This is a genomic window from Delftia sp. DLF01 (genome assembly GCF_014852125.1).
In the GTDB taxonomy this organism is placed as follows: domain Bacteria; phylum Pseudomonadota; class Gammaproteobacteria; order Burkholderiales; family Burkholderiaceae_C; genus Comamonas; species Comamonas acidovorans.
Window position 1 is genome coordinate 1 of record NZ_JACVAZ010000001.1, and the last position, 115343, is coordinate 115343.

General features: G+C 64.9%; 101 protein-coding genes and 5 tRNA genes (1 of these 106 running past the window's edge). 62 read left to right on the forward strand and 44 right to left on the reverse strand.

The window, feature by feature from the left end:
* The 13 genes from IB269_RS00005 to pdxA form a co-directional block, all read left to right on the forward strand.
* Positions 1–665 (forward strand): carboxypeptidase-like regulatory domain-containing protein (locus tag IB269_RS00005; protein ID WP_192366127.1); only part of this gene is annotated, 665 nt, incomplete at its 5' end.
* Between the two features lie 130 nt (positions 666–795).
* On the forward strand, positions 796–5229 hold the full coding sequence (locus IB269_RS00010) for an Ig-like domain-containing protein (RefSeq protein ID WP_225613923.1): 4434 nt from the start codon (positions 796–798) through the stop codon (positions 5227–5229).
* Positions 5230–5338: 109 nt separating this feature from the next.
* Complete coding sequence (locus tag IB269_RS00015) at positions 5339–9361, forward strand: RHS repeat protein (RefSeq protein WP_192366129.1); 4023 nt, start codon at positions 5339–5341, stop codon at positions 9359–9361.
* Positions 9362–9380: 19 nt separating this feature from the next.
* Positions 9381–9785, forward strand: coding sequence for a sel1 repeat family protein (locus IB269_RS00020; protein WP_192366131.1), 405 nt, complete (start codon positions 9381–9383; stop codon positions 9783–9785).
* Positions 9786–10005: 220 nt separating this feature from the next.
* On the forward strand, positions 10006–10632 hold the full coding sequence (locus IB269_RS28970) for an RHS repeat-associated core domain-containing protein (RefSeq protein ID WP_225613924.1): 627 nt from the start codon (positions 10006–10008) through the stop codon (positions 10630–10632).
* A gap of 9 nt (positions 10633–10641) precedes the next feature.
* Entirely contained in the window at positions 10642–10950 is a 309-nt protein-coding gene (locus tag IB269_RS00030) for a hypothetical protein (protein ID WP_192366133.1), read from the forward strand.
* Between the two features lie 88 nt (positions 10951–11038).
* Positions 11039–11137: a hypothetical protein gene (locus IB269_RS29285; RefSeq protein ID WP_192366892.1), complete on the forward strand. Its 99-nt coding sequence runs from the start codon at positions 11039–11041 to the stop codon at positions 11135–11137.
* A 21-nt stretch (positions 11138–11158) separates the two neighbouring features.
* The gene (locus tag IB269_RS00040) at positions 11159–11491 is read left to right on the forward strand and encodes an RHS repeat domain-containing protein (protein ID WP_192366134.1); all 333 of its coding nucleotides are present in this window, start codon (positions 11159–11161) and stop codon (positions 11489–11491) included.
* Positions 11492–11635: 144 nt separating this feature from the next.
* Positions 11636–12127, forward strand: a complete 492-nt coding sequence (locus IB269_RS00045) for a tetratricopeptide repeat protein (protein WP_192366135.1) — start codon at positions 11636–11638, stop codon at positions 12125–12127.
* A 133-nt stretch (positions 12128–12260) separates the two neighbouring features.
* Positions 12261–12569 (forward strand): RHS repeat-associated core domain-containing protein, encoded by a 309-nt coding sequence (locus tag IB269_RS29290; protein ID WP_192366136.1) that lies wholly within the window; start codon positions 12261–12263, stop codon positions 12567–12569.
* Between the two features lie 1008 nt (positions 12570–13577).
* The gene (locus IB269_RS00055) at positions 13578–14903 is read left to right on the forward strand and encodes an MFS transporter (protein WP_034396936.1); all 1326 of its coding nucleotides are present in this window, start codon (positions 13578–13580) and stop codon (positions 14901–14903) included.
* A 73-nt stretch (positions 14904–14976) separates the two neighbouring features.
* Positions 14977–15738 (forward strand): Nif3-like dinuclear metal center hexameric protein, encoded by a 762-nt coding sequence (locus IB269_RS00060; protein ID WP_192366141.1) that lies wholly within the window; start codon positions 14977–14979, stop codon positions 15736–15738.
* A 101-nt stretch (positions 15739–15839) separates the two neighbouring features.
* Positions 15840–16901: a 4-hydroxythreonine-4-phosphate dehydrogenase PdxA gene (gene pdxA, locus IB269_RS00065; protein ID WP_192366144.1), complete on the forward strand. Its 1062-nt coding sequence runs from the start codon at positions 15840–15842 to the stop codon at positions 16899–16901.
* 92 nt (positions 16902–16993) lie between these two features.
* Here pdxA and mscL read toward each other — a convergent pair whose 3' ends face one another.
* Entirely contained in the window at positions 16994–17422 is a 429-nt protein-coding gene (gene mscL, locus IB269_RS00070) for a large conductance mechanosensitive channel protein MscL (RefSeq protein WP_012207302.1), read from the reverse strand.
* 149 nt (positions 17423–17571) lie between these two features.
* Here mscL and petA point away from each other — a divergent pair, with 149 nt between their 5' ends.
* From petA to IB269_RS00100, 6 genes are all read left to right on the forward strand, one after another.
* Positions 17572–18168, forward strand: a complete 597-nt coding sequence (gene petA, locus IB269_RS00075) for a ubiquinol-cytochrome c reductase iron-sulfur subunit (protein ID WP_012207301.1) — start codon at positions 17572–17574, stop codon at positions 18166–18168.
* 14 nt (positions 18169–18182) lie between these two features.
* Positions 18183–19598 (forward strand): cytochrome b, encoded by a 1416-nt coding sequence (locus tag IB269_RS00080; protein WP_013800811.1) that lies wholly within the window; start codon positions 18183–18185, stop codon positions 19596–19598.
* Positions 19599–19615: 17 nt separating this feature from the next.
* Positions 19616–20371 (forward strand): cytochrome c1, encoded by a 756-nt coding sequence (locus IB269_RS00085; RefSeq protein WP_012207299.1) that lies wholly within the window; start codon positions 19616–19618, stop codon positions 20369–20371.
* A 103-nt stretch (positions 20372–20474) separates the two neighbouring features.
* A complete protein-coding gene (locus tag IB269_RS00090) occupies positions 20475–21086 on the forward strand; it encodes a glutathione S-transferase N-terminal domain-containing protein (protein ID WP_012207298.1) in 612 nt (203 codons plus the stop codon).
* A gap of 101 nt (positions 21087–21187) precedes the next feature.
* Complete coding sequence (locus IB269_RS00095) at positions 21188–21718, forward strand: ClpXP protease specificity-enhancing factor (protein ID WP_065345739.1); 531 nt, start codon at positions 21188–21190, stop codon at positions 21716–21718.
* 98 nt (positions 21719–21816) lie between these two features.
* Positions 21817–21892: transfer RNA gene (locus IB269_RS00100), tRNA-Thr, on the forward strand.
* A 69-nt stretch (positions 21893–21961) separates the two neighbouring features.
* Here IB269_RS00100 and IB269_RS00105 read toward each other — a convergent pair.
* The gene (locus tag IB269_RS00105) at positions 21962–22267 is read right to left on the reverse strand and encodes a hypothetical protein (RefSeq protein WP_034396930.1); all 306 of its coding nucleotides are present in this window, start codon (positions 22265–22267) and stop codon (positions 21962–21964) included.
* A 311-nt stretch (positions 22268–22578) separates the two neighbouring features.
* Between IB269_RS00105 and secA the strand changes: the two genes are divergently transcribed.
* From secA to IB269_RS00125, 4 genes are all read left to right on the forward strand, one after another.
* The gene (gene secA, locus IB269_RS00110; protein ID WP_192366146.1) at positions 22579–25326 is read left to right on the forward strand and encodes a preprotein translocase subunit SecA; all 2748 of its coding nucleotides are present in this window, start codon (positions 22579–22581) and stop codon (positions 25324–25326) included.
* Between the two features lie 149 nt (positions 25327–25475).
* On the forward strand, positions 25476–26708 hold the full coding sequence (gene argJ / locus IB269_RS00115) for a bifunctional glutamate N-acetyltransferase/amino-acid acetyltransferase ArgJ (protein ID WP_180318877.1): 1233 nt from the start codon (positions 25476–25478) through the stop codon (positions 26706–26708).
* Between the two features lie 165 nt (positions 26709–26873).
* A complete protein-coding gene (locus IB269_RS00120) occupies positions 26874–27830 on the forward strand; it encodes an ATP-binding protein (protein WP_192366147.1) in 957 nt (318 codons plus the stop codon).
* Between the two features lie 50 nt (positions 27831–27880).
* Positions 27881–28399, forward strand: coding sequence for a (deoxy)nucleoside triphosphate pyrophosphohydrolase (locus tag IB269_RS00125; RefSeq protein ID WP_192366148.1), 519 nt, complete (start codon positions 27881–27883; stop codon positions 28397–28399).
* A 10-nt stretch (positions 28400–28409) separates the two neighbouring features.
* On the opposite strand, the gene IB269_RS00130 is transcribed toward IB269_RS00125, so the two are convergent.
* The 8 genes from IB269_RS00130 to IB269_RS00165 all read right to left on the reverse strand — a co-directional run bounded on the left by IB269_RS00130 (position 28410) and on the right by IB269_RS00165 (position 35223).
* Positions 28410–28646, reverse strand: coding sequence for a DNA gyrase inhibitor YacG (locus IB269_RS00130; RefSeq protein WP_123691054.1), 237 nt, complete (start codon positions 28644–28646; stop codon positions 28410–28412).
* Positions 28647–28663: 17 nt separating this feature from the next.
* Entirely contained in the window at positions 28664–29419 is a 756-nt protein-coding gene (zapD, locus tag IB269_RS00135) for a cell division protein ZapD (protein ID WP_012207290.1), read from the reverse strand.
* A gap of 89 nt (positions 29420–29508) precedes the next feature.
* Positions 29509–30153 (reverse strand): dephospho-CoA kinase, encoded by a 645-nt coding sequence (gene coaE, locus IB269_RS00140; RefSeq protein WP_192366149.1) that lies wholly within the window; start codon positions 30151–30153, stop codon positions 29509–29511.
* A 14-nt stretch (positions 30154–30167) separates the two neighbouring features.
* The gene (locus IB269_RS00145) at positions 30168–31055 is read right to left on the reverse strand and encodes a prepilin peptidase (RefSeq protein WP_192366150.1); all 888 of its coding nucleotides are present in this window, start codon (positions 31053–31055) and stop codon (positions 30168–30170) included.
* A complete protein-coding gene (locus IB269_RS00150; RefSeq protein ID WP_192366151.1) occupies positions 31055–32272 on the reverse strand; it encodes a type II secretion system F family protein in 1218 nt (405 codons plus the stop codon). The genes IB269_RS00145 and IB269_RS00150 overlap by 1 nt, the downstream gene beginning before the upstream one ends.
* Before the next feature lie 38 nt (positions 32273–32310).
* Positions 32311–34053: a type IV-A pilus assembly ATPase PilB gene (pilB, locus tag IB269_RS00155; RefSeq protein ID WP_065345745.1), complete on the reverse strand. Its 1743-nt coding sequence runs from the start codon at positions 34051–34053 to the stop codon at positions 32311–32313.
* A 130-nt stretch (positions 34054–34183) separates the two neighbouring features.
* Positions 34184–34260 (reverse strand) — tRNA-Pro (locus IB269_RS00160).
* Positions 34261–34293: 33 nt separating this feature from the next.
* The gene (locus IB269_RS00165; RefSeq protein WP_065345746.1) at positions 34294–35223 is read right to left on the reverse strand and encodes a polyprenyl synthetase family protein; all 930 of its coding nucleotides are present in this window, start codon (positions 35221–35223) and stop codon (positions 34294–34296) included.
* 230 nt (positions 35224–35453) lie between these two features.
* On the opposite strand from IB269_RS00165, the gene rplU reads away from it, so the two are divergent.
* The 4 genes from rplU to proB all read left to right on the forward strand — a co-directional run bounded on the left by rplU (position 35454) and on the right by proB (position 38535).
* Positions 35454–35765: a 50S ribosomal protein L21 gene (gene rplU, locus IB269_RS00170; RefSeq protein WP_012207284.1), complete on the forward strand. Its 312-nt coding sequence runs from the start codon at positions 35454–35456 to the stop codon at positions 35763–35765.
* 15 nt (positions 35766–35780) lie between these two features.
* A complete protein-coding gene (rpmA, locus tag IB269_RS00175) occupies positions 35781–36038 on the forward strand; it encodes a 50S ribosomal protein L27 (RefSeq protein WP_012207283.1) in 258 nt (85 codons plus the stop codon).
* 149 nt (positions 36039–36187) lie between these two features.
* Complete coding sequence (cgtA, locus tag IB269_RS00180; protein ID WP_012207282.1) at positions 36188–37303, forward strand: Obg family GTPase CgtA; 1116 nt, start codon at positions 36188–36190, stop codon at positions 37301–37303.
* A gap of 83 nt (positions 37304–37386) precedes the next feature.
* Positions 37387–38535, forward strand: coding sequence for a glutamate 5-kinase (gene proB / locus IB269_RS00185; RefSeq protein ID WP_012207281.1), 1149 nt, complete (start codon positions 37387–37389; stop codon positions 38533–38535).
* Positions 38536–38601: 66 nt separating this feature from the next.
* Here proB and IB269_RS00190 read toward each other — a convergent pair whose 3' ends face one another.
* Positions 38602–39291, reverse strand: coding sequence for an RNA pyrophosphohydrolase (locus tag IB269_RS00190; protein WP_013800822.1), 690 nt, complete (start codon positions 39289–39291; stop codon positions 38602–38604).
* Between the two features lie 93 nt (positions 39292–39384).
* On the opposite strand from IB269_RS00190, the gene IB269_RS00195 reads away from it, so the two are divergent.
* Entirely contained in the window at positions 39385–41130 is a 1746-nt protein-coding gene (locus IB269_RS00195) for a proline--tRNA ligase (protein ID WP_034396911.1), read from the forward strand.
* On the forward strand, positions 41127–41780 hold the full coding sequence (locus IB269_RS00200) for a lytic transglycosylase domain-containing protein (protein WP_034396910.1): 654 nt from the start codon (positions 41127–41129) through the stop codon (positions 41778–41780). Before IB269_RS00195 ends, IB269_RS00200 begins: the two co-directional genes overlap by 4 nt.
* Positions 41781–41826: 46 nt before the next feature.
* Here IB269_RS00200 and IB269_RS00205 read toward each other — a convergent pair whose 3' ends face one another.
* The 5 genes from IB269_RS00205 to hemA form a co-directional block, all read right to left on the reverse strand.
* A complete protein-coding gene (locus IB269_RS00205; RefSeq protein ID WP_034396907.1) occupies positions 41827–43200 on the reverse strand; it encodes a hemolysin family protein in 1374 nt (457 codons plus the stop codon).
* Between the two features lie 187 nt (positions 43201–43387).
* The gene (grxD, locus tag IB269_RS00210) at positions 43388–43711 is read right to left on the reverse strand and encodes a Grx4 family monothiol glutaredoxin (RefSeq protein WP_012207276.1); all 324 of its coding nucleotides are present in this window, start codon (positions 43709–43711) and stop codon (positions 43388–43390) included.
* Positions 43712–43827: 116 nt separating this feature from the next.
* A complete protein-coding gene (gene prmC / locus IB269_RS00215; protein ID WP_192366152.1) occupies positions 43828–44697 on the reverse strand; it encodes a peptide chain release factor N(5)-glutamine methyltransferase in 870 nt (289 codons plus the stop codon).
* Positions 44698–44707: 10 nt separating this feature from the next.
* A complete protein-coding gene (prfA, locus tag IB269_RS00220) occupies positions 44708–45790 on the reverse strand; it encodes a peptide chain release factor 1 (RefSeq protein ID WP_063328226.1) in 1083 nt (360 codons plus the stop codon).
* A gap of 173 nt (positions 45791–45963) precedes the next feature.
* Positions 45964–47289, reverse strand: a complete 1326-nt coding sequence (hemA, locus tag IB269_RS00225) for a glutamyl-tRNA reductase (RefSeq protein WP_012207273.1) — start codon at positions 47287–47289, stop codon at positions 45964–45966.
* Between the two features lie 72 nt (positions 47290–47361).
* On the opposite strand from hemA, the gene IB269_RS00230 reads away from it, so the two are divergent.
* Entirely contained in the window at positions 47362–47637 is a 276-nt protein-coding gene (locus IB269_RS00230) for a hypothetical protein (RefSeq protein WP_013800828.1), read from the forward strand.
* A gap of 436 nt (positions 47638–48073) precedes the next feature.
* The gene (locus IB269_RS29235; protein WP_318652134.1) at positions 48074–50551 is read left to right on the forward strand and encodes a hypothetical protein; all 2478 of its coding nucleotides are present in this window, start codon (positions 48074–48076) and stop codon (positions 50549–50551) included.
* A 69-nt stretch (positions 50552–50620) separates the two neighbouring features.
* On the opposite strand, the gene IB269_RS00240 is transcribed toward IB269_RS29235, so the two are convergent.
* The gene (locus IB269_RS00240) at positions 50621–51547 is read right to left on the reverse strand and encodes a LysR substrate-binding domain-containing protein (RefSeq protein WP_192366155.1); all 927 of its coding nucleotides are present in this window, start codon (positions 51545–51547) and stop codon (positions 50621–50623) included.
* Positions 51548–51695: 148 nt separating this feature from the next.
* Between IB269_RS00240 and IB269_RS00245 the strand changes: the two genes are divergently transcribed.
* Positions 51696–52688, forward strand: a complete 993-nt coding sequence (locus IB269_RS00245) for a tripartite tricarboxylate transporter substrate binding protein BugE (RefSeq protein WP_012207270.1) — start codon at positions 51696–51698, stop codon at positions 52686–52688.
* Entirely contained in the window at positions 52688–53593 is a 906-nt protein-coding gene (locus tag IB269_RS00250) for an N-formylglutamate amidohydrolase (protein WP_192366157.1), read from the forward strand. The genes IB269_RS00245 and IB269_RS00250 overlap by 1 nt, the downstream gene beginning before the upstream one ends.
* On the opposite strand, the gene IB269_RS00255 is transcribed toward IB269_RS00250, so the two are convergent.
* From IB269_RS00255 to ugpB, 6 genes are all read right to left on the reverse strand, one after another.
* On the reverse strand, positions 53590–56016 hold the full coding sequence (locus IB269_RS00255) for a DUF3772 domain-containing protein (RefSeq protein WP_192366893.1): 2427 nt from the start codon (positions 56014–56016) through the stop codon (positions 53590–53592). The two genes, IB269_RS00250 and IB269_RS00255, sit on opposite strands and share 4 nt — an antisense overlap.
* A 153-nt stretch (positions 56017–56169) precedes the next feature.
* Positions 56170–56934, reverse strand: a complete 765-nt coding sequence (gene ugpQ, locus IB269_RS00260; protein ID WP_012207267.1) for a glycerophosphodiester phosphodiesterase — start codon at positions 56932–56934, stop codon at positions 56170–56172.
* Positions 56935–57024: 90 nt separating this feature from the next.
* Positions 57025–58035 carry a sn-glycerol-3-phosphate ABC transporter ATP-binding protein UgpC gene (gene ugpC / locus IB269_RS00265; protein ID WP_034396898.1) on the reverse strand — a complete coding sequence of 337 codons (1011 nt, stop codon included), beginning with the start codon at positions 58033–58035 and terminating at the stop codon, positions 57025–57027.
* Positions 58036–58124: 89 nt separating this feature from the next.
* Positions 58125–58973, reverse strand: a complete 849-nt coding sequence (gene ugpE, locus IB269_RS00270) for a sn-glycerol-3-phosphate ABC transporter permease UgpE (protein WP_012207265.1) — start codon at positions 58971–58973, stop codon at positions 58125–58127.
* A gap of 2 nt (positions 58974–58975) precedes the next feature.
* A complete protein-coding gene (gene ugpA, locus IB269_RS00275) occupies positions 58976–59857 on the reverse strand; it encodes a sn-glycerol-3-phosphate ABC transporter permease UgpA (protein WP_012207264.1) in 882 nt (293 codons plus the stop codon).
* Between the two features lie 123 nt (positions 59858–59980).
* The gene (gene ugpB, locus IB269_RS00280) at positions 59981–61285 is read right to left on the reverse strand and encodes a sn-glycerol-3-phosphate ABC transporter substrate-binding protein UgpB (protein WP_097201471.1); all 1305 of its coding nucleotides are present in this window, start codon (positions 61283–61285) and stop codon (positions 59981–59983) included.
* A 420-nt stretch (positions 61286–61705) separates the two neighbouring features.
* Here ugpB and IB269_RS00285 point away from each other — a divergent pair, with 420 nt between their 5' ends.
* From IB269_RS00285 to IB269_RS00390, 22 genes are all read left to right on the forward strand, one after another.
* Positions 61706–65620 (forward strand): DUF3683 domain-containing protein, encoded by a 3915-nt coding sequence (locus IB269_RS00285; RefSeq protein ID WP_123690480.1) that lies wholly within the window; start codon positions 61706–61708, stop codon positions 65618–65620.
* Positions 65620–66075, forward strand: a complete 456-nt coding sequence (locus tag IB269_RS00290) for an HIT family protein (RefSeq protein WP_192366159.1) — start codon at positions 65620–65622, stop codon at positions 66073–66075. The genes IB269_RS00285 and IB269_RS00290 overlap by 1 nt, the downstream gene beginning before the upstream one ends.
* A 10-nt stretch (positions 66076–66085) precedes the next feature.
* Positions 66086–66508 carry a gamma-butyrobetaine hydroxylase-like domain-containing protein gene (locus IB269_RS00295; protein WP_013800837.1) on the forward strand — a complete coding sequence of 141 codons (423 nt, stop codon included), beginning with the start codon at positions 66086–66088 and terminating at the stop codon, positions 66506–66508.
* A 227-nt stretch (positions 66509–66735) separates the two neighbouring features.
* Positions 66736–67467 (forward strand): bifunctional demethylmenaquinone methyltransferase/2-methoxy-6-polyprenyl-1,4-benzoquinol methylase UbiE, encoded by a 732-nt coding sequence (ubiE, locus tag IB269_RS00300; protein WP_013800838.1) that lies wholly within the window; start codon positions 66736–66738, stop codon positions 67465–67467.
* Between the two features lie 53 nt (positions 67468–67520).
* Complete coding sequence (locus IB269_RS00305) at positions 67521–68537, forward strand: Tim44 domain-containing protein (RefSeq protein ID WP_012207258.1); 1017 nt, start codon at positions 67521–67523, stop codon at positions 68535–68537.
* A gap of 122 nt (positions 68538–68659) precedes the next feature.
* A complete protein-coding gene (locus tag IB269_RS00310) occupies positions 68660–69298 on the forward strand; it encodes an SCP2 domain-containing protein (protein WP_065345757.1) in 639 nt (212 codons plus the stop codon).
* On the forward strand, positions 69295–70860 hold the full coding sequence (gene ubiB, locus IB269_RS00315) for a ubiquinone biosynthesis regulatory protein kinase UbiB (RefSeq protein WP_013800840.1): 1566 nt from the start codon (positions 69295–69297) through the stop codon (positions 70858–70860). The genes IB269_RS00310 and ubiB overlap by 4 nt, the downstream gene beginning before the upstream one ends.
* A gap of 58 nt (positions 70861–70918) precedes the next feature.
* Complete coding sequence (locus tag IB269_RS00320) at positions 70919–72367, forward strand: sodium:solute symporter family protein (protein WP_192366161.1); 1449 nt, start codon at positions 70919–70921, stop codon at positions 72365–72367.
* 177 nt (positions 72368–72544) lie between these two features.
* Complete coding sequence (locus IB269_RS00325; RefSeq protein ID WP_225613925.1) at positions 72545–75229, forward strand: DUF11 domain-containing protein; 2685 nt, start codon at positions 72545–72547, stop codon at positions 75227–75229.
* Between the two features lie 219 nt (positions 75230–75448).
* A complete protein-coding gene (locus IB269_RS00330) occupies positions 75449–75766 on the forward strand; it encodes an FmdB family zinc ribbon protein (protein ID WP_012207253.1) in 318 nt (105 codons plus the stop codon).
* Positions 75767–75784: 18 nt separating this feature from the next.
* Positions 75785–76408, forward strand: a complete 624-nt coding sequence (locus tag IB269_RS00335; RefSeq protein ID WP_012207252.1) for a DUF502 domain-containing protein — start codon at positions 75785–75787, stop codon at positions 76406–76408.
* Between the two features lie 41 nt (positions 76409–76449).
* Complete coding sequence (gene aspS, locus IB269_RS00340) at positions 76450–78252, forward strand: aspartate--tRNA ligase (protein WP_013800843.1); 1803 nt, start codon at positions 76450–76452, stop codon at positions 78250–78252.
* A gap of 78 nt (positions 78253–78330) precedes the next feature.
* Positions 78331–79164 (forward strand): CsgG/HfaB family protein, encoded by an 834-nt coding sequence (locus tag IB269_RS00345; protein ID WP_192366163.1) that lies wholly within the window; start codon positions 78331–78333, stop codon positions 79162–79164.
* A gap of 8 nt (positions 79165–79172) precedes the next feature.
* Positions 79173–79649 carry a dihydroneopterin triphosphate diphosphatase gene (gene nudB / locus IB269_RS00350; protein ID WP_141835246.1) on the forward strand — a complete coding sequence of 159 codons (477 nt, stop codon included), beginning with the start codon at positions 79173–79175 and terminating at the stop codon, positions 79647–79649.
* 27 nt (positions 79650–79676) lie between these two features.
* Positions 79677–80450: an endonuclease/exonuclease/phosphatase family protein gene (locus tag IB269_RS00355; RefSeq protein WP_012207248.1), complete on the forward strand. Its 774-nt coding sequence runs from the start codon at positions 79677–79679 to the stop codon at positions 80448–80450.
* 129 nt (positions 80451–80579) lie between these two features.
* Positions 80580–81302 carry a GTP cyclohydrolase I gene (folE, locus tag IB269_RS00360; RefSeq protein WP_013800846.1) on the forward strand — a complete coding sequence of 241 codons (723 nt, stop codon included), beginning with the start codon at positions 80580–80582 and terminating at the stop codon, positions 81300–81302.
* 111 nt (positions 81303–81413) lie between these two features.
* Complete coding sequence (locus IB269_RS00365; protein WP_013800847.1) at positions 81414–82295, forward strand: EamA family transporter; 882 nt, start codon at positions 81414–81416, stop codon at positions 82293–82295.
* Positions 82296–82309: 14 nt separating this feature from the next.
* Positions 82310–83173, forward strand: coding sequence for a DUF429 domain-containing protein (locus IB269_RS00370; protein ID WP_192366894.1), 864 nt, complete (start codon positions 82310–82312; stop codon positions 83171–83173).
* A 45-nt stretch (positions 83174–83218) separates the two neighbouring features.
* Entirely contained in the window at positions 83219–83863 is a 645-nt protein-coding gene (locus IB269_RS00375) for a LysE family translocator (protein WP_192366165.1), read from the forward strand.
* 107 nt (positions 83864–83970) lie between these two features.
* Positions 83971–84813, forward strand: a complete 843-nt coding sequence (locus IB269_RS00380) for an alpha/beta hydrolase (protein WP_192366895.1) — start codon at positions 83971–83973, stop codon at positions 84811–84813.
* A 58-nt stretch (positions 84814–84871) separates the two neighbouring features.
* On the forward strand, positions 84872–85897 hold the full coding sequence (locus tag IB269_RS00385) for an AraC family transcriptional regulator (protein ID WP_192366167.1): 1026 nt from the start codon (positions 84872–84874) through the stop codon (positions 85895–85897).
* 142 nt (positions 85898–86039) lie between these two features.
* A complete protein-coding gene (locus tag IB269_RS00390) occupies positions 86040–87053 on the forward strand; it encodes a Bug family tripartite tricarboxylate transporter substrate binding protein (protein WP_013800852.1) in 1014 nt (337 codons plus the stop codon).
* Here the strand turns inward: IB269_RS00390 and IB269_RS00395 are convergent.
* The 6 genes from IB269_RS00395 to IB269_RS00420 form a co-directional block, all read right to left on the reverse strand.
* Positions 87040–88521 carry an amidase gene (locus IB269_RS00395; RefSeq protein WP_192366169.1) on the reverse strand — a complete coding sequence of 494 codons (1482 nt, stop codon included), beginning with the start codon at positions 88519–88521 and terminating at the stop codon, positions 87040–87042. The genes IB269_RS00390 and IB269_RS00395 overlap by 14 nt on opposite strands.
* Positions 88522–88621: 100 nt before the next feature.
* Positions 88622–90115 (reverse strand): ABC transporter substrate-binding protein, encoded by a 1494-nt coding sequence (locus IB269_RS00400; protein ID WP_013800854.1) that lies wholly within the window; start codon positions 90113–90115, stop codon positions 88622–88624.
* Positions 90116–90244: 129 nt separating this feature from the next.
* Positions 90245–91102: an ATP-binding cassette domain-containing protein gene (locus IB269_RS00405; protein ID WP_192366171.1), complete on the reverse strand. Its 858-nt coding sequence runs from the start codon at positions 91100–91102 to the stop codon at positions 90245–90247.
* Complete coding sequence (locus tag IB269_RS00410; RefSeq protein WP_063328213.1) at positions 91099–92151, reverse strand: ABC transporter ATP-binding protein; 1053 nt, start codon at positions 92149–92151, stop codon at positions 91099–91101. Before IB269_RS00410 ends, IB269_RS00405 begins: the two co-directional genes overlap by 4 nt.
* Positions 92152–92166: 15 nt before the next feature.
* Positions 92167–93090, reverse strand: coding sequence for an ABC transporter permease (locus tag IB269_RS00415; RefSeq protein ID WP_099752817.1), 924 nt, complete (start codon positions 93088–93090; stop codon positions 92167–92169).
* A complete protein-coding gene (locus IB269_RS00420) occupies positions 93087–94049 on the reverse strand; it encodes an ABC transporter permease (protein WP_099752818.1) in 963 nt (320 codons plus the stop codon). Before IB269_RS00420 ends, IB269_RS00415 begins: the two co-directional genes overlap by 4 nt.
* Positions 94050–94357: 308 nt before the next feature.
* Here IB269_RS00420 and IB269_RS00425 point away from each other — a divergent pair, with 308 nt between their 5' ends.
* A complete protein-coding gene (locus tag IB269_RS00425) occupies positions 94358–94621 on the forward strand; it encodes a YfhL family 4Fe-4S dicluster ferredoxin (RefSeq protein ID WP_192366173.1) in 264 nt (87 codons plus the stop codon).
* A 4-nt stretch (positions 94622–94625) separates the two neighbouring features.
* Here IB269_RS00425 and pth read toward each other — a convergent pair whose 3' ends face one another.
* The 7 genes from pth to IB269_RS00460 all read right to left on the reverse strand — a co-directional run bounded on the left by pth (position 94626) and on the right by IB269_RS00460 (position 100555).
* Positions 94626–95249, reverse strand: a complete 624-nt coding sequence (pth, locus tag IB269_RS00430) for an aminoacyl-tRNA hydrolase (RefSeq protein ID WP_192366175.1) — start codon at positions 95247–95249, stop codon at positions 94626–94628.
* 126 nt (positions 95250–95375) lie between these two features.
* Positions 95376–96005, reverse strand: a complete 630-nt coding sequence (locus IB269_RS00435) for a 50S ribosomal protein L25/general stress protein Ctc (protein WP_013800859.1) — start codon at positions 96003–96005, stop codon at positions 95376–95378.
* A 173-nt stretch (positions 96006–96178) separates the two neighbouring features.
* Positions 96179–97138 carry a ribose-phosphate pyrophosphokinase gene (locus tag IB269_RS00440; RefSeq protein ID WP_012207231.1) on the reverse strand — a complete coding sequence of 320 codons (960 nt, stop codon included), beginning with the start codon at positions 97136–97138 and terminating at the stop codon, positions 96179–96181.
* A 44-nt stretch (positions 97139–97182) separates the two neighbouring features.
* A tRNA-Gln gene (locus IB269_RS00445) sits at positions 97183–97259 on the reverse strand.
* 29 nt (positions 97260–97288) lie between these two features.
* Positions 97289–98152: a 4-(cytidine 5'-diphospho)-2-C-methyl-D-erythritol kinase gene (ispE, locus tag IB269_RS00450; RefSeq protein WP_096913894.1), complete on the reverse strand. Its 864-nt coding sequence runs from the start codon at positions 98150–98152 to the stop codon at positions 97289–97291.
* Between the two features lie 70 nt (positions 98153–98222).
* Positions 98223–98771, reverse strand: a complete 549-nt coding sequence (locus IB269_RS00455; protein ID WP_225613927.1) for an outer membrane lipoprotein LolB — start codon at positions 98769–98771, stop codon at positions 98223–98225.
* Complete coding sequence (locus IB269_RS00460; RefSeq protein WP_174549346.1) at positions 98768–100555, reverse strand: tetratricopeptide repeat protein; 1788 nt, start codon at positions 100553–100555, stop codon at positions 98768–98770. Before IB269_RS00460 ends, IB269_RS00455 begins: the two co-directional genes overlap by 4 nt.
* Positions 100556–100616: 61 nt before the next feature.
* On the opposite strand from IB269_RS00460, the gene mutM reads away from it, so the two are divergent.
* From mutM to mutY, 3 genes are all read left to right on the forward strand, one after another.
* Positions 100617–101447, forward strand: a complete 831-nt coding sequence (gene mutM, locus IB269_RS00465) for a bifunctional DNA-formamidopyrimidine glycosylase/DNA-(apurinic or apyrimidinic site) lyase (RefSeq protein WP_012207227.1) — start codon at positions 100617–100619, stop codon at positions 101445–101447.
* Positions 101448–101783: 336 nt separating this feature from the next.
* Complete coding sequence (locus tag IB269_RS00470; protein ID WP_192366177.1) at positions 101784–103781, forward strand: dynamin family protein; 1998 nt, start codon at positions 101784–101786, stop codon at positions 103779–103781.
* 4 nt (positions 103782–103785) lie between these two features.
* The gene (gene mutY, locus IB269_RS00475) at positions 103786–104856 is read left to right on the forward strand and encodes an A/G-specific adenine glycosylase (protein ID WP_192366178.1); all 1071 of its coding nucleotides are present in this window, start codon (positions 103786–103788) and stop codon (positions 104854–104856) included.
* 21 nt (positions 104857–104877) lie between these two features.
* Here the strand turns inward: mutY and IB269_RS00480 are convergent, their stop codons facing one another.
* From IB269_RS00480 to IB269_RS00510, 7 genes are all read right to left on the reverse strand, one after another.
* Positions 104878–105123: a hypothetical protein gene (locus IB269_RS00480; protein WP_192366179.1), complete on the reverse strand. Its 246-nt coding sequence runs from the start codon at positions 105121–105123 to the stop codon at positions 104878–104880.
* Positions 105120–106553 carry a cell envelope integrity protein CreD gene (gene creD / locus IB269_RS00485; RefSeq protein WP_192366180.1) on the reverse strand — a complete coding sequence of 478 codons (1434 nt, stop codon included), beginning with the start codon at positions 106551–106553 and terminating at the stop codon, positions 105120–105122. The genes IB269_RS00480 and creD overlap by 4 nt, the downstream gene beginning before the upstream one ends.
* A gap of 108 nt (positions 106554–106661) precedes the next feature.
* Complete coding sequence (gene creC / locus IB269_RS00490) at positions 106662–108122, reverse strand: two-component system sensor histidine kinase CreC (RefSeq protein ID WP_192366181.1); 1461 nt, start codon at positions 108120–108122, stop codon at positions 106662–106664.
* Between the two features lie 16 nt (positions 108123–108138).
* Complete coding sequence (creB, locus tag IB269_RS00495; RefSeq protein WP_192366182.1) at positions 108139–108858, reverse strand: two-component system response regulator CreB; 720 nt, start codon at positions 108856–108858, stop codon at positions 108139–108141.
* 29 nt (positions 108859–108887) lie between these two features.
* The gene (gene rapZ, locus IB269_RS00500) at positions 108888–109790 is read right to left on the reverse strand and encodes an RNase adapter RapZ (protein WP_012207220.1); all 903 of its coding nucleotides are present in this window, start codon (positions 109788–109790) and stop codon (positions 108888–108890) included.
* A 4-nt stretch (positions 109791–109794) separates the two neighbouring features.
* On the reverse strand, positions 109795–111570 hold the full coding sequence (recN, locus tag IB269_RS00505) for a DNA repair protein RecN (protein ID WP_192366183.1): 1776 nt from the start codon (positions 111568–111570) through the stop codon (positions 109795–109797).
* Between the two features lie 2 nt (positions 111571–111572).
* Positions 111573–112469 (reverse strand): NAD kinase, encoded by an 897-nt coding sequence (locus tag IB269_RS00510; RefSeq protein WP_012207218.1) that lies wholly within the window; start codon positions 112467–112469, stop codon positions 111573–111575.
* A 30-nt stretch (positions 112470–112499) separates the two neighbouring features.
* On the opposite strand from IB269_RS00510, the gene hrcA reads away from it, so the two are divergent.
* The 3 genes from hrcA to IB269_RS00525 all read left to right on the forward strand — a co-directional run bounded on the left by hrcA (position 112500) and on the right by IB269_RS00525 (position 113904).
* Complete coding sequence (gene hrcA, locus IB269_RS00515; protein WP_034396851.1) at positions 112500–113504, forward strand: heat-inducible transcriptional repressor HrcA; 1005 nt, start codon at positions 112500–112502, stop codon at positions 113502–113504.
* Between the two features lie 67 nt (positions 113505–113571).
* Positions 113572–113650: transfer RNA gene (locus IB269_RS00520), tRNA-Ile, on the forward strand.
* Positions 113651–113827: 177 nt separating this feature from the next.
* Positions 113828–113904 (forward strand) — tRNA-Arg (locus IB269_RS00525).
* An 80-nt stretch (positions 113905–113984) separates the two neighbouring features.
* Here the strand turns inward: IB269_RS00525 and IB269_RS00530 are convergent.
* Positions 113985–115343 carry the 3' portion of a CHASE2 domain-containing protein gene (locus tag IB269_RS00530; protein WP_099732920.1) on the reverse strand. 1011 nt of this gene lie beyond the right edge of the window, so 1359 of the gene's 2370 nt are visible here — the last part of the coding sequence; its start codon lies off the right edge, out of view; it ends in the stop codon at positions 113985–113987.

Genomic DNA, 115343 nt, shown 5'->3' on the forward strand with positions numbered 1-115343 from the left:
GATTGGCCGAAGGCCAGTCGGAGGTGCAGACCGTGGTGGCTGCAAACCAGGCGCTGAAGCTCACGCGGTATGGCGGCGACAAGCTGATCGTGGGCAAGGGGCTGTACAGCTACAGCAGCGAGTTGTATGTGGAGCGCCTGATCAATGGCGTGGTCAGCAACGGGGCCGATGCGGTGACGGTGAATCTGCGTTGCGTGGCAGCGCAGATATGCGAGACGCCTGCGACGGTGACGATTCCTGCGGGGCAAAGCTATGCGTACATCAGCGTGAGCGGCTTGGATGCTGGCTCAACCCAGATCGAAGCTTCTGCTGCAGGCATGGATCCCGTCTATCTCAACGCGGAAACCGTGGCGCCGACGCTGCGCCTTCAGTCCGCTCCTGCCTCTTTGGCAGAGGGGCAGAGGGCGGCCTATATCTCTGTCTCTGCTGAAGTCCCCGGGGCCTACTGGTCAACGAACCAATACCCGTTAGCCCCCCTGACCATCACCTTCACCAGCTCCGTCCCCTCCGTAGGCACGATCACCGACAGCGTCACCTGGAATGCCAACTCGGGCAACTCGGGCTACGCCACCTTCACTGCGGTCGCCCCCGGAACCACCCAGATCACGGCCAGCTCCCCCGGCTTCACGCCGGCGACCAGCGGCCCGATCACGGTGAACCCATAAGAAAGAGATGAGCATGCAACGCTCCCCATTTTTCCAGTGCGCACGCTTTACGCTTTCCGTGGTCGCATGGCACAAACCGCTGTCAGCGCTTCGGCGTCGTTCCGTTGCGGCCCTGGCCATCGCATTGGGCATGAGCACGGCCATTGCCGCCGACACGGCGCAACTGACCATTGCTGATGGCGTGATCGTCAAATTCGGCCAGGGCGCCGGCATCAGCGTGCGCAGCGGCCTGCAAACGGGATCTTCCGTGGTGCTGACCAGCAGCCACGATGACTCGCAGCTGGGTCCGGTGCAGGCGCAGGGGCCACAGTCCCGGGCGCCGCAGGCCGGCGATTGGCTGGGTGTGCTGGTGGCGCCTGAAGCCGCTCCCGCCAGCCTGAAGCTGGACGGCCTGGCCGTTCGCTATGCCGGAGGCACGGACGGCTTGCCCGGCCACATGGCAGGTGGGGCCGCTCTGGTACTGGCGGGTGCAGGCTACGGCTTCGAACGGCTGCAGTTCACGGACAACGCCGTGGGAATCCGGGTGGTCGGCAGCGGCAGTCCCCGCATCATGCGTTCGCGCATTGCTGGCAACGGCGTGGGCCTGCTGGCAGAGCAGGGCGCCACGCCGGCCATCGGTGAATCCGATATCTCGGGAAACAGCCAGTTCGGCATACGCAACACCAGCCCGGCCAGCACCGTCCAGGCCCAGGGCAACTGGTGGGGCCATGCCAGCGGCCCGCGCGATGCGGTGGCCAACCCTGCAGGCCAGGGCAATGCCGTCAGCACGGGAGTGGACTATGGCGCCTACCTGACGGCCGAGCCCGTACTGGCCTGCACCATCGTTCCCACGCAAGGCTATGCCACGCGCGTGCGTGCCGTGGAGCTGCGCCTTGACTGCCCGCAGGCCTCGCAATTCCGTCTGCAGGAAAGCGATCAGTTCGAAAGTGCTGCATGGCAGAGCATGACGGGCCACCCCATGCTGGCAAGCTACACGCTGTCCCTGGGGGCGGGGGACAAGATGATCCATGTGCAGTTCCGCACGGCACAGGGTGGCATCAACCAGTTCTCGCTGCCACAACCCATTGCATACGCACCTGAAGGTCCTCTGGTGCAGTTCGCCCAGCCGGCCGCTGGGGCCGTGCTGGAGCAGGACACGACCATCGCCATCAACGTGACCGATCCTGAAGGCGTGCAGCAGGTGGAAATCCTAGTGGATGGCCAGCGCCTGGCCCTGCTGACCGAAGCACCTTTCCAGACCACCTGGGCGCTGGCTGCCGTGCGCAACGGCAACTACACCCTGCAGGCCAGGGCCACCAATGGCATAGGCCTGAGCAACACGGTAACGCGCCCCGTGCAGGTGCAGAAAAAGGGTGGTCAAGGTCCGGTCATCACCGCCACTTTGGCAGGCACGGCGCTTGTGCCCGATGCGACCATTTCCGCCGCAGGCGAATTGGCCGTGTCCGCACAAAGCCCCATCGGCATTGCCAACGTCAAGGCCACCATCAACGGCCTGCAGATCTTCGAGCGCAGCGGCGACGCCAGCAGTTCCTTCAGCCACAGCCAGTTCATCGACTTTGCGCAACTGCCCAACGGCACGCACAGGTTCGGCATCACGGCCACCGACGTGGACGGGGTCGCAGCGGTACTGGACATCCCGTTCACGCTCAGCCTCAGCGCGCCGCCGGCTCCCGTCATCGCGCAGCCCGTCAACAACGCACAGGTGTCCACGCCGCAACTGGCCGTCTCCGGCACGGCCATGGCGGGCTCGCAGGTGCAGCTGTATCTGGGCGGTCAGGCCGTGGGCAGCCCGATGGCCGTGCCAGCCAATGGCAGCTTCTCCGGCAGCCTGACCCTGCCATCCGAAGGCGCGCACCGCATCGAGGCGACGGCCAGCAATGCGCGTGGCACCAGCCCCAGGAGCACGGCGGTTGCCGTGACTTATGCCATCGCGGCTCCGACGGTGAACTTCACCATGCCCGGCCAGGATGCCACCGTGGTCGGCAGCACGGCCGTAGGTGTCGCCGCCTCGGCACCGGACGGCATTGCCAAGGTCGATTTCTTCGCCAACGGCAGCCTGATCGGCTCGGCCACGCAGGCTCCGTACAGCATGCAGTGGGATACGTCGGGCGTGGCCAACGGTGCCTTCACGCTCAGGGCCGTGGCCACCAGCAAGGCAGGCAAGACCGGTGAAGCCACGCGCTCCGTCATCGTGAACAACAAGCCGCCCGAGCCCGAGCAGCCCAAGACACCCTACACGGGCACGGTCAGCTCCGTCAGCCCGGCGGTCTCGTACGGCGCGCAGCGCGTCGTCATAGCCGGTGCCGCCGTGTCACGCGCCAGCGGACAGCCCATGCCCAATGCAGCATTGCGCATGGTGCTGGACATCTCGGGCTTCAAGCGGCGCATAGGCATCGCCACCGACGACAGCGGCCAGTACCGCTACGAATTCGTGCCCACGGCCAATGACAACGGCACCTACATCGTCTCCGTCATCCATCCGGAAGAGACCACCACCACCGAGCAGGGGCGCTTCACCATCAACCGGCTGAGCTTCGACCTGGCCAGCTACCAGCTCACCGCGCCGCGCGGCTTTGCTGCCAGCATCACGGTCAACGCGCGTGCCAGCGCCGGCACAGGCGCCACCGGCGTGCGCTGGGCCGTGGTTCCGGCACAGCAGCCCAGCGGCAGCCTGCCGCCGGGCATCAGCGTGGAGCCGGGTGCGCCGGTCAACGTGGCCGCAGGCGCCTCGGTGCCCATGGTCATCCGCTTCACGGGCAGTGCATCGGCCGGGGAGACGGGCACCGTCGTGCTCACGGCCTACGCCAGCGAGACAGGGGATACGCCCCGGGGAAGCTTCACCATCCACTACCGGCTGGTGCAGGCCCTGCCCGAGCTGTTTGCCAACCCCACCTACATAGAAACCGGGGTACAGCAGGAAAAAACCGTCACGGAAGGCATCACCATCGGCAACCGTGGCCTGGTGGCGGCCCAGGACGTGAAGGTCCAGCTGGTGGACAAGGATGGCCGGGCCGCGCCTTCCTGGATCTTCCTGTCCAGCGCCAGCCACATCGGTGCCGTGGACGTGGGCGCCCAGGTGCCCATCCAGGTTACGGCAAGCCCCGGCAAGGACGTGGCCGACGGCATCTACAACTACCGACTGCAGATCACGGCCAGCAACCAGGGCACGGGCACCATTCCCGTCTCGGTGGCAGTCACGCAAAGCGGGCAGGGCGGGCTGAGCTTCCATGCCACCGACCTGTTCACGGAAACGCTGGACGCGGGCGGCAAGCCCATACCGGGCGTGGCCAACGTGCGCATCCGCCTGCAAAACGATGCCGTGCTCACCTATATGCGTACCCTCACCACGGACGCGCAGGGCAAGGCCGTGCTCACCGACCTGCCGCCCGGCACCTACACCTACCGCGCCAGCGGCCCGCGCCATGCCGACAGGTCGGGCCGCATCTTCGTGCGCCCGGGTGTCACCACCTCGGAGCGCGTGCACCTGCAGTACCAGACCATCAGCATCGACTTCAGCGTGACGGAAACCACCATCAAGGACGAGTACCAGATCACCCTGGAAGCCACCTTCCAGACCCAGGTGCCGGCACCCGTGGTGCTGCTGGAGCCCCTGTCCATCAACCTGCCCGAGCTGCAGGTGGGCGAGGAATTCACGGGCGAGCTGACGCTGACCAACTACGGCCTGATCCAGGCCGACAAGGTTGTCTTCACACCGCCGCAGTCCGACGAGTACTACCGCTACGAATTCCTGGCGGACATCCCCAAGACCCTGGCCGCCAAGCAGCGCGTGGTCATTCCCTACCGCATCACGGCCGTCAAGCTGCACCCGCGCAGCATGGGCTTCAGGCAGGCGCGCTCGGCGGAGATGGGGGCCGTGCAGAGCATCGTGGTGAATGCGCGCAATGCGGGCAGCTGCGCTGCCTATGCCATGTGGGCCATGGTGGAGTTGGCGTGGATCTGTGCGAATGGAGAAGAGGAATCGCGCTCGCTCTCTGCCACGTTCAATCGGCTTGTTGGAGGCGCGTGCGGGAACACCGGCATCGGAGGGATTGGCGGTACTGGAGGCCATGGCGTGGGTGGTGGCATTGGTGGCTGGGGCAGTGGCGGTACTGGTGGTGGCGGAACACCCATCGGCTTGACGCAGGGCTGCACGCCCTGGTGCCTTGGGGGTGGCTGCAGCTCTGAAGGCGGTGGCCCTGGAGGAGGGCGCGGCGGCAGTGGAGGCAGTTCAGGGGCTGGCGGCGGCCAAGGCGGTGGGATGGGCAACGGTCCCTTGTTGGGTGGCTATGGCGGCGGGTTTGGCGGTGGCTCCAAAGGTGGTGGAAACGGGTCGGGTGGAGCTGGAGGGGCTGGGGCAGGAGGGGATGGGGCAGGAGGGGATGGGGCAGGAGGGGATGGGGCAGGAGGGGATGGGGCAGGAGGGGATGGAGCAGGAGGGGATGGGGCAGGAGGGGACGGGGCAGGAGGAAACGGTTCTGACAGTGGGGGAGCAGGCGGTGACAGCCCTAGTGCGCCGGGGGACGGTGGAAAAAGGCCAGATGGCCCTCCCTCATGTAGGCGTTGACGTGGGTGGGCCTGCCAGCCGGCAGGCCGGTCCAGGGGCGCAGCGATCACAACGCTGTGCAGAGGTTTGGAGAGGGGCCCACCAGCGGCCCACAGGGAAGCGTAAACAAATGACCCAGGCACTGAAACATCTGATTGAAACAGCCCAATATCCAGACAAGTGCGCCGCAGCACGGCGGGCCTTGTCCTGGACTTCCAGGCACATCCTTGCCTGGGCGTTTGCCCTGCTGAGCCTGGCAGTTCTGCAGGCACAGGCAAGCGAGTATCCGTACATCAAGTGGCCCAACGGAGAATACCGGGAGGTCAACACCGATCTGCAGGTCAAGGTACTGGGCGGAAGCATCGACATCGCCCGCACCTGGACGCTCGGACGCTGGTGGCTCAACCCCGCATGGGCGCCGCTGGACTTCGAGTTGGATCCCCTGGGCAGGGAGGCCAAGACCATCCAGCGCGCCGGCACGCTGTATGAAAGAAGCGGCCAGTCTGGCCTGTTCATCGCCAAGGACCGAGTGAATGCGCCCACCTTCATCCGGCAGGTCAGCCGCAATGGTCAGGATGGCTGGCAGTGGTATGACCGCCGCGGCAACACCATCGACTATGACGCGCAGGGGCGTATTCAGGGTTATGCGGACTTCAACGGCATCCAGGTCCGGTTCAGCTACGACAGTACGTCCAGCATCCGCATTCTTGACCACCATGGGCAGGTCGCTTTCAAGCTCACCTTGGCCGATGGCCTTGTCACCAGCATCGAAGACCGTGCAGGCAGTACTGTCCGATATACCTGGGCTGGATCGGGCAGCGCCAAGCGCCTGACCGAAGTCCTTGATGCGAGGGGCAACCGCTGGACATACACCTATGACGGCAACGGCCAACTCACCAGCCGCACGGACCCGCTGGGGGGCAAGGTCATGGCCCAGTACAGTGCCAGTGCGCCAGCACCCGCTGCCCAGTTCACGCTGGGCAACCTGGGCATCACCCTGGATCCCACGGGAACCAGTGGCACCACGCAGAAACTGCAGACCAACTGGGGAGGCGGGCGTGTCGGCAGCTTCAGTGACCGCCAGGGCACCACAACGGGCTCGGTGCAATACCTCAGGGAATCGCGCAAATTCATCGCCACGCTGACCGATCCTCGTGGCAATCGCTTGGTGGTCCACTATGACAAGGACGGCCTGGAGTCGGGTCGCAGCCTCAATGACAAAACCATTCGGCAAAGAAGCTGGGATGGCAATTACACGGACAGGCTGGTGGACGAGCGCGGCAACACCCGCACCACCTATTGGGACTACAACCGGCGTCCGTTGAGGATTCGCCACTCTGATGGCAGCGAGGAAAGCTACACCTACGATCCCGTGCATGGCGAAACCACCAGCCATACCAATGAACTGGGTACCGTCACCGCCTGGCGGCATGACAGCAAGGGGCGTGCGTTACAGCGCATCGAAGCCCAGGGCACTGCGCTGGAGCGCATCACGGCATGGGAGTACGACGAGCAGGGGGAAATCGTCCGGCAGACCCTGGGCACAGGCGCCCAGGCCAGCGTCACCACCTATACCTACGACGGCAACGGCAACCGCAAAACGGCCACGGACGCGGAAGGCGGCGTTTGGAGCTACACGCACACCGTCACCGGGCAGATTGCAAGTGTCACCAACCCGTTGGGCCACACCACACGCCATGAATACGACAGCCATGGCAATCGCATCAAGACCGTCTATCCCTCGGGCCTGACATCATCGGCACGCTTCGATGCGTTAGGCAACGAAACCCAGAGCATGGATGGCGAGGGCCATGCCACCGTCGCTACCTATGACAGCCAAAGCCGCCTGGTCACCGCCACCAACGCCTTGGGCCACGCCTACCGCTATGAATACAACACCTATGGCGACATCGTTTCGCAGAACACGCCTACCGGTAATCGTCACGAACTGGGCTATGACAGCCTGGGCCGCGTCGCCAGCTACAAGAACCCTGCAGGCGACAGCTCCCAGTACGAATACGGCGCACTGGGCACTCCGCAGGCCAACCTGCTGCAAGCCATCAACTACCCAGGCGGCCTTGCCGAGCTGGGCCAGTATGACCAGCGGGGGCGTCGCACCTCCATCATCCGCAAGGCACGCAACGGCGAAAGCCTGACCCTGCACTACAGCCTTGACAGTGCAGGACAGACAGCCGCCATCACCAGCCCGGGCGGCAAGACAACCATCTATGAGCACGACGCACTGGGCCGCGTCGCTAAGTCCATCGACGCGAACGGCCAGGCCACCCAGATGGCCTACAACCTGCTGCATCAGATCACCCGCGTCACCGATGCCAACGGCAACGTGCATACCCGGCAATACGACCGGTTGGGCCGCCTGACCGAGGAAATGCGCCCGGAAGGTGGCAAAACCACCTATGCATACGATGCCGCGGGCTTTCTGATCAAAAAAACCAACGCGGCAGGAGATGTCAGCAACTACACCTACAACAGCGATGGCCTGCTGACCCTGCTCACCCGCACCAGCCCGCAGGCCGGGCAACCTGGCTTGAGCAGCAGCATCACCTACCGTTATGACAAGGCCGGCCGCCTTGCCGGCTACGAACAAAAGGATGGCATTGGCAAGCTCATCAGCCAGGCCGACTACAGCCGTGACGCCCTGGGCCGCATCAGTCAGGAGCAACTGATCTACGGTGACGGCGCCAACCGCGTCACCGCCACCCTGGCCCAGGGCTGGGATGCCGATGGCCGCAAAACCAGCCAGGGCTACCCCGACAGCAGCGCCGCTGCCTTCAGCTACGACAAGGGCCACCTGAAGGAGGCCACCCAGCCCGGCAGCACCGACAAGATCGCATGGACCGACTACCAGTGGATGCTGCCCACCAAGGTCCAGTACCCAGGCGCCAGCAGAAGCATCGCCTACGACGGCTTCTACAGAATCCAGGGCATCCAGGTCCAGGGAGCCTCTAACGCCAACCTCCTGACGCTGGGCTATCAATACGACGTCGAGAGCAGCATTACCCGCAAGACGCTGCAACTGGGCAGCGATATCAACGGCAGCGTTGACTACGCGTATGACGCACTGGATCGCCTGACACAGGCGCGCCCCAGCACCAGCCTGGCTGGCCTGGGCCTGCCCCAGGAGCAATACGGCTACGACGCCGTTCACAACCGCATCAGCAGCCTGCACCAGCCCGGTGAATGGCAATACGCCAGCGGCAACCGCTTGACTCAGCGAGGCCTGGGTACTGACCTCGTGCACTATGACTACACCGCCACAGGTCACATTCAGAGCGCCACGCGCAATGGCAGCGTCACCACCCACCTCTATGACGCCACAGAGCGCAGGGTCGCCGTGGAACAGGATGGGCAACTCATCGCGCGCTACCAGTACGACCCGTTTGGTCGGCGCATCAGCAAGACGTTGGGGGCGGGGCAGACCACGTGGTTTATCTACAGCGAGGAAGGACTGCTCGCAGAGTTAGATGCTGTGGGTAATACGATTAAAACCTATGGCTGGCAGCCTGATGCTGAGTGGGGTACTGAGCCGCTATGGCAAGCCGATCACGCCAGCGGCCAGAACTCCAGCAGCAGGACCTATCACTACCTGCACAACGACCACCTGAGCCTGCCTCAGGCAGCCAGCGATGCAACGGGCAGTTCATCCTGGCAGGCGTTGAGCGAGAGCTTTGGACACACGTTTGAGCTCAGCGGAAAACGCACGCGGATGAATCTGCGGTTTGCAGGGCAATATTTTGATGAAGAGACGGGAACGAATTATAACTATCAACGTGACTATAGTCCTGGATTGGGGCGGTATTTGCAGAATGATCCGATTGGGTTGGATGGTGGGGTAAATATATTTGTATATGTTGAGGCTAATCCTCTTAAATATTTTGATTTTAATGGTCTTGGAAAGGGGGAAAGAGGATATGGTAGAGGGCCAAATTCTACAGATAATCCTGGAAAGCATTGGAAAGACGATCCAAAGAAACCTGGGTGGGGTTGGCAGAAAGATCCTCAATCAGGAAAGCCTACATATAAAAAAAGGCCTCCATGGTTGCCGCCTATTAAAGGATTGGGGCCGTTGTTTTGTCCTCTTTGTGAGTATATGCCGCCGCCAGAGCCTCCGGTAGGTCCGGAGTTGTGTTGATATTCTATTGGGTATGTTTATGAATAGAGATAAACAAAAGAAGGCTATGAGAAAAAGATATTTGGCCAGAATTAATTTAGAGGCTGCATGTAATGCTCAAGATTCTGGGTGTCTAGACCATGCAATTGAATTGTACGCTTTGGCCGCAAAATTCGGATCTGTAGAGGCTATGGTTAATTTGGGCAATTTGTATAGTGATTCGCGTGGAAAAAAAAGAAATTTACTCGCAAAAAAATTATATAAAGATGCTTATAAAAAAGGCTGTGCTTACGGCGCAACAGCTCTTGGGTGTCAATATAGAATTGAGGGTGATTTGAATGCCGCTAGAATATGGTTTAAGCGCGCTTTGAAATATGGGGATTTGTGGGCTGGTGATTATCTGGTTGAAATATCTCCTCCCATTTCATCGAATTCATTTAAATGAATTTTGATTAATTGTTATTTGAAAATAATCTATAGGAACGGATGAGCTGCTCTGTTCTCGAAAAAATAGTGCAATAGAATTCATTGCGTGTATAAGATGGCCCGATTTTCTGACGCCTTAGCATGCCTCAGAGGGCAGCGATGCAACGATAGTTCCATTTTTGCAGGCCTTGAGCGAGAGCTTTGGGCACACGCTTTAGGGCAGCGGCAACCGCACGCGGATGAACCTGCGGTTTGCGGGGCAGTATTTTGATGAAGAGACAGGGACGCATTACAACCAGCAGCGGGACTATGCTCCAGGCTTGGGGCGCTACATTCAGCGTGATCCGATCGGGTTGAGCGGTGGGATCAATGTGTATGGATATGGCTATGGCAATCCGTCGGCCTATGCTGATCCGGATGGACTTGTTCCTCTTGCTCTGACGCCTTGTGTTACCAGTCCACAAGGAGCCATGGCATGCGCAGCCCTAATAGGAGCGACTGCAACTGCTGTTGCCAATGCCTGCTCGAATGCTGTAAGTACGATAAATGATTGGATGTTTTCGGATGGAGGGGGCGATGAAGGAAATAGATTTCCCGACCGTGATCTTCCAAGAGATCCGAAACACGGAACACCAATGCCTGATCCGGAGGCTGAGGGTAATCCACATACTCAACTTGGACAAAAAGATGGTCGTCGTGGCAGGTACGACCAAGCTCGTGAATTTGATAGCAATGGGAAACCGGTTAGAGACATAGATTTTACCGATCATGGGCGCGGTCATCCGAATCCGCATCAGCATGAATATGAACAGAATCCCAAGGGTGGAACCCTAAGTCGTGGCAAAAATCATAAACCAGTTTACTGAAGGATTTTTATGGAAAGTACGCTAAATGATTTCCCTATCACTGGAGAAGCATGTTGCAAAGTTATCTCTAAAGGATCTCATCCTTCTGAAATTTGGACTCTTAAAGACATTGAAACTATGTCAAATAGTGATGCTGGAAAACTGGCCTTTCTATGGCAAGAAACAAGAGGGAAGTCAATGGAGATTAGTACAAAGGAATTGTGCGATGCCTTGATTTTTGCATCACAAATTATTTGTTTGGATATAACTTCAACTGAAAATTCTTCTAAGCAATTATTTATAGAGGATGGTGAGTTAATAGAGCGGGATAATATTTGATGCAATAGATGCTAAGGATCATATAGAGATTTAATGGTGGGCCGACCATGCCAGCAGCCAGAACTCCAGCAGCAGGACCTACCACTACCTGCACAACGACCACCTGAGCACGCCCCAGGTCGCCAGCGATGCGACAGGGTGCTCAACGTGGCAGGCCATGAGCGAGAGCTTTGGGCACACGCTTTAGCGCAGCGGCAACCGCACGCGGATGAATCTGCGGTTTGCTGGACAGTATTTTGATGAAGAGGTGTGGACGCATTACAACTACTGCCGTGACTATCAGCCAAAGTTGGGGAGGTATATAGAAAGTGATCCATTTGGATTGAGTGGTGGCTTGAATTTGTTCGTATATGCGGAGCAAAGTCCGCTAGATGTTTATGACAATAATGGATTGGCTCCTAAATATGTAAAGCCTGATAATCCAAACAAGAGAAAACCGCCTGATCATAGAATTCCAAGTGGGGAAGAGAGCGTAATGTTGGACATGAAAATGCAGAAGAGCATTCTAGACAATCAAAAAAACAGCGAGGCTCTGGTGTGAAGGGGTCGCGCGGAGCGAGAGGCGTCGGAGGGTTACTTATTTGGGATATTGTTAATGACATATGTAATGAAAATCCAAGTGTTGGTGGTTGTGGTGTTATACAGCCGCCGCCTCCCATAGATCCTTGTTAAGTAGGGATTAAATTTGAAAGAAAAATCTTTTGACGAAGTGAATTCCATGCTTCTGAATGGGGAGGAGCGCGAGGTAAGGGGAATTTTGGTTGACCCTGATACTGGAAGAATCAAACGGGAGTATGCCTGGGATAGGAATCATGCTTGGTATTGTGTTGGTGATGCAGATTTTAAAATGGGAAAATACAAAGATGCTATAAAATCTTTTAGAAAAGCATATGGTTATGATTCGGACGATGTTCAATGCTTGCTGGCAATTGGAAACTGCTTTGATGCAATGAAAGAGCCAAAGAAGGCTGAAAATATTTTAAAAAAAGCTCTTGATATTGGTTTGAAGGGAAAAGTCAGGTCCGCCGTTATTTTTAATTTGGGAAATGCGTTGTTTGATCAAGAGAGGTTTGATGAGGCTATTGCTTATTATTTGGATGTAAAAAATAGGCGCGACGAAATTGGAAAAAAAGCTCGTAAAAATATCAAACTTATTCTTGATGACAAGAATGATTGAGTATTTCATACATAGATAAAAAATCTACCATCAAAACTAGGCTGCATCGCGCAGGATGGCCATAATGCAAGATAGTTAGATAATAATTTAGGCTACGCCGCAGGTGTCCAGCGCCGCAACAGGTCGTTCATCCATGCAGGCATTGAGCGAGAGCTTTGGGCACACGCTGGAGCGCAGCGGCAACCGTACGCGGATGAACCTGCGGTTCGCGGGGCAGTATTTTGATGAGGAGGCCGGGACTCATTACAACCAGCAGCGGTACTATGTCTCAAATGTTGGTAATTTCATTTATCAACTAGAAAATAAAAGAGGAAGATTGGATTGTGTGATCTGGACTGTTGTGACTACGTGGTCTATATCATGTGCATTGACAAGCGCTTTGATTTCTGAGGGAGTGGTTGCTCAAAAGGGTATTCGTACGGTTACACATTGGGGCCAATAGTCCTTATCGAGGAACTTCTTGGGGAACTGGATCAGGGTAGGTGGACCTGGACTTGGCTATCCTATGATCAGTGCTGTCACATCGCAAGTATCTGCAGCTTCTTTAAGTTGGCCTGCTGGTTGGGTGTTTGTAAAAGGATTGATAGGGCAGAGAATTCTCCGGTAAAATGAAAAAGAGATTGTTGGAATATGGATTATTTAATATGCGTGGTGATTTTTTTCTGGGGTCGCAATTGATTTGCTATCTTGTTTTTTGAATATAAGGAGGGTGATGTATGGTCGCGGCGCCTCCGGTTTGATAGGTGTTTCTCTGATATTATGTTACTTTTTACCACTTATTTACATTAAAAATCCTATAGTCACGAAATATTATTTTGTGGATTTTTTGATTCTATTTTTCGTACATATATTTCTTGTTATTATTATTCCAAGGGTTTACAAAGGCTACAAGGTTCGTTAGATTGATTGTGAATGCTGTAACATCGAATAATTCCAGTGAATAAAAGAGATTTGTGGATCAGGATCCTGTCTGGGGCCTTTTCTGACCGATCCACGCGTCATCTTCCTCTGCGCCTCAAAGTGCATTGATATGGTTTTTGACGATATGGACGTCGGCTTGTTTCTGGAGGGGGATTGCATGTGCTCCCCATGCAGGACTTTGGCGGGGATGGCGTGGTGAGTTCTGGCGTCGGTTTTGGGGGTAGTCTTTGCGTTGCCAGACAGTGGCCAGCGCCTTTAAGTGCTGTGTCGCCGCGTGACGATGACATGCTGCGCGCCCGCTTTGCCCGTCCCCAAAGCCGCGCTCCCCACACAGCTACAGTACAAACCCTAGAATCCCCCGACGACTGCGCCACGCCGCGTTCGCTGTTGCGCCGGCCCACAAGCCGGCCCCAAGAGAGAGCCAAGTCCTCCGATCCCGAAGTCTTGCAGAACGATCTGCCGCTGCACGCTCATCCGTTGCCGTGGCATCCACCGCGCCGTCCTGCTGTTCGATCCCTGGAAAAAAACCATGACTACGCTTGACCAAGCGCAGCCGGGCATGGCCCCCGCTGTTGCGACCGCACGTCCTCTCAACCGACAGGACTACAAGACCCTGGGCCTGTCGGCCCTGGGCGGCACCCTGGAGTTCTACGACTTCGTCGTTTTCGTTTTCTTCGCCAACGTCATCGGCAAGCTGTTCTTCCCGGCCGAGATGCCGGACTGGCTGCGCCAGTTGCAGACGCTGGGCATTTTTGCGGCGGGCTACCTGGCCCGGCCCATCGGCGGCATTCTGATTGCACACTTTGGCGACATCCTGGGCCGCAAGAAGATGTTCACGCTGTCCATCTTCCTGATGGCCGTGCCCACGCTGGTGATCGGCCTGCTGCCCACCTATGCCTCCATCGGCATTGCCGCGCCGATTTTGCTGCTGGCCATGCGCGTGCTGCAGGGCGCGGCCATTGGTGGCGAGATGCCGGGCGCCTGGGTCTTCGTGGCCGAGCATGCGCCGGCGCGTCACTATGGCTTTGCCATCGGCTCGCTGACTTCGGGCATCACGGGCGGCATTTTCCTGGGCTCCATCATCGGTGTCTGGCTCAACAGCACCTACAGCGCCGAGGAGATCCACGACTGGGCCTGGCGCATGCCCTTCATCCTGGGCGGCGTGTTCGGCCTGGTGTCGGTCTACCTGCGCAAGTTCCTGCACGAGACACCCATCTTCCAGGAGCTGATGGCACGCAAGCAGGCCGACCGCGAACTGCCGCTCAAGACCATCGTGCGCGACCACCGCCAGGCCTGCGTGCTGGTGGCGCTGATGACCTGGGTGCTGTCCACGGCCATCGTGGTGGTGGTGCTGTTCACGCCGGCCTATCTGCAGAAGGTCTTCCACATCGACGCGGCCCTGGCCATGAAGGCCAACGCCGTGGCCACGGTGACGCTGACGCTGGGCTGCGTGTTCTGGGGCTGGCTGTCCGACAAGATGGGCACGCGTGTGGCCATGGTCACGGGCTGGCTGGGCATGACGGTGACGGCCTATGCGTTCTATCTGAACCTGCCGGGCACGGCGTCCTCGCTGGTGTGGAGCTACGCGCTGGTGGGCTTTTTCGTGGGCAGCATTGCGCTGCTGCCGGTGGTGGGCGTGCGCGCCTTCCCGGCCGAGGTGCGTTTCACGGGCCTGTCCTTTGCCTACAACATGGCCTATGCGGTGTTCGGCGGCATGACGCCCATGCTGGTGTCCGTGTGGCAGCAGGTGGATGTGATGGCGCCGGCCCACTATGTGGCGGCCATGGGCATCCTGGGCGCGGCCATCGGCTTCTGGCCCCTGGCCTGCCATGGTTGGCAACCCAGGCGCGGCTGAGCTGGGCAGGGAATGAAGGGCAGCATGGCTGCCCTTTTTCTTGGGCGCCGCATGGATCGCTGACAATCCTTTCATGAGTACCACGCGACAAGAACTCCTGGCCCACTTCGACGGTTTGCTGCAGCCGGAGCGCTTCAAGGACTACGGTCCCAACGGCCTGCAGGTGGAGGGGCGCGGCGAGATCCGCCGCATCGTCAGCGGGGTGACGGCCAGCCGCGCGCTGATCGAGGCGGCCATCGAGGCGCAGGCCGATGCCATCTTCGTGCACCACGGCCTGTTCTGGCGCGGCATGGATGGCCGCATCACGGGCTGGCTCAAGGAGCGCATCCGCCTGCTGCTGGCCCACGACATCAACCTCTTTGCCTACCATCTGCCGCTGGATGCCCATCCGCAATGGGGCAACAACGCGCAGCTGGGTGTGCAGCTGGGGCTTGAGGGCCAGGCAACGTTTGGCGAGCAGAACCTGGGCTGGATGGCCGCGGCGGAGTTTGCCGACGCGGCGGCGCTGGGCAGGCATGTGGAGAAGGCGCTGGGGCGCACGCCTGTCTGCGTGGGGGGAGAGCGCTTGCCACCCATTCGCCCCATTCGCCGCATTGCCTGGTGCACGGGCGGCGCGCAAGGTTTCTTCGAGGCTGCGATTGCCGCTGGGGCCGATGCCTTCATCACGGGCGAGATTTCCGAGCCGCAGGCGCATCTGGCGCGCGAGACGGGCGTGGCCTTCCTGGCTGCCGGCCACCATGCGACCGAGCGCTACGGCGCGCCGGCCCTGGCGGGGCAGGTGGCATTGGAGCTGGGGCTGGAGCACCGTTTCATCGAGATCGACAATCCGGCCTGATGCTGGCCTGTTAGTGGCCCACTATTGGCCCGCCCAGGGGGCGAGGCCTTTTGCTGCAAGCGCGGCGCGAATGACCGGCTTGCCTGATCCGGATACTGAAAATGCCTGATTCCACACAGTCCACGACCTTGATGGCCATCACCCAGGGCGACTCTGCCGGGGTGGGGCCCGAGACCATCGCCAAGGCGTTCATGGGCGCGCCCGAGCAGATGCGCGGCTGCTTCGTCGTCGGCGAGTTGCAGACGCTGCGCCGGGCAGCCGCCGTGGCGGCGCGTGCGCGCGATGGCGACAACGCCATTCCCATGCCCGTGGCTGTCATCGAGTCGGCTGAGCAACTAAAGCAGGTGCCGCCGAACTGCATTCCCTTGCTGGAGCTGCCCGGGCTGCCCGGTCCTGCGCCCTGGGGCCAGGTGAGTGCCAGCGCTGGTGACGCGGCTGCGCGCTGCGTGGTCTGGGCCGCGCGGGCTGCCTTGCGAGGCGAAATCGCGGCTCTTGTAACGGCGCCCCTGCACAAGGAGGCGCTGCATGCTGCGGGCGTGGACTTTCCTGGTCATACCGAGCTGCTGCAGTTCGAGGCTGCGCAGCATGCGGGTGTGGGCCTTGACCGCATGCCGGTGCGCATGATGCTGGCCAACGATGAGTTGCGGACGGTGCTGGTCAGCATCCATACCTCGCTGCGCAAGGCGATCGATGCGGTAACGAAGGACAACCTGCTGCAGACCTTGCGCATCACGCATGAGGCCCTGTCGCGCAGCCTGGGCCGCCCGCCGCGGATCGGTGTGGCAGGGCTGAACCCGCATGCGGGCGAGGGCGGCCTGTTCGGCAGCGAGGAGGTCGAGATCATCGCCCCGGCCATCGGCCAGGCGCGTGCCGAGGGCCTGGACGCCCATGGACCTTTTGCGCCCGATACGGTGTTCATGCGCGCCCGCAATGCGCCCGGCCACCCCGGCGAGTTCGACGTGGTGCTGGCCATGTACCACGACCAGGGACTGATTCCCGTGAAGTACCTGGGCGTGGAAAAGGGCGTGAATGTCACATTGGGGCTGCCGCTGGTGCGCACCAGCCCGGACCACGGCACGGCTTTCGATATTGCAGGGCAGGGTCTTGCAGAGGCGAGCAGTCTGATTGAGTCCGTGCGAATGGCGCGCAAATTGGCTGCTTGAATGGCTAGCCCAAGCGCCGGGAATCTGCAGTAATGGAAAACGCCCGTGGCAACCATGCCACGGGCGTTTTGATTTGCGTCAAAACACGGATTTCAGCGCTTGAGGCTGTCGCGAATCTCGCGCAGCAGCACGATGTCTTCAGGTGTGACGGGGGCCGGCGCGGGGGCGGCCGGGGCCTCGCGGCGCAGGCGGTTGATCTGCTTGACCATCATGAAAATGATGAAGGCCAGGATGATGAAATTCACCGCCACCGTGATGAAGTTCCCATAGGCAAATACGGGGACGCCGGCCTTCTTGAGGGCATCGAGCGTCATCGCTGTTCCGGGGGGCACGCTGCCCAGCACGACGAACAGATTGGAGAAGTCCAGCTTGCCGAAAACCAGGCCAACGACCGGCATGATCAGGTCGTTTACCACGGAATCGACGATTTTGCCAAACGCTCCGCCGATGATGACGCCCACGGCGAGATCTACCACGTTTCCCTTAACTGCGAACTCACGAAATTCCTGCATCATGCCCATGGCTGGCTCCATCTGGAAAGAGTTTGAGATAGCGCAGTATTGCGCGGCTTTGGAGCCTGTCAATGTCGGAGTCGGTATGGAATAACCATACTCGCCCCGCTACAATTTATTGTTGACCCCAACTCAAGCGACGTAGTTCGAGGAACCCCATGAGTGACACTCCAATCGACTCCAGCAAGCGGACGTGGATCATCACGTCGGCGTGTGCTGGCGCGGTGGGCGGCGTGGCGACAGCCGTCCCGTTCGTGAGCACCTTCCAGCCATCCGAGAAGGCCAAGGCCGCCGGGGCTGCAGTGGAGGTCGATATCTCCGCACTCAAGGACGGCGAGAAGCTCACGGTCGAGTGGCGCGGCAAGCCAGTCTGGATCATCAAGCGCACGCCGGAACAGATCAAGGAACTGCCCGAGCTGGACAGCCAGCTGGCCGATCCCCAGTCCAAGCGCCACCCTGAAGAGTTCACGCCGCCCTACGCGATGAATGAAGCCCGATCGATCAAGCCCGAAGTGCTGGTCGTCGTCGGCATCTGCACGCACCTGGGTTGCTCGCCTTCCGACAAGTTCCAGCCCGGCGCGCAGCCTTCGCTGCCCAATGACTGGAAGGGCGGCTTCCTGTGCCCCTGCCATGGCTCGACCTTTGACATGGCTGGCCGTGTCTTCAAGAACAAGCCGGCCCCCGACAACCTGCAGGTGCCACCGCACATGTACCTGTCGGAGACCAAGCTCCTCATCGGTGAAGACAAGGCTTGAGGGAGACAAGAACAATGGCCCACGAATTCAAGGACATCGATCCGAACGCGCCTGCGGGCGCCAAGCTCACGAACTGGTTCGAGAACCGTTTTCCAACGGCTTTCGACGCCTACCGTGTGCACATGTCGGAGTACTACGCTCCGAAGAACTTCAACTTCTGGTACATCTTCGGCTCGCTGGCGCTGCTGGTGCTGGTGATCCAGATCGTCACCGGCATCTTCCTGGTGATGCACTACAAGCCGGACGCCGAGAAGGCGTTCGCCTCGGTCGAGTACATCATGCGCGATGTGCCCTGGGGCTGGCTGATCCGCTACATGCACTCCACGGGCGCGTCGGCCTTCTTCGTCGTCGTCTATCTGCACATGTTCCGCGGCCTTCTGTACGGTTCGTACCGCAAGCCGCGCGAACTGGTCTGGATCTTCGGCTGCGCCATCTTCCTGGTGCTGATGGCCGAGGCCTTCATGGGCTACCTGCTGCCCTGGGGCCAGATGTCGTATTGGGGCGCCCAGGTGATCGTGAACCTGTTCTCGGCGATCCCCTTCATCGGCCCTGACCTGGCGCTGCTGATCCGTGGTGACTACGTGGTGGGCGATGCCACGCTCAACCGCTTCTTCAGCTTCCACGTGATCGCCGTGCCCCTGGTGCTGCTGGGCCTGGTCGTGGCCCACTTGCTGGCGCTGCACGATGTGGGCTCCAACAATCCGGACGGCATCGAGATCAAGGGCCCCAACGCGCCCAAGGACGCCAAGGGCCATCCGCTGGACGGCATCCCCTTCCATCCCTACTACACGGTGCACGACATCTTCGGCGTGACGGTGTTCCTGTTCCTGTTCTCGGCCGTGGTGTTCTTCGCGCCCGAGTTCGGCGGCTACTTCCTGGAGTACAACAACTTCATTCCGGCCGATCCGCTGAAGACGCCTTCGCACATTGCGCCGGTCTGGTACTTCACGCCGTTCTACTCGATGCTGCGTGCCATCACCAGCGAGATGATGTATGTGCTGATCGCCTGCGTGTTGCTGGGTGCGGGCTTTGGCGTGCTCAAGTCGCGCCTGCCGGCCGCCGTCAAGGGCGTGGTCGCCATCGTGGCCCTGGGCGTCATCGCCATGATGTTGTCCATCGACGCCAAGTTCTGGGGCGTGCTGGTGATGGGTGGCGCCGTGATCATCCTGTTTGCGCTGCCCTGGCTCGATTGCAGCCCGGTCAAGTCCATCCGCTACCGTCCGAGCTGGCACAAGTACCTCTACGGCATCTTCGTGATCAACTTCGTGATCCTGGCCTATCTCGGTGTGCAGCCGCCTTCGCCCATCGGCGAGCGCGTGTCCCAGGTCGGAACGCTGTTCTACTTCGGCTTCTTCCTGCTGATGCCCTGGTGGAGCCGCCTGGGCAAGACCAAACCCGTTCCCGATCGTGTGACGTTCAAGCCGCACTGAAGCTGGAGAGAACAACAATGAAGAAACTGATTCTCACGTTGATCGCGGCCCTGGGCATCATGACCGGTGCACAGGCTTCCGAAGGCGGCATCGCCTGGGACAAGGCCCCGGGCAAGACCAATGACACAGCATCGCTGCAAAACGGCGCCAAGCTGTTCGTCAACTACTGCCTGAGCTGCCACTCGGCCGCATTCATGCGCTTCAACCGGCTGCAGGACATCGGGCTGACCGAGCAGGAAATCAAGGACAACCTGCTGTTCACCACCGACAAGGTGGGCGAGACCATGAAGGCGGCCATCAACCCGAAGGAAGCCAAGGAGTGGTTCGGTGCCAATCCGCCGGATCTGACGGTGATCGCGCGCTCGCGCGCAGGCCACAACGGCACGGGCGCCGACTATCTCTACACCTTCCTGCGCACCTTCTACCGCGATGACACCAAGGCCACGGGCTGGAACAACCTGGCCTTCCCCAGCGTGGGCATGCCCCATGCACTGTGGCAACTGCAGGGCGAGCGCCGTGCCATCTTCGAAGAAGCCGAAGAGCACGGCGTGAAGACCCAGGTTTTCAAGGGGTGGGAGCAGGTCTCTCCCGGCTCCATGAGCCCAGTGCAGTACGATCAGGCAGTTGGCGATCTGGTGAACTACCTGCAATGGATGGGTGAGCCGGCACAGAACAGCCGCATCCGCATTGGCGTGGGCGTGCTGCTTTTCCTGGCGGTCTTCATCTTCATTGCATGGCGCCTCAACGCCGCGTTCTGGAAAGACGTCAAATAAAACCGTGACTGCAGAAGGTCGTGCAAGCGATTGCGCGGCTGAACTGTGTGCAGAGTGGGCGCCGCGAGCGACCCACTCTTTTTGATTTTTAGGAGCCTCCACCATGATGGTGCTTTATTCGGGAACGACCTGCCCCTTTTCACACCGTTGCCGTTTCGTCCTGTTCGAAAAAGGCATGGACTTCGAGATCCGCGATGTGGACCTGTTCAGCAAGCCTGAAGACATCAGCGTGATGAACCCGTACGGCCAGGTGCCCATCCTGGTCGAGCGCGACCTGATCCTGTACGAATCGAACATCATCAACGAGTACATCGACGAGCGCTTCCCGCATCCCCAGCTGATGCCCGGCGACCCGGTGGACCGCGCCCGCGTGCGCCTGTTCCTGCTGAACTTCGAGAAGGAACTGTTCGTGCACGTGAGCACGCTCGAGGAGCGCAACGTCAAGGGCAACGAAAAGGCCATCGAAAAGGCGCGCGCCCATATCCGCGACCGCCTGACGCAACTGGCTCCCGTGTTCCTCAAGAACAAGTACATGCTGGGCGAGAACTTCTCCATGCTGGACGTGGCCATTGCCCCGCTGCTGTGGCGCCTGGACTACTACGGCATCGAGGTGTCCAAGAACGCCGCCCCGCTGCTCAAGTACGCCGAGCGCATCTTCTCGCGCCCTGCCTACATCGAAGCGCTGACGCCTTCCGAGAAGGTGATGCGCAAATAATTCGCATCGGTTGACGACTGATTGCGCGGGCAGGGAAGGCGGTCAACCGGTCGCCATCCTGCCCGTTTTCGTATTACGACCACTCTTTTCCTGGGATCGTCATGACTGCCCCCGAAGCAACTTCCACCCGCCCCTACCTGATCCGGGCCCTGTACGAGTGGTGCACCGACAACGGCTTCACACCCCACATCGCAGTGCGCGTGGACCGCAACGTGCAGGTGCCGCGCGAGTTCGTGCGCGACGGCGAGATCGTGCTCAACGTCAGCTACGACGCCACCAGCGGCCTGCAGATGGGCAATGACTTCATCAGCTTCACGGCCCGCTTTGGCGGCAAGCCACGCGAAATCATGGTGCCTGTCGAGCAGGTGATGGCCATCTACGCACGGGAGACCGGCCAAGGCATGGCTTTCCCGGCACCGGAGTCGGATGCCGACGCCGACAACGAAGTTTCGGTCGAGCAGGAATCCGATGAGCCTGTGTCGCAGGACGCAGCTGCTGAAGTGCCGGCCGAGCCAGCTGCCGACGAACGCGTGGTGCAGCTGGTGAGTATCCAGAACGAGGGTGATGATGAAGAGCCCCCGCGCACGCCGCCGCCCTCGGGCACGCGGCCCTCGCTGAAGCTGGTGAAGTAGGTTTTTCGTACCCTGGGCCTGCGATCACGCGCGCAAGCGTGTTCGCAGGCGCCGGGAACGGCTGAAGCGGTCTTTTTCTGCGCTAGAATTCGTGCTTCGCCGGTTTAGCTCAGTTGGTAGAGCACCCGCCTTGTAAGCGGTAGGTCGTCAGTTCGAATCCGACAACCGGCACCAAAAGGTCTCCTTCGGAGGCCTTTTTTCATTGCTTTCTTCATTTTTGGCCGCGTTTGTTTCAGCGGCCGATCAGGCCTGCACTTTGAGCCGGATCTCGGTCACATCCCATCCCTTGGTGCGCAGGTGGGCGGCCATGGCGGGCAGCAACTGGCGGATCTTGGCGGCGGCCGCATTGTTTCGCACCAGCAGGCACCAGGTGCTGCCCTCGATGGGGCCTGCCTGCAGGCTGGCGCGCAGCAGCGGCGGCACCAGGGGCAGGATGGCCGTCAGGCGATTGCTGGAGTCCCGGGTGAGTTGTGCGAGCCGCGCCAGCGTGGGCGAGTTCTCGACGGCGTGCAGGGCGGTGACGGCGTGGTGGCGGCGTGTGAAGGTCATGGGCTTGAAGGGCTGGACTGGCAGCGTTGGCATGCGCCGGCCCGGAGGGTCGTTATAGCAGCATCTGCGGGGTGGCGCGGGTCCGGGGATTCGGGTTCGGGGTTGTGCGGCTGCATGCGTCGGCCTGCCTGAGAGAGGGTTGGACAGAGGCAGTTAGAATCAATTGTTCGGTTCTCGCTTCGGCCCGGTCGCATGTGTTCTTCAGAAGAGCACTTGCAGGCAGGTGGAGCGGCCCCATCTGAAATCCAACAATCTAGGGATTCCAGGCACACCGCAGTCCGCTTCAGCGGGCGGCGGTGTGTCTTTTTCGCATGGCCACCAACTTCCTCACCAAACTATTCGGCAGCCGAAACGATCGGCTTCTCAAGCAATACCGCAAGACGGTTGTTCGCATCAATGCGATGGAGCCCGACTACGAGAAGCTCAGCGACGAGGCTCTGCGTGCAAAGACGCAGGAGTTCAAGGAACGTGTGGCCAAGGGCGAGTCGCTGGACGACCTGCTGCCCGAAGCCTTCGCCGTGGTGCGCGAGGGCTCCAAGCGCGTCATGAAGATGCGCCACTTCGACGTTCAGCTGCTGGGCGGCATGGCGCTGCACTACGGCAAGATCGCCGAAATGCGCACCGGCGAAGGCAAGACGCTGACCGCCACGCTGCCGGTCTACCTGAACGCACTGTCGGGCAATGGCGTGCACGTGGTGACCGTGAACGACTATCTGGCCAATCGCGATGCGACCTGGATGGCCAAGCTGTACAACTTCCTCGGACTGTCGGTGGGCATCAACCTGCCCAACATGCCGCGCGAGGAAAAGCAGGCCGCCTACAACAGCGACATCACCTACGGCACGAACAACGAATACGGCTTCGACTACCTGCGCGACAACATGGTCTACGAGTCGAGCGACCGCGTTCAGCGCGTGCTCAACTACGCCATCGTCGACGAGGTGGACTCCATCCTGATCGATGAGGCCCGCACGCCGCTGATCATCAGCGGCCAAGCCGAAGACCACACGGCCATGTACATGGCCATGAACAAGATCGTTCCCAACCTGGTGCGCCAGGAAGGCGAGGCCGACCCGCGCACCGGCGAGGGCGTGACCAAGCCCGGCGACTTCACCGTGGACGAGAAGAGCCACCAGGTGTTCCTGACCGACCAGGGCTACGAGGCTGCAGAGCGCCTGCTGGGCCACGCCGGCATGATTGCCGAGGGCGCCTCGCTGTACGACCCGGCCAACATCACCCTGGTCCACCATCTCTACGCGGCGCTGCGTGCCAACAACCTCTACCACCGTGACCAGCACTATGTGGTGCAGAACGGCGAGATCGTCATCGTTGACGAGTTCACGGGCCGCCTGATGGCAGGCCGGCGCTGGAGCGATGGCCTGCACCAGGCGGTTGAGGCCAAGGAAGGCGTGACCATCCAGGCCGAGAACCAGACCATGGCCTCGATCACCTTCCAGAACTACTTCCGTCTCTACGGCAAGCTGGCAGGCATGACGGGCACGGCCGATACCGAGGCCTACGAATTCCAGGAAATCTATGGTCTCGAGACCATGGTGATTCCGCCCAACCGTCCCAGCAAGCGCGACGACCAGCTCGACCGTGTCTACAAGACCACACGCGAGAAGTACGAGGCGGCGATCCGCGATATCCGTGAATGCCATGAGCGCGGCCAGCCCGTGCTGGTGGGCACGACTTCGATTGAGAACTCCGAAATCATCGACGAGCTGCTCAACAAGGAAAACCTGCCCCATCAGGTGCTCAACGCCAAGCAGCACGAGCGCGAGGCCGACATCGTGGCCCAGGCCGGCCGTCCCGGCATGATCACCATCGCCACCAACATGGCCGGCCGCGGCACCGACATCGTGCTGGGCGGCAACATCGAAAAGCAGGTGGCTGCTGTCGAGGCCGATGAATCCCTGTCCGAAGCCGAACGCCAGCAGCGCATCGAACAAATGCGCGCCGACTGGAAGATCGAGCACGACAAGGTCTCGGCCCTGGGTGGCCTGCGCATCATCGCCACCGAGCGCCATGAATCGCGTCGTATCGACAACCAGCTGCGTGGCCGTTCGGGCCGCCAGGGCGATCCCGGCTCCTCGCGCTTTTACCTGAGCCTGGACGATGCGCTGATGCGCATCTTCGCGGGCGACCGTGTGCGTGCCATCATGGACCGCCTGAAGATGCCCGATGGCGAAGCCATCGAGGCCGGCATCGTGACCCGCTCCATCGAAGGCGCTCAGCGCAAGGTCGAGGCCCGCAACTTCGACATCCGCAAGCAGCTGCTCGAATACGACGACGTGTCCAACGACCAGCGCAAGGTGATCTACCAGCAGCGCAACGAGATCCTCGACGCCTCGGACCTGTACGAGATGATCACGGTGATGCGCGACGACGTGGTGTCCGATCTGGTGCGCCAGTACGTTCCTGCCGAGTCCATGGAAGAGCAGTGGGATCTGGCCGGTCTGGAAAAGGCGCTGGAAAGCGAATGGCGCATCCAGCTGCCGCTGCAGTCGCAGGTGCAGTCCGCGCACGCCATCACCGACGAGGAAATCCTCGAAAAGGTGCTGCAGGCCGCCCGCGAAGTATTCGATGCCAAGGTCGAGCTGATCGGCCGCGAGAACTTCACGCAATTCCAGCGCGCCGTTCTGCTGCAAAGCTTCGACACCAACTGGCGTGACCACCTGTCTGCGCTCGACTATCTGCGCCAGGGCATCCACCTGCGCGGCTATGCGCAAAAGCAGCCCAAGCAGGAATACAAGCGCGAAGCCTTCGAGCTGTTCCGCCAGCTCATCGACCAGGTCAAGACCGAAGTCACGCGCGTGCTGATGACCGTGCAGGTGCAGTCGCGCGAACAGGTGGAGCAGGCCACCGAGGCCCTGGAGCAGCGCAGCGCCCACAGCCTGGAGCACATGACCTATGGCGCTCCGTCGGATGGCGACATCGGTGGCTCCGTCGAGGACGAGCCGCTGGAGCTGCCCGAAGGCGCTCGCGTGGGCCGCAATGATCCCTGCCCCTGCGGCAGCGGCAAGAAGTACAAGCAGTGCCACGGCAAGCTGTCGTGATGCGGCGGGCGTCGTAAGACACCGCAAGACACGGAAAACGGCACGGATGCACTCCGTGCCGTTTTCTTTTTTAAGGTCGATGAAATACGTGCCGCTCCGGTTTGTTCCGATAATGGAGCGCGTTTTTCTTTCACTGTAGGAAGCCCTCAATGCCTGTGAATCTCTCCGCTCCCGTGCACGCCGACCTGTTGGCGATCGACGGCGTTCGCATCGGCGTCACCGAAGCCGGTGTGCGCAAGGCCAACCGCAAGGACCTGTCCGTGTTCCTGCTCGACGAGGGCGCTTCGGTGGCTGGCGTGTTCACACAGAACCGTTTCTGCGCAGCGCCTGTGCAGGTCAGCCGCGAGCATCTGGTTCAGACAGCGGGCGCCATCCGTGCCATGGTCATCAACACAGGCAATGCCAATGCAGGCACCGGCGCCGACGGCCTGGCACGTGCGCGCCGTACCTGCGCAGATCTGGCAGCGCTGCTGCAGCTCAAGCCCGAGCAGATCCTGCCGTTCTCCACTGGCGTGATCATGGAAGAGCTGCCTGTGGACCGCATTGCAGCCGGCCTGCCGGCCGCCATTGCTGCAGCCAAGGCCGACAACTGGGGCACGGCTGCCGAGGGCATCATGACCACCGACACCCTGCCCAAGGCCTTCAGCCGGGCCGTGGACATTGGCGGCAAGCGCGTGAGCATCACCGGCATCAGCAAGGGCGCGGGCATGATCCGCCCCAACATGGCGACCATGCTGGGCTTTCTGGCCACCGATGCGGCCATCGCTCCCGAGCTGCTGCAGCCCCTGGTCAAGGAACTGGCCGACGGCTCGTTCAACCGCGTGACCATCGACGGCGACACATCGACCAACGATTCCTTTGTGCTGGTGGCCACGCACAAGGCCGGCAATGCGCAGATCACTTCGCTGACCAGCGCCGAAGGCCAGGCCCTGAAGGCTGCATTGCTGGATGTGTCGCGTTTGCTGGCCCAGGCCATCGTGCGCGATGGCGAAGGTGCCACCAAGTTCATCACCGTCAAGGTGGAAGGTGGCAAGACCGAGGCCGAGTGCCGCCTTGTGGCCTACTCCATCGCGCATTCGCCCCTGGTCAAGACGGCGTTCTTTGCCAGCGACCCGAACCTGGGCCGCATCCTCGCGGCGGTTGGCTATGCTAGCATCGACGATCTGGACCAGACCAAGATCGACCTGTACCTGAACGATGTGCATGTCGCAGTCAATGGCGGCCGCAACCCTGCCTATCAGGAGGAAGACGGCCAGCGCGTGATGAAGCAGCAGGAGATCATCGTGCGCGTGCTACTGGGCCGAGGGGAGGCCGAGCAGACCGTGTGGACCTGCGATCTGAGCCACGACTACGTGAGCATCAACGCCGACTACCGCTCCTGACTCTCCACCCACCGTGCCGCCGGCAGCCGCAGGCCTTGTGCCTGGCTGCTGCCAGCTTTCAATGGCGGCCGGCGCGCAAAAGCTCTGGCGTTGGCATGAGATCCATCTCGATTCCCGGGCATATCCAGCGTCGGTGGCCGTGAGATCCGTATTCGAGAGACATCCATGACATTGCCCACAGAAGCCGTCGCCGCCCCTTTGCTGCAATTGGTGCAGCGCGCCGAGCAGCTGATGCAGCGCATCGAGGCCATCCTGCCCCAGCCGCTGCAATCCCCTGCAGACTGGAATACCGCCATCGCCTGGCGCTATCGCAAGCGCGCCAACGGCTGCGGTTTGCTGGAGCCCGTGCGCCACGTCGGCGCCATGCAACTGTCCGACCTGCAGAACATCGATGTGCAAAAGGACAAGATCGCGCGCAACACCGAGCAGTTCGTGACCGGCCGCACGGCCAACAACGTGCTGCTCACCGGCGCGCGCGGCACGGGCAAATCCTCGCTGATCCGTGCCTGCCTGCATGCCTTTGCGTCGCAGGGCCTGCGCCTGATCGAGGTGGACAAGGCCGATCTGACCGACCTGCCCGACATCGTCGATGTGGTGGCCGGCCGGCCCGAGAAGTTCATCATCTATTGCGACGACCTGAGCTTTGAGGAAGGCGAGCCTGGCTACAAGGCCCTGAAGTCCATTCTGGATGGATCGGTCAGCGCCGCCAGCCCGAACGTGCTGGTCTATGCGACCAGCAATCGCCGCCACCTGCTGCCGGAGTACCAGTCCGAGAATCTGACCTACCAGCGCGGCGAGAATGGCGAGCTGCATCCCGGCGAGGTGATTGAGGAAAAGATCTCGCTGTCCGAGCGCTTCGGCCTGTGGGTGAGCTTCTATCCCTTCAGCCAGGACGAGTACCTGCGCGTGGTGGCGCAATGGCTGGAGGCCCTGGGACTGGACCATGCCACGATCGAGGCCGCGCGTCCTGAGGCCCTGGTCTGGGCGCTGGAGCGTGGCTCGCGCAGCGGCCGTGTGGCCCATCAGTTCGCCCGTGACTATGCGGGCCGCGCCGAGCGCCCGAACCAGCGCCAGACCGGCATCGCCGATGTCCAAGGGCTGGCCGAAGAGGCCGAACTCTGACAAGCCTGCTGCCTGGCCTTGGGGTCGGGCGGTTTTTTGCGAAAGATCAAGTGACTGAAAAAGAAATCTCCCTGAACACCGGCGCCGATGCTGCCCAGTCTCAAACGCCGTCTCAAGCGCCGGCCCAGCGCAAGCACACAGAAGTCGCCGTTGGCGTGCTCCTGCGCGAGTCCGATGGTGCGCTGCTGATCACCAGCCGGCCGCCGGGCAAGCCCTATGCCGGCTATTGGGAGTTCCCTGGTGGGAAGATTGAAGCCGGCGAGACCGTGGAGCAGGCATTGCGTCGCGAGCTTCAGGAAGAGCTGGGCGTCGAGATCGCAGCAGCCCCCGTCTGGAAGGTGACCGAGCATGACTATCCGCATGCCCTGGTGCGCCTGCACTGGTGCAAGATCACGCGTTGGAGCGGGGAGTTCGAGATGCGAGAAGGCCAGCAGATGGCCTGGCAGCAACTTCCGCTGCAGGTGCAGCCAGTGCTGCCTGGCGCCTATCCGGTGCTGCAATGGCTCAGCGAGGAACGCGGGCTGCCTTTTGATGCCGGCTTCTACGAGGCAGGCCAACCGAAAGTCTGATCAGGCCTGATCAGGGTTCAGTACGAGGATCGCCGAAGGGCGAATCCTCGGGAGGCATGGGCGCAGGCACGCGGAATTCCTCGTTGGCCCAGGCCCCGAGGTCGATCTGGTAGCAGCGCTCGCTGCAAAAGGGCCGAAAGCGGTTGGCCGGCGCGAACAGGCTGGGACCGCTGCAGGTTGGGCAGCGCACCGTGGGCCCTGCGGATGCGGATGATGCATCGACAGAGGGCGTGGCTTTCGTGGACATGCCGGCAGTCTTTTCCATCAGCTGCAAAGCGTGACCTCGAACGAGGCATCTTCGCTGCAAGGCTGGGGTTTGGCGCCGCTCTCGGGGCGAAGCAGGCGCACTGAAACCAGCAGGCGATTGCCGCTGATTTCCGGAACAAGATTCAATGCCGGGTCTATGCGAAGGCGCAGCAGCTGAAAGCTGCGACCGGGCGGCATGGCCTGCTGGAACACGCCCTTTTCTGCGGCCACCCATTGCGGCACGCCGGTTTCGCGCAGCATCTTGAGCAGCAGCTGCAGCGACTGACCCAGCGGGGTCAGTGTGCTGGCCCAGTCCTCCAGATCACGCAGTCGCACCTGGGGATCATGGAACTGCCAGGCGTGATAGGCCGGCAAATCGAAACCGCAGGTGCCGCCAGGGATGCCGATGCGGCTGCGCACGGCCATCAGCCATTCGTTGTCGGTCAGGGACTGGCCGGCCTTTCCGTTCTGGGCATTGAGCTGGGCAAAGCACTGCTCCACATGGCGGGACACCTGGTCGAGCATGTGCTCGGCGATATCGGGGTTGCCGCGCAGGCTGTCGAGCAGGCTTTTGTGGCGTTCGAGGTCCTTGAGCACGTCCGTCTTCAGGTCGGTGCGTGCTGCCACGTCCATGATCTCGAAGATGGTGACCAGCGCGAAATGGTGATCGATGGAATGAGCGCGCGACAGCAGCTCGCCCAGGCGGCGATACAGCTGCTCCAGCCTGAGGTAGGTCCTCAGGCGCTCATTGAAGGGATATTCGTACAGGATCACGCTTGCTGGGCTCCTCGGGGTGCTCAGGAATCAGCTGTCTACGTCGTGCACATGCTGAATTACACGCACAGGCCAAGCCATGGCGTGCATCATAGCCCGAACCATGCCGAGATTCGATCGGTGCATGCGTGCAAAGCCTCTATCGTCATGGCTTCGTCGTTGTAGATCACCCAGTCGGCTGCCGCCAGCCGTGCCGCGCGGGTGGCCTGGGCGGCGATGATGGCTTGCACGGCATCGCGGGGCAATTCGTTGCGGGCCATGACGCGTGCGATCTGTGTTTCCGTCCGGCAGTCCACGACCAGCACGGCATCGAGCAGGGCAGGCCAGCGGCCGGACTCCACAAGCAGCGGGATGTCATGCACGATGAGCGCGCATCCGGCATCGGTGGCCTGCTGCACTTCAAGGGCCGTTTGCCGAGCCACCAGAGGATGGATGATGGCTTCCAACTGCTGGCGTGCGGCAGGCTGCTGGAAGACCAGTTCGCGCATGCGCGCACGGTCCAGAGCACCGTTCGCATCGATCAGTTCAGGTCCGAAGCTGCGCGCAATCTCGGGCAATGCGGCACCTGCCGGGGCGGTGAGGCTGCGCGAGATCTGGTCGGCATCGATGATGCTTGCTCCGCGCAAGGCAAGCTGTGCGGCCACGGTGCTCTTGCCGCTGCCGATGCCGCCGGTCAGGCCCAGCCGGAAAGGGCGCGGGTGCGGACGTGGTGGCGGGGCGTTGCTGGATTCCATGCCGCAGTGTCGGATCAAAGACCGATGGCCGCCAACAGGGATTGCAGCATCTGCTGGGGTCCGAACACCATGGCGGCAAAGCCGGCTCCCGCAAGAAAGGGGCCAAAGGGAACATAGCCACCTTCGCGCAGGCGGCTGTTGATCTTCAGCGCAATGCCCACGATGGCGCCAATCACGGACGAGATCAGGATGATGGGCACAAGAGCCTGCCAGCCGAACCAGGCCCCCAGCGCGGCAAACAGCTTGAAGTCGCCGTAGCCCATGCCTTCCTTGCCGGTGACCAGCTTGAAGGCCCAGTAGACCAGCCACAGCGAAAGATAGCCCGCTGCGGCACCCCAGACCGCGTCGGCCAGAGGCACGGCGGTCCAGTGCAGTGCCGATGAAAGCAGCCCGGCCCACAGCAAGGGCAGGGTGATGTCGTCGGGGAGCAGTGTGGTATCCCAGTCGATCAGCGCCAGGCTCAGCAAGGCGGCGCTGAACAGGCACCAGATGCCGCCCGTGGGCGTGATGCCCCATTGCATCGTGCAGTAGGCGAATAGCGCGGCGCAGGCCAGTTCCACCAGCGGGTAGCGGATGCTGATCGATGCCTTGCATTCCGAGCACCGGCCCCGCAGCGCCAGATAGCTGAGCACGGGAATGTTCTCGTACCAGTGGATGGCATGGCCGCAATGCGGGCAGCGCGAGCGGGGGCGGCTCAGGCTCAGGGGAGCCTCGGCAGGGGCAGTCGCAGCAGCAGAGGGAGGCGCGGCGCCGGATTGCTCCTGTGCCCATTGGGCGCATTCCGCGTTCCATTGCTGTTCCATCATGCGTGGCAGCCTGTGCACCACCACGTTGAGAAAGCTGCCCACCAGCAGGCCAAGCAGGCCGCCCAACGCGGCCTGCATCCAGGGATCCAAGGGCATCAAACCACCTGGCCCAGCTTGAAGATGGGCAGGTACATGGAAACCACGATGCCGCCGATCAGGGTGCCCAGGAAGACGATGATGATGGGTTCCATCAGGCTGGACAGGCCTGCCACCATGTCATCGACTTCCTCTTCGTAGAAATCGGCCGCCTTGCCAAGCATGTGGTCGATGGAGCCGGATTCCTCGCCGATGGCGCACATCTGCAGGACCATGGAGGGAAAGACGTTGGCATTGGTCATGGCCACGGTGAGGCTGGTGCCGGTGGAGACTTCCTGCTGGATCTTTTCCGTGGCATTGGCATACACGGCATTGCCGGATGCGCCGCCGACAGAATCCAGTGCCTCGACCAATGGGACGCCCGCGGCAAACATGGTCGACAGCGTGCGCGTCCAGCGTGCGACGCAGGATTTCTCGATCAGCACGCCAAAGACCGGCACCTTCAGCAGCGTGCGGTCCATGAATTGCTGCATGCGCTCGTTGCGCTTCCAGGCCTGCATGAAGAAGTAGAGGCCGCCGCCAATCACGCCGAAGATCAACCACCACCATTGGACAAAGACATCGCTGATGCCCATCACGAGCAGCGTCGGCGCCGGCAGGTCAGCGCCGAACGAACTGAACACTTCCTTGAAGGCCGGGATCACGAAAATCATGATGATGGTCACGACGATGAAGGCCACGACGATGACCGAGATCGGGTACATCAGCGCCGATTTGATCTTGGACTTGATGGCCTCGGTCTTCTCCATGTACGTGGCCAGGCGGTCCAGCAGGGCTTCCAGGATACCGGCCGCTTCGCCCGCCTCCACCAGATTGCAGTAGAGGCTATCGAAGTACATGGGGTGCTTGCGATAGGCCGCGTTCAGCGAGGTGCCGGTCTCCACGTCGGCGCGAATATCGGCCAGAAGGCGCGTCACGCTGGGGTTGGTGTTGCCCCGTCCGACAATGTCGAAGGCCTGAAGCAGCGGGACGCCCGCCTTCATCATCGTTGCCATCTGGCGAGTGAACAGTGCAATGTCCTTGGGCTTGATCCTCTTGCCGCCGCGTGTGCGGCGTTTCTTGATCTTGCTGGGGAGCACGCCCTGGCGGCGCAGCATGGCCTGGACCTGATTGATGCCTCCGGCCCGGGTTTCGCCTCGAATGATCTTGCCGTTGCGATCCTTGCCTTCCCACTCGAAGACAAAGTCCTTGATTCCCTTGGACGCGGCTGTGGCCATCGTGCTCCCTCTTTTGTTGTCTGCGCTGTCCGCGCTATTTACTCATTGGTGACTGCCAGCACTTCTTCGAGCGAGGTCAGTCCTAGTCTGGCCTTGTGCAGTCCGGATCCGCGCAGAGACCGCACGCCTTCACGCTTGGCCTGTGCCGCGATCTCCAGTGCGCTGCCGTCCTGCAGGATGATGCGCTGGATTTCTTCGCTGATCGGCATCACCTGGTAGATGCCGACGCGTCCCTTGTAGCCGTTGTTGCATGCCTGGCAGCCCACGGGCTTGTAGGTGACCCAGCTGCCATCGATGTCCGCCTCGTCATAGCCCGCCTCCAGCAGTGCCTCCCGCGGGATATCCGCAGGCTCCTTGCACTGGGGGCACAGGCGCCTGGCCAGCCGCTGGGCGGTGATCAGGATCACGCTCGATGCGATGTTGAAGGGGGCAATGCCCATGTTGCGCATGCGCGTCAACGTGGTCGGTGCGTCGTTGGTGTGCAGCGTGGACAGCACCAAGTGGCCGGTCTGCGCGGCCTTGATCGAGATGTCGGCGGTTTCCAGGTCGCGGATTTCACCGACCATGATGATGTCGGGATCCTGGCGCAGAAAGGCCTTGAGCGCCGTCGCAAAGGTAAGGCCCGCCTTTTCGTTTACATTGACCTGGTTGACGCCGGGCAGGTTGATTTCCGAGGGGTCTTCTGCCGTCGCGATGTTCACCCCGGCCTTGTTCAGCATGTTCAGGCAGGTGTACAGCGACACCGTCTTGCCCGAGCCGGTGGGGCCTGTCACCAGAATCATTCCGTAGGGGCGCCCGATGGCTTCAATCAGGCGAGCCTTTTCCTCGGGTTCGTAGCCCAGGGCATCAATGCCCATCTTGGCCGAGCTCGGGTCAAGGATACGGATCACGATCTTCTCGCCGAAGAGCGTGGGCAGGGTGCTCACGCGAAAGTCGATGACGCGGTCCGGACCCACCTTGAGCTTCATGCGCCCGTCTTGCGGAACCCGCTTTTCCGAGATGTCCATGCGCGAGATCACCTTGATGCGCGAGGCCAGCTTCTCCTTGATTGCAATGGGGGGGGATGCAATCTCACGCAACTCACCGTCAATCCGGAAGCGCACGCGGTACTGATGTTCGTAGGGCTCGAAATGCAGGTCCGACGCGCGCATGTTGAAGGCGTCGAGCAGCATTTTGTGCAGGAACTTGACGATGGGCGCGTCCTCGACGTCCGTTGCCGCCGTGTTGTCCTTCTCCTCGGCAACCTCGTCGGGCTTGAGGTCGCCGAACTCGAAATCGCCGCCCCCGCTGTAGCTCTCCATGGTTTCGCTGGCGCTTTTGCTCTGCTGAGCTATCAGGCGTTCCAGCTTGTCGGCCTCGACGATGATCCAATCCACGCCTAGCTGGGTGGTGAACTTGATCTGCTCTGCAGCTTCCTGTTGTGTCGGGTCGGCCGTGGCCACCGTGATGCGGTTGCCGCGCTTGCTCAAGGGGAGGACGCGATAGGAGCTGATGATCTTGGCGTCCAGCAACTCATGCGGCAGGCGCGCGGCGTTGACGGCATCAAGATCGAGCAGCGGCGCGCTGAACATGGTGGAGACCGTCTCGGCCACTTCCAGGGCCGAGAGGATGCCCGCGTTGCTCAACTCGGCAATGAACGAGGTGCGGTTGGCGCCGGCCTTGCTGGCGGCGGCTTCCGCTGCCTGCTGCGATACCTTGCCTGCTGATATCAGGGCTCGCCCGATGCCGGGAAGCGATGCAACAGCGGAAGCATTCTTGAGCGAGGAGTCAGCAACAGCCATGTAGCAAGACGTTTGAGAGGAAAGGACATTTATCCTATCATCCCTGAAGGCTTGAAAGGCCAGACGCACTGTTGCGCACCCAGGTCTTGAACCTGGCTCAATGGTGGCATGGTAATGAAGTGACCAGAAATGGTCGGGGTGAGAGGATTCGAACCTCCGGCCTCTACGTCCCGAACGTAGCGCTCTACCAGGCTAAGCTACACCCCGTTGCTTTTGTAGACAAAGCAATGCAGCCTGAAATCAGGTGCGTCGCTCCAAAAGCTGAGAGGCTAATTGTAGCAAACTTGCCCTATGCAAATTGCTCGGGAGCACATTTATTGCGTCGATGGCGCGGCGTGCCTCGGCGTGGGCGGCTTCGCGTGCCACATCCAGCGCGCCTGTGCTGCGCACGATATCCACCACGGCAGACAACTGCTCGGTTGAGCCCTGCTCGATGGCGTTGCGCACGATGGCAGCCTGCTCCGGAGTGCCGCGCTGCATGGCGGCAATCAGCGGCAGGGTGCACTTGCCTTCGCGCAGGTCGTCGCCCAGGTTCTTGCCCATTTCCTGGGTGTCGCCTGTGTAGTCGAGCACGTCGTCAATGATCTGGAAGGCGGTGCCCAGGGCCTGTCCATAGATGGCGCAGGCCTGTTCGATCTCGCGGGGGGCGTCAGCCAGCACGGCGCCCAGCTGCGCGCTGGCCTCGAACAACTGGGCGGTCTTGGAGCGGATGACGTGTAGGTAGCCGGCTTCGTCCAGCGAGGCGTCGTGCGTGTTGATGAGCTGCTGCACCTCGCCCTCGGCGATCACGTTGGTAGCGTCCGAGAGAATCTTGAGCACACGCATGCTGCCCACTTCCACCATCATCTGGAAGGAGCGCGAGTGCAGGAAGTCCCCGACCAGCACGCTGGCCGGATTGCCGAAGGTCTCGTTGGCCGTCGGGCGGCCACGGCGCAGGGTGGACTCGTCCACCACGTCGTCGTGCAGCAGGGTGGCGGTATGAATCAGCTCGACCACGGCCGCCAGGACATGCCTGTCCCTGCCTTCGTAGCCTAGCGCATTGCAGACCATGAGCAGCAAGGCCGGGCGAAGGCGCTTGCCGCCGGCAGCAATGATGTACTGGGAGATCTGGGCAATCAGCGGGACGGTGGTCGTCAGGCGCTGGGCGATCACATGATCCACCTCGCGCATGTCGTCAGTGATCAGGGCAAGCGGATTGGGGGTGGAGAGAGCTGTGGTCAAGGTACTGTGGCCGCCAAGTGGATCGGCAATTATAGGAAGAGCGATCCCGCCTGCGGCCCGCCCTGATGGTTGTTTGGGCGCGGGGTGGGAGCGCTTCATGCAAAGAATGTGAGTGCGTGCTAGAATCTCCGGCTTCCGTGGAAATTCGTTCGCGGAACTCTCAAATTCAAGAGGTTTAAATGTACGCAGTCATAAAAACCGGCGGCAAGCAGTATCGCGTTGCAGCCGGCGAAAAGATCAAGGTAGAACAGATTGCTGCGGACGTAGGCCAAGAAGTTGTGATCGATCAGGTTCTGGCAGTCGGCAACGGCGCTGAAATCAAGGTCGGTACACCTCTGGTGTCCGGTGCGTCTGTCAAGGCAACCGTGGTTGCTCACGGCAAGCACGACAAAGTGCACATCTTCAAGATGCGCCGTCGTAAGCATTATCAGAAGCGCCAAGGCCATCGCCAGCAGTTCACAGAGCTGCAGATCGTGGCGATCGCTGCTTAATTCAGGAGCTGAGTCATGGCACAGAAAAAAGGCGGCGGCTCTACGCGAAACGGGCGCGATTCCAAGCCCAAAATGCTCGGCGTGAAGGCTTTCGGTGGTGAACTGATCACGGCCGGCTCGATCATCGTGCGCCAACGTGGCACCAAGTTCCATCCCGGCGACAACGTCGGCGTGGGCAAGGACCACACCCTGTACGCTCTGGTGGACGGCCACGTGTCGTTTGCTGTCAAGGGTGCACTGTCCAAGCACACGGTCAATGTGACGGCTGCCTAAGCCCTGTCACTTCGACGCTCGAAGCCCCGACCTGTCGGGGCTTTGTCGTTTCAGGAGGGTTGTGCATCGTGCCTTCGCCCTCTTTTCCGTCTCTGAGGTGTGGCCTGGGGCTGTCTGGTGCACACTGCTTTTTGTAAACTGGATGCCTCATGAAGTTCGTCGACGAAGCTTATATCGACATTTCCGCCGGTGACGGCGGCAATGGCTGCGTGTCATTCCGGCACGAAAAATACAAGGAATTTGGCGGTCCCGATGGTGGAGACGGTGGCCGTGGCGGCCATGTCTACGCGGTGGCCGATGTCAACCTCAACACCCTGGTGGACTACCGCTTCTCGCGCCGGCACGATGCCACGCGCGGCGAGCATGGCAAGGGCTCGGACATGTTCGGCGCAGCGGGCAACGACATCACGCTGCGCATGCCGGTTGGCACCATCATCAGCGATGCCGAAACCGGCGAGGTGCTCTACGAACTGCTGACGGCCGGTGAGGTGGTCACCATTGCCAAGGGGGGCGACGGCGGCTACGGCAACCTGCGTTTCAAGAGCGCGATCAACCGCGCGCCTCGGCAAAAGACACCGGGCTGGCCTGGCGAGCGTAAGAACCTCAAGCTGGAGCTCAAGGTGCTGGCCGACGTGGGCCTGCTGGGCATGCCCAATGCGGGCAAGTCCACCTTCATTGCCGCGGTCTCCAATGCGCGTCCCAAGATTGCCGACTACCCGTTCACCACGCTGCATCCCAATTTGGGCGTGGTGCGCGTCGCTGCCGAGCAGAGCTTTGTGGTGGCCGACATCCCTGGCCTGATCGAAGGCGCCTCGGAAGGTGCGGGCCTGGGTCACCAGTTCCTGCGCCATCTGCAGCGCACCCGATTGCTGCTGCATGTAGTGGACCTGGCGCCGTTTGATGACAGCGTGGATCCCGTGGCCCAGGCCAAGGCCATCGTGGGCGAGCTGCAGAAGTACGATGCCGAGCTGTACAACAAGCCTCGCTGGCTGGTGCTCAACAAGCTGGACATGGTGCCGGCCGAGGAGCGCGCCGCACGCGTCAAGGACTTCGTCAAGCGTTTCAAGTGGAAGGGTCCGGTCTTCGAGATTTCCGCCCTGACGCGCGAAGGCTGTGAAGTGCTGATCCGCACCATCTACAAACATGTGCATGAGCAGCAGCAGATTGAGGCCGGTCCCAAGGAAATCGATCCGCGCTTCGTCGAAGTCGAGGGTGATGGCGTGGATCTCACCGATCCGCGTTTTGCTCCCCGCGATTCCGAGTAAGAGCCGCCTGCCGCTCCCATCGCCTTGAACACAACAGCGGCGCGGCCTGCCTGGGCCTGCGCTGCAAGAATCACTATCCATCCATGTCTTCCAACTTGTTGCGTGATGCCCATCGCATCGTGGTCAAGGTCGGCTCCAGCCTGGTGACCAATGAAGGTCGCGGTCTTGATGAAGCCGCCATCCAGGAGTGGAGCCGCCAGTTGGCGGCCCTGGTGCGCGGGGATGAGAGCCATGGCGGTCAGCGGCGCGAGGTGATCATGGTCTCCAGCGGCGCGGTGGCTGAAGGCATGAAGCGCCTTGGCTGGGCCGCGCGGCCCAAGGAGATCCATGAGCTGCAGGCCGCTGCAGCCGTGGGCCAGATGGGGCTGATACAGATGTACGAGTCCAAGCTGCGCGAGCAGGGCATGGGCAGTGCCCAGGTGCTACTCACGCATGCCGACCTGGCGGACCGCGAGCGCTATCTGAATGCGCGCAACACCTTGCTGACGCTGCTGGAGCTGGGCATCGTGCCGGTGATCAACGAGAACGACACCGTGGTCAACGATGAGATCAAGTTCGGCGACAACGACACCCTGGGTGCTTTGGTGGCCAACCTGATCGAAGCCGATGCCCTGGTCATCCTGACCGATCAGCGAGGCCTTTACAGCGCCGATCCGCGCAGCAATCCCGATGCGCGTTTCATCGACGTGGCAAATGCCGGCGATCCTGCACTGGAGGAGATGGCGGGCGGTGCGGGCTCGTCCATCGGCAAGGGTGGGATGATCACCAAGATCCTCGCAGCCAAGCGTGCGGCGGGGTCGGGTGCTTCAACCGTCATCGCCTGGGGCCGTGAACAGGACGTGCTGGTGCGTCTGGCTGCGGGCGAGTCCATTGGCACGCTGCTCGTGGCGCAGACCCACAAGAACCAGGCGCGCAAGCAGTGGATTGCCGACCATCTGCAGCTGCGCGGCTCCGTGTCCGTGGATGCCGGCGCCGTGGCCAAGCTGCGCGACGAAGGCAAGAGCCTGCTGCCCATCGGCATGGTGAATGTGGATGGTGAATTCGCCCGCGGCGATGTGATTGCCGTGCGTGATGCGCTGGGCATCGAGGTGGCGCGTGGTCTGGCCAACTATGCCAGTGCCGAGGCGCGCCTGCTTTGTCGTAAGAGCTCGGTGGAGATCGAGCGCCTGCTGGGCTATTCCGCAGGCCCGGAGATGGTGCACCGCGACAACATGGTGATTGCCGGGCACTGATGCCTGCGCAATCGGGGCAAAGAAAAAGCGCACCCTCGGGTGCGCTTTTGCATGGAGCCTTTGGCTTCAGGCCTTGCCTGGATCGGGGTGCAAGATCTGCTGCTGCCCTGACTGTGGATCAGGGTCGAAGCAGGCACCAGGCGGCAACTCCATGCCGGGATTGACGCGAAAGCTGCCTGAGCGCGCCGGATGCAAGCCTGGGGCACCATAGGTTTCGGGGCCTGTTTCATGGGCTTCCCTGGGGCGCATGCCGCTGCGAAGATAGCGGTTGCGCTGCTGCTCGCCGCGTGGCAGAAAGCGTGCCAGCTCGGTCAGGGCCATCTCGTAGACGCCGCGTTTGAACTCCACCACCACATCCAGTGGCACCCAGTAGTCATTCCAGCGCCAGGCGTCGAATTCGGGGTGGTCCGTGGCACGCAGGTTCAAATCCCAGTCGTGACCCATGAGTTGCAGCAAATACCAGATCTGCTTCTGGCCTTTGTAGTGTCCGCGCGCATCGCGGCGGATGTACCGGTCTGGCACCTCGTAGCGCAACCAGTCCCGGGTGCGGGCGACCACGCGAACGTGGTTGGGCATCAACCCCACTTCCTCATGCAGTTCCCGGAACATGGCCTGTTCGGGTGTCTCCCCCCGGTCAATGCCGCCCTGTGGAAACTGCCAGCTGTGGGTGCGGATGCGCTTGCCCCAGAACACCTGGTTCTTTTGGTTGAGCAGGATGATGCCGACGTTCGGGCGAAATCCGTCCCGGTCAAGCATAATCGAACCCCAATTTTCTGAATTGTGTCCATTATGCACGGTGCCTTGCCAGCGGCAAGCACGCTGCCCCGATTCCCGCGAAGCCCCTGATCCATGAAAGCCTCCCAATTTTTCATCTCCACCCTCAAGGAAGCTCCGGCCGATGCCGAAGTGGTCAGCCACAAGCTCATGACGCGGGCCGGCCTGATCAAGAAGCTGGGCGCAGGCATCTATAACTACATGCCCATGGGGCTGCGCGTGATCCGCAAGGTCGAGGCCATCGTGCGCGAGGAAATGAACCGTGCCGGTGCCGTGGAAGTGACCATGCCCGTGGTCCAGCCTGCCGAGATGTGGGAGGAGACGGGCCGCTTCGAGAAGATGGGCCCCGAGCTGCTGCGCATCAAGGACCGCCATGGCCGTGACTTCGTGATCCAGCCCACCAGCGAAGAGGTGGTGACGGACATTGCGCGCCAGGAGCTCAAGAGCTACAAGCAGCTGCCCAAGAATTTCTACCAGATCCAGACCAAGTTCCGCGATGAGCGCCGCCCGCGCTTTGGCCTGATGCGTGGCCGCGAGTTCATCATGAAGGATGCCTATTCCTTCGACAAGGACCGCGATACCGCCCAGATCAGCTACCAGACCATGCGCGCGGCCTACAAGCGCATCTTCGATCGCTTCGGCCTGCAATACCGTGCCGTGCGTGCCGACAGCGGCGCCATCGGCGGTGATCTGAGCGAGGAATTCCAGGTGATCGCCTCCACGGGCGAAGACGCCATCGTCTACTGCCCCAGCAGCGACTACGCCGCCAATATCGAGAAGGCTGAGGCCCTGGCGCCTGCAGGCCCCCGTCCCGCTGCAGCCCAGGCCATGGCCCGTGTGGCAACGCCGGGCAATAGCACCTGCGAATCCGTGGCTGCCCAGCTGGGCCTGCCGCTGTCGCAGACGGTGAAGTCCCTGGTGCTGGCTACCGACAAGCTCGACGACAAGGGCGATGTGGCGGGAAGCCAGGTCTGGCTGCTGCTGCTGCGCGGCGACCATGAGATGAACGAGATCAAGGTGGCCAAGGTGCCTGGCCTGGACGTGGGCTTCCGCTTTGCCACCGTGGCCGAGATCGAGGAGCACTTCGGTTGCCAGCCCGGGTACCTGGGCCCCATCGGCCTGAAGCAGCCCGTGAAGCTGGTCGTGGACCGCGAGGTCGCCGTGATGGCCGACTGGGTCTGCGGCGCGAACGAGGCCGACTTCCACATCACCGGCGTGAACTTCGGCCGTGACCTGCCCGAGCCTGATGTTGTGGCCGACCTGCGCAATGTGGTGGCCGGCGACAAGTCCCCCGATGGCGCAGGCGAGCTGGCCATTGAGCGCGGCATTGAAGTCGGCCATGTGTTCTACCTGGGCACCAAGTACTCCCAGGCCATGAACGCCACCTTCCTGGCCGAGAACGGCAAGCCCTCGCTGTTTGAAATGGGTTGCTACGGCATTGGCGTGACACGCCTGCCGGCTGCCGCCATCGAGCAAAACCATGATGAGCGCGGCATCATCTGGCCCGACGCGATTGCGCCCTTCACCGTGGTGGTCTGCCCCATCGGCATGGACCGCAGCGAGCCCGTGAAGGAAGCCGCCGAGAAGCTGCATGCCGAGCTGCTGGCACTGGGCGTGGACGTGATCCTGGACGACCGCGGCGAACGCCCGGGCGCCATGTTTGCCGACTGGGAACTGATTGGCGTGCCGCACCGCGTGGTGCTGTCCGACCGCGGCCTCAAGGAAGGCCAGGTCGAGTACCAGCATCGCCGCGACACGGAAGCGACCAAGCTGGCTGCTGCCGATGTGCTGGGCCATCTCAAGCAGAGGCTGGGTCTGTGAGCCAGGCCCCCGTGATAGCGCGCCGCGATTGCCTGCGCCTGGCGGCTTCGCTGGGTGCTGCGCCGTTGCTGGGCGCGGTGGCCGCGCCCGCCTGGGCCGGCGGGCAGCTGGAAGAGCCGCTGGCCGATTCGGTGCGCACCGCGCTGAGTTCGGCCGTCACGGGATCGGCGCCGCCCGAGCTGCGCTTTGCCTCCACCGAGGCCCGCATGGACTACCTGCGCTGGCTCACGGCCAGCAGCGAGCGCCTGCGCTCGCGCAAGCCCGAACTTGCAACACGGCTGGAGTTCCTGCAGACCGTTTGGTACGAGGCCAAGCGCGCCGGCCTGGAAGTCTCGCTGGTGATGGGACTGGTGCAGGTGGAGAGCGCGTTCCGCAAGTTCGCCATCTCCAGCGTGGGCGCGCGCGGCTATATGCAGATCATGCCGTTCTGGATGCGGCTGATCGGCGATGGCGACATCGGCAAGCTGTTCCACATGCAGACCAATCTGCGCTTTGGTTGCGTGATCCTGCGCCACTATCTGGACCGTGAAAACGGCGATGCCTACATGGCGCTGGGCCGCTACAACGGCAGCCGCGGCCAGCCCCAGTATCCGAATGCGGTGTTCGCTGCGCAGCGCCGCTGGGAGATCGAGCCCTCGCGCTCGGCCTGAGGGGCCGCAGGCTGGCGCCTGGCGGCAGGCCTGCCTTGCTGCGTTTTCAGGACGACGTGTCCGGCGACATGCTGGACACCTTGGCCACGGCGGCGGCCGTGTCGCCTGCGTTGGGCGGGGCGGCCGGGCTGCTGCCGGACATGCGTGTGACCAGCACCTGGTCGATGCGGTAGCTGTCCACGTCCATGACCTCGAAGCGGTAGCCGCCCCATTGCACGGTGTCCGTACGCCTGGGAATGCGCCGAAGCATGACCATGAGAAAGCCCCCCAGGGTTTCGTAGTCCTCGGAATGCGGCAACTCGTCGAGCTCCAGGGCCTGCATCACATCCTCGACCGGCGTGACGCCATCGATCAGCCAGGAGTTCTCGTCGCGGCGCAGGATCTGCTCCTCGTCGCCGGGGCTGACCAGGCCGCCCATCACCGTGCTCATCACGTCATTGAGCGTGACCACGCCGACCACCAGGCTGTATTCGTTGACGATGACGGCAAAGTCCTCATGCACCTGGCGGAACTGCTCCAGTACCTCGGCCAGCGTCAGGCGGTCCGGCACGACCAGCACCTTGTGGACCAGCGAATCGTCCATGAGCGACAGGGACTGGTTGTTCAGCGCGCGCTGGAACAGGTCCTTGGCATCGACATAGCCGACGATGTGGTCGATGTCGCCATCGCACACGGGGTAGGTGGAAAAAGGCTCCTCGGCAATGCGGACCCGGATCAGTTCGTCGGGGTCGTCGCGGTGGAAGTAGGCGATGCGGTCGCGCTGCGTCATGGCCGAGCCGATGGTGCGCGAGTCCAGCTCGAACAGGTTGGCGATCACCTGCTGCTCCTTCGCGGCCAGCACGCCGGCGCGTGCGCCGGCTTCGGTCATGGCCAGGATGTCTTCGTGCGTGATGCGGTCATCGCGCACCGTGGGCAGGCCGAACAGCTTGGCAACGGCGTCGGCCAGGTGGTTGAAGCACCAGACCAGGGGCTTGAGCACGGCCATGCACCAGAGCATGGGGCGCAGCACGCGGATGGCCAGGGCCTCGGGCTCGGCCATGCTCAGGCGCTTGGGCAGCAGGTCGGCAAACAGGATGAACAGGGAGGTGACGCTGGCGAACGAGAGCAGGAAGCCCACGGTCTGCGCACGGCTGTCAGGCAGCCAGAGCATCAGCAGCTCGGCCAGATAGGGGGTCAATGCCCCTTCGCCCACCACGCCGCCCAGGATGGCGACGGCATTCAGCCCAATCTGCGTGACCGTGAAATATTCGCCCGGCTGGGCCTGCATCTTCATGACCAGTTCGGCGCGGGGTTCGCCGTCCTCCATCATCTGCCGCAGTCGCAGGCGCCGCGAGGCGGCCAGCGAGATCTCGGCCACGGAGAAGAAGGCACTGGTCAATATCAGCGCGACGATCAACAGCAGACTTTGGGACAGACTCATAGGCAGGGCGGAGAAGCGGGCGCAGGCGCGCTTTTCCGGATGTGAAAGATGTGACCATTCGACCACACATCGCATGCCCCTGGCCCTGAGGCATGCCCGGGGAGTCCGCCGGCAGCGCGGCACAGGCGTAAAAAAGCCACCCGAAGGTGGCTCGATGCTGCGCTGAAGGCGCGTGGTGCGAGAAGGCTCAGGCCTTGGGTGCCAGCAGCTGCTGCAGCTCGCCCGACTCGTACATCTCCATCATGATGTCCGAGCCGCCGATGAACTCGCCCTGCACATAGAGCTGGGGGATCGTGGGCCAGTTGCTGTAGTCCTTGATGCCCTGGCGGATTTCCTGGTCTTCCAGCACGTTGACGGTGGAGATGTCCTTGGTTTCCACGCCGCAGGCCTTGAGGATCTGGATGGCGCGGCCAGAGAAACCGCACATGGGAAAGCTGGCGCTGCCCTTCATGAACAGCAGGATGTTGTTGCTCTTGACCAGTTGGTCGATGCGTTGCTGGGTGTCGCTCATCTGTGTGGTGCTCCGGGGTCGTGGTGGGCGCCGCAGGCGCGGCGGCATGGATGGGATTATTTCACTCTCGGCGCGGACTTTGAAAGCATGCGGGATTGCTGCGCCCAGGCCAGAGCTCAGGTCAGAGCTCTGGCCTGCCCTTGCCATTGCCCGCCCGTGCAGCGGGCAATGCCGCCCAGGTCGTGGCGATGCTGCACGTCGCCAAAGCCGGCATGGCACAGCAGGGCGGCCACGGCATCGGCCTGGTCCCAGCCATGCTCCATCAGCAGCCAGCCGCCGCGGGCCAGCAGCGCGGGCGCCTGGGCGATGATGGCGCGGATATCGGCCAGGCCATCGGCACCGCTGGCCAGTGCCGACAGCGGCTCATGCGCCAAGGCCTGCAGGTGCGGATCGTCGTCGCGGATATAGGGCGGGTTGCTGACGATGAGGTCGAACGGTGCTTGCCCTGCCAGCGGCTGGAGCCAGCTGCCATGCGCGAACTGCACGCCCAGTTGCAGGCGCGTGGCATTGGCGCTGGCCACGGCCAGTGCGTCGGCGCTGGCATCCACGGCCCAGACTGTGGCGCCGGGGCGCTGGCTTTGCAAGGCCAGGGCTATGGCGCCGCTGCCGGTGCCCAGGTCCACCACGCGGCAAGCGGGGCCTGCCTGGGTCTGGGCAGGCATGAGCTCCAGCGCCCAGTCCACCAGGGTCTCGGTATCGGGGCGTGGGTCGAGCACACGCGCGTCCACGGTCAGATCAAGCCCGTAGAACTCCTTGTGGCCGAGCAGGTAGGCAACGGGTTCCGCGCCAAGACGGCGTGCGCACAGCGCGGCATAGGCCTCGGCCTGGGGGGCGGTCAGCATGTCCACGTCATGGGTCAGCAGCCAGGCGCGGCCGCCAGACTGGCGCCCGAGCACGTGCAGCAGCAGCATTTGCGCGTCGATGCGCGCAAGCCCCAGGGCCTGGGCCTGCTGCAGCGCTTCTTTGACGATGGGGGGATTGGCCATGGCCCGGGCCTCAGTTGTTGACCTGCAGCTCGGCCAGCAGTTCGGCCTCGCGTGCGGCCTGCAGCGCGTCGAGCACATCGCCCAGGTCGCCTTCCATCACGGCCAGCAGTTTGTAGATGGTGAGGTTGATGCGGTGGTCCGTGAGCCGGCCCTGCGGGAAGTTGTAGGTGCGGATGCGGTCGCTGCGGTCGCCGCTGCCGATCAGGCCCTTGCGCAGTGCGGCCTCCTTGGCCTCGCGCTCGCTGCGCTCCTTTTCCTGCAGGCGCGCCTGCAGCACCTGCAGGGCCTTGGCCTTGTTGCTGTGCTGGCTGCGGCCGTCCTGGCACTCGGCGACGATGCCCGTGGGCAGGTGGACCACGCGCACGGCCGAGTCGGTCTTGTTGATGTGCTGGCCGCCGGCGCCGCTGGCGCGGAAGGTGTCGATGCGCAGGTCGGCCGGGTTGAGCGTGATGGCCTGGGTTTCGTCCGGCTCTGGCATGACGGCCACGGTGCAGGCGCTGGTGTGGATGCGGCCCTGGGTCTCGGTGGCCGGCACGCGCTGCACGCGGTGGCCGCCGGATTCGAAGCGCAGGCGACCGTAGACATCCGTGCCTTCCACGCGCAGCACCACTTCCTTGTAGCCGCCCAGCTCGCTCTCGTTGGCGCTCATGATCTCGACCTTCCAGCCTACGGCGTCGCAGTGGCGCGTGTACATGCGGGCCAGGTCGCCTGCGAACAGGGCCGATTCGTCGCCGCCCGTGCCTGCGCGGATTTCGAGGTAGGCGTTGCGCGCGTCATCGGGGTCCTTGGGCAGCAGCAGGCGCTGCAGCTCGTCCTCCAGCTGGACCAGCTCGGCCTCGGCGCTGGCGATTTCCTCCTGCGCCATGTCGGCCATGTCGGGGTCGGAGAGCATGTCCCGCGCAGCCGCCAGATCGGCCTCGCGCTGGCGGTGGCGCGCATAGCGGCCTGCAATGGCGGTGACGTCCGCGTGCTCGCGCGAGATGGCGCGGTACTGCTTCATGTCGCCCATGATGTCTTCGCGCGAAAGCAGGAAGTTGAGTTCTTCAAGGCGCTGGGCGTAGCGCTCCAGTTGTTGGCGCAGAAAGTCTTGCATGGTGTGAGGCGGTGATGCGAAGGGCTGCTCGGGCAGCACTGCGGCGGGAAACGTGGGGGCCTGGAAGGGCGGATGGGCCTTAAAAACCGGGAGGGGCGGGGAGGGGCCGCAAGTGCGGCCGGGGCGCCACAGGCCCGCTGGCACGCAGCCCTGCGCAGGGGCGGCGAGCGCCGCTAGAGCGCCTTGTCGGGGGCCGTGCCGCGCGGGCCGCTTTGGGCCGAGCGCAGGAACAGGCGCGAGACCGTGTCCATGGTCTGGCTGCGCTGGTCGGCATCGCCCTTGTGCAGTTCGGCCAGGGTGCCGTGCAGCATTTTCTGCGTGAGGCCGCGCGACAGGGCCTCCAGCACGGTGTCGATGTCTTCGCCCTTGGCCAGCAGCTTCTTGGCGCGCGCAATCTCCAGCGCACGCCATTCATCGGTCTGGGTGTTGAGCTGGCGGATCAGCGGCACCACGCCGGCCTGCGGGCGGCGCTGGTCCAGCCAGTGCATGAAGCTTTGCACGCCATGGTCGATGATGACTTCGGCCTGCTCGACCGCTGCCTGGCGCTGGGCCTGGCCCGTGCGCACCACGGTGGCCAGATCGTCCACGGTGTAGAGGTAGACGTCGCGCAGGTCCTTGACCTCGGATTCGATATCGCGCGGCACGGCCAGATCGACCATGAACATGGGGCGATGCTTGCGCTTCTTGAGCGCGCTCTCGACGGCGCCCAGGCCGATGATGGGCAGGCTGGACGCCGTGCAGCTGATCACGGCATCGTATTCATGCAGATGGTCGGGCAGGTCGGCCAGCCGCATGGTGCCGGCGCCGAACTGGGCAGCCAGCTTCTCGCCGCGCTCCAGTGTGCGGTTGGCGATCATGATCTGCTTGGGGTGGCGGGCCGCGAAGTGGGTGGAGACCAGCTCGATCATCTCGCCCGCGCCCACGAACAGCACGCGGATCTGGGACAGGTCTTCGAACAGCTGGCCGGCCAGCCGCACGGCGGCAGCGGCCATGCTGATGCTGTGGGCGCCGATCTCTGTGGAGCTGCGCACTTCCTTGGCCACCGCGAAGCTGCGCTGGAACAGCTGGTTCAGCGTGCTGCCCAGGGCGCCTGCGTTCTCTGCGGCGCGCACGGCATTCTTCATCTGGCCCAGGATCTGGGCCTCGCCCAGCACCATGGAATCGAGCCCGCTGGCCACGCGGAAGGCATGGCGCGCCACATGGCCGTCTTCCAGCAGATAGGAGTGCGAGCGCAGCAATTCGGACGAAATACCGCCGCTGTTGGCCAGCCAGTGCAGGGTGTGGTCCATGGCCGGCATTTCGGCCGCGCAGTAGATCTCGGTACGGTTGCAGGTGGAGAGAATGGCGGTCTCGACGGCGCTGTGCTGGCGGCCCGGGCCGGTCAGCGATTCGCGCAGGCCCTGCAACGTGGGCACGATCTGGTCAAGCGCGAACGCGAAACGTCCCCGCATATCAAGCGGAGCCGTGTGGTGGTTGATGCCGAGTGCCCAGACTGCCATAACCCGGGATTATAAAATTTCGCGCAGTTTCAGGCATCCCTGATCACAACACCCTGGAATCGGAGCCCGCACATGGGATGGATTGCGAGTACGAATCATTGGCTGAACTTCCTGGCGCCTGCGCTCTTCCTGTCGCCGGCCCTGATGTTGTGCGCGCTTTTGATCTATGGAAAATCGCAGCAATCCCTTGCCTGGTGGTTGCAGGTTGCTATCAATTTGGTTGTTGGTGCGCTGGTGTTGCTGGCCGGTTTGTGGTGGTTCGGGCGCGATGCAAAGATGGCCACCTACACCGCCCTGGTCCTCGTGATGGCGCTTTGCCAGTGGGTGCTTTCGCGCGGCTGGCGCTGATCAGCGAGAACAAACCCCGACACAGAAGATTGATCCAGGTCAACGGATCCGTGGGGCGGCCGGCCATGCGCCCGCAGCCACTTTGCCGGGTCCATGGCGCAGCACTGCAGGCCCGGAGCATTCCTAGAGTTATTTTCAGAGCAGTCTGATAGATTTTCTTGCGCCGCTCATTGATTATCGAAAGCCTTTTTCTATCGATGAGTGGCGTTAGGCGCACAGTAGCGCACGCTTGCTGCACATCAGCAGCTCTTCTATCTGCCATCCCCGCATCGTCTCTCCCGAATTCGGTAGTGCCAGGCTGTACTGGGTGGATGGGCAAATGCCGCACTGCGGGGCGCAGCCTCTCATCGATGGATTCCTTTTGGATCTGAATCGACTCATGGGAGGGTCAATGCCTCAACGGTATTTTTGTGGGAATGCGGCTTCGCGCCGCTGTGTGCTCTCGCTCGCAATGGTCTTGTCCGGCGTGGCGTCACCGGGCTGGGCGCAAGTGCAGCGCAGCTTCATCAATGAAGGCTTTGAATTGCCGGTACTGAGCTCGGACACGGCCGCAGCCGAGTGTTCCGTGGAAACCTCCAGCGACGAGGTGCCGGGCTGGGAAACGACGCATCCTGACATGACGGGGCGCGGAAACTGCGCCAGTCCCAGTTACAAGAGCGGCCGCTTGATCGAATTACGCAAGGGCTCCAGTTCCGGCGTGGTAGCGCGACAGGGGGCCGCGTATGCCGAACTGAATGCGGCAGTGCCATCACGGATCTATCAGAACATTTGCCTGCAAAAGGGTGAAACTATCCGCTGGCAATTCAGCCACCGCGGTCGCTTGGGCACCGATGTGGCACAACTAAACATTACCAGTGGCAATTCGTCGACAGAGCCGGTGGTAGATGTCACGTCCGGAACGGACGGCACGTTTGAGGTACCCACCCAGCACCAGAACAACCTGGTGCTTTTCCATCATGATGTGTCTGCGCAGCCCCACATGGCAGGCGCCAACCCCACTGGCTGGGTGGACTACGCCGGCAGTTTCGCCTATGGAGGGGAGACGGGCGCGGCAAGCCTGGGATTTGAATCCATCAGCGCTGCCGGTGGAGACAAGGCCTACGGCAACTTCCTCGACGGTGTGCAGATTGGCATCACGCCCTTCGTCGACTTCGTCAGCGCCGCCATGGCGGCACGCGAATCGGAGGGCAACAACCTGCCCCGGCTGCGCATCAACGGCAACGTGACCACGGCCTTCGACGTCGTCGTGCGCATTGTGGGCGGAACGGCCATCGGGCCCGGTGGCGCCACCGGAGCGGCGGTGGACTATTCCACGCCGAGTGGAACGGATACGCTGACCATCCGCATACCGGCGGGCCTGTACGACGGCGCCGGCGCCGGATCGCTGATCGCGCTGCCGGTGAGCATCATCAAGGATTCGGTCGCGGAGCCCGGCAAGACCATCCGCTTCGCGATCCAGGAAGCTCCCGGCCCGCTTCCCAGCTACCTGCGTGCGTCGAATGCGGCCTGCGGCGATGCACCGGTGGTGGAGTCCGAGTACACCATCATTGACGGGGGGCTGGATCTTGCCAGAGCCGTTGGCGAGCCTGTGCCGGTTGCCGGATCGCTGTCCCAGTACGACGTTGCCTACACGGTCAGGGCCAGCAATGCAACGGGTGCCGAACTGGCCTATGACCTGAGCGATGCCCTGGCCACGGATCCCGGCATCGGCTCCGTCAGCGTGCAGTCCTTGTCCTGTTCCAGCTCGGGTTCGGTTTCCAGTTGTGGCGACAATCTGCCTGGCAAGCTGCCGGCAGGCGCGGGCCCATGGAAGCTGAACCAGACGCGGCGCTCACTGGAGAGCGGGGCTGTGGATACCTACACCCTGGTCGTGCGCTTCAGCGTCCTGCCGGCCGCCGGCGTGCGGGCCTGCGCGGGTGCGGGAACCGGCTTGTTCGGGCTGGCAACGGCCACCGTTCTCAATGGCATGCCAGCCAGCGTGCAGTCCGAGGCCTGCGTCGATACGCCGCCAACTGCGCGCGTCATGCTGACGCAGCAGGTGGCAAGCCGGGTCGCATCCACGGACCAGTTCCAGGTGAAGATAACCTCGGGCGGCGCCACAGCCGGCATGGCTACCACGGCGGGTGCTGCTACCAGCGCATCCACCGCGCAAATCGTGGTGCCTGCGGGCGCGGCGCTGCAGTTCACCGAGGTGCTCAAGGCCAATGGCTCCGGGCCTGATCTGGTGCCAGATGGCTACGTAGCTGAGTTGAGCTGCACCAACGGCTCGGCAGGCTCCACCACGGCGCTGCCGAGCGGGGCCGGCACGGCGACGGCCTCCGCGCTGCAATGGCCCGCCATCACGCCTGCCGCAGGCGATTTGCTGGACTGCACCGTGGTGAGCACGGCCAGGCCGCCCAAGCTGGTGGTGGGGCTGGAGGCCAGCGCCAAGCACTCCGAACCCGGCAAGACGGTCAACTACGTCATCACCGTGGGCAATGCCGGGCCGGTGGCGACAACGGCTCCCATCCAGGTGAGGGATGTGGTCTCTGCAGGGCTGACTCTCGGCAGCTTGCCTGCCGGTTGCACGGCGAGCGGGCAGACGGTGAGCTGCGAGATCGCTGCGGGCCTGCCTGGGCGGGCGCCAGGTGCAGTCACTGCGGTTGGCCGGGCGGCAGAGATCAGGTTCACCATTCCCGTGACCGTGACACCTGGCGCGACTTCGGGCGGCAATACGGTCCAGGTGTGGGGCGGCGGAGATCCCGCGTGTACCGAGGCATCGCCTTGCTCAGCGAGCGCGAGCTTCTCGCTGCCCGCGCCCGGCGCGAGGCCGGTGCCGGTGGACTCGCGCAGCATGCTGGGTCTGCTGGGCATGGTGTTGGCAGCCTTTGCCGCGCTGCAACTGCGCAGCAGGTCCGCACGACGGCCTGAGTAAGCCGGCTCTCTGGGTCGAGCCTGCCAGCCCCGGGGCCCGCCGAATGTTTGGCGGGCCCCGGGGCCTTTTTCATGGCGAAGGGGTCACCGCTTGCGCAGGCACGGCCCCCGGCGCGGCCTGCTCCAGCAGCCATTGGCGGAACTGCGCAAAGGCTTCGGAAGGCGCCCGCGTAGCCGGGCGGCACAGAAAGTAGCCGCGTTCGATGTGGACGGGTGCAGGCAAGGCAAGGGCCACGCGGCCGGCGGCCAGGTCTTCCTCCACCAGGCAGCGCTGCACCAGGGCCACGCCCATGCCGGCGGCCACGGCCTGGACCAGCAGGGCCACCAGTTCGAAGTCCGCCGCAGGCGCGGGGCAGGGCCCAGGCAGGCCGAGGTGGCTCATCCAGCGCGCCCAGTTGCCCGGATAGTTGGTGTGAAACAGCAAGGGGCGCGCAAGCACATCCGCTGCGCTGCGAATGGCTTGCGGGCCCTGCAATTCGCGCGGATGGCAGATGGGCACCAGATCGCGGCCCACCACATAGTCGGCCACCACATGGGCGGGCCAGGGCTCGCTGCCCACGCGCAGCCAGCCGTCGATCTCGGCGGCGGACAGCGGGTCATCGCGCCGGTAGGGGGCGAACGAAAGGACGATGCCCGGATGCAGGGCATTGAATTGCGGCAGGCGTGGAATCAGCCAGTGGCTGAACAGCGTGGGAACGACCGACAACCGCAGTTGCGGGCCGAAGTGGCGCCTGCGTGCGGCGGCCGAGGCCGATTCGATGGCGTGTACGGAGGGCTCCACGGCCTGCAGGTATTCACGGCCGGCCTCGGTCAGCACGCTGCGCCGGCCCTGGCGCTCGAAAAGGGCAAAGCCCAGGTGCTCTTCCAGCCGGGCGATGGCGCGGCTGATGCCGCCCTGGGTGACATACAGCTCCTGGGCTGCCAGCGAGTAGCTGCCCAGGCGCGCCGCCGCCGCAAAGGCGTGCAGCTCGGAAAGCGAGGGAGAGTGCATGCGCATGACGGACGCAATTATGACGGTTTGTCATAGTTGCTTGCCGTCTTGTCTCTTTTCGCGCGTGCGGCGGCTGTCCAGAATCGGCGCCTGTTCCGCGAAGCCCTGCCCTGCAGCAGGCCGCTCTTTCATCCATCACGAGAGGAAACACACCATGGCAATGCGCCGCACCCTGTTGTCCAGCCTGGCCGCCTGCGCCGCCACTGCTCTTTTGGCTCCCGTCGCCTGGGCCCAGGGCCCGGCTGCCGACTATCCCAGCCGGCCGATCCGCCTGGTCGTGCCGTTTGGCGCGGGCGGCTCCACCGACATGGTGGCGCGTCTGCTGGCCGAGAAGATGAGCGTGATCCTGGGCAAGTCCGTGGTGGTGGACAACCGGGGCGGGGCGGGCGGCTCCATTGGCGCCTCCGAAATTGCGCGTGCTGCGGCCGATGGCTACACCATCGGCATGGCCACGGTGAGCACGCATGGCTCCAACCCGGCCATCTTCCGCAAGCTGCCCTACGACCCGATCAAGGACTTCGCGCCCATCACCAATGTAATGTCCGTGCCTAGCGTGTTCGTGATCAACGCCAGCGTGCCCGCCAAGACCATGAAGGAGTTCATCGCCCTGGCCAAGGCCAACCCGGGCAAGTACAGCTTTGCCTCGCCGGGCACAGGCTCCCTGGGCCACGCCAACATCGAGAATTTCATGAACCTGGCCGGTATCGACCTGCTGCACATCCCCTACAAGGGCGCGGGCCAGGCCATCACCGACGCGCTGGGCGGCCAGGTCAATGCCATGACGGACAACCTGCCCTCCACGCTGCCCCACATCAAGGACGGCAAGCTGCGCCCGCTGGCCGTGCTGGCCTTCAAGCGCGCCGACGTGCTGCCCGACGTGCCCACCTACACCGAGCTAGGCTTCCCGCAGATGGGCGACGGCGGCTGGTTCGGCCTGGTCGCACCTGCCGGCACGCCGCGCCCCATCATCGACAAGCTCAATGCGGCTGCGCACAAGGCCATGGCCATGCCTGACTACCTGGAAAAGCAAAAATCCATCTCGGGCGAGTCCATGGGCAACACGCCCGAGGAATTTGCCAAGCAGATCAAGGCTGCCATCGAGCGCTACACGGCCGTGGCCAAGCGCGCCAACATCAAGCTCGACTGATGGACCGCATGGCACAGACCGATTTCCTGCGCCCCCGGCCGGACACCCCGGTCGTGGTGCATCCCGCCACCGGCGAGGTGCTGCCCATCGTCTGCGACTCGCCGCACAGCGGCACGTCCTATCCCGAGGATTTCGGCCATGCCGTGCCCATGTCCCTGCTGCGCCGTGGCGAGGACACGCATGTGGCCGCGCTCTGGGACCAGTGGCCCGCGCATGGCGCAACGCTGATCGAGGCCACCTTTCCGCGCACCTACATCGACCCCAACCGCAGCGAGGCCGACCTGGACCCCGCCCAGATCGACGGCCAGTGGCCCGTGCCCCTGGCGCCCAGCGTCAAGACCCGCCAGGGCCTGGGCCTGATCTGGCAGCGCATCAGCCGCGACGGCGTGGCAACGCCGCTGTATGACCGTCCGCGCACGGTGGCCGAGGTGGAGCACCGCATCGCGCGCTACTGGCGTCCCTACCATGCGGCGCTGGCGCAGGCCATCGATGACAGCGTGCAGCGCTTTGGCGGCGTCTGGCACCTGAACCTGCACTCCATGCCCAACGATGTCTACAAGCGCCTGGGCCGTACCGACGCGCCGCCGCTGGCCGACTTCGTGCTGGGCGACCGCGACGGCACGACCTGCGCGCCCGAGTTCATCCAGCTGGTGGGCGAGACGCTGGCGGGCTTTGGCTACAGCGTGGCCTACAACGAGCCCTACAAGGGCGTGGAGCTGATCGGCCGCATAGGCCAGCCCCACCTGGGCCGGCACAGCCTGCAGATCGAGATCCGCCGGCCGGTCTACATGGACGAGGAAACGCGCGAGCCCAACGCGGGCTTCGAGCCGCTGCGCGGCCATCTGCGTGAGCTGATGGCCGTGGTCGCGGCGCATGTGCGCGCTGAAATGGCCGGGCGAGGCTAGGCCGGGCTGGCGGGGTCGCCGGGCATGGGCGGCGTGCCTGGCGAGCCCGGCATGCCTGCCACCACCGGCGCCGCCACCGAGGTGGTGGCCGGTGGCGACAGGTACAGGCCCGCGCCCTTGAGCGATGCCAGGATGCTGAACAGCACATCGCTGCGCACCCCACCCGCATTGCGCGGGTTGCCCACGTAGCCGATGGCCAGGAAGGTCAGCGTGCCGTTGGCAATGCCTTCGAGCTGCACCAGAGGCTCGGGCGTGTCCAGGATGCCTTCATGCGTGCGAAAGGCCTCCAATATCAGGGTGCGCATGCGTTCGGCATCGGTGTCCAGCGGCGCGGGCAGGCGCAGCAGCACGCGCCCGGGCGCGCCGGCCAGCGTCATGTTGCGCACGGTCTTGGTGATGAATTCCGAGTTGGGCACGATGACGGTGGAGCGGTCGCCCAGCTGGATCTCGGTGGCGCGCACGTTGACGCGGCGCACGTCGCCCTCGGTATCGCCCAGCACCACCCAGTCGCCCACTTTCACGGGCCGCTCTGCCAGCAGGATCAGGCCCGAGATGAAGTTCTGCACGATGGCCTGCAGGCCAAAGCCAATGCCCACCGACAGCGCGCTGGCCACCCAGGCGATGCGCTCCACGCTGATGCCCAGCCCCGCCAGCGCCACGGCCACCACGAAGATGCCGCCCACATAGCCCAGCAGCGTGGTGATGGAGCTGCGCATGCCCGGCTCCAGCGAGGTGTTGGGGAAGTAGCGGTCCGTCAGCCAGCGCTTGATCACGCGGATCACGATCAGGCCCGTGACGATCACGGCGAATGCCGTGAACAGGGCCTGCGGCGCCATGGTGAAGTCACCCACCTTGAGGCTGTGGTTCACCGTGCTGCCGCGGCGAAACACCTCGTCCGGCCCCGTGCCCAGCGGGGCCAGCAGGGCGATCACCATGTAGAACAACAGGGCCACGCGCAGCAGGCCCGAGACCAAGACCGAGGCCTGGTCGAGCAGCCGGCCCTCGATGCCCAGGCTCTGGTTCAGCCGGGTGCCGAAGCTGCCCTTGGACGACAGCAGGGCCTCGCACAGATCGTCGCCCAGCTGGAACAGCAGGTAGGTGGTGGCAAAGACCACGCCGGTCCACACCATCTGGCGCGCCAGCGTTCCGGCCAACGCCACGTAGCCGGTCACGGCCAGCGCAATGGTGGCAATGCTGGCCACCGCCGCGCAGGCCACGAGCAGACCCACCCACAAGGGCCGGGGCGGCGCAGGCTCTGCCTGGGCGCCGTCTTCCTGCGCAACCGGCGCCGGCGCGCGCAGATGCCGCAGGGCCAGCATGACCACGGCCGAAATCAGCAGGGCCGACAGGGCGTGCACCGTGACCTCGGCGGCCAGGCTGGCGCCGATGATGGCGTTGACCTCGGTCACCAGGCCGTTGAGCGCGGCTCCGGCGGCAATCCACCAGGGATAGGGACTGAGCCGCTCGGCCAGCTCGTCCGACACGCCGGGCAGGCGCCAGGAACTGCGTCTGCGCGACAGCAGGGTCTGGCCCAGCGACACCACGAAGGCGCCGAACAGCGTGACCTGCACACTGGCCTTGGCCAGCGCGTCCAGCGATTCGCTGAAGCCATCGCCGGCCTTGAGCACGCTCCAGGCCAGTTGCGCTGCCAGGCCGATCAGCAGCGTGTTGATCAGCACGGTGGCCGCCGCGCGCAACGAGCGGCGCAGGCGGCCGCTGGGCAGGCGCGCGGGCGCGGCGCGCACCAGCAGACGCTCGGCCAGCCAGGGGCCGAGCAGGGCGATCAGCAAGGCGGCGGCCAGGCTGGCGATGAAGCCGCCTCGGCGATCGGATGCCATGGTGGAGGCGACGGCCTGGCGCAGCTCGCGCCCCAGGCCCTGCAGGCGCGCCGCGTCCAAAGGCGCGGCAGCACGCAGGTTGCGCCAGAAGGGCCGGCCCAGCGGCGAGTCGGTGCGGGCCGTCAGTGCGGCCTGGAATTGTTCGCGGCGCTGGCGTATCAGCTCGTTGCCGCGCTGGTCGGCATCGACCGACACCAGCCGCGCGAGTTTGAGTTCGGAATCCACGGCACTGCGCTGCCTGGCCAGGCTGGCGCGCTGCTCGGCCACATCGGGCGCATCGGCAGGGGCGCCTTTTTCGGGCGCGGGGCCCAGGCCGGCTAGGCGCGAATCGATGTCGGCCAGTTCCTCGGTGCGGCGGGCCGCCACCTGGTCGGCCGCCGTGCCAATGGCCGCAGCCTCGTCCAGCAGCTTGCGGCCGTCATCGTCCTCGGCCAGCTTGCGGGGAATGGCGTCCAGCTGCTTGCGCAGATCGTCCACGCTGGGCAGGGCGGGCCGGCCGTCGGGTGCCGCCGTGGCCGCCGCTGCCGCGCGGTCCTGCGCATGGGCCGGAGCGGGCGCAGTGAGGACCAGCATGGCCAGGACCATCAGGCCGGTGGCCAGGCATTGGCGCAAGGCCTGCGCCCACGTAGGGCGCAGCGGGAGAGGGCACGGGCGGGGCGGTGTCATGGACGCACATTGTGCGGCGGGCCGCCGCGACGGTTGTTTCCAAAGGTCCGGCCCCGCCAGCCGGCAGCCGCCTCAGCGCGATGCGGGACTGAACATATCGACACGGTCGGTGATGACGCCGTCCGTGCCCAGGTCGATCAGGCGCTGCGCGGCCCATTCATCGTTGACCGTATAGCTGCTGCAGCGCAGGCCCGCGCCATGCACCTTGGCGACCAGGGCTGCATCCCACAGCGCATGGTTGAGCACCATGGCTGCGCAGCCCAAGTCCAGCGCGGTGCGCAGGTCGGCATCGCCCGTGGCATCGGCCAGCTTGTCCACCAGCAGGCCCCGCGGAATGTGCGGTGCCGTGTCGCGTGCGCCCTTGAGCGCATCGGTCTTGAACGAGGTGAACAGCGGCTGGATGCGGTCCCTGGGCCAGATGCGGTTCATCAGCTCGCCCGTGGCGCGGCCCGTGGCCTCTTCCTGGCCGGGCGTGGGCTTGATTTCCACGTTCAGGAAGAAGTGGTTGGCCAGGCACCAGCGGGCCAGGGCTTCCAGCGTGGGCAGGGCCTCTCCCGCAAAGGCGCGCGAGTGCCAGCTGCCGGCGTCCAGCTGGGCGATCTCGCCCATGGACAGGTCGCCACCCGTGCCGTGGCCGTTGGTGGTGCGCTCCAGCGTGGCGTCATGCATCAGGAACAGCACGCCGTCGGCAGACAGCTTGGCATCGCACTCGAACATGCGATAGCCGTGCGCGGCGCCCAGGCGGAAGGCGGCCATGGTGTTCTCGGGCGCCAGCTTGCCGGCGCCGCGGTGGGCCACCCACAGGGGGTAGGGCCAGGATTTCAGGTTCTCGGTCATGGCGAGTCCGTCAAAGGAAGGGAGCTTGGATGGAAAAAGAGAGCCTCTGGGGCTCTCTTGGAAAAGGTCGGAGATCCGGCCTTCAGGGGATCAGATCCGCTTTCCGGATTCTGCGTCGAACCAGTGCAGGCGACGCTCTTCGGAAGGACGCACGCGCATGGTCTCGCCGGACTTGGGGAAGGGCGCGCCTTCGTCGATGCGCACCGTCATCGTCTCGCCATTGAGCGAACCATAGACCAGGCGCTCGGCACCCAGCATTTCCACGGTGTCCACCTTGATTTCCCAGCCGCCTTCGCTGACGACGACCAGGTGCTCGGGGCGGATGCCCAGGATGCGGCCGGCCGTGCCTCCGGGCGCGTTCTTGAGCAGGTTCATCGGGGGCGAGCCGATGAAGCTGGCCACGAAGGTGGAGGCGGGCGTGTGGTAGACCTCTTCGGGCGTGCCGAACTGCTCCATCACGCCGCCGTTCATGACGATCATGCGCTGGGCCAGGGTCATGGCCTCGACCTGGTCGTGGGTCACGAACAGGCTGGTGATGCCCAGCTCGGCGTGCAGCTTCTGGATCTCGATGCGGGTCTGGCCGCGCAGCTTGGCGTCCAGGTTGGACAGCGGCTCGTCGAACAGGAAGACCTTGGGCTGGCGCACGATGGCGCGGCCCATGGCCACGCGCTGGCGCTGGCCGCCCGACAGCTGGCGCGGCTTGCGGTCCAGCAGGTGCGACAGCTCCAGGATCTTGGCGGCCTTGTCCACGCGGCGCTTGATCTCCTCGGGCGGCACCTTGGCGATCTTCAGGCCGTAGGCCATGTTCTCGTAGTTCGACATATGCGGGTACAGCGCATAGTTCTGGAACACCATGGCGATGTCGCGCTTGGCCGGTTCCACGTCGTTGACCACCTTGTCGCCGATCAGCAGCTGGCCGTCGGAGATCTCCTCCAGGCCCGCCACCATGCGCAGCAGGGTGGACTTGCCGCAGCCCGAAGGGCCGACGATGACGACGAACTCGCCGTCCTTGATTTCGGCGTTGACGCCGTGCAGTACCTGGTTGGCCGACGGGCCCTGGCCGTAGCGCTTGATCAGGTTGCGAAAGGAAATGGATGCCATACGAAGATTCTGGTTGAGTCGCAGAGCGAAGGGCGCTGGCGCTTGCTCTGCGGGGTTCTATACGGTGGGTTGGGGCGGCGGCGGGCGGTTTACTTTTCGGTGTCCACCAGGCCCTTGACGAACCAGCGCTGCATCAGGATCACCACGGCGGCGGGCGGCAGCATGGCCAGCAGGGCCGTCGCCATCACCACGTTCCAGTCGTTGCCGGTATCGCCGCTGGCCACCATGCGCTTGATGCCGATGACCACGGGGTACATGTCTTCCGAGGTGGTCACGAGCAGCGGCCACAGGTACTGGTTCCAGCCGTAGATGAACTGGATCACGAACAGCGCCGCGATCGAGGTCTTGGACAGCGGCACCAGCACATCTTTGAAGAAGCGCATGGGGCCTGCGCCGTCGATGCGGGCGGCTTCCACCAGCTCGTCCGGCACCGTCAGGAAGAACTGGCGGAACAGGAAGGTGGCCGTGGCCGAGGCGATCAGCGGAATCGTCAGGCCGGCGTAGCTGTTGAGCATGCCCAGCGTGGAGACGACTTCGTAGGTGGGGCCGATGCGCACTTCGACGGGCAGCATCAGGGTCACGAAGATCAGCCAGAAGCAGATCTTCTTGAACGGGAAGCGGAAGTACACCAGCGCGAAGGCCGACAGCAGCGAGATCGCGATCTTGCCCACGGTGATCACCATGGCCGAGACGAAGCTGATCCACATCATGCGTGCCACGGGCGCGCTGGAGCCGGGGCCCGAGCCACCGAACAGCGCGGCCTTGTAGGTTTCCCAGAAGTTGCTGCCGGGCACCAGGGGCATGGGCACCTGGATGATGTCCTGCGGCGTGTGCGTGGAGGCCACGAAGGCCAGGTACAGCGGAAAGCCGACGATGATCACGCCCAGCACCATGATCAGGTGCGAGAAAAAGGAGAGAAGGGGACTGCGTTCAACCATGATCAGTACTGCACTTTCTTCTCAACATAGCGGAACTGGATCACGGTCAGTGCAACCACGATCACCATCAGAACGACCGACTGCGCGGCCGAGCCGCTCATGTCCATGGCCTTGAAGCCGTCGTGATAGACCTTGTAGACCAGGATGGAGGTGTCCTGTCCCGGACCGCCCTGGGTCGTGGCGTCCACGATGCCGAAGGTGTCGAAGAATGCGTAGACCACGTTCATCACCAGCAGGAAGAACGTGGTGGGGGACAGCAGCGGGAACTGGATGTCCCAGAAGCGGCGCATGGGGCCCGCGCCGTCGATGGCGGCGGCCTCGATCAGCGACTTGGGGATGGACTGCAGGCCCGCAAGGAAGAACAGGAAGTTGTAGGAAATCTGCTTCCAGATCGCGGCGATGACGATCAGCGTCATGGCGTTGCCGGAGTTCAGCAGGTGGTTCCAGTCATAGCCGATCATGCGCAGCGCATAGGCCACGACGCCGATGGACGGCGAGAACATGAACACCCACAGCACACCCGCCACGGCGGGCGCAACGGCATAGGGCAGCAGCAAGGCGGTCTTGTAGGCAAGCGCGCCCTTGATCACGCGGTCCGCAAAGATGGCCAGCATCAGCGACAGCGCAATGCCGAACACCGCCACCAGCACGGAAAAGATGGCCGTGGTCTTGAACGAGGCCAGGTAGGCAGGGTCATCCAGCAGGTGCTGGAAGTTGGCAAACCCCACCCATTCGGTGGAGAAGCCAAACGTATCCTGCGCCTGGAACGACTGCACGATGGCCTGGCCTGCAGGCCAGAAAAAGAAGACCAGCACGATGACCATCTGTGGTGCTATCAGCAACCACGGCAGCCAGGCGGATCGAAAAAGAACGCGTTTTTCCATGACGGAACTCGGTAGAACAAAACAGCCCGCAAACCGGATGGCCGTGGGGCCGCCGGTTGCGGGCCTGTGATGCACGGTGCGGGCTGCCTGCGCAGCGGCCACACCGCAAATCACATGGGAGGATTACTTGTTGGCCCGGGCGAAGCGGCCCAGTTGCTCGTTGCCACGGGTGACAGCGGTGTCCAGGGCTTGCTGGGGAGTCTTCTTGCCAGTCCAGATCTGTTCGGTTTCCTCATCGATGATGGTGCGGATCTGAACGAAGTTGCCCAGGCGGATGCCGCGCGACTTGTCGGTGGTCTTGCGGATCATCTGCGTCACAGCGGTGTCGGTGCCGGGATGCTTTTCGTAGAAGCCCGAAGCCTCGGTCAGCTTGTACGCAGCGGTGGTCACGGGCAGGTAGCCGGTGCGCTGGTGGCTGGCGGACTGGATCTTGGTGTTGTTCAGGAAGTTGAAGAAGTCAGCCACGCCCTTGTAGCGTTCGGCGCTCTTGCCGGCCATCACCCACAGGGAGGCACCGCCGATGGCCGTGTTCTGGGGCGCGCCCTTCACATCGGCGTAGTAGGGCAGTTGCGACTGGCCGAAGGCGAACTTGCCTTCCTTGACCACGCGGGCATACAGGCCGGAGGAGCCGGTGATCATCGCGCACTCGCCGGAAGCGAAGGCGGCGTCAGGCACGTTGCCGCGGCCCTTGTAGACGAAGCTGCCGTCCTTGGCGGCCTTGGCCAGGTTCTCGAAGTGCTTGACGTGCAGCGGCGAGTTGAACACCAGCTTGGCATCGGTGCCGTCAAAGCCGTTGTTCTTGGTCGCGTACAGGGTGTTGTGCCACAGCGAGAAGCTCTCCAGCTGGGTCCAGCTCATCCAGCTCGTGGTCAGTGCGCAGCGGTGGCCCGAGGCCTTGAGCTTTTCGGCGGCGGCGAACACTTCGGGCCAGGTCTTGGGCGGCTTGTTCTCGTCCAGGCCTGCCTTCTTGAAGGCGTCCTTGTTGTAGTAGAAGATGGTGGTCGAGCTGTTGAGCGGGTAGCTCATCATCTGGCCGTTGGGGGCGGTGTAGTAGCCGGCCACGGCGGAGATGTACTCGCCCTGGTCGAACTTGAAGCCGCCGTCGTTCATGACCTTGGTGACGGGCACCACGGCGCCCTTGGAGGCCATCATGGTGGCCGTGCCCACTTCGAAGACCTGCAGGATGTCAGGCGCGTTGCCGGCGCGGAACGCGGCGATGGCGGCCGTCATCGACTCGTCATACTGGCCCTTGTACGTCGGCACGATCTTGTACTGGGTCTGGCTGGCGTTGTACTCCTTGGCCAGGTCGTTCACCCAGTCGCCCAGGGCTGCGCTCATCGAGTGCCACCACTGGATTTCGGTTTGGGCTTGTGCCGAGATGGTGGTGGCCGCGATCGCGGCTGCCATGGCCAGTTGCTTCAGTTGCATGAGGACTCCTCTAGTTCGGTGACGGTTTCAGACCGCTGCCACGGTAAGGCAGGGGCATGACATGTCTGTGTCATTGTTTTCGGATGCTTCGTACCGCACTACAGGCCAAACCCGGTGAGCCGCTGGTCCCGTATGTCAGTCGTGTGACAAAAAATGACACGCGAAGCGGCGCTATTTTAGGTCAATACCATTTCGTTTCAAAAGCCGGGTTGTTCGTATTGGCTCGTTTGTGCTCTTTCTGTATAAGGCACCTTCACCGGGCTCCGCAAGATCCCGCCACGTTGGCGAGGGCTGGCTTCGCGGGCCGAGACGGCGCGCCGTCCAGAGCCCCGTGGGAAGCGCATCCTCGGGGCGCTCGCTTAAAATTGCGCTCCCACTTGGCTTAGCGGCGCCCCGAGAGCGCCAGACACGGTCTACCCCATGAATGTACCGATTGCGTTGGCAGCCCTGCAGGCACAGGCTGCCGAACCTGCACGTCTGCGAGAGATTCCCTACAACTACACCTCGTTTTCCGATCGCGAGATCGTGATCCGCCTGCTGGGCACGTCCATGTGGGATGTGCTCAACCAGCTGCGCCAGGAGCGGCGCACGGGCCGCTCCGCCCGCATGCTCTACGAGGTGCTGGGGGACATCTGGGTCGTTCAGCGCAATCCCTACCTGCAGGACGACCTGCTGCACAGTCCCGACCGCCGCAAGTCGCTGGTGGAGGCCCTGGAGCACCGCCTGGGCGAGATCGACAAGCGCCGTGCTCCGCAGCAGGACCCCGTGCGCGATGCGCTGGTGGGCCAGCTGGTGGATGCAGCGCGCCGCGCCGTGCATGAGTTCAACGCCACCTTCGTCGAGGCCGAGCAACTGCGCCGCCGGGTGCAGAAAAGCCTGGGCCGCCACACGGCCAAGGACAACATCAAGTTCGACGGCCTGTCGCGCGTGGCCCATGTGACGGATGCCACCGACTGGCGCGTCGAATACCCCTTCGTGGTGCTCACCCCCGATACCGAAGCCGAGATGGCCGCCCTGGTGCGTGCCTGCATCGAGCTGCGCCTGACCATCATTCCGCGCGGCGGCGGCACGGGCTACACGGGCGGCGCGATCCCGCTGACCTGGCGCAGCGTGGTGATCAACACCGAAAAGCTCGAAGCCATGACCGAGGTGGAGATGCGCCGCATTCCCGGCGTGGACCACGAGGTGCCCACCATCTTCACCGAAGCCGGCGTGGTCACGCAGCGCGTGGCCGATGCGGCCGAGCGCGCGGGCTTCGTTTTCGCTGTGGACCCCACATCGGCCGAGGCCTCGTGCATCGGCGGCAACGTCGCCATGAATGCGGGCGGCAAGAAGGCCGTGCTCTGGGGCACGGCGCTGGACAACCTGGTGTCCTGGCGCATGGTGACGCCCGATGCGCAGTGGCTGGAAGTCACGCGCGTGGGCCACAACCTCGGCAAGATCCATGACGCCGAGATGGCCAGCTTCGAGCTGCAGTACTTCGAGGCAGACGGCAAGACCCCCATCCGCAGCGAGCGGCTGGACATTCCCGGCCAGAAATTCCGCAAGGAAGGCCTGGGCAAGGACGTGACCGACAAGTTCCTGTCGGGCCTGCCGGGCATCCAGAAGGAAGGCTGCGACGGCCTGATCACCAGCGCGCGCTGGGTGGTGCACCGCATGCCCGAGCACACGCGCACGGTCTGCATGGAGTTCTTCGGCAACGCCAAGGACGCCGTGCCCAGCATCGTCGAGATCAAGGACTTCATGTTCGCCGAGCAAAAGCGCTCGGGCGTGCTGCTGGCCGGCCTGGAGCACCTGGACGACCGCTACCTGAAGGCCGTGGGCTACGCCACCAAGAGCAAGAAGGGCAACGGCCATCTGCCCAAGATGGTGCTGCTGGGCGACATTGCCGGCGACAACGCCGACGATGTGGCCCGCGTGGCCGCCGAGGTGGTGCGCATTGCCAACTCGCGCAACGGCGAAGGCTTCACGGCCGTCAGCGCCGAGGCGCGCAAGAAATTCTGGCTGGACCGCAAGCGCACGGCCGCCATCTCGCGTCACACCAACGCCTTCAAGATCAATGAAGACGTGGTGATCCCGCTGCCCCGCATGTGGGAGTACACGGACGGCATCGAGCGCATCAACATCGAACTGTCGCTGCGCAACAAGCTCAAGCTGTGCGACGCGCTGACGGACTTCTTCCAGCACGGCGACCTGCCGCTGGGCAAGCAGGACGATGCGGGCGACATCCCCTCGGCCGAGCTGCTGGAGGACCGCGTGCAGCAGGCCCTGGCCCTGGTGGCCGACGTGCGCACGCTGTGGCAGGGCTGGCTCGACGATGTCGAGAACCTCTTCCCGCAGCTGCAGGACCACACGCTGCGCGCCAGCTGGAAGACCCAGCTGAAGGCGCCCATGGCCCAGATCTTCGCGGGCGCGGCCTTCCAGCCGCTGCTGGCCGAAGTCAACGCCATCCACCAGCGCGTGCTCAAGGGCCGTGTCTGGGTGGCGCTGCACATGCACGCCGGCGACGGCAACGTGCACACCAATATTCCGGTCAACAGCGACGACTACGAGATGCTGCAGACCGCCCATGAGGCCGTGGCGCGCATCATGGTGCTGGCACGCCATCTGGACGGCGTGATCTCGGGCGAGCACGGCATCGGCATCACCAAGCTGGAGTTCCTCAGCGACGACGAGCTGGCGCCCTTTGCCGCCTACAAGCAGCGCGTGGACCCCGAAGGCCGCTTCAACAAGGGCAAGCTGATCCGCAACGAGAAGCTGCAGGCTGTGGTGGGCCAGAGCCATGACGGCCGCTCGCCGCGCGAATCGCTGATGTTCGCCGACCTGACCAACGCCTACACGCCCAGCTTCGGCCTGATGGGGCACGAGTCGCTGATCATGCAGCAGAGCGACATCGGCGCCATCGCCGACTCGGTCAAGGACTGCCTGCGCTGCGGCAAGTGCAAGCCCGTGTGCGCCACCCACGTGCCGCGCGCCAACCTGCTGTACAGCCCGCGCAACAAGATCCTGGCGACCTCGCTGCTGGTCGAGGCCTTCCTCTACGAGGAGCAGACGCGCCGCGGCGTGTCGCTGCGCCACTGGCAGGAGTTCGAGGACGTGTCGGACCACTGCACGGTCTGCCACAAGTGCTTCAACCCCTGCCCGGTCAAGATCGACTTCGGCGACGTGACCATGAACATGCGCAACCTGCTGCGCAAGATGGACAAGAAGAGCTTCAGGCCCGGCAACAAGCTGGCCATGGCCATGCTCAACGCCACCAATCCGGACACCATCAAGTTCATGCGCTCGGCCATGGTCGGCGTGGGCTTCAAGGCCCAGCGCCTGGCCTCCGACGTGCTGCACAGCCTGGCCAGGAAGCAGACCCAGCGTCCGCCCGCCTCGGTGGGGCGCGCTCCTCTCAAGGAGCAGGTGATCCACTTCGTCAACAAGAAGCTGCCGGGCGGCCTGCCCAACAAGACGGCGCGCGCCCTGCTGGACATCGAGGACAAGGACTACGTGCCCATCATCCGCAGCCCGCAGACCACGAGCGCGGACACCGAGGCGGTGTTCTACTTCCCCGGCTGCGGCTCCGAGCGCCTGTTCAGCCAGGTGGGCCTGGCCACCCAGGCCATGCTCTGGCATGCCGGCGTGCAGACCGTGCTGCCACCCGGCTACCTGTGCTGCGGCTATCCCCAGCGCGGCAGCGGCCAGTTCGACAAGGCCGAGAAGATGATCACGGACAACCGTGTGCTCTTCCACCGCGTCGCCACCACGCTCAACTACCTGGACATCAAGACTGTGGTGGTCAGCTGCGGCACCTGCTACGACCAGTTGCAGGGCTACGAGTTCGGCAAGATCTTCCCGGGCAGCCGCATCATCGACATCCACGAGTACCTGCTGGAAAAGGGCGTGACGCTGCAGGGCAAGGAGGGCTACCTCTACCACGACCCCTGCCACTCGCCCATGAAGCTGCAGGACCCGATGAAGACCGTCAAGGCGCTGGTGGGTGAGGGCGTGGTCAAGAGTGAGCGCTGCTGCGGCGAATCGGGCACGCTGGGCGTCACGCGCCCCGACATCTCCACGCAGATCCGCTTCCGCAAGGAAGAGGAACTCAAGAAGGGCGAGGCCGCGCTGCGCGCCAGCGGCGCCCTGGCCGAGAAGGACAACGTGAAGATCCTCACCAGCTGCCCCAGCTGCCTGCAGGGCCTGTCGCGCTACGGTGGCGACATGAACAACGGCCTGCTGGAAGCCGACTACATCGTGGTCGAGATGGCGCGCCAGATCCTGGGCGAGAACTGGATGGCCGAGTACGTGCAGCGCGCCAACGCCGGCGGCATCGAACGGGTGCTGGTCTGATGGCTGCTCCCGCTTCCTGCCCCCTGTGCGCCACAGAAGGCGGCGTGCCCATCTGGCGCGGCCGGCGCCTGCGAGTGATCCGCGCGCAGGAAGAAGGCTTTCCGGCCTTCTACCGCGTGGTCTGGAATGCGCATGCGGCCGAGTTCTCCGACCTGGACGCCGCCGACCGCCAGCACTGCATGGATGCCGTGGTCGTGGTCGAGCGCGTCTTGCGTGAGCGCCTTGCGCCGGCCAAGATCAACCTGGCGGCGCTGGGCAACATGGTGCCGCACCTGCACTGGCATGTGATTGCGCGCTTTGACTGGGACAGCCATTTCCCGGGCGCGGTCTGGGCTCCGGCCCAGCGCCCGCGCAATGGCGAGCGCGAGGCCGAGGTGGCAGCGCACTTGCCAGCCATAGACACGGCGCTGGTCCAGGCACTCGATGCCTGGCAGCAGCACCCCGCCACTGAATGAGGAGCACCGCATGGCCGGCCTGACCCCTGACACCCCAACCCCCGAAGCCCTGACCGTGCACGGCGCATCGCGCGTGCTGGAAGTCGCCTACTCCGACGGCGCAAGCTTTCGCATCCCCTTCGAGCTGCTGCGCGTGTACTCGCCCTCGGCCGAAGTCCAGGGCCATGGCCCGGGCCAGGAAGTGCTGCAGACGGGCAAGCGCGAGGTGTCCATCACGGCCATCGAGCCCGTGGGCAACTATGCCATCAAGCCCTTCTTCAGCGACGGGCATGAAAGCGGCCTGTACACCTGGGAATACCTCTACGAACTGGGCCGCCGCCAGGACGAGTTCTGGGCGCAGTACCTGGACCGGCTGCAGGAGTCCGGCATGGACCGCGACACGCCCATGCCCGGCAAGGCCAGCGGCGGCGGACACGGCTGCGGCAGCCACTGACGCCGCGCACGGGTGCGCGCTGTATGGCGCCGTTCCCCTCGCACCACATTCCGGACCTCTGTACGGCACAGGGTTATTGGGGGTGGTGCTATATTTAAAATAGCTTGAAAGTCTTTGTTTGAAGGCGTTTCAAGCTGTTTGTTCTTGATAACCCTTGCCCGGCAAAGCCCGTGGCCACACGGGGTTGTCGCTGTACGCATTACTACTGCTTGCTTAGCATCGTTGTTATGAGCACCACACATTTCGGATTCCAGTCGGTGGACGAGCGCGAGAAGGCCAGCCGCGTGCGCGGCGTGTTCGACTCGGTCGCTTCGCGCTACGACGTCATGAACGACCTGATGTCGGGTGGTCTGCACCGTGCCTGGAAGGCCTATACGGTGATGGTGGCCAACCTCAAGGAAGGCGACAAGGCGCTGGACATCGCGGGTGGCACGGGCGATCTGGCCCTGGCCTTCGCCAAGAAGGTCGGCTCCACCGGCCAGGTGGTGCACACCGATATCAACGAAGCCATGCTGCGCGTGGGCCGCGACCGTCTGATCGACAAGGGCGTCATCCTGCCCACCATGGTCTGCGATGCCGAGGCCCTGCCGTTTCCCGACAACCATTTCGATCTGGTCAGCGTGGCCTTCGGCCTGCGCAACATGACCCACAAGGATGCGGCGCTCAAGGAAATGAACCGTGTCCTGCGCCCCGGCGGCAAGCTGCTGGTGCTGGAGTTCTCCAAGGTGGCCAAGCCCCTGGAGAAAGCCTACGACTGGTACTCCTTCAAGATTCTTCCGGCCATGGGCAAGCTCGTGGCGGGCGATGATGCCAGCTACCGCTATCTGGCCGAGTCCATCCGCATGCACCCCGGCCAGGAGGATCTCAAGCGCCTGATGCAGGAATGCGGCTTCGGCCATGTGGACTATCACAACATGACGGGCGGCATTGCGGCCCTGCATGTGGGAATCAAGTGCTGAGCGCGTGAGGCGTTCGGTGAGGTGACGGCAACACGATTATTCGAGGAGATGACATGAAAAAGCTATGGTCTATGGTCTTGGTCGCGATGCTGGTGGTGGTCCACGGCACGGCCGACGCCAAGCGCATGGGCGGTGGCGGATCGGTGGGCAAGCAGTCGAGCAATGTGACGCAGCGTGAAGCTACGCGCGCGCCGGCGCAGAACACGCCGCCGCAGAACGCCGCCACACAGAACGCTGCGGGCAAGCCTGCCACGCCGCCTGCAGCCGCTCCGGCCAAGAAGCCCTGGGGCGCCATGCTCGGCGGCCTGGCCGCCGGCCTGGGTCTGGCATGGCTGGCCCACTCGCTGGGTCTGGGCGCCGCCTTCGGCCAGTTCCTGCTGATCGCCCTGCTGGCCCTGGTCATCATGGTCGTGGTGGGCATGGTCATGCGCTCGCGCCGTGCAGCGGCCGGCGCGCAGCAGGCATCGTCCAGCCCCTTCGCCTTCCAGAACGCGGCCCCTGCGGGCGCGGGCAACATGGGTGGCAACGTGGACAGCGCACCGCTGGCACGCCAGTACAACCCCGAGAAGGTCGGCAACGACGCCTCGGCCCGTCCCTGGGAGCAGAACCACCAGCCGGCCGCCCTGGCCTCGGGTTCCGGCGTGCAGATCGGCTCTGCCCTGGCAGGCTCGCAGAACTGGGGTGTGCCTGAAGGCTTCGATACCGAAGGCTTCCTGACGGCTGCCAAGCGCAACTTCGTCACGCTGCAATCGGCATGGGACCGCTCGGACATCGCTTCGCTGCGCGCCATGATGACCGACGAGATGCTGACCGAGATCCGTGGCCAGCTCAGCGAGCGTGAGGTGCAGCGCCCTGGCCAGCCCAACCAGACCGACGTGGTCATGATCGATGCCCAGTTGCTGGGCATCGAGGATCTGGGCAATGACTACATGGCCAGCGTGGAATTCTCGGGAATGATCCGCGAGGACGCCTCGGCAGGCCCCACGCCCTTCCGCGAGGTCTGGAACATGACCAAGCCCAAGAGCGGCAGCAGCGGCTGGCTGGTCGCCGGCGTCCAGGCACTGCAGTAAGTAATTTGCAGAGGACCGGCGCAAGCCAGGGATGCGACAGGGGGTCACGCCATGGGCTGGCCACTTGTCTCGACCGGATTTGCGTCGGCCGCATCCTCTCACTTCGGGAATAATCGGGGACTATGGCAACACAGTCCCCTTTTTCTTTTCTGAACGGTCTCATGGAGCGCGTGATGGCCGGTCCGCAACCGCCGCAATGGCTGGTCAGCGAGGTGCATCAGCGCCTCGTGCTGTTCCTCAACCATGTGCTGATGCAGGAGAAAGAGGCGATGGAGCGCCTCGTGCGGCAAAAGGGCCGCGTGGCGCGCGTGCAGTGGCGCGGCTACTCCATGGCCCTGCAGATCACGCCCGCCGGCCTGTTCAACGTGGCGCCCGAAGGCGCGCAGCCCGACCTGCTGCTTGAAGTCACCGAGACCTCCCCGCTGGCCCTGGCCCAGGTGGCCCTGCGCGGCGACAAGCCCTCCATCCGCATCGAGGGCGACGTGCAACTGGCCGCCGACATCAACTGGCTGGTGGACCACGTCGAATGGGACGTGGAGGAAGACCTGGCCCGCATCATCGGCGATGCGCCCGCGCACACCGTGGCCAAGGTCGCGCGCAGCGCCGCCCAGGCACTGCGCCAGTTCGTGGGCGCCCGCATGGCCGGCAAGCCCGATGCCGATGCCCCCGCCCCCGAGGCCGCACGTGCGGCAGCGCCCGCCAGCGCGCCCGTTGGTTCCCCCGTGGTATCCCTGCCCGGTTTCGAGAACGACAAGCCATGAGCCGGTTTCTTCGCGGGCTGACCATCCTCTGGGTGGTGTTCCGCTACGGACTCGACGAACTGGTGCTGTCGAGCTTCGAGCATCCCTGGATGCGCCGCGCACGCGCGGTGCTCACGCTCGGCCGGCGGCTGGACAAGCCGCGCGGCCAGCGCCTGCGCGAGGCCCTGGAGGAGCTGGGGCCCATCTTCGTGAAGTTTGGCCAGGTGCTGTCCACGCGCAGCGACCTGATGCCGCCCGACGTGGCCGAGGAGCTGGCCCGGTTGCAGGACCGCGTGCCCCCCTTCGATTCGCAGATTGCGGTGGACACCATCGAGCGCGCCTTCCGCAAGAAGCTGGACCAGATCTTCGTGAGCTTCGAGCGCGAGCCGGTGGCCAGCGCCTCCATCGCCCAGGTGCACTTTGCCGTGATCAGCGACCGCAACGGCGTGCAGCGCGACGTGGCCGTCAAGGTGCTGCGTCCGGGCATGAAGACCGTGATCGACAAGGACCTGGCGCTGATGCACATGATGGCGCGCTGGGTCGAGCGCCTGTCGGCCGACGGCAAGCGCCTCAAGCCCCGCCAGGTCGTGGCCGAGTTCGACAACTACCTGCACGATGAGCTGGACCTGATCCGCGAAGCCTCCAACGCCGCGCAGCTGCGCCGCAACATGGAAGGGCTGGACCTGGTGCTGATCCCCGAGGTGTACTGGGATTTCTGCCGCAACGACGTGATGGTCATGCAGCGCATGACCGGCGTGCCCATCAGCCAGGTCGAGCGCCTGCGCGAAGCCGGCGTGGACATCCCCAAGCTGGCACGCGACGGCGTGACCATCTTCTTCACCCAGGTCTTTCGCGATGGCTTCTTTCACGCCGACATGCACCCGGGCAACATCATGGTCAGCCTGGAGCCCGAGACCTTCGGGCGCTACATCTCGCTGGACTTCGGCATCGTCGGCACGCTGACCGAGTACGACAAGGAATACCTGGCGCAGAACTTCACGGCGTTCTTCCGCCGTGACTACAAGCGCGTGGCCGAGCTGCACATCGAAAGCGGCTGGGTGCCGCCGAGCACGCGCGTGGACGAACTGGAGGCCGCCATCCGCGCCGTCTGCGAGCCGTACTTCGACCGTCCGCTGGCCGAGATTTCGCTGGGCATGGTGCTGATGCGCCTGTTCCAGACCTCGCGCCGCTTTCAAGTCGAGATCCAGCCGCAGCTGGTGCTGCTGCAAAAGACGCTGCTCAACATCGAAGGCCTGGGGCGCCAGCTGGACCCCAATCTGGACCTGTGGAGCACGGCCAAGCCCTTCCTCGAAAAATGGATGCTGGACCAGATGGGCCCGCAACGGCTGTGGCGCGAGCTGCTGGCCGAGGCGCCGCGCTATGCCAAGCTCATTCCCGAGCTGCCGCGCCTGATCCATCGCCGGCTCACGCGCAACTCCGGCGAGCACGACGAACTGCTCAAGGAGCTGCTGCAGCAGCAAAAGCTCACCAACCGCCTGTTGCAGGCCATCGTCAGCGCCGGCATCGGCTTTGTCATCGCGCTGATCCTGCTGCAACTGGTGGTGCGGCTGCGCTGGTACTGAGAACACTGACGGGTTTCCGGACCTCTCCCTTTTCCCACTTTGAAACAGGAGTGCCAGCGTGCTGCTCTCTATGGTGATCGCCTACCTGTTCGTGACCATCGCCATCGGCCTGTGGGCGGCCAGGCGGGTCAAGAACACGGCCGACTTCGCAATTGCCGGGCGCCATCTGCCCATGTACATGATCATCACCACCACGTTTGCCACGTGGTTCGGCTCGGAGATCGTGCTCGGCGTGCCCGCCAAGTTCATCGAGGGCGGACTGCGCGGCGTGGTCGAAGACCCGTTCGGCGCGGGCATGTGCCTGATCCTGGTGGGCCTGTTCTTCGCGGGCAAGCTGTACCGCATGACGCTGCTGACCATCAGCGACTACTACCGCCACCGCTATGGCCGGTCCATCGAGATCGTCTGCTCGCTGATCATCATGCTCAGCTACCTGGGCTGGGTCTCGGCCCAGGTCACGGCCCTGGGCCTGGTGTTCAACCTGCTGTCGGGCGGCACGGTCAGCATTCCCGTGGGCATGGCCATCGGCGTGGTGTCCATCCTGGCCTATACGCTGTTCGGCGGCATGTGGTCGGTGGCGGTGACGGACTTCCTGCAGATGATCATCCTGGTCGTCGGCCTGGTGGTGCTGGCCTGGTTTGCCAGCGACATGGCTGGCGGTGCCGGCAAGGTCATCGACCTGGCCGTGAGCCGCGATCTGTTCCAGTTCTGGCCCGAGCCCAGCTGGCATGAAATCCTCTTCTTCTTTGGCGCGGCCATCACCATGATGCTGGGCTCCATTCCCCAGCAGGACGTGTTCCAGCGCGTGATGTCGGCCCACAGCGAGAAGGCCGCCACGCGCGGCACCGTCATCGGTGGCTCGGCCTATATCTGCTTCGCCTTCGTACCCATGTTCCTCGTGGCCAGCGCGCTGATCATCATGCCGCAGGAGGCAGTGGAACTGCTCAAGCAGGACCCGCAGAAGGTGCTGCCCACCCTGGTCATGGACAAGATGCCCTTCGTCATGCAGGTGCTGTTCTTCGGCGCGCTGCTGTCGGCCATCAAGTCCTGTGCCTCGGCCACGTTGCTGGCGCCCAGCGTGACCTTCACCGAGAACATCTGGCGCCAGTTCCGCACCCAGGCCAGCGACCGGGAAATGCTGCTGGCCATGCGCATCAGCGTGCTCGTCTTCAGCATCTGCGTGCTGGCCTACTCGATCAAGATGGAAGGAACGCCCATCTATGAGCTGGTCTCCAGCGCCTACCAGGTGCCGCTGGTCGGCGCCTTCGTGCCGCTGGTCTTCGGGCTGTACTGGAAGCGCGCCACCACGCAGGGCGCCATTTGCGCCGTGGCACTGGGCATTGGCGTGTGGGTGGTCTTCATGACCACTCCTGCTTTGCACGAGGCATTTCCGCAGCAATTGGCGGGCCTGCTGGCGGCTGTGACGGGGATGGTGGCCGGGTCACTGGCACCGCAGTGGCTGGCCAATCGCAGCGCAGACATTCTTGAATTCAGCCCCGAAAGGTAAGCGCAGCTGCCTCGTTATTTGCGAAAACAATTGATGACAATCATCAATAGTTATTAACTATATAGTCGGCGGCTGGGATTGTGGAGGTCCCGGAATGCTGACTTGGGTGGTGTGAAGCACAGGTCGTGACAGTACGGCGGACCTCCGAATAGCAAACGCTTGGGAGGAAGCACCGTCATGAAAACACTCAAACTGATTGCGAGGGCTCGCCGGCTGAAGCTGCGGCCTGTCGCTGGCGTCCGGTTCCGATGGAGTTGGCTTGGAGGCGCCTTGCTTGTGCCAGCCCTGTGCGGCCAGGTGGCAATGGCTGCGCCGAGGATCCCGGTCGCGCCGGTCATTGTCTGGAGCGAGGACTTCGAAAACCCGCAGACACCCCCCATCACCACGGAGGGGCGGGATCTGCTGGTCTACCAGGGCGCGGACCCTGCGGGGCAGATGTATACCGCCGACCCCCTGTACCGGATGAGCGCCAACCAGTGCAATGGCATAGTCACGTCCTTCAACCAGGATCCAACTTCGGCGACGATGAGTGCGGCCTGCGGTTCCCAAGGCAATTGGAACGCCCTGCAGCAGATGGCGGAGGTCGCAGGGCGCTATCAGGGCCAGAGTGCGGCGGATGCGGTCAAAAATCACGTCATGGCGATGCTTACAGCGAATGGGACCTTTCCTGCTGGCGCAATTGCCTTTCGCACCAAGGCCAATATTCCGCAAAGTTCCGGCAGCAGATTCCTCACGGCCCGTGCCGATGTGGTGGCGAACTTCTGCTCGTCAGGATTCGTCGCTCCGTTGCTGCGTTTTTCTCTTGTCAATGACGCTAATGCGGAACTGCCCATCTCCATGAACGCTGTCGATCCATGCGTGGATGGTGTGTCGTTCAATACGATGCCTATCGGTATTGGGATCATACAAACGGCCAGGGCCCAGACAGTGACCTCTCCCGGAGCCCTGCTCTTCAGCGGAGCCTCTGTCGGGTTTGTTCTGCACAACGACCAGACCAGCTCCATGGGCAACGATTCGTCGATCGACAACGCGCAGATCATCGATGTCACGCCGCAGCTGGACAAGGCCTTCTCGCCTGCCAGCATCCACCTCGGCCAGGTCTCCCGGCTGACCATGACCATCACCAATACGACCGATCTGCTGCGCAAGCGAGGCTGGTCGTTTACCGACAACCTGCCTGCAGGACTGGTCGTCGAGGGCAATGCCAGCACCACCTGCCCCGGCACGACCGTGCAGGCGGCAGCAGGCGGCAGCACCGTGACCGTGTCCAACGGAGACCTGGCCCAGGGCGCCGCCTTCTGCGAGGTGAGCCTCGACGTGCGTCCGACCGCGACAGGCAGCTTCACCAACGGTCCTTCCAACCTCAGTCTTATTGGCCTGAACCAGCCGGCCACACTGGCTGTGCTGGCGGTTGCGCCAGCGGCCGACATGCAGGCCACCAGCGTCGATCTTCCGCCGTCCATGACGGTGGGGGCACCGGTATCCGGCAGCTTCAGCTGCACCAATGCGGGACCCAGCCCTGCGGCGGCAGCATCGTGTGCCATTTCAGGTCTGCCGGCAGGCGCTTCCGTGTCCTGCACTCCCGCTGTTCCTACAGGATCGCCGCTGGCCGCAGGCGACAGCATCGCCTGCACGGTAGGCTTCACGCCTGCTGTCACGGGCGCCATCACGGCACTGGTGACGGCCGGCAGTGCAACGACAGATCTGGTGCCAAGCAACAATACGATGTCCTTCCCCTACAACCCAGGGGAGTCGGCGGACATGAGGGCCACGGAGCTGACCCTGCCGGCCTCCATGGCTGTGGGCACGCCGGCATCCGGCAGCTTCAGTTGCACCAACGCGGGGCCCAGCCCTGCGGCGGCAGCCTCGTGCGCCATTTCAGGTCTGCCCGCAGGCGCTTCAGTGTCCTGCACTCCCGCTGTACCTACAGGATCGCCGCTGGCCTCGGGCGCCCGCATTGACTGCACGGTGGGCTTCACGCCCACAGCGGGCGGGGCATTCACGGCCCTGGTCTCCGCCAGCAGCGGCACGCCGGACCCGGTGCCTGCCAACAACACCATCTTGCGCCCCTACAGCCCTGGGGAGCGTGCCGACATGCAGGCCACCTCCATCACGCTTCCCCTGACCATGACGGTGGGCGCGCCGGTCTCCGGCAGTTTCAGCTGCACCAATGCCGGCCCCAGTGCGGCCACGGCGGCCTCGTGCGTGATCTCCGGCCTGCCAGCCGGGGCGACCACGTCCTGCACGCCCGGCGTGCCCACGGCCTCGCCATTGGCATCGGGCGGCAGCATTGCCTGCACAGTGCAGTTCACGCCCACCACAACGGGCACCATCGCGGCCTTGGTGACGGCGAGCAGCAGCACGGTGGATCCGGTGCCGGCCAACAACACCAAGGCCCACCCCTTCAACCCCGTGGAGCGGGCCGATATGCAGGCCACCAGCGTCACGCTGCCGGCCACCGCCAACGTGGGTGTTCCCGTGAAGGGATCTTTCGTCTGCACGAACGCCGGCCCCAATGCGGCAGCCTTTGCCAATTGCTCCATCGCAGGGCTGCCGGCAGGTGCCAGCACCTCATGCACGCCTGCGGTGCCGACTGGCGCACCGCTGGCCTCGGGTGCCAGCATTTCCTGCACGGTGAGCTTCACGCCCACCACGCAGGGCAGCCTGACAGCCACCGTGACGGCGGTCAGTGGAACCACGGACCCGGAGCCGGCCAACAATTCGCGTGACCAGGAGTTGGTGGTTGCTGCCGCATTGACGCCGGAGCCGGTCCCCGCCACCGGGGTGCCTGCCCTGGTGCTGATGGGCCTTGCCGTCATGCTGGCCGGTATGGGGATGCAGCGGCGCCGGGCACGGCGCTGAACATGGACGCGGCAGGCGCCCCGGCAGCGGGGCCGGCACCGCCCTGATGGAATGCCAGTCCGCGCGACTGGCATTTTGCATTTCGGGCCATCAGCTACCGACTGATGCATGGGGCCTGCGGCTCTCCGGCCTGGGCCTTTGGGGGCAAGGCAGCCGCAGTATCGGGCGGATGCCTATAATCGAAAGTTTTGCATCTTCTCTCGTATAAGCATTAGCGCCATGCCTATTTATGCATACAAGTGTGGCTCCTGCGGTCATGCCAAGGACGTGCTGCGGAAAATCTCGGATGCTCCGCTGACGACCTGCCCGGCCTGTGGTGCCGAGGCCTTTTCCAAGCAGCTGACGGCTGCCGGCTTCCAGCTCAAGGGCTCGGGCTGGTACGCGACCGACTTCAAGAACAGCGGCAGCAAGAGCGCCGCCACGCCGGCTCCAGCGGCAGACACCCAGGCCTCGGATACATCTGCCGCACCTGCGACAACTGCGCCTGCGCCTGCTGCGGCCCCCGCATCCGCTCCCGCACCCTCCACGGGCCATTAATCAAGGCTTGCATTTCTCATGTCCGCTCTGCGCAAATGGCTGTTCGCCGGCCTGCTGGTGATTGTTCCTCTGGTGATCACGCTGGGCGTGCTCAACTGGATCATCGGCACGCTGGACCAGACGCTGGCCATCCTGCCCGAGGCTTGGCATCCGGACCGGCTGCTGGGTTTCCACATTCCCGGCTTCGGCGTGGTGCTCACGCTGCTGATCCTGCTGGTGGTTGGCGCTGCGGCCAGCAACTTCATCGGCCGCAAGCTTGTCTCCTGGGGCGATGCGGTGGTCAGCCGCATTCCCGTGGTGCGCTCCATCTATTCCAGCGTCAAGCAGGTGTCCGACACCGTCTTCTCGGACAGTGGCAATGCGTTTCGCACCGCCGTGCTGGTGCAGTGGCCGCGCGAAGGCGTCTGGACCGTGGCCTTCGTCACCGGCTCGCCCAGCGGAGAGGTCGCCGCCTATCTGCGTGACGAATACCTGAGCGTCTTCGTGCCGACAACGCCGAACCCGACGGGCGGCTATTTCGTCATCGTTCGCAAGAGCGATTGCATCGAGCTGGAAATGAGCGTGGATGCCGCGCTCAAGTACATTGTTTCGATGGGCGTGGTGACTCCTCCGGATCTCACACTGCCCGCGGAATCCAAATAACAAACTGTCGCGCCCGTCCCGGGCGCAGGAAGCTTTTCATCATGGCCATGCGCTCCCATTACTGCGGTCTAGTGACCGAAGCCCTGATGGGCGAAACCGTTACCCTGTGCGGCTGGGTGAACCGTCGCCGCGACCATGGCGGCGTGATCTTCATCGACCTGCGCGACCGCGAAGGCTATGTGCAGGTGGTCTGCGACCCCGACCGTGCCGAGATGTTCAAGACCGCCGAAGGCCTGCGCAACGAGTTCTGCGTGCAGGTCAAGGGCCTGGTGCGCGCACGTCCCGAAGGCACGACCAACGACAAGCTCAAGAGCGGCCAGATCGAAGTGCTGTGCCACGAGCTGAACGTGCTCAACGCCTCGGTCACGCCCCCGTTCCAGCTGGACGACGAGAACCTGTCCGAGACCGTGCGCCTGACCAACCGCGTGCTGGACCTGCGCCGCCCCTACATGCAGCGCAACATGATGCTGCGCTACCGCACGGCCATCCAGGTGCGCAACTTCCTGGACAAGGAAGGCTTCATCGACATCGAAACGCCCATGCTGGGCAAGAGCACGCCCGAAGGCGCGCGCGACTACCTGGTGCCCAGCCGCGTGCACGATGGCGAGTTCTTCGCCCTGCCGCAGTCGCCCCAGCTGTACAAGCAGATGCTGATGGTGGCCGGCTACGACCGCTACTACCAGATCACCAAGTGCTTCCGCGACGAAGACCTGCGCGCCGACCGCCAGCCCGAGTTCACGCAGATCGACTGCGAGACCTCGTTCCTGGACGAAGAGGAAATCCGCGCCATCTTCCAGCGCATGATCACCGAGGTCTTCAAGACCCAGCTGGACGTGGATCTGGGCGAGTTCCCGATGATGACGTACCAGGATGCGGCCTTCCGCTTCGGCTCGGACAAGCCTGACCTGCGCGTCAAGCTCGAGTTCACCGAACTGACCGAAGTCATGAAGGACGTGGACTTCAAGGTGTTCTCCACCCCCGCCACGACCAAGGGCGGCCGCGTGGTCGCGCTGCGCGTGCCCGGCGGCTCGCAGATCTCGCGCGGCGAGATCGACCAGTACACCGAATTCGTCAAGATCTACGGCGCCAAGGGCCTGGCCTGGATCAAGGTCAACGAAGTGGCCAAGGGCCGCGATGGCCTGCAGTCTCCCATCGTCAAGAACCTGCATGACGCGGCCATTGCCGAGATCCTCAAGCGCACGGGCGCACAGGACGGCGACCTCATCTTCTTCGGCGCCGACAAGGAAAAGATCGTCAACGACTCCATCGGCGCGCTGCGCCTGAAGGTGGGTCACAGCGAATTCGGCAAGGCCAACGGCCTGTTCGAGAACCGCTGGGCGCCGCTGTGGGTGGTGGACTTCCCCATGTTCGAGCACGACGAGGAAAACGACCGCTGGGCGGCCGTGCACCATCCCTTCACCTCGCCCAAGGACGGCCACGAGGAACTCATGGTCACCGACCCGGCCAACTGCCTGGCCAAGGCCTACGACATGGTCCTGAACGGCTGGGAGCTGGGCGGCGGCTCGGTGCGTATCCACCGCGCCGACGTGCAGAGCAAGGTGTTTGACGCGCTCAAGATCTCGCCCGAAGACGCTCGCGCCAAGTTCGGCTACCTGCTGGACGCGCTGCAGTACGGCGCGCCCCCGCACGGTGGCCTGGCCTTCGGCCTGGACCGCCTGATCACGCTGATGACGGGTGCCGACTCCATCCGTGACGTGATCGCCTTCCCCAAGACCCAGCGCGCCCAGGACCTGCTGACGCAGGCACCTTCGCCCGTGGACGAAAAGCAGCTGCGCGAGCTGCACATCCGCCTGCGCAACCCGCTGGCGGCCACCCAGGGCTGAGGACCGGGCCTGGCGGCTTGATACGGACGGCAGAAGCTGGCACAGCTTCTGCCGTTTTTCTTTTTGCGGAGAGCTTTCATGCGTTTTCAAGGCATTGCATCGGTGGCGCTGGCTGTGCTGGCAGGGCTGGCAGGGCTGGCAGGGCTGGGCCTGTCCGGCTGCGGGGAAAAGAAGACCGAGCTGGGGCAGGGCGGCTCGGAGATCACCGGCTCCGCCGGGCCCCTGGGCGCGAACAATGGCTCGCGCGAACTCGTGCGCTGCGACGCGCCCGTGGCCACGCTGGCCCTGGCCGAGAATCCCAACGGCTACGTCATGGGGTCGGGCTACCAGTTGCCCGCCTCGCCCGTGCCGCTGATCAAGCTGCTGGCCCAGCAAAGCGGGTGCTTTCGTGTGGTGGACCGGGGAGCGGGCCTGCGCGGCACGGTGCAGGAGCAGGACCTGAAGAACGCCGGCGTGCTGCGCGAGAACTCCACGGTGCGCAAGGGCCGTGGCTATGAGGCGCAATACACGCTGACGCCCAGCCTGACCTTCAGCGAGCAGGACGCGGGCCGGGGCCTGGCCGGCGTGGTTGCCATGATTCCGGTGCTGCGGGACATCGCAGGGCTGGCCGGCATGGTCGAGCAGGTCAAGTTCAAGGAGGCGCAGACCGCGCTGCTGCTGTCGGACAACGAAACCACCGAGCAGGTGGCCGCTGCCACGGGTGCGGCCCGCACCACCGATCTGGGCGTGGGCGGCATGGTGCTGGGCCGCCTGGGCGCGGCGGGCGCGGGCTGGAGCAATACCAACGAGGGCAAGGTCATCGCCGCCGCCTTTCTGGATGCGCACAACCAGCTCGTGCATCAGGTACGCGCGCTGCAGGCCAAGGATCTGCCACCGCCCGTGGCGACCAAGGCGGTCCAGGGCAAGGGCTGATGCCTGCCATGCCAGGCTACAAGATCCCTGAATCGGTGCTGGTCGTCATCTACCGCGATGACGGGCAGGTGCTGCTGATGCGCCGCACGGCACCGGCGCCTGAGGGCGGGGAGTTCTGGCAGTCGGTGACGGGCAGCAAGGACCATGAAGGCGAGTCCTGGCGCGAGACCGCAGTGCGCGAGGTGCGGGAAGAAACCGGCATCGACCCCGAGGCGCCCGGCTGCCTGCTGCAGGACTGGGCGCTGGAGAACATCTACACCATCTACCCGGCCTGGCAGCACCGCTATGCGCCCGGTGTATGGCACAACCGCGAGAGGGTTTTCGGCCTGCGGATTCCGTCCTACACCCCTGTGTTCTTGAATCCGAGGGAACATACCGCATCTGCTTGGCATCATTGGCATGGCGCTGCCGAGCGCTGCTACTCCCCGTCCAATGCGGAAGCCATCCTGATGCTGCCGCGATTCGCTTCACTGGAGCTGGACTGATCCCGATCCCTGTGTTCCTGACCGCCTATGACTGACAACGTGAAATCCTCCCACGAGGTGGACCCCGGCCCGTCCATACTGCGCGTCGCGACCTACAACATCCACAAGGGCGTGCAAGGCATGGGTCCCGTGCGCCGCCTGGAGATCCACAACCTGGGACACGCTGTGGAGCAGCTCGATGCCGACATCGTCTGCCTGCAGGAAGTGCGCAAGATGAACCACAAGGAGGCCGCCTACTTCGAGCGCTGGCCCCAGGTGTCGCAGGCGGAGTATCTGGCTCCCCTGGGCTACGAGGCCGTCTATCGCACCAATGCCTACACGCGCCATGGCGAGCATGGCAACGCGCTGCTCACCCGCTGGCCCGTGGTGGGCCACCAGCACGAAGACATCTCCGACCACCGCTTCGAGCAGCGGGGCCTTCTGCATGTGGAGGTGGAGGTGCAGAACCGGCGTGTGCACACCATCGTGGTGCACCTGGGCCTGATCCCCGGCAGCCGCGTGCGCCAGGTCTCCCAGCTCAAGCGCTTCATCGAGCGCGAGGTGCCGCCCGGCGCGCCCGTGGTGGTGGCGGGCGACTTCAACGACTGGGGTGGCCAGATCAAGCGCATGCTCGGCGGTTTCGGCCTGTACGAATACGACGAATTGCCCAGCGTGCCCACCTATCCCTCGCGCCTGCCGCTGGCCCAGCTGGACCATGTCTACGTGCGTGGCCTCACCCCGCTGGGCCTGCATGTGCCCAAGGGACGCATATGGTGGCGCATGTCCGACCATCTGCCGCTGATTGCCGAATTCCGCCTCTAGCCCCGGGTTCTGTCACACAAGCCATTCTTTTGCTATTGAAATGATAGCTTTCAGCGCGGGCAGAACCTGCGTTTGGGTGGAAAATCCCTTGCGTGCCATGCCGCGGGTTTCGCTGTTACCATGCCAGCCATGTTCAGAGAACTCGTCGACATGAAACAAGACAGCCAGGCCGAGGGCACCCCCGTCTCGGTCAAGATCCGCGAACGGTTGAAGCAGGCGCAAAAGCGCTTTCATGCGAACGACAACATCTCCGAATTCATCGAGCCCGGTGAACTCGAGCTGCTGCTCGACGAAGTCCAGGACAAGATGCAGGGCGTGCTCGACAGCATGGTCATCGACACCACGCACGACCACAACACGCGCGCCACGGCGCGCCGCGTGGCCAAGATGTATGTCAACGAGGTGTTCCGTGGCCGCTATGTGGCGCAGCCCGCCATCACCGAGTTCCCCAATGCCGAGCACCTCAACGAGCTGATGATCGTCGGCCCGATCACGGTGCGCAGCGCCTGCAGCCACCATCTGTGCCCGGTGATAGGCAAGATCTGGATCGGCGTGCTGCCCAACAAGAACACCAATGTCATCGGCCTGTCCAAGTACGCGCGGCTGGTGGACTGGATCATGGGCCGCCCCCAGATCCAGGAAGAGGCCATCATCCAGCTGGCCGACCTGATCCTCGACAAGACCCGCCCTGACGGCCTGGCCGTGGTCATGGAGGCTTCGCACTTCTGCATGTCCTGGCGCGGCGTGCGCGAGATGGACAGCAAGATGCTGAACTCCGTCATGCGCGGCGCCTTCCTCACCAATCCTGAACTGCGCCGCGAGTTCCTCTCGCTGGTGTCCAGCCGCAGGTAACTCCCCGGGGTGGCGTCCCCGGACGCCTCAGACAAGACCCCAGGCTGCGCAGTGCGCGGCCTTTTTTCTTTCCCGCGCCAAGCCCGAGCCCCGCTTTCCCCGGACCTGACCATGTCGCTGCAAGCCTTTGCCCTGATCATCATTGCCGGCCTCATCCATGCCGGCTGGAACATCGTGGCCAAGAAGGCGGGCGGCGATTCGCGCTTCGCCTTCTTCACCTCGGTCATCATGATGGTGATCTGGGCACCGCTGGGCTGGTGGGTGGGGCGCGATGTGGTGCCCACATGGGGCCGCAACGAATGGCTGGTGGTGCTGGCCAGCGGCCTGCTGCACGTGGCCTACTACGTGACCTTGCTGCGCGGCTACCGCAGCGCGGACCTCACCGTGGTCTATCCGCTGGCGCGTGGCTCTGGGCCGCTGCTGTCGTCCATGGTGGCGGTGGTCTTCCTGGGGGAGCAGATCTCCTCGCTGGGCGTGCTGGGCATTGCCGGCGTGGTGGTTGGCGTGTTCCTGATCGCGGGCGGCCCCGGCCTGCTGCGCGCACGCCATGACCCCGAAGCGCGCGAGCGGCTGCGGCTGGGCCTGTGGTACGGCCTGCTGACGGGCGCCTTCATCGCCAGCTACACCGTGGTGGACGGCTACGGCGTGAAGATGCTGCTGATGTCGCCCATCCTCATCGACTACATGGGCAACTTCGTGCGCGTGTTCCTGCTCGCTCCCGTGGTGCTGCGCGACCTGCCCACTGCGCGCAGCCTGTGGCGCACGCAGTGGCGCTTCGCGGCCCTGGTGGCGCTGATCAGCCCCATCGCCTATGTGCTGGTGCTCTACGCCATGCAGGATGCACCCATGTCGCACGTGGCGCCTGCGCGCGAAGTCTCCATGCTGTTCGCGGCGCTGATCGGCGGGCACATGCTGCGCGAAGGCGACCGCCTGGCGCGCATTGCGGGCGCGGTGTGCATTGCCGTCGGCGTGACGGCGCTGGGCCTGGGCTGAGCGCCATGGCTGCAATGCGGGTGTTGGGCTGCGATTTCAGCAGCCGGCCTACGGCGCGCAAGCCCATCACCATGGCCCTGGGCCGTCTGCTGGCTGGCGACACGGTGGTCCTGCAGGAGCTGCTGGAGTTCGCCTCGCTGGACGCATGGGCCGCCTGGCTGGCCCGGCCCGCCGATGCGGCGCAGTCGGCGCAGTCGGCCTGGGTGGGCGGATTCGACCTGCCTTTTGGCCTGCCGCGCGAACTGGTGGAGCAACTCGCCTGGCCCACGGACTGGACGGCCTGCATGGACCACTATGCCGGCCTCACGCGCCAGGCCATACGCGAGCAGTTCAAGGCCTTTTGTGCGGCGCGGCCCGCAGGCGGCAAGTTCGCACACCGCGCCACGGACGGGCCTGCGGGGGCCAGCCCTTCCATGAAATGGGTGAACCCGCCCGTGGCCTACATGCTGCATGCCGGGCTGCCCTTGCTGCGCGCGGCCGGCGTGCATCTGCCGGGCCTGCAGCCGCCCGGCGAAGGCGATGCGCGCCGCGTGGCACTGGAAGCCTACCCGGGCATGCTGGCGCGTGCCGTGATCGGCCGCCTCAGCTACAAGAGCGACGAACCCGTGCGGCAAACGCCCGAACGCCATCAGGCGCGTGTGCAATTGCTGGCGGCGCTGGAGAGCGGCGACAACCCGCTGGCGCTGCGCCTGCGTATCGACGCCGAAGAAACCCGCAACCAGTTGCTGGCGGACGGCAGCGGAGACCGGCTGGACGCCGTGATCTGCATGCTGCAGGCCGCCTGGGCCGCAGCCCGCCATGCGCAGAGCGATGCGCTCTACGGGCTGCCGCACGACCTGGATCCGCTGGAAGGCTGGATCGTCACGGCGCAAGCCTGACCCAAGCCGCGCTGGAACATGCGATGAATCGAAAAGAGAGAAGCGATGCCGACCTTTGAAACCCTGCTGGCCTTTTTTGGCGTGGCCGTGCTGCTGGGCCTGAGCCCGGGGCCTGACAACCTGTTCGTGCTCATGCAATCGGCCCAGCGCGGCTGGCGCGTGGGGCTGTGCGTGGTGCTGGGCCTGTGCCTGGGGCTGGTGGTGCATACGGCGGCGGTTGCGTTGGGACTGGCTGCGCTGGTGGCTGCATCGCCCCTGCTGTTCACCGCCATCAAGCTGTGCGGCGCGGCCTATCTGGCCTGGCTGGCCTGGGGCGCGCTGCGCGCCGTGGCCCGGCCGGGCGAGATACCGCAGGCCGGCGCAGCCGACCCGCTGACCCCCGCACGGGCGCTGCGCTGGGTGGGGCGTGGCGTGGTGATGAACCTCACCAATCCCAAGGTGCTGATCTTCTTCCTGGCCTTTCTGCCGCAGTTCGCGGACCCCGGGCGCGGCAGCGTGGCCACCCAGGTGATGGTGCTGGGCTGCGTGTTCATGCTGGCGGCGCTGCTGGTGTTCGGCGCCATCGCCTGCTGTTCGGGCTGGTTCGGCGTGCTGCTTCAGCGCTCCGTGCGCGCCCAGAACTGGCTCAACCGCGTGGCCGGGCTGGTCTTCCTGGGCATGGCCGTGCGGCTGGCCCTGGTGCAGCGTTAGGAATACTCTGCTTTTCGCTGCGGGCCACGGCGCAAGGGCCGGGCCGTGGCACAGTCCACGCCATGCTTTCCCGATTGCGCAATCTTTCATGGTCTGCCGCCTTGCTGATGGCCGGATTGTCCGGACTGGCCCTGCTGATGGTGGCGGCCTGGCTGGTGGGCAGCCTGTTGAGCCAGCCGGACCACCAGCCTGTCGGCGCGCCGCCCGCGGACTGGCCGGTCCAGACGCTGCAGTTGCCCACCGACGAGGGCGGGCAGGTCCGGGGCTGGTTCGCCAAGGGGCAGCCGGGCCATGGTGCCGTGCTGCTGCTGCACGGCGTGTACGCAGACCGGCTGGCCATGCTGGCGCGTGCGCGCATGCTCCGTCGGCAGGGGTACTCCGTCTGCCTGATCGACCTGCCCGCGCACGGCGAAAGCAGTGGCGAGCGCATCAGCTTCGGCATGGTCGAGGGTGCAGGCGTGCGTGCCGCCATGGCCTATGTGCGGCAGCAGCTGCCGGGCGAGAAGGTGGCGGTGATCGGCACATCGCTGGGCGGCGCGGCCCTGCTTTTGTCCCATGTGGAGCCGGGGCCGGATGCGGTGGTGCTGGAGTCCGTGTTCCCTGACATCCGGCAGGCCATAGACAACCGCGTGCGCGCGCACATCGGCTGGCTGGCGGACGTGGTCACGCCCTTGCTGGCGTGGCAGCTGCCGCTGCGCCTGCATCTGGAGCTGGCGCAACTGCGTCCCATCGACCATGTGAAGGCGCTGGGCGCTCCCGTGCTGATCGCGGCCGGCCTGCAGGACCGGCACACCACGCCCGCAGAAACGCGTGAGCTGTTCGATGCGGCGCGTGAGCCCAAGGCGCTGTGGATGGTGGAAGGCGCCGCGCATGTGGACCTGTACGACTACGCGCCCAAGCCCTACGAGCAGCGGGTGCTGGGATTCCTGGATCGATATCTGGGCCATTGATGGAGACAATGGCGGGCAGGCCTTGACCTGCCCATCTGACGCCGTCTCCACCAAGCCCATGCCACAGACCACGGCCCACACCATTGCCATTGCCCAGGTCCTGCAGATCGTGCAGGGCGTGCAGCGCAATGGCATGGATGTGCCAGCCATCCTGCGCCGCGCCGGCATTGCGCCGGCCCTGCTGGATGCGCCGCTGTCGCGCGTGACCCAGGCGCAGTACGCGGCGCTGATCCGCGTGCTGCGCCGCGTCTGCCGCGACGAGTTGTGGGGCCTGTGCCGCCATCCGCTGCCCGTGGGCAGTTTTGCCCAGGCCTGCCGCACCATGCTACCCTGCCGCACGCTGGGCGAGGCATTGCAGGCCGGGCTGCGTTTCTACCGCCTGGTGCTGCGGGACTTCGCTCCCCGGCTGCAGGTGGTGGATGGCGTGGCCCGCATCGCCATGGTGTCGCTGCGCGAGCGTGATGCGCCGCTGGCCTATGCCGAGCGTTCCTTTTGCTTTCTGGGCTATGGCGTCATGTCCTGGCTGGTGTCGCGCAGGATTGAGTTGACGGGCGTGTGCGCGCCGGCCGGAGCCAGCATGCCGTATGGCACGGAGGCGCAGCGCCTGTTCCTGGCGCCGCTGCAGCGGGACCGCGACTTCACAGGGCTGGAGTTCGATGCGCGCTGGCTGGAGCTGCCCGTGGTGCAGACCCCGGAGAGCCTGGCCGAATTCCTGGACCAGGCGGCCATGGGCCTGGTGATCCGCTACCGAGACCGCACGCGCCTGGGCGAGCGCATCCGCCGCCTGCTGCGCCGCGATCTGGCGGGGGAGCTGCCTTCGCTGGAGCAGGTGGGCGCCGCGCTGTCCATGACACCGCAGACGCTGCGCCGCCGCCTGCGCGACGAAGGCCTGGGCTTCCAATCCCTCAAGGACGACCTGCGCCGCGACGCCGCCATCGAATTGCTGAACCGCCCGGATCTGACCCTGGCCGACATCGCGGCCCGCGTGGGGTTTGCGGAGGCCAGCACCTTTCACCGCGCCTTCAAGAGCTGGACCGGCCTGCCGCCGGGCGCCTACCGGCAGGCCCAGCATCGCGGCCGCTGATCTTTTTTGCCAATCATTTTGAGACGATCGGCGATTGGTGGCTGAAGGCCCGGTGGCCACACTGTCCATGGACCCTGCCACTGCGGCAGGGCACACCGCCCCGCCAACGAGGGCGGAGCACCGAAGGACAAGGAGACAAGCCATGGAATCGAGCCGACGCGGCTGCCTGCGGGCAGCGCTGGCATGCGCCGCCAGCGCCTCACTGGGTGCCGCCCTGGGAACGGCATCGCCGATCGCCTTTGCACAGCCGGCAGGCGGTGCCTATCCATCCAAGCCGCTGCGCATGGTGATTCCCTATCCGGCGGGTGGCGGCACGGACATCATCGGCCGCATCATTGCCCAGCAACTGAGCCAGGCCTGGGGCCAGCCCGTGGTGGTGGAGAACCGGCCGGGCTCCAGCGGCATCATCGGCGGCGATGTGGTGGCCAAGTCGGCGCCCGATGGCTATACGCTGCTGCTGGGGATCACGGCCATGATCCAGTCGCCGGCGCTGTACGCCAGGATGCCTTATGACGTGCTCAAGGACTTTGCTCCCGTATCGCAGGTGGCCCTGTCCTCGGACCTGTTCGTGGTGCCGCGCGACGTGCCGGCCACGACGCTGCAGGAGTTCATCGCCCTGGTCAAGGCCCATCCGGGCAAGTACAGCAACGGCAACTACGGCAACGGCACCTCCTCGCACATGCATGGCGAGCTGCTGCGTGCCAGGGCCGGGCTGGATCTGGCGCTGATTCCCTACAAGGGCGCGGCGCCGCTGGTCAACGATGTGCTGGGCGGGCAGCTGTCGTCGGGCTTCATCGACGTGTCCTCGGCCAATGCGCACCTGAAGTCCGACAAGATCCGCATCCTGGCCATCACCGGCATGCAGCGCCATCCGGCGCTGCCCGAGGTGCCCACCTTTGCCGAGCTGGGGCTGGCGGGCTTCGAGGCCAATGGCTGGTTTGCCACCTTCGTGGCGGCGGGAACGCCCCGGCCCATCGTGGACAAGCTCTCGGCCGAGGTGCGGCGCATCGTGGCCTCGCCCGAACTCAGCGGCCGCCTGGCGGCCATGGGGCTGCGCCCGGTGGGCGGCACGCCCGAGGAGCTGTCAGCGGCCATGGCGCGCGACCTGCCGCGCTGGGCGCGCATCGTCAAGGATGCGGGAATCAGGCTGGAGTAGCCGGCACTGCTCGTGCCCGCGCCTGTGCCCTGTCTTCGCTGTCGCCAGTGCCCCGGCCCGGCGGCAGGGGCTGTGGCCAGGCAGGCTGCGGCGGCCGCAGCTGCTCCAGCACACGGCTGAGCCGCAGCACGCCCAGGTCGTCAAAGCGGCGGCCCGCGATCTGCACGCCGATGGGCAACTGCCCGTCATGCCCGCAGGGCACGGACGCGGCGGGCTGCTCGGACATGTTGTAGGGCACGGTGAAGGCAATGTGCTCCAGCGGTCGCAGCGGGTCGTTGGTGGGGCTGGGCAGGTGGGCCGGGAAAGCCGTGATGGGCGCCACGGGCGACAGCACATAGTCGAAGGCCGCCGTGGCACGCACCGTGGCCACGCGCAGCAGGTGCGATTGCTGGCTGGCCACGAACAGCTGGGTGGCGGTGATGGACCCGGCACTGTCGGCCCAGTCGCGGATGAAGGGCAGGACCACGCGGCGCTGGGCGTCCGGCAGCGACTGCATTTCCACATGCGAGCGCATGCGCCAGAAATGGTCGAGGCCGTCGAGCATGTCGCGGGTAAGCCAGGGCTGGATGATCTCGATATGGGCGCCGGCCGATTCCAGCCAGGCCGCAGCCTGCTCCACCACGGCACGCACGCGGGGCTGCAGGGGCAGGCCGCAGCCGGCATCCAGCAGCAGGCCTATGCGCAGGCCGCGCACCTGGGCGGGGTCCATGTCGAAGCCGCTCCAGGCAATGTCCTGGTGCGGCAGGCCCATGCTGTCGCGCGCATCGGGCAGGGACAGCGCCTGCATCATCAGCGCGGCATCGGCCACGCTGCGCGTCATGGGGCCGGCGCAGCGGCCGGTATAGGGCGGGTCTATGGGCACGCGGCCCAGGCTGGGCTTGAGGCCGAAGATGCCGCACCAGCCTGCGGGCAGACGGATGGAGCCGCCAATGTCCGTGCCCACATGCAGCGGCCCGTAGCCGGCCGCCGCAGCGGCGCCCGCGCCTGCGCTGGAGCCGCCCGGCGTCTTGTCCGGATCCCAGGGGTTGAAGGTGTTGCCGTGCAGCGAGGACAGGCCGGAGGACAGCATGCCGTAGTCGGGCATGGTGGTCTTGGCGAAGAGGATGGCGCCCGCTTCGCGCAGGCGCGCAGCGGGCGGTGCGTCCAGCGGGGCCGCGACCTGCGGCATGGCGGCCGTGCCCACGGGCGTGGGGTCGCCGCGCGTGGCGATGTTGTCCTTGACCGTGGCGGGGACGCCGTCGAGCAGGCCTGCCGGCTCGCCGCGCAGCCAGCGGGCCTCGCTGGCGCGTGCCTGGGCCAGTGCGGCCTCGGGGCGCAGCAGGTAGGTGGCGCCCAGGGCCGGCTCCCAGCGCTGCACATGGGCCAGCAGGTCTTGCATGACCTCGACGGGCGAGAGGCTGCGCTCCCGGTAGGCGCGCAGCAGCGCATGGGCGGGTAGGTCGTGCAGGGCCTGTGTCGTTCCAGTCATCGCGGCTTCCTCGAGGGTGGCGGTTTCAGCGGCAGATCTGCCGCAGTGTGGACCGGGGCCACCGGCGCGCCTGTCGCCTGTGGCTCAGCCGGTGCGCGGTTCAGGTGGCCCAGGACAGTGCCGAGAGATCGTTGACGAAGATGGGCATGTCCTTCCACAGTCCGCGCAGGTTCTTGTTGGCCACGGTGACCCATTGCGGCGTGTAGAGGAAGGCGTGCACGCAATCCTGGGCCAGCAGGCGCTGGGCATCGCCCAGCAGGCGCGAGCGGTCGGCGGGGCGCGAGGCGTTCTTGATCTTGTCGTACAGCTCGTTGAACTGGGCGGACTCGTAGCCCCAGTAGTAGTCGGGCTTGGCGAAGTTGCCCAGGTCGAAGGGCTCGACATGGGAGATCAGCGTCAGGTCGTAGTTCTTGAGGGTGTAGGTGCCCGACAGCCACTGCGCCCATTCGACGTTCTGCAGCTTGGCGCGGATGCCGATCTTGGCCAGCTGCGCGGCAATCACCTCGCCGCCCTGGCGCGCGTAGGGCGTGGGTGGCAGGGTCATGGTCAGCTCCAGCGGAGTCTTGACGCCGGCCTCGGCCAGCAGCGCCTTGGCCTTTTCCACGTCGAAGGGGTTGATGCCCGTGGTGTCCACATAGCCAAAGGCCGTGGGCACGTAGTAGCTGCCGATGGGCAGGCCGTAGCCGTCGCCCGCGCCGTCGATCACGGCCTTGCGGTCGATGGCCGCGGCAATGGCGCGGCGCACGCGCGCGTCGCCCAGGGGCTTGCGTGCGTTGTTCATGGCCAGGATGGTCTTGGCACGCGAGCCGCTGACCACGACCTGGAAGCGCCCGTTGGCCTTGAACTGGGCCACGCTGCGCGGCGTCACGCGCGGGAAGGCATCGACGTCGCCAGCCAGCAGCGCAGCGACCTGGGCCGCGGGGTCGGAGATGAAGCGAAAGCTGGCGCGGCGAATGCGCAGGCCGGAGGCCATGCGGTGCTGCGGCCAGGCCGTGAGCGTGACCGAGGCACCCTTGCTCCAGTTGCCCAACTGGTAGGGGCCCGTGCCCACGGGGCGCGTGGCGTTGGTGGCCGCGCTCTTGGGCTCGACGATGATGGACGTCGCCTGGCCGAGCACGAAGAGGAAGTCGGGATCGATGTCCTTGTTGATCACGACCACGGTGTGGTCGTCCACCACGCGCGTGGACAGGGAGGCGAAGGTCCGCTTGTCCTTGTTGGTGCTCTTGTCGTCGCCCGCCCGGTCGAAGGAATACTTCACGCTGTGGGCGTTGCAGGGCTCGCCGTTCTGAAAACTCACGCCCTTGCGCAGGCGGAAGGTGTAGGTCTTGAGGTCGGGCGAGACCTCCCAGCTCTCGGCCAGCAGCGGCGAGACGCTGCCGTCCGGGTTGATCTTGGTCAGCGTCTCGAACAGGTTGTAGAGCACGATCTCGCCGATGGAAGATGCGGCGCCGGCCGTGGGGTCCAGCCCCGGGGGCTCCAGCGTCATCGCCAGCGTGATGCTGTCCTTGCGGCTCTGGGCCAGCGCAGGCCAGGGCATCAGCAGGGGCAGGCCGGCAGCAGCGGAGCTGGCCAGCAGGGAACGGCGGTTGAACATGAACAGGTCTCCGGAAATTCTTGCAGATGGTTCTCGGGCCGCTGTCTGCGGCCTGCAGCAGTGTTTTTACACCACGGCGCACGGGTGCGTGGCCCTGGGGGGCTGGTCCGCGCGGGCGGCCGTCAGCTTTCAGGCCCGGTGCTGCAGGGCGATGCGCGGCACGGCCCGGACCAGGGCCTGCGTATACGGGTGCTGCGGGGCGTGGAACAGCTGCTGCGGCGCTCCGCGCTCGACGATGCGGCCCTCGCTCAGCACGATGGCGTCGTCGCACAGGTGCTGGACCACGGCCAGGTCGTGGCTGATGAACAGATAGGACAGGCCCAGCTGCTGCTGCAGATCGTGCAGCAGGTTCAGCACCTGGGCCTGCACCGAGACGTCCAGCGCACTCACGGGCTCATCGGCCACGATGAGGCGGGGCCGTGTGATCAATGCCCGCGCAATGGCGATGCGCTGGCGCTGGCCGCCCGAGAACTCATGCGGGTACTTGTCCAGATCCTGCGCACGCAGCCCGACCTGTTCCAGCGTGGCGCGGGCCAGGTCCCGCCGGGCTGAGCGCTCGGGCGGGGCAGGCTGGGCGGTCAGGGGCTCGCAGACGATGTGCTCCACCGTCATGCGCGGGTCCAGCGAGCCGTAGGGGTCCTGGAACACCATCTGGAAATCGCGGCGCGCCATGCGCAGGGCCTGGTTGCCGAGCCTGTGCAGATCCTGGCCCAGCAGCTGCACGCTGCCGGCGCTGGGCGTGTCCAGCGCCATGACCAGGCGTGCCAGCGTGGACTTGCCTGAGCCCGACTCGCCCACCACGCCCAGGCTTCGCCCCGCCGTCAGCGTGAAATCCACGCCGCGCAGCGCATGCACCTGCTCCGGCGCGCGCCACAGCGACCGGCGCGGCAGCTGGTAGTTGCGGGCCAGGCCTGTCACTTGCAGCAGGGGTGCATCGGCGGCCGGTGGCGTCTGGCCCGGTGGCGCCTGGAGGGGGTGCCCTGTCATGCGCATTCCTGTGCAGGCAGGCCCTGTGCAATGGCCTCGGGGCGCAGGCAGCGCACCACATGCGGCTGTGCCCAGGCCTGCAGGGATGCGGGCGTGGGCCGCTGCGGGCGCTCCAGTACCACGGGGCGCGGGCGCTCGCTGTGGCAGGCCGGCTCGGTGAAGCTGCAGCGGCCCGCGAAGGCGCAGCCGGCCGGCAGGTCCACCAGCTCGGGCACGGTGCCGGCAATGGTGGGCAGCCGGGCCGGCGGCAGGCTGCCGGGGGCGGACAGGTCCAGCTGGGGCCTGGCCGCGAACAGGCCGCGCGTATAGGGATGGGCGCGGCGCGCGAAGATGGCCTCGGTCATGCCGCTTTCGACCACGCTGCCGCCGTACATGACCAGCAACTGCTCCACGTTCTGCGCGATCACGCCCAGGTCGTGCGAGATCAGCAGCAGGGCCATGGAATGCTCGGCCACCAGTTCCTGCAGCAGGTCCAGGATTTGCTGCTGAACGGTCACGTCCAGCGCCGTCGTGGGTTCGTCGGCAATCAGCAGGTCGGGCCCGCAGGCCAGGGCCATGGCGATGGTGATGCGCTGGCGCTGGCCGCCCGAGAACTGGTGCGGATAGTCGTCATAGCGCTGGGCCGCACGGGCAATGCCCACGCGCTCCAGCAGCGCCACCGCATGCGCGCGCGCGGCCTGGCGGCCCAGGCGCAGGTGATGGCGCAGCGGCTCGGCCACCTGGCGGCCGATGCCGTGCACGGGGTTCAACGCCGTCATCGGCTCCTGGAACACCATGGCCATGCGGTTGCCGCGCAGGCGGCACAGCGCGTTCTCGTCCATGTCCAGCAGCTCCTTGCCGTTGAGCTGGATGCTGCCGTCCACCTGGGCATGCTCTGGCAGCAGGCCCATCAGCGCCAGGGCGGTCAGCGACTTGCCGCAGCCCGACTCGCCGATCAGGCCCAGCGTGGCGCCGCGCTCCAGGATGAACTCCAGGTTCTGCACGGCGCGCGCGCGGCCGCGCGGGGTCTGCAAGGTGATGGTGAGGCCGGAGACTTCGAGCAGGGGCATGGGCGCGTGCCTTCCTCAGCGCTGGCGCGACAGGCGCGGGTCGAGCAGATCGCGCAGCCCATCGCCCAGCAGGTTGAGCCCGAGCACCGACAGCGCAATGGCCAGGCCCGGCCACACGGCCAGCAGCGGTGCCTGGAACATGAGGGTCTGGGCCTCGCTGAGCATGCGGCCCCAGGAGGCCTGGGGCGGCTGCGTGCCCAGGCCCAGATAGGACAGAGCGGCCTCGGCCAGAATGGCCAGCGCGAACTGGATGGTGGCCTGCACCACCAGCACCGGCAGGATGTTGGGCAGCACGTGGCGCCAGGTGATGCTGGCGCGGCCATGGCCGCAGGCGCGTGCGGCCAGCACGTATTCGCGTGCCCACACGGCCTTGGCCGATGCCCGCGTGATGCGCGCGAAGGTGGGAATGTTGAAGATGCCGATGGCAATGATGGCGTTGACGATGCCCGCGCCGAACACGGCCGTGAGCATGATGGCCGACAGCAGCGCGGGAAAGGCAAAGCTGAAATCGGCCAGCCGCATGATGGCCTCTTCCACCCAGCCCCTGCAGGCTGCCGCGACCAGGCCCAGCGCCACGCCCATCGACAGCCCGATGCCCACGGCAATCACGCCGACCAGGATGGAGCTGCGCGCGCCCAGGAACAGCAGCGAGGCCACGTCCCGCCCATAGGCGTCGGTGCCCAGCCAGTGCAGGGCGCCCGGTGCAGCCAGCTTGGCGTCCATGTCCATGTCGTAGGCAGAGCCCGGCGTCCACCAGAAAGACAGCAGGGCCGTGAGCAGCAGCAGCGCGGTCAGCACCGCTCCCAGCAGGAAGCTGCGGTGGCTCAGCATGCGCCGGCCCGCTCCGGCGGGCGCGCCCAGGGTGACGGCCCGCGTGGGCCGGTGGCCCGCTGGCGAGGCGGAGGGCGGGGGCGAAGGAGGGCTGTGCGGCTGGCTCATACGTCGCTGGCTTCGATGCGCGGATCAATGGCCGCGTACAGCACGTCCACGATGAAGTTGATGACCACCACCATGGCCGCCAGCAGCAGCACGCAGTTGCGCACCACGATCAGGTCGCGGTTGGCGATGGACTGGAAGATCAGCCGGCCCAGGCCCGGCAGGTAGAACACGTTTTCCACCACGATGGTGCCTGCCAGCAGCTGGGCGAACTGCAGGCCCATGACCGTGAGCACGGGAATCATGGCGTTGCGCAGCACATGGCCCCAGAGCACGGCGCGGCGCGACAGGCCCTTGGCGCGGGCCGTGCGCACGAAGTCTTCGCGCAGCACCTCCAGCACGGCCGAGCGCGTGATGCGCGCCAGGATGGCCGCCTGCACCACGGCCAGCGAGATGGCCGGCAGCAGCAGCGCCTGCAGTGCCTGCAGCGGGCCGCCGCCGTCGGCCTCGCTCCAGCCGGGAAAGCCGCCGGCGGAAAACCATTGCAGCTTTACCGAGAACACCAGGATCAGCAGGATGGCAAACCAGAAATTGGGGATGGCGATGCCGACCTGTGCCAGGCCCATGACGCCCAGGTCGCCCCAGCGGTTGTGGCGCGAGGCGGCATAGATGCCGGCGGCCAATGCCAGCACGGTCGTGATGAGCATGGCCATCACGGCCAGCGGCACGGTGACGGCCAGCCGCTCCAGCACCAGCTCGCTGACCGGCGTGCTATAGGCGTAGCTCAGGCCCATGTCGCCGTGCAGCAGCCCCTGCAGCCACTGCAGGTAGCGCTGCCAGGCCGGCTGGTCCAGCCCCAGTTGCACGGCCAGCGCTTGCACCGCCTCGGGCGCGGCGTCGGGGCCCATCAGCGTCTGGGCGGCATTGCCGGGCAGCACTTCCAGCACGCCGAAAACCACGGCCGATGCGCCCAGCAGCGTGGCTGCCAGCATCAGCAGGCGCTTGAGCAGAAAGATGCTCATGGGCAATCGGCCTCGGCAGGGTGGGTGGCGGTCACGTCGGCGGAGTGGGTGGGTTGTTCTTGGAAGGGCCCGAATGGTACTGCGCACGGCCCATGCGCGCAGCATAGCGGCCTTTGAAGCGGCAGGGCCCCGATGGACGGGGACGCGGCCATCGATTTCAGGTCGCCGGGCTTGCCCGTGCAGCCTCCATGCTTATGTGGCGGACAGGATAATGGCGGCATGACTGATGCCACCTTGCTGCAAGGCCCGTTCGGGGCGCATGGGCCCGCCCGGCCCGGAGCGTGGCTGGCACTTGCGAGGGACCTGCCATGGCTTTGATGATCACCGACGAATGCATCAACTGCGATGTCTGCGAGCCCGAGTGCCCGAACGATGCGATCTCCATGGGCGAGGAGTACTACGAGATCGAGCACAGCAAGTGCACGGAGTGCGTGGGCCATTTCGATGAGCCCCAGTGCGTGCAGATCTGCCCGGTGGCCTGCATTCCCGTGAATCCCGCCCATGTGGAAGACCGCGAGACGCTGATGCAGAAGTACCTGCGTCTGCAGTCCCAGGCTCCCGCTTCTTACTGAACGTTCAGCCCTTGTCGCTCTCGGCCGTGGCCGGGCGTACGGGCTTGGGGCGCGGCGGCTTGGTGGTGTGGATCAGCAAGGTTGCCTTGTCCATGTTGCCGGCCTGCAGTTCGGGCCAGGCCTTGAGGGAGTGGGCGATGCTGTCCTCGATCAGCTGGCGCTGGTCGGGCGCGGGCTTCTTGAGCACCCAGTTGGCGACTTCGGCCTTGTGGCCCGGATGGCCTATGCCGATGCGCAGCCGCCAGTAGTCGGCCGAGCCCAGCTGGGCATGGATATCGCGCAGGCCGTTGTGGCCACCGTGGCTGCCGCCGCGCTTGAGCTTGACCTGACCGGGCTCGAAGTCCAGTTCATCATGGACCACCAGGACTTCCTCGGGCTGGATCTTGAAGAAGCGCGCCAGCGCGCCCACCGACTTGCCCGACAGGTTCATGAAGGTCTGCGGCTGCAGCAGCCAGACGTTCTCGCCGCGCACGCTGGCACGGGCCATGAGGCCGAAGTAGCTGCGCTCGGGCACCAGATGGACCTTGAGTTCGCGCGCCAGCGCATCAATCCACCAAAAGCCCGCGTTGTGGCGGGTGTCCTCATACTCCGGCCCGGGGTTGCCCAGGCCGACAAACAATTTGATCATCGGGCGATTATCTCCATGGCGGCCGCAGCCGGCGGGCGAGGGTGCTCCCCCATGCAAAAGGCCCACGCGAGGTGGGCCTTTTGCAGGTTTGCGGCAGCCGGGGCCACCGCAAGGGAAAGCCAAGAATTACTTCTTGCCCTTCTTGGCCGGAGCGGCCGGGGCTGCCACGGGAGCTGCCGATGCATCAGGAGCCACTTCGGGCAGCTTGATGGAGATCAGGGCGGGGTTCTTGTTGGAACCGCGCACCACGGCCTTCACGCCGTTGGGCAGCTTGACGCCTTGCAGGCCCAGGGTGGACTTGGAAGTCAGGCCGCTCAGGTCCACGGTGATGAACTCGGGCAGTTGGGCGGGCATGCACACCACGTCCAGTTCATGGACCAGGGGAGTGATCGTGCAGTTCTCGACCTTGACGGCCTGGGACTGTTCCATGCCTTCGAAGTGCAGCGGCACCTTCAGGTGAACCTTGGTCTTGTCGTCAACGCGCTGGAAGTCCACGTGCAGGATGAGCTGCTTGTAGGGGTGGAATTGCACGTCGCGCAGCACGACCTTGGAGGTCTGGCCGTTGACTTCCATGTCCAGGATGCTGGAGTGGAACACTTCCTTCTTCAGGGCGTGCCACAGGGCGTTGTGATCGATTTCGATCAGTTGGGCTTCGGCAGCACCGCCGTAGACGATGCCAGGGGCCTTGCCCGAATTGCGCAGACGGCGGCTCGCACCCGTACCTTGCTTGGCGCGCTCAAAAGCGACGAATTGCATAACTAACTCCTAGATGGATGGACCGCGACCAGCCTCATCCGTTGATAAAAGAACGCCTGTCCGATGCGGACCAGGCTGCTCTTGCGGTGTCCCGGGGTGGTCCTGAAACCACTCCGGAACGCGCAAACCTCCCGAAGGAGGTTTGCTGGGTTCCGACCACAGGGGCCGATATTTTATTCAGAGAACAGGCTCAGCACCGAATCACCGGTGGAAATCCGCTGGATCGTCTGGGCAATCAGGGGTGCCACGGACAGTTGGCGGATCTTGCCGCAGGCCTGTGCCTCGGCGCTCAGGGGAATGGTGTTGGTCACCACGACCTCGTCCAGGGCGTTGCCGTTGCCGATGCGCTCGATGGCCGGACCCGAGAAGATCGGGTGCGTGCAGTAGGCATAGACACTCTTGGCGCCGCGCTGCTTGAGCACTTCGGCCGCCTTCACCAGCGTGCCGGCGGTGTCGATCATGTCATCCATGATCACGCAGTTGCGGCCGTCGATGTCGCCGATGACATGCATGACTTCGGAGACATTCGCCTTGGGGCGGCGCTTGTCGATGATGGCCAGGTCGCAGCCGAGCTGCTTGGCCAGCGCACGTGCGCGGACCACGCCGCCGACGTCAGGGGAGACGACGATCAGGTCTTCGTAGTTCTTCTGGCGCAGATCGCCCAGCAGCACCGGCGTGGCATAGATGTTGTCCACGGGGATGTCGAAGAAGCCCTGGATCTGGTCTGCGTGCAGGTCCATGGTCAGGACGCGCTCGACGCCCACGGCCTGCAGCATGTTGGCCACGACCTTGGCCGTGATCGGCACGCGGGTGGAGCGCGGGCGGCGGTCCTGGCGGGCGTAGCCGAAGTAGGGAATCACCGCGCAGATGCGCTCGGCCGATGCACGCTTGAGCGCGTCCACCATGACCAGCAGTTCCATCAGGTTGTCGTTGGTCGGTGCGCAGGTGGATTGCACGACGAAGACGTCGCGCGTACGCACGTTCTGCTTGATCTCGACGGCGACTTCTCCATCGGAGAAACGACCCACGTCGGCTGCGCCCAGCGTGGTGCCGAGGTGCTGAACGATTTCAGTGGCCATGCCAGGATTGGCATTGCCGGTGAAGACCATGATGTCAGGATGATGTGAATGCATTGAGCGCCCCAGTACGATGGGTTTGCCTTGACGCGAAAGACGTTTGGCAGGGGAGGAAGGACTCGAACCCTCGCATGCCGGAATCAAAATCCGGTGCCTTTACCAACTTGGCGACTCCCCTACACAGGCCTTCTGCCGCAGGCAGACAGCCTATAAACTTTCATCTTTCAGCCAATCCTTGAGAGGATGGGCCTGCAGATTGCTGCAAACTCTGACGTTCCAGGCGCCAGGGGCATCCTTTAAGTCAATCGTTTGCGTCAGTGGTGCAAATACTGCACTTCCTGAGCCCGTCATTCTAGCATGCAGTTTTAGTGAGTTTAGCCAATCGATGGCTTTTTTCACTTCAGGCTGCAGCCTTTCGGCGACAGGCTGCAAGTCGTTTTGGCCAAAGCCATAGTGATCTGCAGCAAAGTCTTCGATTGTAGCATGGGCATGATCGCGCTTGAGGGTTGCGTCGCGGAAGATGGACAGGGTCTCCAGCCCCGCCTCGGGCTTGACCACTACGAACCGCTGGGGCGGCAGGGCATTGGCCTGTTCCAGTGGCGTGATGTGCTCGCCTATGCCTTCCACCCAGGCGGAGTTGCCGCAAAGAAAGAAGGGCACATCGGCGCCCAGGTCCAGTGCAATGCGCTGCAGCTCGCGCCGCGTCAGGTTCAACTGCCACAGGCGGTTCAGTGCGATGAGGGTCGATGCCGCATCCGACGAGCCTCCGCCCATCCCGGCCTGCGCCGGCAGGCGCTTTTCCACGCCGATGTGCACGCCCGCGCTGCAGCCGGTCGCCTGCTGCAGGGCCCGTGCGGCCCGCACGATGAGATCGTCGGCAGGAAGTGCCATGCCCGACAGGTCCTCGCGGCTGATCTGGCCGTCGCCACGCCTGTCGAAATGCAGCGTGTCATGCCAGTCCAACAGCATGAAGACCGATTGCAGCAGGTGATAGCCATCGGCGCGGCGGCCGGTGATATGGAGGAACAGGTTGAGCTTGGCCGGAGCCGGCACGTCGTGGAGCGAGCGCATGGGCTGGAGAGGATGAGGAAAAGGAGGCAGGGGCGGCAGGCGGGGATGGAGCAGGCGCGCCCGGCGGAAATCAGGGCGTGTCGAGCACGATGCGCAGCGCGGCCGGCGGCTGCGGGTCATGGCGCCGGGCGGACAGGCGGCCCTGCTCCATGCGGGAGAGGTCGACCTGCCAGCCTGCGGCTGCGGTGGCCCGGCCCTGCAGCCAGTCGAACAGGGCGGCAATGGGCAGATCGCTGCCCGTCAGCTCCTGCACCAGGGCGGGCAGCGAGTCCGAGGTCTTGCGCTCCTCGCCTTGTTGCAGGCTTGCCTGTCCCGGTTCCCAGAGCAGACGCGCCAGTGTCGAGCCCAGGGGCGTGAACAGCAGCAGCTCGCCGCGCTGGGGGGTGCCCAGCAGCTCGAAGCCTGCGCTGAAGGATTGGTTTTGCGCATCTTCCACCTGCAGGGCCAGCCGGCCCGCCCAGTGGCCTGCAGCGGCGGGTGCAGTTGCATCGGCCTGCAGCTGGCGGGGTGGCAGGGCGCAGCCGGCCAGGGCCAGCAGTGCGGCGGCGGCCGCCGTGGCGCACAGCTGCCGGCGTGCAAGGGCGGGATGCGGCAACCCGGGCACGGCGCGGTAGCTCAAAGCGAGACGCCCAGGCGGCGCAGGGTTTCGCGCAGGGTCGTGTTGTCGGGACTGGTGGCCAGGCCCTGGCGCCAGATCTTCTGCGCGCGTTCGCGATCACCCTTGGCCCAGAGCACTTCGCCCAGGTGTGCGGCGATCTCCACGTCGGGGCGTGATGCGTAGGCGCTTTCGAGCAGCCTGAGGGCTTCGTCCAGGTCGCCCCGGCGGAATTTCACCCAGGCAAGGCTGTCGGTGATGAAGGGGTCGCCAGGCGACATTTCCAGCGCCTTGCCGACGAGCTTTTCGGCTTCATCCAGATGGATGCCGCGTTCGGCGAAGGAGTAGCCCAGCGCGTTGTAGGCGTGCTGGAAATCGGGCTGGCGCGCGATGATGCCGCGCAGCAGCCGCTCCATTTCGTCATGCTTGCCAATGCGCTCCGCCAGCAGGGCGGTGTCATAGGCGAGCTCGGCGTCTTCAGGGTCCTGCTTTTGCAACTCGGCCTGCAGCGCGTAGGCCTGGGCATTCTGATTGGCATCGCGCAGCAGCTGCACTTCGGCCAGGCGCTTGAGCCGCTGCTGGCTGGGGCCGCTGGCGGGCACGGCCTCGATGAGGGCGCGGGCTTCCTTGAGCTTGCCCTGGCGCGCGAGCAGGGCGGCACGGCGCGCCTGCACGCTCAGCAGGTTGGGCGCGTCGTCGATGCGGCGCAGCAGGGCGTCGGCCTCGGCGAACTTGCCTTGCTTTTCTGCAATCTGGGACTGAAGCAGGTAGTACTGGGACTGGGCTGCGCTGCGCGCCACACCGGCGGGAATCTGCGGCACGAGCTTGCCGAAGCGCTCGGTGGACGCCTGGGCTGCATCCACGTCGTTGGACTGCAGCTGCAGCGCGGCCAGGGTGGCCCAGGCTTCGGCGTAGTCGGGGGAATCCACGGTGATGGAGACCAGCTGCTGGCGGGCCTCGTCCAGGCGCTGCTGGCCCAGCAGCACGCGGGCATAGGCCATGCGCATCTGGGCTGAAGGGTTCTTGGCCAGGTAGCGTTTGACGATGGGCTCCGCCTCGGGCATGCCGGCTTCCAGCAGTTCCATGGACAGCAGGGCCACGGGGCCGGTATCGGGTGTCAGCGCCTGTGCCTTTTGCACGGCCTGCATGGCGGCAGCCTTCTGCCCGGCGCCCAGGCGCATGTGGCCGATGGTGGCCCAGGCAAGGGGGCCACTGGCGGGGTTGTCGGTCTCGCCCGCCATGGCCTGCTCGACCACATCGGCCGCCAGGGCCTTGTCGCTGGCGTTGTTGTAGAGCTGGGTGATGCCCAGGTAGGTGGCGGGCTTGGAGGGCGCAGGCGTGGCCTCGATCTCCCGCTTGAGATAGCTGCCGGTATCGGCGATGCGGTTCAGTGCCACCAGGATCTGAAGCACGAAGCGGTTGGCGTCGCGGGACTGGGGAAAGGCGTCGAGCCAGGCGCGGGCATTGGCCAGTGCGCGCTCGCCGGAGCGCGACTGCAGCGCCAGCTCGGTGCCACGCCGGTACAGCTGCTCGCTGCCGCTGGTGCGAGCGGCCTCCATCATCATGGCCTGGGCGTCGCCCAGCGCACCTTCGCTGGCGGCGATCTCGCCGACCAGGATCTCGTAGAACAGCTCGGCGTTGAGGGCGGCGCGATCGTCCTCCGCAGAGGCGGCGGCGGACGAGGGAGGTTCGGGGGATTCCGTCTCGATGGTGGCTGCGGTCTTGCCTGGGAGTGCCCAGGCAGTGGCGGAACCCATGGCCAGGGCTGCTGCCACGGCAAGTCCCTGAAGGCGAAGGCGATGATCCATCGAACCATAATAATCGAAGCCCAGACCACATTTCGCACAACTACAGCACAACCCGGATCGCATGCCTGAATTGCCAGAAGTAGAAGTCACGCGGCGCGCTTTTGCCGCGCAGATCGCCGGAGCGCGCATTGAATCCGTGGCCTTGGGCAAGCCCTTGCGCTGGCCGTTGGGCATTGCCCCCGAGCTGCTGGCCGGGCGCGATGTGCACGGCGTGCGCCGGCGCGGCAAGTATCTGCTGATGGAGCTGAGCGAGGGCCTGCTGATGCTGCACCTGGGCATGTCGGGCAGCCTGCGTTTCGTGGCCCCCCATGAAGCACCGCTGGGGCCAGCAGGAACGCATGACCATTTCGACCTGCAGACCAGCAAGGGCCTGCTGCGGCTGCATGATCCGCGGCGCTTTGGTGCGGTGATGTATGTGGCGGCCGAGAGCGATCCCTGGGCGCGCAGGCTGCTGGATCATCTGGGGATGGAGCCGCTGGATGACAGCTTCTCGTTCGAGACCTTCCGGGCCGGCCTGAAGGCCAGCCGCACGCCCATCAAGCAATTGCTGCTGAACGGCAGCGTGGTCGTGGGCGTGGGCAATATCTATGCGTCCGAGGTGCTGTTCATGGCGCGCATCGCGCCCACGCAGCCGGCCTGCGAGGTCGGGCCGCGCAAGGTGCGCCGGTTGTTCGAGGAGATCCGCCGCGTGCTGGCCCTGGCAGTGGAGCAGGGCGGCACGACGCTGCGCGATTTCTCCGCGCCCGACGGCATGGCCGGCCACTTCCAGCTGCAGGCCAAGGTCTATGGCCGCGAAGGCCTGCCCTGCACGCACTGCGGCTCGCCCGTGCAAATGCTGCGCCAGGGGCAGCGCAGCACCTACTTCTGCGCGCGGTGCCAGAAGGCGGGATGATCGCTTCAAAAAACGGAGCGAATTCTCAACGTCTCGTAACGCCTGTTGCGGCTGCATTGCGGCAGGTCCCGCGAAGCATTTGCAAAAAGCGCTTGTTTCTTCAAATTTCAGGCACCAGCCGCCGCAGATTGATGGTGAAATATTGTTTCATTTGTAAATAAACGATATTTTGTCCTTAATCCCCCCGCTCCAGGGGCCGGCCTTGGGGCGCCGCAGCAGGCAAAACGGGGCGACGGTGCTATATTTTGAAGAGAACAGGCATCACGCTTGCGGCGCAATGTCGAGGCGATCACTAGGCATCGGCAGACATTGGCGATGCAATGGCGGGGGAAACACGTGGGACCATCATTCAACGAGCAATTCGACCAGCACGGCGCATGGCGCCGCGGCTTTGCGCAGCAATTGCATGCGCTGCGCGAATGGCTGCAGTCCCAGGAGCTGCTGGATATCGCGGTGCAGGAGCGGCTGCAGCGGCTGGAAGCCCAGGTGCGTGGCGACAAGGTCATGGTGGCCTTCGTGGCCGAGTTCTCGCGTGGCAAGTCCGAGCTGATCAATGCGGTCTTCTTCGCCCACTATGGCCGCCGCCTCATGCCTGCCAGCGCAGGGCGCACGACCATGTGCCCCGCCGAGCTGGGTTGGGAAGCAGAGCTGCAGCCCAGCCTGCGCCTGTTGCCCATCGATACGCGCGAATCGCTGGAAAGCCTGGGCCAGTGGCGCGCCCGTCCCGAGGCCTGGCTGCAACTGCCGCTCGACGTGAACAATGCCCAGCAGATCGCCGACACGCTGGCCAAGGTGGCCGAAGTGCGCAAGGTTTCCGTGGAACTGGCGCGGACCTGGGGCTTCTGGCATGACGAGGACCAGGGCGGCAATCCCTTCGTGGATGAGCAGGGCCTGGTCGAGGTGCCCATGTGGCGCCATGCGCTGATCAACATGCCCCATCCCCTGCTCAAGCAGGGTCTGGTCATTCTGGACACGCCCGGCCTGAATGCCGTGGGCGCCGAGCCCGAGCTGACCGTCAACCTGATCCCTCAGGCCCATGCCGTGGTCTTCGTGCTGGCGGCCGATACCGGCGTGACCAAGTCCGATCTGGCCATCTGGCGCGACCATGTGCTGCCGCCCGATGTGGCTTCCGGCCAGCATGCGCTGGCCGACTCCCGCCTCGTGGTGCTCAACAAGATAGACACGCTCTGGGACAGCCTGAGTTCCGCGTCGCAGGTGCAGGCCCAGCTGCAGCGCCAGCGCCAGGAGTCGGCACAGATGCTGGGCCTGCCCATGGAGCGGGTGCTCCCCGTGTCGGCGCAAAAGGGCCTGGTGGCCAAGGTCTCCAGCAACGATGCGCTGCTGCAGGCCAGCGGACTGCCCGTTTTCGAGAACATGCTGGCCGAGGGCATCATGGGCCAGCGCCAGAAGGTGCTGCAGACGGCCGTCAGGGCCAATGTGCAGCAGTTGCAGGTCGAGGTGGAGCGCGTGCTCAACATCCGCCGCCGCGACCTGGACGACCAGATGGCCGAGCTGCGCAGCCTGCGCGGCAAGAATGCCAGCGTCATCGCCTCCATGCGCCACCGCATCGAGAGCGAGCAGCAGGATTTCGATGCCAGCGCCGCCAGGATCCAGGCCGTGCGGCTGGTGCACATGCGCATGCTGCGCGACATCTTCCGCCAGCTGGGTTCCAGCGCGCTCAAGCAGGAGCTGGTCGATCTCAAGGATGCGCTGGAGCAGCGCGGCCTGAAGCTGGGCGCCCGCAAGGTCTATGCCGAAACCTTCGAGCGCCTGCGCACCGTGGCGACCCGCGCCCAGGCGCAGGCCGGAGAGATCCAGTCCATGCTGGGCGCGACCTTCAAGGAACTCAATGCCGAGTTCGGCTTCTCGCTGCAGGCTCCGGCCCAGCTGGAACTGGCCGAGTTCGGCGGCGACCTGCAGCGCATCGAGGCCAGCTACACCCAGTACCTGGGCCTGGGCCACGCGCTCAGGCGCAGCAATCCTGCGTTTGCGCAGCGCCTGATCAAGGCGCTGGCGATGCGGCTGCGCACGGTGTTCGAGTCTGCGGCCAACGACGTGGACATGTGGAGCAAATCCGCCACGGCCCAGCTCGATGCCCAATTGAAGGAGCGCAAGCGCAGCTTTGCCCGCCGCATCGAAGCGGTGGACCGCATACAGAATGCGGCCTCGGGCCTGGTGGAACGCATTGCCGAGATCGAGACCGCTGACGAACAGCTCACGGCCTTGCAGCTGCAGCTGGGGCAGGCCACCATGGAACTGCTGCAACCCCTGTCGCCCACGCCCGCCTTCCCCGGCCTGGCAAAGGCTGCACAGGAAACTTCACTGACTGCTTGATATCTTGACCTTTCCCTCGATTGCCACGCCCGTCGTGCAGTGGCAGGCGTCGCATGGACGCAATCACCTGCCCTGGCAGCAGACGCGCGATCCCTACCGCGTCTGGCTCTCCGAAATCATGCTGCAGCAGACCCAGGTGAGTACCGTGCTGGGCTACTACCAGCGCTTTCTCGATGCCTTCCCCGATGTCGCCAGCCTGGCGGCCGCACCGCATGACGCGGTGCTGGCGCTGTGGAGCGGCCTGGGCTACTACAGCCGCGCGCGCAACCTGCACCGCTGTGCCCAGGCCGTGGTCGAGGACTGGGGTGGTGCCTTTCCCGGGAGGGCCGAGGATCTGGCCACGCTGCCCGGCATAGGCCGGTCCACGGCGGGCGCCATCGCCTCCTTTTGCTTTTCCGAGCGTGTGCCCATCCTCGATGCCAACGTGCGGCGCGTGCTCACGCGCGTGCTGGCTTTCGATGCCGATCTGGCTGTTGCCAGGAACGAGCGCGAACTGTGGGACCTGGCCGAGCAGCTGTGCCCCACCGAGGACCTGCAGCAAGCCATGCCCCGCTATACCCAGGGCCTGATGGACCTGGGTGCCACCATCTGCACGCCGCGCAAGCCCAGCTGCCTGGTCTGTCCGCTGCAGCCGCAGTGCCGGGCAGCCCGCTTTGGCAATCCCGAAAACTATCCCGTGCGAACGCGCAAGCTCAAGCGCAGTTCCGAGGCCTGGTGGCTGCTGATCGCCGTGGACGGGCAGGGCCGCGTCTGGCTGGAGCGCCGTCCTCAACAGGGCATCTGGGCGGGGCTTTATGCGCCGCCCGTGTTCAACGGGCGCGAGGCGCTGGAGCAGGCGGCGGCACAGCATTGGCCGGGAACGGCGCCCCTGGACTGGACCGATCTGCCCGCCTTCCTGCATGTGCTCACCCACCGCGATCTGCACCTGCATCCGGTGCGCGTGCGCGTGCAGGGCGGCGGCATCGATGCCGCCACGCCGGACGGCCAGGGCTGCTGGGCCGATGCCGGGGCCTGGGCCGATATGGGCCTGCCAGCCCCCGTGCGCAAGCTGCTGGATGCGCAATTCGCGGGCTGAGGCCACGGCCGGCCCGGCTGGCTAGAACCTGCGGCGCGGCAGCAGCAGGGCGCAGCGCAGCAGCATCCAGGCCAGCCACTGTTCCCGTGCGCCGGGTGTGCGCCTGGCGCGTGCGGTGGCGTCGGCAATGTGCAGGCGCAGGGAGCCAAGGGCATGGCGGTCCCCGCTTTGCACGGCCTGTTGCCAGGCCTGCTCGCAGCGCTGGCGCTCCAGCGCCTGATTGTCCGGGCTGCTGCGGATATCGCTGATGGCGGTGATGGTGCTCATGGCTGCAGCGCTCCCACGGTGGGTGGGGTGCCCGCGTCTTCACCGCCGCGGTCGCCATCCTGCCGGCCGAAGGCATACCAGTCCACATGCCGCGTGCAGACCATGATCAGGGCCAGCACCGCGAACAGCGCGATCGATCCCACGATGAGCGCGCTTTGCTCCAGTTGCAGCAGCACGTACAGCAGGCCGTAGAGGGCGGCGATGCCCGCCGCAAACGGCAGGCCGCGGCGCAGGCTGCCCAGGATGTGGCTGGCGTAGTAGGCCAGCAGCAGCACGCAGGCCGAGGCGGCAATGCCGTAGGCGCTGGCAAATCCCATGTGCTCCGACAGGCTGATCAGCAGCAGGAAGAAGCTGCACAGCGCCGATCCCACCAGCAGGTACTGGATGGGATGCACGCGCAGCTGCTTGAGCACCTCGAACAGGCCGACGGCCACGAAGGTCAGCACCACGAAGAGCAGGCCGTACTTGGTGGCGCGGTCGCTCAACGAGTAGGCGTTGATGGGGTCCACGAAGTCCGTATCCAGCGATTCCAGGCAAGGGCCGCTGTTGGGGGCATGGGCGGCGGCCGCGTATTCCTCCATGTCGCGGCGGCCGGGCTGGCACAGCGGCTGCTGGTCGGTGAAGGCCTGGCGTGCGGACGAGGCCAGGGCCGAGAGGTTCCAACTGGCTTCGAAGCCCTTGTCGCTGATCTCCCGCCGGTTGGGCAGAAAGCTTCCACCGAACGAGGGATGGGGCCAGTCGGCCGACAACTGGACCTGGCTGTGGCTGCCCAGCGGCACGAAGGCCAGCTTTTCGGTGCCCACCAGTTCCAGGGCAATCTTCAGTTCAAGGGGCCCGTCCTTCTTGAGCAGGGCCGGCGCCAGTTCCGCCTGCAGGCCCTGCGAGTAGCGCTCCAGTGATGTGCCGGGGCCCACGTCCAGGCTCTTGCCATCGGCTTCGATGATGGCCGAGCGTATGCCGCGCGGATCGGTGAGCGACAGCGCCACGCGCAGTGCGCCGCAGCGCACGGTCTGGTTGGCCGCCGTGTCGATGGAGGGCCTTTCCAGGTACTGGGCGGCGTTCGTGAAGCTGGCGCTGATGCTGTCCTGCATGGCATAGGTGCTGACCTGGTGCAGGCCGCGCGAGCGCTCCTCCATGCGCGCCGTGGCCTGGTGGCGCAGTTGGTCGGGCAGCAGCATGCGCTGGAACTGGCGCGTGGTCCATTCGGTCTTGCTGCCTTTCTCGATGCCCGTGGTCTCGGTGCAGTTTTGCACCAGCACCGGGCCCATCAGCGTCTGGCGGCCAGCCAGGCTGGCGACCACGCCCTGCACGGCGTTGTCGCGGTTGCGTATGCGGTCCCGCACCACGTCGTGTATCAGGCCCAGGCCCAGCATCAAAAGGCCCATCATGACCAGCAGGGCCACGCCTTTGGCAAGCAGTCGGTTCTTCATTCCACATCCCGTTCGTTGATCGTGGACGCAGTCTGGGCGGGGGTTGTGTGGCCGGAATGAAGTGTGTGAAGCGGGTGTGAAGTCGGATTTGCAGGACCGATAGGGGCGTCAGTGTGCCCGCAGTGGCCAATTCAGCGTGACACGCAGCCCGGGGTGGGCGTTGGCGGCCTGCATGCTGCCGCCGTGCAGCAGCATGATGCGCAGCACGATGGACAGGCCCAGGCCCGTGCCGCTGCGCTCTCCGTTGGGGCGGGGGGTGGTGAAAAAGCGCTCGCCCAGCCGGCCGAGTAGCGCCTCGGGCACGCCGGGGCCGTGGTCGCGCACGCTGACGCGGCCGGGCTCCAGGTCCACGTGGATGCTGCTGCCCTCTGGGGCGAAGTCGATGGCGTTGCTCAGCAGGTTGCTCAGGGCCAGCACCACCAGGTCCTGCTCCCAGGGGCCGCTGCTGTCCTGGCCTTGCAGAACCAGCTGGATGCGGCGCTGGTGCGCAGCGCTGTGGACTTGCGCCATGGCCTGTTCGGCACAGGCCTGCAGGCTGCAGGCCGTGTGCGCGTGCAGGGCGCGGCGCTGCTCCAGCTGGCTCAGGCGCAGCAACTGGTCCACGAGGTTTTGCAGGCGCTGGCACTGGTCCACCACCTGGCGCGCGAACAGTTCGCGGTCGGCTGGGGGCAGGTCTTCCTGCAGCAGCTCGCCTGCGCCACGGATGGCAGCCACGGGGCTCTTGAGTTCGTGCGTGAGGGCGCGCACATAGCCTTCGATGTAGTCGCGCCCTTCCAGGCGGCTGCGCATGTTCTCCATGGCGCGGGCCAGCTCGCCCAGCTCGCCGGGCATGCGCGGGGCTTCGGGCATGGGGGGCGCCGTGGTGGGCGAGGTGGCCTCGTTGAGCGTGGGCGCCTGTACCTGCTGGGCATAGCTGCGCAGGCGCCGCACATGGATGACCAGCCACCAGGTCACGGCAAAGCCCACGCCGGCCGACAGCAGCAGGAACAGCAGGCCGCCGCGCAGCATCTTGCTTTCCGCGCTGTCCACGATCTTCTGCACCGAGTGGGCGGGCTTGGAGGCGGTGAGCACGCCCGCCACGCGGCCATCGACCATGATGGGTGCCGAGACATACATGACGCTGCTGGCCTCGTCGTTCTGCACCTCGCGCGTGGTGCGTGCGCCGTATTCGCCGCGCAGCGTGCGGTACACGTCGCGCCAGCGCGAGTAGTCGGCGCCCTGGTCCAGGCCGGCGGAGTCGAACAGCACCAGGCCCTTCTGGTCCGTGACGGTGACGCGCATGTCCAGGCTGGTCTTGCGCGTGTCCCAGATCCAGACCTTGACGGTCTGGTTGGCATAGGCCTGCATGTGGTGCGCGAAGCGGCTGTCGGCGGGGCTTTGCTGCAGCACGCCGCTGGCCATGTCGTCGCTGGCCAGCGCGGCCAGGGCGTAGGCGGTCTCGACCAGCGTGTCCTCGGTCACCTTGCGCACGCTGGGCTTGACCTCGACCATGAAGACGCGCAGCACGAAGAATGCGGCCAGGCCGTTGATGACGAAAAAGGCGAAGAACAGCCGCAGTCCGAGGCGCATGGCGTGCTGCGGTGGCTCAGCCCGGCAGCGTCAGGCTGTAGCCCATGCCGCGGTGGGTGGTGATGAAGTCCTGCTGCGGCGCCTGGGCGCGCAGCTTGGCGCGCAGGGTCTTGACGTGCGTATCCACGGTGCGGTCCGTGCTGTCGCTGTCCTGGCCCCAGATGCTGTCGAGGAGGAACTCGCGGCTGAGGATGCGCCCGGGGCGCTCCAGCAGGCAGCGCAGCAGCTGGTACTCGCGCCGCGTCAGCTCCAGGGGCACGCCCTGCATGCGCACGCGCTGGCCTTGCGTATCGATGCTGAACAGGGCATCGGCCGGCGCTGCGCTGGCCGTTGGCGCGGGCTGCAGGCGCTGCGCACGGCGCAGCAGGGCGCGGGTGCGGGCCACCAGCTCGCGCGGGCTGAAGGGTTTGGTCAGGTAGTCATCGGCACCCAGCTCCAGGCCCAGCACGCGGTCCATTTCCTCGCCGCGTGCACTGAGCACCAGCAGCGGCACGGTGGCGCCGGCCTGGCGCAGCTCGCGGCACCAGTCCAGGCCGTTGCCATCGGGCAGGCCCACGTCCAGCAACAGTGCATCGGGCGGCTGCGCCTGCCATTGCGCGCGTGCATCGGCCAGCTGCAGGCAGTGGCGCACGGCGATGCCGTCGCGCTCCAGCGCATAGCAGACGGTGCGCGCGATGGCGGGGTCGTCCTCCACCAGCAACACACGCGGAGCGTTCGTCATCGGCAAGCCTTGCATCGCAGTGTTCCGGAGGCGGGGCCTGGCGCTCAGACGTCGTGCGCAAGCAAGTCGGCAGGCTTGAGCGTGGGCCGGCTGTCCAGCGAGCGGTGCCGGCACAGCGTGGGCCAGCGCGGGGCAAAGTGCCGCGCCAGTTCCTCGACCAGGAAGACCGAGCGGTGCTGGCCCCCCGTGCAGCCGATGGCCACGGTGACATAGCTGCGGTGGTTGCTGGCCATCATGTCCAGCCAGGACTCCAGGAACTGCTGGATGTCTCGGCGCATCTGGTCCACGCCGGGCTGCTGGCGCAGGAACTCGGCCACGGGCGCGTCCATGCCGGTCAGCGGGCGCAGCTGGGGTTCGTAGTGCGGGTTGGGTAGCATGCGCACATCGAACACATAGTCGGAATCCGAGGGCAGGCCGTGCTTGAAGCCGAAGGACTGGAAGACCAGCGTCATCTGGCCCACCGGGGCCGCAATCAGCTCCTTGATATAGCTTTGCAGCTGGGACGAGCGCAGGTGGCTGGTGTCGATGACATGCGACTTCTCGCGCAGGTCGCCCAGCAGCTCGCGCTCGGTTTCTATGTCCTGCACCAGGGCGCGGCGGCCTTCGGCGACCGGCCCCTGCGACAGCGGATGGCGCCGCCGGGTTTCGGAGAAGCGCCGCACCAGGGTGCCCGTGGTGGCGTCCAGAAAGACCAGGTGGGGCACGACGCCCTGGCGCTGCAGTCGTTCCAGCTGGCCGGGCAGGTGGGGCAGTCCGCCGGCGCTGCGCGCATCCATGGCGATGGCCACCTTGTTGCTGTGGCGGCCGTGCTCCAGTTCGACGAAGGCGGACAGCAGCTCGGGGGGCAGGTTGTCCACGCAGTAGTAGCCGGCATCCTCCAGCGCATGCAGGGCGACGGATTTGCCCGATCCGGACATCCCGGTGATCAGCACGATCTCAAGCGACATGGCATCAGCCTCCATTGGTGTTGCGCGCGCCGTTGGCCGCGCGTCCCGGCTTGGACCGTGTGCGGTCGGCATCGGCCTGGGGCCGCTGCCGGCCGGCCCGTCGCGGGGGTGGGCGGGGCGCGGGTGCCTGGCGCGCCATGGCCAGCATTTCGCGGGCATGGGCCATCGTGGTTTCGGACTGGCGCTCGCCACCGAGCATGCGCGCCAGCTCGGCCTCGCGTGCGGCGCTGTTCAGCGGCTGCACGGTGCTGAGCGTGCCTTGCCTGGCGCGCTGCTTGGCCACCAGGTAGTGCTGGTCGGCGCAGGCGGCAACCTGCGGCAGGTGGGTGACGGACAGCACCTGCCGCGATCGGCCCAGCGCATGCATGAGGCGGCCCACGGTCTCGGCGACGGCGCCGCCCACGCCCGAGTCCACCTCGTCGAAGATCAGCGTTCCGGCCTCGCCCAGCTCGCTGGTGGTCACGGCAATCGCCAGCGAAATGCGCGACAGCTCGCCGCCCGACGCCACCTTGGCAATCGGCTTGGGACTGGCGCCCGGGTGGCCGGCAACCAGAAAGGCCACGCTGTCCACACCAAAGGCACCGGGGGAGTCGGCCGTGGACAGGGCGGCCTCGAACAGGCCGCCTTCCATGCCCAGGCCCTGCATGGCCTGGGTGATGGCGCGCGACAGGCGCGGCGCGGCCAGGGCGCGTTGCTGCGACAGCACCCGGGCGCTGGCCTGGTAGTGCTGCTGCGCGGATTGCTCTGCAGCGTGCAGGGCCTCGATGTCCACGGCGGCGTCCAGCTGCTGCAGCTCCTGGCGCCAGCCGGCCAGCAGTCCCGGCAGTTCATCGGGCGTGCGGCGGTAGCGGCGCGCCAGCTGCATCCACAGCGACAGGCGTTCATCGAGCTCGGCCAGGCGCTCGGGGTCCAGGTCGGCGCGGCGCAGATAGCTTTGCAGCGAATGGCGCGCATCCTGCGCCTGGGCCATGCATGAGGCCAGCACGTCGGCAATGTTCTGGAAGTCGGGCTCCAGGTGTTCCTGGTTCTGGATCAGGTGGCTGGCGCGGCCCAGCGGAGTGATCACCCCGGCCTCGTCGTCCTCCAGCATCTGCAGAGTGGTCTGGGCGGTGTCGATCAGGGTCTGGGCATGCGACAGGCGCGTGTGCTGGGCATTGAGCTCGTCCCACTCGTCGGCCTGCGGGGCCAGCTTGTCGAGTTCGGTGATCTGCCACTGCAGCCGCTCGCGCTCGCGCTGCAGGCTGTCCTGGGCGGATTGCGCATGCTGCAGCGCCTGCCGGGCCTGGGACCAACGGCTCCAGCAGCCCTGGACCTCGCGGCTGTCGATGCCCGCATAGGCGTCCAGCAGCGCGCGTGCTGCGTCGGGCCGCGTGAGGCTTTGCCAGGCATGCTGGCCGTGGATGTCGATGAGTTGCTCACCCAGGGCGCGCAGCTGCGTGGCCGTGGCTGGTGTGCCGTTGATCCAGGCGCGGCTGCGGCCCTGGGTGTCCACCGTGCGCCGCAGCAGCAGGCCGCTGTCCTCGCAGGCTAGGCCTGCGGCCTCCAGCCAGGGGCGCAGCCGTGCGCAGCCGTCGAACTCCACGCAGATGTCGGCCTGGGTGCAGCCTTCGCGCACCACGTCCGCGTCGGCGCGGGCGCCCAGGGCCAGCTGCAATGCGTCGATCAGGATGGATTTGCCGGCGCCGGTCTCGCCGGTCAGCACGGTGAAGCCCGCATGCCAGTCCAGATCCAGGGCCTGCACGATCACGAAGTCGCGCAGAACGATGCGCTTGAGCGCCATGGTCAGGCGCCTCCCTCGTTCCAGCCCAGTTTCTTGCGCAGCGTGGCGAAGTAGTTCCAGCCCTTGGGATGCAGAAAGCGCACGCTGTGGTGGGCGCGGCTCACGAGGATGCGGTCGCCATGCTGCAGCGAGGCCAGGGACTGCATGTCGAAATTGGCGCTGACATCGCGCCCGGCCACGACCTCGATCGTGACCTCGTTGGCATCGGACAGCACGATGGGGCGGTTGGACAGGTTGTGCGGCGCAATGGGGGCCATCACCCAGGCGGGGATGGAAGGGTGCATCATCGGCCCGCCAGCAGACAGGGCATAGGCCGTGGAGCCCGTGGGCGTGGCCACGATCAGGCCGTCGGCGCGTTGGTTGGAGACAAAGCGGCCGCCCACCTCGATGCGCAGCTCCACCATGCCCGAGGTGCCGCCGCGGTTGACCACCACGTCGTTCATGGCCAGGGCCTCGAACACGCACTGGCCGTCGCGGATCACGCGGGCGCACATCAGAGGACGCAGGTCCTCCTCGTATTCGCCCTGCAGCATGGGCGTGAGCGTGGCCTCGAAGTCCTCCAGCGCGATGTCGGTGACAAAGCCCAGGCGGCCCTGGTTCACCCCGATCAGGGGCGTTCCGTATTGCGCCAGATGCCGGCTCACGCCGAGCATGGTGCCGTCGCCGCCGACGACCAGGCCCAGGTCGCAATGCCTGCCCAGGCCATCGACATCGAGGGTGGGGTAGTCTGTGAGCCCTGCGTGCAGGGCCGATTGGGTATCAAGCACGACTTCGCAGCCCTGGCGCCTGAGGAAGTCCGCAATGCGCTCAAGCGCGTTGCTGGCATTCTCGGACGGGGCGCTTGCGCTGGGAGCGTGGTACTTCCCGATCAAGGCAACGTGGCGAAACGTGGACGTCATTTCTGGAAATTACATCATTAAAATCATCACATGCTCGACGAACGTGCCAAGTTGTTGCTCAAAGCGCTGATCGAGCGTTATATCGCTGACGGCCAGCCTGTGGGCTCGCGAACCCTGTCGCGTGCGTCGGGGCTTGAATTGTCGCCTGCCACGATACGCAATGTGATGGCTGACCTCGAAGACCTGGGGTTGATCATCAGCCCGCACACCTCGGCGGGCCGCATTCCGACCGCCCGGGGCTACCGGCTGTTCGTGGACACCATGCTCACTGCAGACCGTGCCGATATCGTGACGCCCGAGCTCGCGCCCGAGCAGCCGCAGAAAGTCATCGCCAACGCCGCCAACCTGCTGTCCAGCCTTTCCCAGTTCGTGGGCGTGGTGCTGGTGCCGCGCCGCACCTCGGTGTTCAAGCACATCGAATTCGTGCGGCTGTCGGAGCGGCGCTTTCTGGTCATCATCGTATCGCCCGACGGTGACGTGCAAAACCGCGTCATCTTCACCGACGTGGACTACTCGTCCTCGCAGCTGATCGAAGCCTCCAACTTCCTCAACAGCCACTACGCGGGCCTGGCCATGGAAGAGGTGCGAGAGCGCCTCAAGGGCGAGGTGGAGCTGCTGCGCGGCGAGGTGGCCACGCTCATGCAGGCGGCCGTCAACATCGGCACGGAAGCCATGACCAGCGCCCAGGAGGACGTGGTCATCGCGGGCGAGCGCAACCTGCTGTCGGTCAGCGATTTCTCCAGCGACATGGGCAATCTGCGCCGCGCCTTCGACCTGTTCGAGCAAAAGACCCAGATCCTCAGGCTGCTGGACTTTTCCAGCCAGGCGGAAGGCGTGCGCATCTACATCGGTGGTGAAAGCCAGGTCGTGCCTTTCGAGGAGCTGTCCGTGGTCAGCGCGCCCTACGAGCTCGACGGCAAGGTGGTGGGTACGCTGGGCGTGATCGGGCCCACCCGCATGCACTACGACCGCATGATCCAGATCGTGGACATCACCTCCAAGCTCGTCAGCAATGCGCTGAGTCACAAGCGCTGAGTCCTGCGGGTTAGGCTCTACAATAGTTGTTTGCCATGGCCTGCATCCGTGCTGCCTTGGTGAATCAGGGGCCTTAGCTCATGCTTGGTTAGAGCAGCGGACTCATAATCCGTTGGTGCCCAGTTCGACTCTGGGAGGCCCTACCATCCATTGGTATGAAAAGCCTGCCGCCTTTCCGGGCGGCAGGCTTTTTTGCTGGGCACACGGCGCTGCATGGCGATGCCATCGCCCGGTTGCCAGGGAATGCGGTCGCCGGGTTTTTTGCAGAAATATGGCGCTTTTGTCCGGGAGCCCCAAAACCCGCTGCTACAATGCGAAGCGTTGCGGCTGTAGCTCAGCTGGATAGAGTACTTGGCTACGAACCAAGGGGTCGTGGGTTCGATTCCTGCCAGCCGCACCAAAAAACGCAAAGCCCTGAAGTTGAAAGACTTCAGGGCTTTTTCGTTTTCTGCATCCGCATCCGCGTCCCTGAGATGCCAGTCAGGCCTTTTCCGCTTTCGGCAGCACGATGCTGAAGGAGCTGCCCTGGCCGGGCGTGCTTTCTATCTCAAGCCGCCCACCATGGCGGGCGGCCACGGTGCGCACAAAGGCCAGGCCCAGGCCCACGCCGTCGAGGTGCTGGTGATGGTCCAGGCGCTCGAACGGCTGGCTCAGCCGGGCAACGGCCTGCCCATCCATGCCGGGCCCGTGGTCCCGGATGGTGATGCGGCAATGGCCTGCGTCCTGCCGCAGCAGGCATTGCACCGTGGCGGGGTTTGCCTGATCTGCGCGCGCTCCGTATTTGATGGCGTTGCCGATCAGGTTGACGGCCGCGCGGTGGAGCATGCCCGCATCGCCCAACACGGGGCATTCCTGTTCGGGCAGGTGGAACTCCAGCTGCACATGGGCCGCAGAGGCCTGGGCCCAGCAGCTTTCCACGGCCTGGTCCAGCACCAGGCCCAGGTCCAGCCGTTCCCGGCGCAGCGCCTGCTGCTGGGCGCGTGCCAGGTGCACGAAATCGTCGGCCAGCTGCAGGGAGGCCTGGGCATAGCCTTCGATGCGCGGCAGCAGGAGGCCGAGGTCGGGTGCCTGTACGGCGCCGCGCTGCATCTCCAGCAAGGTGATGATGGATGCCACGGGCGCACGGATGTCGTGCGAGATGAACTGCATGGCCAGGTCGCGCTGGGCCTGGGCGCTGCGCAGATCGCTGATATCGACCAGGGTGATCAGCCAGCCCGTGGTGGGCGGTGCCTCGAAGGTCTGGGTCAGCAGCATCAGGCTGCGTCCCATGGGGTCGCGCCCCTCGCTGCTGGGCGGCAGGCCGTGGGTGGCAAGTGCCTCGAGCGTGAGCAAGGGCTGGCCGGCGGATGCGCCGGCTGCCGTGTCCAGTGCCCGCAGACCATCGAGCAGCCGGGGCAGGGCATCGCCGGCACGCAGGCCATGCCCCAGGCTGCGCGCATAGGCGTGGGCTGCGGCATTGGCCAGCAGCACATGGCCCTGCCGGTCGCAGACAAAGGTGGGCGAGGGCAGCTGGCGCAGGCTTTCGCTGACGAAATGGTGCAGGGCGCGCAGTTGGCGCGAAGCCTGCTCCACGGCCGCGATGCGCTGGTCCAGCAGGTCGCCTCCCAGGCGCAGCGCGGTGGGCAGGCCCTGCCCCTGCAGGTCGCGCAGCTCCAGCGCCAGAAAGCGCGCGGCGGCGCGCAGGCGCAGCCAGCTCCATAGCGGATAGGCCAGGGCCAGGCCCAGCAGGCCGGCTGCAGGCGCCGTCTGCACCTGCCACAGGCGCGGTGCAAGCCCGGCCAGCGAAAGGCAGGCCAGGGCCAGCAGCGCGCAGGCCAGCATGCCGCCCGACGGGCCCAG

Excerpts from the sequence above, each read along its gene's own strand:
- IB269_RS00010 (WP_225613923.1), top strand. The coding sequence starts at position 796 with ATGAGCACGGCCATTGCCGCCGACACGGCGCAACTGACCATTGCTGAT.
- IB269_RS00015 (WP_192366129.1), top strand. The coding sequence starts at position 5,339 with ATGACCCAGGCACTGAAACATCTGATTGAAACAGCCCAATATCCAGAC.
- IB269_RS00020 (WP_192366131.1), top strand. The coding sequence starts at position 9,381 with ATGAATAGAGATAAACAAAAGAAGGCTATGAGAAAAAGATATTTGGCC.
- IB269_RS28970 (WP_225613924.1), top strand. The coding sequence starts at position 10,006 with ATGAACCTGCGGTTTGCGGGGCAGTATTTTGATGAAGAGACAGGGACG.
- IB269_RS00030 (WP_192366133.1), top strand. The coding sequence starts at position 10,642 with ATGGAAAGTACGCTAAATGATTTCCCTATCACTGGAGAAGCATGTTGC.
- IB269_RS00040 (WP_192366134.1), top strand. The coding sequence starts at position 11,159 with ATGAATCTGCGGTTTGCTGGACAGTATTTTGATGAAGAGGTGTGGACG.
- IB269_RS29290 (WP_192366136.1), top strand. The coding sequence starts at position 12,261 with ATGCAGGCATTGAGCGAGAGCTTTGGGCACACGCTGGAGCGCAGCGGC.
- IB269_RS00055 (WP_034396936.1), top strand. The coding sequence starts at position 13,578 with ATGACTACGCTTGACCAAGCGCAGCCGGGCATGGCCCCCGCTGTTGCG.
- IB269_RS00060 (WP_192366141.1), top strand. The coding sequence starts at position 14,977 with ATGAGTACCACGCGACAAGAACTCCTGGCCCACTTCGACGGTTTGCTG.
- pdxA (WP_192366144.1), top strand. The coding sequence starts at position 15,840 with ATGCCTGATTCCACACAGTCCACGACCTTGATGGCCATCACCCAGGGC.
- mscL (WP_012207302.1), bottom strand. The coding sequence starts at position 17,422 with ATGGGCATGATGCAGGAATTTCGTGAGTTCGCAGTTAAGGGAAACGTG.
- petA (WP_012207301.1), top strand. The coding sequence starts at position 17,572 with ATGAGTGACACTCCAATCGACTCCAGCAAGCGGACGTGGATCATCACG.
- IB269_RS00080 (WP_013800811.1), top strand. The coding sequence starts at position 18,183 with ATGGCCCACGAATTCAAGGACATCGATCCGAACGCGCCTGCGGGCGCC.
- IB269_RS00085 (WP_012207299.1), top strand. The coding sequence starts at position 19,616 with ATGAAGAAACTGATTCTCACGTTGATCGCGGCCCTGGGCATCATGACC.
- IB269_RS00090 (WP_012207298.1), top strand. The coding sequence starts at position 20,475 with ATGATGGTGCTTTATTCGGGAACGACCTGCCCCTTTTCACACCGTTGC.
- IB269_RS00095 (WP_065345739.1), top strand. The coding sequence starts at position 21,188 with ATGACTGCCCCCGAAGCAACTTCCACCCGCCCCTACCTGATCCGGGCC.
- IB269_RS00105 (WP_034396930.1), bottom strand. The coding sequence starts at position 22,267 with ATGACCTTCACACGCCGCCACCACGCCGTCACCGCCCTGCACGCCGTC.
- secA (WP_192366146.1), top strand. The coding sequence starts at position 22,579 with ATGGCCACCAACTTCCTCACCAAACTATTCGGCAGCCGAAACGATCGG.
- argJ (WP_180318877.1), top strand. The coding sequence starts at position 25,476 with ATGCCTGTGAATCTCTCCGCTCCCGTGCACGCCGACCTGTTGGCGATC.
- IB269_RS00120 (WP_192366147.1), top strand. The coding sequence starts at position 26,874 with ATGACATTGCCCACAGAAGCCGTCGCCGCCCCTTTGCTGCAATTGGTG.
- IB269_RS00130 (WP_123691054.1), bottom strand. The coding sequence starts at position 28,646 with ATGTCCACGAAAGCCACGCCCTCTGTCGATGCATCATCCGCATCCGCA.
- coaE (WP_192366149.1), bottom strand. The coding sequence starts at position 30,153 with ATGGAATCCAGCAACGCCCCGCCACCACGTCCGCACCCGCGCCCTTTC.
- IB269_RS00145 (WP_192366150.1), bottom strand. The coding sequence starts at position 31,055 with ATGCCCTTGGATCCCTGGATGCAGGCCGCGTTGGGCGGCCTGCTTGGC.
- IB269_RS00150 (WP_192366151.1), bottom strand. The coding sequence starts at position 32,272 with ATGGCCACAGCCGCGTCCAAGGGAATCAAGGACTTTGTCTTCGAGTGG.
- pilB (WP_065345745.1), bottom strand. The coding sequence starts at position 34,053 with ATGGCTGTTGCTGACTCCTCGCTCAAGAATGCTTCCGCTGTTGCATCG.
- IB269_RS00165 (WP_065345746.1), bottom strand. The coding sequence starts at position 35,223 with ATGCGCGAGGTGGATCATGTGATCGCCCAGCGCCTGACGACCACCGTC.
- rplU (WP_012207284.1), top strand. The coding sequence starts at position 35,454 with ATGTACGCAGTCATAAAAACCGGCGGCAAGCAGTATCGCGTTGCAGCC.
- rpmA (WP_012207283.1), top strand. The coding sequence starts at position 35,781 with ATGGCACAGAAAAAAGGCGGCGGCTCTACGCGAAACGGGCGCGATTCC.
- cgtA (WP_012207282.1), top strand. The coding sequence starts at position 36,188 with ATGAAGTTCGTCGACGAAGCTTATATCGACATTTCCGCCGGTGACGGC.
- proB (WP_012207281.1), top strand. The coding sequence starts at position 37,387 with ATGTCTTCCAACTTGTTGCGTGATGCCCATCGCATCGTGGTCAAGGTC.
- IB269_RS00190 (WP_013800822.1), bottom strand. The coding sequence starts at position 39,291 with ATGCTTGACCGGGACGGATTTCGCCCGAACGTCGGCATCATCCTGCTC.
- IB269_RS00195 (WP_034396911.1), top strand. The coding sequence starts at position 39,385 with ATGAAAGCCTCCCAATTTTTCATCTCCACCCTCAAGGAAGCTCCGGCC.
- IB269_RS00205 (WP_034396907.1), bottom strand. The coding sequence starts at position 43,200 with ATGAGTCTGTCCCAAAGTCTGCTGTTGATCGTCGCGCTGATATTGACC.
- grxD (WP_012207276.1), bottom strand. The coding sequence starts at position 43,711 with ATGAGCGACACCCAGCAACGCATCGACCAACTGGTCAAGAGCAACAAC.
- prmC (WP_192366152.1), bottom strand. The coding sequence starts at position 44,697 with ATGGCCAATCCCCCCATCGTCAAAGAAGCGCTGCAGCAGGCCCAGGCC.
- prfA (WP_063328226.1), bottom strand. The coding sequence starts at position 45,790 with ATGCAAGACTTTCTGCGCCAACAACTGGAGCGCTACGCCCAGCGCCTT.
- hemA (WP_012207273.1), bottom strand. The coding sequence starts at position 47,289 with ATGGCAGTCTGGGCACTCGGCATCAACCACCACACGGCTCCGCTTGAT.
- IB269_RS00230 (WP_013800828.1), top strand. The coding sequence starts at position 47,362 with ATGGGATGGATTGCGAGTACGAATCATTGGCTGAACTTCCTGGCGCCT.
- IB269_RS00240 (WP_192366155.1), bottom strand. The coding sequence starts at position 51,547 with ATGCGCATGCACTCTCCCTCGCTTTCCGAGCTGCACGCCTTTGCGGCG.
- IB269_RS00245 (WP_012207270.1), top strand. The coding sequence starts at position 51,696 with ATGGCAATGCGCCGCACCCTGTTGTCCAGCCTGGCCGCCTGCGCCGCC.
- IB269_RS00250 (WP_192366157.1), top strand. The coding sequence starts at position 52,688 with ATGGACCGCATGGCACAGACCGATTTCCTGCGCCCCCGGCCGGACACC.
- IB269_RS00255 (WP_192366893.1), bottom strand. The coding sequence starts at position 56,016 with ATGGTCCTGGCCATGCTGGTCCTCACTGCGCCCGCTCCGGCCCATGCG.
- ugpQ (WP_012207267.1), bottom strand. The coding sequence starts at position 56,934 with ATGACCGAGAACCTGAAATCCTGGCCCTACCCCCTGTGGGTGGCCCAC.
- ugpC (WP_034396898.1), bottom strand. The coding sequence starts at position 58,035 with ATGGCATCCATTTCCTTTCGCAACCTGATCAAGCGCTACGGCCAGGGC.
- ugpE (WP_012207265.1), bottom strand. The coding sequence starts at position 58,973 with ATGGTTGAACGCAGTCCCCTTCTCTCCTTTTTCTCGCACCTGATCATG.
- ugpA (WP_012207264.1), bottom strand. The coding sequence starts at position 59,857 with ATGGAAAAACGCGTTCTTTTTCGATCCGCCTGGCTGCCGTGGTTGCTG.
- ugpB (WP_097201471.1), bottom strand. The coding sequence starts at position 61,285 with ATGCAACTGAAGCAACTGGCCATGGCAGCCGCGATCGCGGCCACCACC.
- IB269_RS00285 (WP_123690480.1), top strand. The coding sequence starts at position 61,706 with ATGAATGTACCGATTGCGTTGGCAGCCCTGCAGGCACAGGCTGCCGAA.
- IB269_RS00290 (WP_192366159.1), top strand. The coding sequence starts at position 65,620 with ATGGCTGCTCCCGCTTCCTGCCCCCTGTGCGCCACAGAAGGCGGCGTG.
- IB269_RS00295 (WP_013800837.1), top strand. The coding sequence starts at position 66,086 with ATGGCCGGCCTGACCCCTGACACCCCAACCCCCGAAGCCCTGACCGTG.
- ubiE (WP_013800838.1), top strand. The coding sequence starts at position 66,736 with ATGAGCACCACACATTTCGGATTCCAGTCGGTGGACGAGCGCGAGAAG.
- IB269_RS00305 (WP_012207258.1), top strand. The coding sequence starts at position 67,521 with ATGAAAAAGCTATGGTCTATGGTCTTGGTCGCGATGCTGGTGGTGGTC.
- IB269_RS00310 (WP_065345757.1), top strand. The coding sequence starts at position 68,660 with ATGGCAACACAGTCCCCTTTTTCTTTTCTGAACGGTCTCATGGAGCGC.
- ubiB (WP_013800840.1), top strand. The coding sequence starts at position 69,295 with ATGAGCCGGTTTCTTCGCGGGCTGACCATCCTCTGGGTGGTGTTCCGC.
- IB269_RS00325 (WP_225613925.1), top strand. The coding sequence starts at position 72,545 with ATGAAAACACTCAAACTGATTGCGAGGGCTCGCCGGCTGAAGCTGCGG.
- IB269_RS00330 (WP_012207253.1), top strand. The coding sequence starts at position 75,449 with ATGCCTATTTATGCATACAAGTGTGGCTCCTGCGGTCATGCCAAGGAC.
- IB269_RS00335 (WP_012207252.1), top strand. The coding sequence starts at position 75,785 with ATGTCCGCTCTGCGCAAATGGCTGTTCGCCGGCCTGCTGGTGATTGTT.
- aspS (WP_013800843.1), top strand. The coding sequence starts at position 76,450 with ATGGCCATGCGCTCCCATTACTGCGGTCTAGTGACCGAAGCCCTGATG.
- IB269_RS00345 (WP_192366163.1), top strand. The coding sequence starts at position 78,331 with ATGCGTTTTCAAGGCATTGCATCGGTGGCGCTGGCTGTGCTGGCAGGG.
- nudB (WP_141835246.1), top strand. The coding sequence starts at position 79,173 with ATGCCAGGCTACAAGATCCCTGAATCGGTGCTGGTCGTCATCTACCGC.
- IB269_RS00355 (WP_012207248.1), top strand. The coding sequence starts at position 79,677 with ATGACTGACAACGTGAAATCCTCCCACGAGGTGGACCCCGGCCCGTCC.
- folE (WP_013800846.1), top strand. The coding sequence starts at position 80,580 with ATGTTCAGAGAACTCGTCGACATGAAACAAGACAGCCAGGCCGAGGGC.
- IB269_RS00365 (WP_013800847.1), top strand. The coding sequence starts at position 81,414 with ATGTCGCTGCAAGCCTTTGCCCTGATCATCATTGCCGGCCTCATCCAT.
- IB269_RS00370 (WP_192366894.1), top strand. The coding sequence starts at position 82,310 with ATGCGGGTGTTGGGCTGCGATTTCAGCAGCCGGCCTACGGCGCGCAAG.
- IB269_RS00375 (WP_192366165.1), top strand. The coding sequence starts at position 83,219 with ATGCCGACCTTTGAAACCCTGCTGGCCTTTTTTGGCGTGGCCGTGCTG.
- IB269_RS00380 (WP_192366895.1), top strand. The coding sequence starts at position 83,971 with ATGGCCGGATTGTCCGGACTGGCCCTGCTGATGGTGGCGGCCTGGCTG.
- IB269_RS00385 (WP_192366167.1), top strand. The coding sequence starts at position 84,872 with ATGCCACAGACCACGGCCCACACCATTGCCATTGCCCAGGTCCTGCAG.
- IB269_RS00390 (WP_013800852.1), top strand. The coding sequence starts at position 86,040 with ATGGAATCGAGCCGACGCGGCTGCCTGCGGGCAGCGCTGGCATGCGCC.
- IB269_RS00395 (WP_192366169.1), bottom strand. The coding sequence starts at position 88,521 with ATGACTGGAACGACACAGGCCCTGCACGACCTACCCGCCCATGCGCTG.
- IB269_RS00400 (WP_013800854.1), bottom strand. The coding sequence starts at position 90,115 with ATGTTCAACCGCCGTTCCCTGCTGGCCAGCTCCGCTGCTGCCGGCCTG.
- IB269_RS00405 (WP_192366171.1), bottom strand. The coding sequence starts at position 91,102 with ATGACAGGGCACCCCCTCCAGGCGCCACCGGGCCAGACGCCACCGGCC.
- IB269_RS00410 (WP_063328213.1), bottom strand. The coding sequence starts at position 92,151 with ATGCCCCTGCTCGAAGTCTCCGGCCTCACCATCACCTTGCAGACCCCG.
- IB269_RS00415 (WP_099752817.1), bottom strand. The coding sequence starts at position 93,090 with ATGAGCCAGCCGCACAGCCCTCCTTCGCCCCCGCCCTCCGCCTCGCCA.
- IB269_RS00420 (WP_099752818.1), bottom strand. The coding sequence starts at position 94,049 with ATGAGCATCTTTCTGCTCAAGCGCCTGCTGATGCTGGCAGCCACGCTG.
- IB269_RS00425 (WP_192366173.1), top strand. The coding sequence starts at position 94,358 with ATGGCTTTGATGATCACCGACGAATGCATCAACTGCGATGTCTGCGAG.
- pth (WP_192366175.1), bottom strand. The coding sequence starts at position 95,249 with ATGATCAAATTGTTTGTCGGCCTGGGCAACCCCGGGCCGGAGTATGAG.
- IB269_RS00435 (WP_013800859.1), bottom strand. The coding sequence starts at position 96,005 with ATGCAATTCGTCGCTTTTGAGCGCGCCAAGCAAGGTACGGGTGCGAGC.
- IB269_RS00440 (WP_012207231.1), bottom strand. The coding sequence starts at position 97,138 with ATGCATTCACATCATCCTGACATCATGGTCTTCACCGGCAATGCCAAT.
- ispE (WP_096913894.1), bottom strand. The coding sequence starts at position 98,152 with ATGCGCTCGCTCCACGACGTGCCGGCTCCGGCCAAGCTCAACCTGTTC.
- IB269_RS00460 (WP_174549346.1), bottom strand. The coding sequence starts at position 100,555 with ATGGATCATCGCCTTCGCCTTCAGGGACTTGCCGTGGCAGCAGCCCTG.
- mutM (WP_012207227.1), top strand. The coding sequence starts at position 100,617 with ATGCCTGAATTGCCAGAAGTAGAAGTCACGCGGCGCGCTTTTGCCGCG.
- IB269_RS00480 (WP_192366179.1), bottom strand. The coding sequence starts at position 105,123 with ATGAGCACCATCACCGCCATCAGCGATATCCGCAGCAGCCCGGACAAT.
- creD (WP_192366180.1), bottom strand. The coding sequence starts at position 106,553 with ATGAAGAACCGACTGCTTGCCAAAGGCGTGGCCCTGCTGGTCATGATG.
- creC (WP_192366181.1), bottom strand. The coding sequence starts at position 108,122 with ATGCGCCTCGGACTGCGGCTGTTCTTCGCCTTTTTCGTCATCAACGGC.
- creB (WP_192366182.1), bottom strand. The coding sequence starts at position 108,858 with ATGCAAGGCTTGCCGATGACGAACGCTCCGCGTGTGTTGCTGGTGGAG.
- rapZ (WP_012207220.1), bottom strand. The coding sequence starts at position 109,790 with ATGTCGCTTGAGATCGTGCTGATCACCGGGATGTCCGGATCGGGCAAA.
- recN (WP_192366183.1), bottom strand. The coding sequence starts at position 111,570 with ATGGCGCTCAAGCGCATCGTTCTGCGCGACTTCGTGATCGTGCAGGCC.
- IB269_RS00510 (WP_012207218.1), bottom strand. The coding sequence starts at position 112,469 with ATGACGTCCACGTTTCGCCACGTTGCCTTGATCGGGAAGTACCACGCT.
- hrcA (WP_034396851.1), top strand. The coding sequence starts at position 112,500 with ATGCTCGACGAACGTGCCAAGTTGTTGCTCAAAGCGCTGATCGAGCGT.